The organism is Streptomyces sp. NPDC024687, assembly GCF_055559055.1.
Map to the genome: position 1 here is coordinate 224,638 of NZ_JBVHLJ010000002.1, position 113,374 is coordinate 338,011.

Annotated in this window: 100 protein-coding genes and 3 pseudogenes (2 of these 103 running past the window's edge); 56 read left to right on the forward strand and 47 right to left on the reverse strand. The window is 71.0% G+C overall.

Annotated features, from left to right (window positions below):
* Positions 1-300, reverse strand: the start of a protein-coding gene (locus ACZ39I_RS07435; protein ID WP_352384818.1) for a ribose-phosphate diphosphokinase. It extends 654 nt beyond the left edge of the window; the window shows 300 of its 954 coding nt (coding positions 1-300); the start codon lies at positions 298-300; the stop codon falls past the left edge of the window.
* Positions 301-520: 220 nt separating this feature from the next.
* On the opposite strand from ACZ39I_RS07435, the gene otr(A) reads away from it, so the two are divergent.
* Positions 521-2,368, forward strand: coding sequence for a tetracycline resistance ribosomal protection protein Otr(A) (otr(A), locus tag ACZ39I_RS07440; protein WP_467243502.1), 1,848 nt, complete (start codon positions 521-523; stop codon positions 2,366-2,368).
* Between the two features lie 3 nt (positions 2,369-2,371).
* On the opposite strand, the gene ACZ39I_RS07445 is transcribed toward otr(A), so the two are convergent.
* Positions 2,372-3,565, reverse strand: a complete 1,194-nt coding sequence (locus tag ACZ39I_RS07445; protein WP_467243503.1) for a cytochrome P450 — start codon at positions 3,563-3,565, stop codon at positions 2,372-2,374.
* A gap of 151 nt (positions 3,566-3,716) precedes the next feature.
* On the opposite strand from ACZ39I_RS07445, the gene ACZ39I_RS07450 reads away from it, so the two are divergent.
* Entirely contained in the window at positions 3,717-4,379 is a 663-nt protein-coding gene (locus ACZ39I_RS07450) for a DUF4230 domain-containing protein (RefSeq protein WP_393597373.1), read from the forward strand.
* On the opposite strand, the gene ACZ39I_RS07455 is transcribed toward ACZ39I_RS07450, so the two are convergent.
* Genes ACZ39I_RS07455 through ACZ39I_RS07480 form a run of 6 tightly spaced genes read right to left on the reverse strand, consistent with a single transcriptional unit; the run spans position 4,380 to position 8,108 of the window.
* Positions 4,380-6,140, reverse strand: coding sequence for a complex I subunit 5 family protein (locus tag ACZ39I_RS07455; protein WP_467243505.1), 1,761 nt, complete (start codon positions 6,138-6,140; stop codon positions 4,380-4,382). It lies immediately after the preceding gene.
* Entirely contained in the window at positions 6,140-6,487 is a 348-nt protein-coding gene (locus ACZ39I_RS07460) for a sodium:proton antiporter (protein ID WP_467243506.1), read from the reverse strand. Before ACZ39I_RS07460 ends, ACZ39I_RS07455 begins: the two co-directional genes overlap by 1 nt.
* Positions 6,487-7,227 (reverse strand): MnhB domain-containing protein, encoded by a 741-nt coding sequence (locus tag ACZ39I_RS07465; RefSeq protein ID WP_467243507.1) that lies wholly within the window; start codon positions 7,225-7,227, stop codon positions 6,487-6,489. The genes ACZ39I_RS07460 and ACZ39I_RS07465 overlap by 1 nt, the downstream gene beginning before the upstream one ends.
* Positions 7,224-7,484: a hydrogenase subunit MbhD domain-containing protein gene (locus ACZ39I_RS07470; protein ID WP_467243509.1), complete on the reverse strand. Its 261-nt coding sequence runs from the start codon at positions 7,482-7,484 to the stop codon at positions 7,224-7,226. Before ACZ39I_RS07470 ends, ACZ39I_RS07465 begins: the two co-directional genes overlap by 4 nt.
* Positions 7,477-7,929 (reverse strand): monovalent cation/H+ antiporter complex subunit F, encoded by a 453-nt coding sequence (locus tag ACZ39I_RS07475; RefSeq protein ID WP_467243510.1) that lies wholly within the window; start codon positions 7,927-7,929, stop codon positions 7,477-7,479. Before ACZ39I_RS07475 ends, ACZ39I_RS07470 begins: the two co-directional genes overlap by 8 nt.
* Entirely contained in the window at positions 7,926-8,108 is a 183-nt protein-coding gene (locus ACZ39I_RS07480; RefSeq protein WP_467243511.1) for a hypothetical protein, read from the reverse strand. The genes ACZ39I_RS07475 and ACZ39I_RS07480 overlap by 4 nt, the downstream gene beginning before the upstream one ends.
* Positions 8,109-8,323: 215 nt before the next feature.
* On the opposite strand from ACZ39I_RS07480, the gene ACZ39I_RS07485 reads away from it, so the two are divergent.
* Entirely contained in the window at positions 8,324-8,887 is a 564-nt protein-coding gene (locus tag ACZ39I_RS07485; protein ID WP_467243512.1) for a VanZ family protein, read from the forward strand.
* 111 nt (positions 8,888-8,998) lie between these two features.
* Positions 8,999-10,228, forward strand: a complete 1,230-nt coding sequence (locus ACZ39I_RS07490; RefSeq protein ID WP_467243513.1) for an RICIN domain-containing protein — start codon at positions 8,999-9,001, stop codon at positions 10,226-10,228.
* Positions 10,229-10,237: 9 nt separating this feature from the next.
* On the opposite strand, the gene ACZ39I_RS07495 is transcribed toward ACZ39I_RS07490, so the two are convergent.
* From ACZ39I_RS07495 to ACZ39I_RS07505, 3 genes and pseudogenes are all read right to left on the reverse strand, one after another.
* On the reverse strand, positions 10,238-10,474 hold the full coding sequence (locus tag ACZ39I_RS07495; RefSeq protein WP_057613237.1) for a hypothetical protein: 237 nt from the start codon (positions 10,472-10,474) through the stop codon (positions 10,238-10,240).
* Positions 10,475-10,517: 43 nt separating this feature from the next.
* Positions 10,518-11,566 (reverse strand): annotated as a pseudogene (locus ACZ39I_RS07500) (DNA topoisomerase IB); the annotation flags it as partial.
* A pseudogene (locus tag ACZ39I_RS07505) lies at positions 11,561-12,364 on the reverse strand (SDR family oxidoreductase); the annotation flags it as partial. The pseudogenes ACZ39I_RS07500 and ACZ39I_RS07505, both read right to left, overlap by 6 nt.
* 196 nt (positions 12,365-12,560) lie before the next feature.
* Between ACZ39I_RS07505 and ACZ39I_RS07510 the strand changes: the two are divergent.
* From ACZ39I_RS07510 to ACZ39I_RS07525, 4 genes are all read left to right on the forward strand, one after another.
* Positions 12,561-13,598 carry a PHP domain-containing protein gene (locus ACZ39I_RS07510; protein WP_467243516.1) on the forward strand — a complete coding sequence of 346 codons (1,038 nt, stop codon included), beginning with the start codon at positions 12,561-12,563 and terminating at the stop codon, positions 13,596-13,598.
* A 39-nt stretch (positions 13,599-13,637) separates the two neighbouring features.
* Complete coding sequence (locus ACZ39I_RS07515) at positions 13,638-14,294, forward strand: HAD family hydrolase (RefSeq protein ID WP_467243517.1); 657 nt, start codon at positions 13,638-13,640, stop codon at positions 14,292-14,294.
* A 28-nt stretch (positions 14,295-14,322) separates the two neighbouring features.
* Entirely contained in the window at positions 14,323-15,492 is a 1,170-nt protein-coding gene (locus tag ACZ39I_RS07520) for an FUSC family protein (RefSeq protein ID WP_467243518.1), read from the forward strand.
* 274 nt (positions 15,493-15,766) lie between these two features.
* Positions 15,767-16,726, forward strand: coding sequence for an SDR family NAD(P)-dependent oxidoreductase (locus tag ACZ39I_RS07525; protein ID WP_467243519.1), 960 nt, complete (start codon positions 15,767-15,769; stop codon positions 16,724-16,726).
* Positions 16,727-16,931: 205 nt separating this feature from the next.
* Here ACZ39I_RS07525 and ACZ39I_RS07530 read toward each other — a convergent pair.
* Positions 16,932-17,590, reverse strand: a pseudogene (locus ACZ39I_RS07530) (M15 family metallopeptidase).
* Positions 17,591-17,714: 124 nt separating this feature from the next.
* On the opposite strand from ACZ39I_RS07530, the gene ACZ39I_RS07535 reads away from it, so the two are divergent.
* Complete coding sequence (locus ACZ39I_RS07535; RefSeq protein ID WP_467243521.1) at positions 17,715-18,743, forward strand: SDR family oxidoreductase; 1,029 nt, start codon at positions 17,715-17,717, stop codon at positions 18,741-18,743.
* A 38-nt stretch (positions 18,744-18,781) separates the two neighbouring features.
* On the opposite strand, the gene ACZ39I_RS07540 is transcribed toward ACZ39I_RS07535, so the two are convergent.
* The 5 genes from ACZ39I_RS07540 to ACZ39I_RS07560 all read right to left on the reverse strand — a co-directional run bounded on the left by ACZ39I_RS07540 (position 18,782) and on the right by ACZ39I_RS07560 (position 23,463).
* Positions 18,782-19,024 carry a hypothetical protein gene (locus ACZ39I_RS07540; RefSeq protein WP_467243522.1) on the reverse strand — a complete coding sequence of 81 codons (243 nt, stop codon included), beginning with the start codon at positions 19,022-19,024 and terminating at the stop codon, positions 18,782-18,784.
* Positions 19,025-19,086: 62 nt separating this feature from the next.
* A complete protein-coding gene (locus ACZ39I_RS07545) occupies positions 19,087-20,367 on the reverse strand; it encodes an ROK family transcriptional regulator (protein WP_467243523.1) in 1,281 nt (426 codons plus the stop codon).
* Positions 20,368-20,373: 6 nt separating this feature from the next.
* Positions 20,374-21,366 (reverse strand): phosphotransferase family protein, encoded by a 993-nt coding sequence (locus tag ACZ39I_RS07550; RefSeq protein ID WP_467243524.1) that lies wholly within the window; start codon positions 21,364-21,366, stop codon positions 20,374-20,376.
* Between the two features lie 108 nt (positions 21,367-21,474).
* Positions 21,475-22,374 carry a DUF3626 domain-containing protein gene (locus ACZ39I_RS07555; RefSeq protein ID WP_467243526.1) on the reverse strand — a complete coding sequence of 300 codons (900 nt, stop codon included), beginning with the start codon at positions 22,372-22,374 and terminating at the stop codon, positions 21,475-21,477.
* 81 nt (positions 22,375-22,455) lie between these two features.
* Positions 22,456-23,463, reverse strand: coding sequence for a quinone oxidoreductase family protein (locus ACZ39I_RS07560; RefSeq protein WP_467243527.1), 1,008 nt, complete (start codon positions 23,461-23,463; stop codon positions 22,456-22,458).
* 151 nt (positions 23,464-23,614) lie between these two features.
* Between ACZ39I_RS07560 and ACZ39I_RS07565 the strand changes: the two genes are divergently transcribed.
* The 4 genes from ACZ39I_RS07565 (at position 23,615) to ACZ39I_RS07580 (ending at position 28,033) form a co-directional block, all read left to right on the forward strand.
* Positions 23,615-24,199 (forward strand): CGNR zinc finger domain-containing protein, encoded by a 585-nt coding sequence (locus tag ACZ39I_RS07565; RefSeq protein WP_467243528.1) that lies wholly within the window; start codon positions 23,615-23,617, stop codon positions 24,197-24,199.
* Between the two features lie 190 nt (positions 24,200-24,389).
* Positions 24,390-25,667, forward strand: a complete 1,278-nt coding sequence (locus ACZ39I_RS07570) for an FUSC family protein (RefSeq protein WP_467243529.1) — start codon at positions 24,390-24,392, stop codon at positions 25,665-25,667.
* A 34-nt stretch (positions 25,668-25,701) separates the two neighbouring features.
* Positions 25,702-26,724, forward strand: a complete 1,023-nt coding sequence (locus ACZ39I_RS07575; protein WP_467243530.1) for a hypothetical protein — start codon at positions 25,702-25,704, stop codon at positions 26,722-26,724.
* Positions 26,725-26,815: 91 nt separating this feature from the next.
* Positions 26,816-28,033, forward strand: a complete 1,218-nt coding sequence (locus ACZ39I_RS07580) for a lactonase family protein (protein ID WP_467243531.1) — start codon at positions 26,816-26,818, stop codon at positions 28,031-28,033.
* Here the strand turns inward: ACZ39I_RS07580 and ACZ39I_RS07585 are convergent.
* Complete coding sequence (locus ACZ39I_RS07585) at positions 28,001-28,726, reverse strand: DUF2470 domain-containing protein (RefSeq protein ID WP_467243532.1); 726 nt, start codon at positions 28,724-28,726, stop codon at positions 28,001-28,003. The genes ACZ39I_RS07580 and ACZ39I_RS07585 overlap by 33 nt on opposite strands.
* Positions 28,727-28,804: 78 nt before the next feature.
* On the reverse strand, positions 28,805-29,413 hold the full coding sequence (locus tag ACZ39I_RS07590; RefSeq protein WP_467243534.1) for a TetR/AcrR family transcriptional regulator: 609 nt from the start codon (positions 29,411-29,413) through the stop codon (positions 28,805-28,807).
* A 107-nt stretch (positions 29,414-29,520) separates the two neighbouring features.
* Between ACZ39I_RS07590 and ACZ39I_RS07595 the strand changes: the two genes are divergently transcribed.
* Entirely contained in the window at positions 29,521-31,041 is a 1,521-nt protein-coding gene (locus ACZ39I_RS07595) for a cytochrome P450 (protein WP_467243535.1), read from the forward strand.
* Here ACZ39I_RS07595 and ACZ39I_RS07600 read toward each other — a convergent pair.
* Positions 31,009-31,824 (reverse strand): pentapeptide repeat-containing protein, encoded by an 816-nt coding sequence (locus ACZ39I_RS07600; protein ID WP_467243536.1) that lies wholly within the window; start codon positions 31,822-31,824, stop codon positions 31,009-31,011. The genes ACZ39I_RS07595 and ACZ39I_RS07600 overlap by 33 nt on opposite strands.
* Positions 31,825-31,985: 161 nt before the next feature.
* Here ACZ39I_RS07600 and ACZ39I_RS07605 point away from each other — a divergent pair, with 161 nt between their 5' ends.
* Positions 31,986-32,186 (forward strand): DUF5999 family protein, encoded by a 201-nt coding sequence (locus ACZ39I_RS07605; RefSeq protein WP_352384767.1) that lies wholly within the window; start codon positions 31,986-31,988, stop codon positions 32,184-32,186.
* A 1-nt stretch (position 32,187) separates the two neighbouring features.
* Here ACZ39I_RS07605 and ACZ39I_RS07610 read toward each other — a convergent pair whose 3' ends face one another.
* The 9 genes from ACZ39I_RS07610 to ACZ39I_RS07650 all read right to left on the reverse strand — a co-directional run bounded on the left by ACZ39I_RS07610 (position 32,188) and on the right by ACZ39I_RS07650 (position 41,883).
* Positions 32,188-32,793: an FxLYD domain-containing protein gene (locus tag ACZ39I_RS07610; protein WP_467243538.1), complete on the reverse strand. Its 606-nt coding sequence runs from the start codon at positions 32,791-32,793 to the stop codon at positions 32,188-32,190.
* A 98-nt stretch (positions 32,794-32,891) separates the two neighbouring features.
* On the reverse strand, positions 32,892-34,193 hold the full coding sequence (locus ACZ39I_RS07615; protein ID WP_467243539.1) for an alpha/beta fold hydrolase: 1,302 nt from the start codon (positions 34,191-34,193) through the stop codon (positions 32,892-32,894).
* Positions 34,194-34,295: 102 nt separating this feature from the next.
* Positions 34,296-35,315: a LacI family DNA-binding transcriptional regulator gene (locus ACZ39I_RS07620; protein WP_352384761.1), complete on the reverse strand. Its 1,020-nt coding sequence runs from the start codon at positions 35,313-35,315 to the stop codon at positions 34,296-34,298.
* An 80-nt stretch (positions 35,316-35,395) separates the two neighbouring features.
* A complete protein-coding gene (locus tag ACZ39I_RS07625) occupies positions 35,396-36,820 on the reverse strand; it encodes a BNR repeat-containing protein (protein ID WP_467243540.1) in 1,425 nt (474 codons plus the stop codon).
* A gap of 32 nt (positions 36,821-36,852) precedes the next feature.
* A complete protein-coding gene (locus ACZ39I_RS07630) occupies positions 36,853-37,173 on the reverse strand; it encodes an L-rhamnose mutarotase (RefSeq protein ID WP_062040203.1) in 321 nt (106 codons plus the stop codon).
* A gap of 17 nt (positions 37,174-37,190) precedes the next feature.
* Entirely contained in the window at positions 37,191-38,270 is a 1,080-nt protein-coding gene (gene rhaS, locus ACZ39I_RS07635) for a rhamnose ABC transporter substrate-binding protein (protein WP_467243542.1), read from the reverse strand.
* A gap of 55 nt (positions 38,271-38,325) precedes the next feature.
* Complete coding sequence (locus tag ACZ39I_RS07640; protein WP_467243543.1) at positions 38,326-39,336, reverse strand: ABC transporter permease; 1,011 nt, start codon at positions 39,334-39,336, stop codon at positions 38,326-38,328.
* A complete protein-coding gene (locus ACZ39I_RS07645) occupies positions 39,329-40,369 on the reverse strand; it encodes an ABC transporter permease (protein WP_352384753.1) in 1,041 nt (346 codons plus the stop codon). Before ACZ39I_RS07645 ends, ACZ39I_RS07640 begins: the two co-directional genes overlap by 8 nt.
* Complete coding sequence (locus tag ACZ39I_RS07650; RefSeq protein ID WP_467243544.1) at positions 40,366-41,883, reverse strand: sugar ABC transporter ATP-binding protein; 1,518 nt, start codon at positions 41,881-41,883, stop codon at positions 40,366-40,368. Before ACZ39I_RS07650 ends, ACZ39I_RS07645 begins: the two co-directional genes overlap by 4 nt.
* A 274-nt stretch (positions 41,884-42,157) precedes the next feature.
* On the opposite strand from ACZ39I_RS07650, the gene rhaI reads away from it, so the two are divergent.
* The 6 genes from rhaI (at position 42,158) to ACZ39I_RS07680 (ending at position 49,888) form a co-directional block, all read left to right on the forward strand.
* A complete protein-coding gene (gene rhaI / locus ACZ39I_RS07655) occupies positions 42,158-43,318 on the forward strand; it encodes an L-rhamnose isomerase (RefSeq protein WP_467243545.1) in 1,161 nt (386 codons plus the stop codon).
* Positions 43,319-43,458: 140 nt separating this feature from the next.
* Positions 43,459-45,498: a bifunctional aldolase/short-chain dehydrogenase gene (locus tag ACZ39I_RS07660; RefSeq protein WP_467243546.1), complete on the forward strand. Its 2,040-nt coding sequence runs from the start codon at positions 43,459-43,461 to the stop codon at positions 45,496-45,498.
* Positions 45,495-46,931 (forward strand): rhamnulokinase, encoded by a 1,437-nt coding sequence (locus tag ACZ39I_RS07665; protein ID WP_467243547.1) that lies wholly within the window; start codon positions 45,495-45,497, stop codon positions 46,929-46,931. The genes ACZ39I_RS07660 and ACZ39I_RS07665 overlap by 4 nt, the downstream gene beginning before the upstream one ends.
* Positions 46,932-47,004: 73 nt before the next feature.
* A complete protein-coding gene (locus ACZ39I_RS07670) occupies positions 47,005-47,760 on the forward strand; it encodes a (Fe-S)-binding protein (protein WP_467243548.1) in 756 nt (251 codons plus the stop codon).
* Positions 47,757-49,235 (forward strand): LutB/LldF family L-lactate oxidation iron-sulfur protein, encoded by a 1,479-nt coding sequence (locus tag ACZ39I_RS07675; protein WP_467243549.1) that lies wholly within the window; start codon positions 47,757-47,759, stop codon positions 49,233-49,235. Before ACZ39I_RS07670 ends, ACZ39I_RS07675 begins: the two co-directional genes overlap by 4 nt.
* On the forward strand, positions 49,232-49,888 hold the full coding sequence (locus tag ACZ39I_RS07680; protein ID WP_467243550.1) for a LutC/YkgG family protein: 657 nt from the start codon (positions 49,232-49,234) through the stop codon (positions 49,886-49,888). Before ACZ39I_RS07675 ends, ACZ39I_RS07680 begins: the two co-directional genes overlap by 4 nt.
* Here ACZ39I_RS07680 and ACZ39I_RS07685 read toward each other — a convergent pair.
* The 3 genes from ACZ39I_RS07685 to ACZ39I_RS07695 all read right to left on the reverse strand — a co-directional run bounded on the left by ACZ39I_RS07685 (position 49,861) and on the right by ACZ39I_RS07695 (position 54,281).
* Positions 49,861-52,830, reverse strand: a complete 2,970-nt coding sequence (locus ACZ39I_RS07685) for a family 78 glycoside hydrolase catalytic domain (protein ID WP_467243551.1) — start codon at positions 52,828-52,830, stop codon at positions 49,861-49,863. The two genes, ACZ39I_RS07680 and ACZ39I_RS07685, sit on opposite strands and share 28 nt — an antisense overlap.
* Before the next feature lie 149 nt (positions 52,831-52,979).
* Positions 52,980-53,579 carry a hypothetical protein gene (locus ACZ39I_RS07690; protein ID WP_467243552.1) on the reverse strand — a complete coding sequence of 200 codons (600 nt, stop codon included), beginning with the start codon at positions 53,577-53,579 and terminating at the stop codon, positions 52,980-52,982.
* Positions 53,580-53,636: 57 nt separating this feature from the next.
* Complete coding sequence (locus ACZ39I_RS07695) at positions 53,637-54,281, reverse strand: hypothetical protein (protein ID WP_467243553.1); 645 nt, start codon at positions 54,279-54,281, stop codon at positions 53,637-53,639.
* A 142-nt stretch (positions 54,282-54,423) separates the two neighbouring features.
* On the opposite strand from ACZ39I_RS07695, the gene ACZ39I_RS07700 reads away from it, so the two are divergent.
* The 4 genes from ACZ39I_RS07700 (at position 54,424) to ACZ39I_RS07715 (ending at position 58,884) form a co-directional block, all read left to right on the forward strand.
* Positions 54,424-55,209 (forward strand): ABC transporter ATP-binding protein, encoded by a 786-nt coding sequence (locus tag ACZ39I_RS07700; RefSeq protein ID WP_467243554.1) that lies wholly within the window; start codon positions 54,424-54,426, stop codon positions 55,207-55,209.
* A 3-nt stretch (positions 55,210-55,212) separates the two neighbouring features.
* Complete coding sequence (locus ACZ39I_RS07705; protein ID WP_467243555.1) at positions 55,213-56,523, forward strand: FtsX-like permease family protein; 1,311 nt, start codon at positions 55,213-55,215, stop codon at positions 56,521-56,523.
* Positions 56,524-56,683: 160 nt separating this feature from the next.
* Positions 56,684-57,541, forward strand: a complete 858-nt coding sequence (locus tag ACZ39I_RS07710) for an AAA family ATPase (protein WP_467244354.1) — start codon at positions 56,684-56,686, stop codon at positions 57,539-57,541.
* Positions 57,538-58,884 carry a vWA domain-containing protein gene (locus ACZ39I_RS07715; RefSeq protein ID WP_467243556.1) on the forward strand — a complete coding sequence of 449 codons (1,347 nt, stop codon included), beginning with the start codon at positions 57,538-57,540 and terminating at the stop codon, positions 58,882-58,884. Before ACZ39I_RS07710 ends, ACZ39I_RS07715 begins: the two co-directional genes overlap by 4 nt.
* A 357-nt stretch (positions 58,885-59,241) precedes the next feature.
* On the opposite strand, the gene ACZ39I_RS07720 is transcribed toward ACZ39I_RS07715, so the two are convergent.
* A complete protein-coding gene (locus tag ACZ39I_RS07720; protein ID WP_403654602.1) occupies positions 59,242-59,943 on the reverse strand; it encodes an SDR family oxidoreductase in 702 nt (233 codons plus the stop codon).
* A gap of 168 nt (positions 59,944-60,111) precedes the next feature.
* Between ACZ39I_RS07720 and ACZ39I_RS07725 the strand changes: the two genes are divergently transcribed.
* Positions 60,112-60,333, forward strand: a complete 222-nt coding sequence (locus ACZ39I_RS07725; protein WP_467243557.1) for a zinc-binding dehydrogenase — start codon at positions 60,112-60,114, stop codon at positions 60,331-60,333.
* A 234-nt stretch (positions 60,334-60,567) separates the two neighbouring features.
* Here ACZ39I_RS07725 and ACZ39I_RS07730 read toward each other — a convergent pair whose 3' ends face one another.
* From ACZ39I_RS07730 to ACZ39I_RS07740, 3 genes are all read right to left on the reverse strand, one after another.
* Complete coding sequence (locus ACZ39I_RS07730; protein WP_467243558.1) at positions 60,568-60,927, reverse strand: cupin domain-containing protein; 360 nt, start codon at positions 60,925-60,927, stop codon at positions 60,568-60,570.
* A gap of 130 nt (positions 60,928-61,057) precedes the next feature.
* Entirely contained in the window at positions 61,058-62,041 is a 984-nt protein-coding gene (locus ACZ39I_RS07735; RefSeq protein WP_467243559.1) for a threo-3-hydroxy-L-aspartate ammonia-lyase, read from the reverse strand.
* Between the two features lie 42 nt (positions 62,042-62,083).
* Positions 62,084-62,737 (reverse strand): helix-turn-helix transcriptional regulator, encoded by a 654-nt coding sequence (locus ACZ39I_RS07740; protein WP_467243560.1) that lies wholly within the window; start codon positions 62,735-62,737, stop codon positions 62,084-62,086.
* A gap of 132 nt (positions 62,738-62,869) precedes the next feature.
* On the opposite strand from ACZ39I_RS07740, the gene ACZ39I_RS07745 reads away from it, so the two are divergent.
* The 4 genes from ACZ39I_RS07745 (at position 62,870) to ACZ39I_RS07760 (ending at position 69,398) form a co-directional block, all read left to right on the forward strand.
* Positions 62,870-64,036 carry an MFS transporter gene (locus tag ACZ39I_RS07745; protein ID WP_467243561.1) on the forward strand — a complete coding sequence of 389 codons (1,167 nt, stop codon included), beginning with the start codon at positions 62,870-62,872 and terminating at the stop codon, positions 64,034-64,036.
* 29 nt (positions 64,037-64,065) lie between these two features.
* Entirely contained in the window at positions 64,066-65,823 is a 1,758-nt protein-coding gene (locus ACZ39I_RS07750; RefSeq protein ID WP_467243562.1) for a beta-galactosidase, read from the forward strand.
* Entirely contained in the window at positions 65,823-68,207 is a 2,385-nt protein-coding gene (locus tag ACZ39I_RS07755; RefSeq protein WP_467243563.1) for a beta-galactosidase, read from the forward strand. The genes ACZ39I_RS07750 and ACZ39I_RS07755 overlap by 1 nt, the downstream gene beginning before the upstream one ends.
* A gap of 123 nt (positions 68,208-68,330) precedes the next feature.
* A complete protein-coding gene (locus ACZ39I_RS07760) occupies positions 68,331-69,398 on the forward strand; it encodes a LacI family DNA-binding transcriptional regulator (protein ID WP_467243564.1) in 1,068 nt (355 codons plus the stop codon).
* Between the two features lie 87 nt (positions 69,399-69,485).
* On the opposite strand, the gene ACZ39I_RS07765 is transcribed toward ACZ39I_RS07760, so the two are convergent.
* A complete protein-coding gene (locus ACZ39I_RS07765) occupies positions 69,486-70,490 on the reverse strand; it encodes a LacI family DNA-binding transcriptional regulator (protein WP_467243565.1) in 1,005 nt (334 codons plus the stop codon).
* 27 nt (positions 70,491-70,517) lie between these two features.
* Positions 70,518-73,421: an aminotransferase gene (locus ACZ39I_RS07770; protein WP_467243566.1), complete on the reverse strand. Its 2,904-nt coding sequence runs from the start codon at positions 73,419-73,421 to the stop codon at positions 70,518-70,520.
* 614 nt (positions 73,422-74,035) lie between these two features.
* On the opposite strand from ACZ39I_RS07770, the gene ACZ39I_RS07775 reads away from it, so the two are divergent.
* From ACZ39I_RS07775 to ACZ39I_RS07800, 6 genes are all read left to right on the forward strand, one after another.
* Positions 74,036-75,043 carry a LacI family DNA-binding transcriptional regulator gene (locus ACZ39I_RS07775; protein WP_467243567.1) on the forward strand — a complete coding sequence of 336 codons (1,008 nt, stop codon included), beginning with the start codon at positions 74,036-74,038 and terminating at the stop codon, positions 75,041-75,043.
* 493 nt (positions 75,044-75,536) lie between these two features.
* Positions 75,537-76,835 carry an extracellular solute-binding protein gene (locus tag ACZ39I_RS07780; RefSeq protein WP_467243568.1) on the forward strand — a complete coding sequence of 433 codons (1,299 nt, stop codon included), beginning with the start codon at positions 75,537-75,539 and terminating at the stop codon, positions 76,833-76,835.
* 34 nt (positions 76,836-76,869) lie between these two features.
* Positions 76,870-77,856, forward strand: coding sequence for a carbohydrate ABC transporter permease (locus ACZ39I_RS07785; RefSeq protein WP_467243569.1), 987 nt, complete (start codon positions 76,870-76,872; stop codon positions 77,854-77,856).
* A 6-nt stretch (positions 77,857-77,862) separates the two neighbouring features.
* Positions 77,863-78,750, forward strand: a complete 888-nt coding sequence (locus ACZ39I_RS07790) for a carbohydrate ABC transporter permease (RefSeq protein ID WP_467243570.1) — start codon at positions 77,863-77,865, stop codon at positions 78,748-78,750.
* Positions 78,751-78,811: 61 nt separating this feature from the next.
* The gene (locus ACZ39I_RS07795) at positions 78,812-81,112 is read left to right on the forward strand and encodes a glycoside hydrolase family 3 N-terminal domain-containing protein (RefSeq protein ID WP_467244355.1); all 2,301 of its coding nucleotides are present in this window, start codon (positions 78,812-78,814) and stop codon (positions 81,110-81,112) included.
* A gap of 67 nt (positions 81,113-81,179) precedes the next feature.
* Positions 81,180-82,631 (forward strand): glycoside hydrolase family 32 protein, encoded by a 1,452-nt coding sequence (locus tag ACZ39I_RS07800; RefSeq protein ID WP_467243571.1) that lies wholly within the window; start codon positions 81,180-81,182, stop codon positions 82,629-82,631.
* 479 nt (positions 82,632-83,110) lie between these two features.
* Here ACZ39I_RS07800 and ACZ39I_RS07805 read toward each other — a convergent pair whose 3' ends face one another.
* From ACZ39I_RS07805 to ACZ39I_RS07815, 3 genes are all read right to left on the reverse strand, one after another.
* Positions 83,111-83,659, reverse strand: coding sequence for a phosphatase PAP2 family protein (locus ACZ39I_RS07805; RefSeq protein ID WP_467243572.1), 549 nt, complete (start codon positions 83,657-83,659; stop codon positions 83,111-83,113).
* Between the two features lie 56 nt (positions 83,660-83,715).
* Positions 83,716-84,795, reverse strand: coding sequence for a YihY/virulence factor BrkB family protein (locus ACZ39I_RS07810; RefSeq protein WP_467243573.1), 1,080 nt, complete (start codon positions 84,793-84,795; stop codon positions 83,716-83,718).
* Between the two features lie 123 nt (positions 84,796-84,918).
* Positions 84,919-85,122, reverse strand: coding sequence for a hypothetical protein (locus ACZ39I_RS07815; protein ID WP_467243574.1), 204 nt, complete (start codon positions 85,120-85,122; stop codon positions 84,919-84,921).
* Positions 85,123-85,334: 212 nt separating this feature from the next.
* Here ACZ39I_RS07815 and ACZ39I_RS07820 point away from each other — a divergent pair, with 212 nt between their 5' ends.
* A complete protein-coding gene (locus ACZ39I_RS07820; RefSeq protein ID WP_467243575.1) occupies positions 85,335-87,533 on the forward strand; it encodes an RICIN domain-containing protein in 2,199 nt (732 codons plus the stop codon).
* A 176-nt stretch (positions 87,534-87,709) separates the two neighbouring features.
* Here ACZ39I_RS07820 and ACZ39I_RS07825 read toward each other — a convergent pair whose 3' ends face one another.
* Positions 87,710-88,333: a hypothetical protein gene (locus ACZ39I_RS07825; protein WP_467243576.1), complete on the reverse strand. Its 624-nt coding sequence runs from the start codon at positions 88,331-88,333 to the stop codon at positions 87,710-87,712.
* Positions 88,334-88,926: 593 nt separating this feature from the next.
* Here ACZ39I_RS07825 and ACZ39I_RS07830 point away from each other — a divergent pair.
* The 5 genes from ACZ39I_RS07830 (at position 88,927) to ACZ39I_RS07850 (ending at position 94,149) form a co-directional block, all read left to right on the forward strand.
* Positions 88,927-89,931, forward strand: coding sequence for a sugar ABC transporter substrate-binding protein (locus ACZ39I_RS07830; protein WP_467243577.1), 1,005 nt, complete (start codon positions 88,927-88,929; stop codon positions 89,929-89,931).
* Entirely contained in the window at positions 89,931-91,007 is a 1,077-nt protein-coding gene (locus ACZ39I_RS07835) for an ABC transporter permease (protein ID WP_467243578.1), read from the forward strand. Before ACZ39I_RS07830 ends, ACZ39I_RS07835 begins: the two co-directional genes overlap by 1 nt.
* Positions 91,008-91,012: 5 nt before the next feature.
* Positions 91,013-91,930, forward strand: a complete 918-nt coding sequence (locus ACZ39I_RS07840) for an ATP-binding cassette domain-containing protein (RefSeq protein WP_467243579.1) — start codon at positions 91,013-91,015, stop codon at positions 91,928-91,930.
* Between the two features lie 129 nt (positions 91,931-92,059).
* A complete protein-coding gene (locus ACZ39I_RS07845; protein ID WP_467243580.1) occupies positions 92,060-93,058 on the forward strand; it encodes a Gfo/Idh/MocA family oxidoreductase in 999 nt (332 codons plus the stop codon).
* 2 nt (positions 93,059-93,060) lie between these two features.
* Positions 93,061-94,149, forward strand: a complete 1,089-nt coding sequence (locus tag ACZ39I_RS07850) for a Gfo/Idh/MocA family protein (RefSeq protein WP_467243581.1) — start codon at positions 93,061-93,063, stop codon at positions 94,147-94,149.
* 13 nt (positions 94,150-94,162) lie between these two features.
* Here the strand turns inward: ACZ39I_RS07850 and ACZ39I_RS07855 are convergent, their stop codons facing one another.
* Positions 94,163-95,158: a LacI family DNA-binding transcriptional regulator gene (locus ACZ39I_RS07855; protein WP_467244356.1), complete on the reverse strand. Its 996-nt coding sequence runs from the start codon at positions 95,156-95,158 to the stop codon at positions 94,163-94,165.
* 225 nt (positions 95,159-95,383) lie between these two features.
* Between ACZ39I_RS07855 and iolC the strand changes: the two genes are divergently transcribed.
* From iolC to ACZ39I_RS07900, 9 genes are read left to right on the forward strand one after another with little or no spacing between them, the layout of a single operon-like run.
* On the forward strand, positions 95,384-96,337 hold the full coding sequence (gene iolC / locus ACZ39I_RS07860; RefSeq protein WP_467243582.1) for a 5-dehydro-2-deoxygluconokinase: 954 nt from the start codon (positions 95,384-95,386) through the stop codon (positions 96,335-96,337).
* Positions 96,327-97,199, forward strand: coding sequence for a Cgl0159 family (beta/alpha)8-fold protein (locus tag ACZ39I_RS07865; RefSeq protein WP_467243583.1), 873 nt, complete (start codon positions 96,327-96,329; stop codon positions 97,197-97,199). The genes iolC and ACZ39I_RS07865 overlap by 11 nt, the downstream gene beginning before the upstream one ends.
* Positions 97,196-98,113: a 5-deoxy-glucuronate isomerase gene (gene iolB / locus ACZ39I_RS07870; RefSeq protein ID WP_467243584.1), complete on the forward strand. Its 918-nt coding sequence runs from the start codon at positions 97,196-97,198 to the stop codon at positions 98,111-98,113. The genes ACZ39I_RS07865 and iolB overlap by 4 nt, the downstream gene beginning before the upstream one ends.
* Positions 98,110-99,987, forward strand: coding sequence for a 3D-(3,5/4)-trihydroxycyclohexane-1,2-dione acylhydrolase (decyclizing) (gene iolD, locus ACZ39I_RS07875; protein ID WP_467243585.1), 1,878 nt, complete (start codon positions 98,110-98,112; stop codon positions 99,985-99,987). The genes iolB and iolD overlap by 4 nt, the downstream gene beginning before the upstream one ends.
* 28 nt (positions 99,988-100,015) lie before the next feature.
* On the forward strand, positions 100,016-101,512 hold the full coding sequence (locus ACZ39I_RS07880) for a CoA-acylating methylmalonate-semialdehyde dehydrogenase (protein ID WP_467243586.1): 1,497 nt from the start codon (positions 100,016-100,018) through the stop codon (positions 101,510-101,512).
* A 29-nt stretch (positions 101,513-101,541) separates the two neighbouring features.
* On the forward strand, positions 101,542-102,492 hold the full coding sequence (locus ACZ39I_RS07885) for a TIM barrel protein (protein WP_467243587.1): 951 nt from the start codon (positions 101,542-101,544) through the stop codon (positions 102,490-102,492).
* A gap of 8 nt (positions 102,493-102,500) precedes the next feature.
* The gene (locus tag ACZ39I_RS07890; RefSeq protein ID WP_467243588.1) at positions 102,501-103,949 is read left to right on the forward strand and encodes a sugar porter family MFS transporter; all 1,449 of its coding nucleotides are present in this window, start codon (positions 102,501-102,503) and stop codon (positions 103,947-103,949) included.
* Entirely contained in the window at positions 103,946-104,962 is a 1,017-nt protein-coding gene (locus tag ACZ39I_RS07895) for a Gfo/Idh/MocA family oxidoreductase (RefSeq protein ID WP_467243589.1), read from the forward strand. Before ACZ39I_RS07890 ends, ACZ39I_RS07895 begins: the two co-directional genes overlap by 4 nt.
* Positions 104,959-105,825 carry a sugar phosphate isomerase/epimerase family protein gene (locus ACZ39I_RS07900; RefSeq protein WP_467243590.1) on the forward strand — a complete coding sequence of 289 codons (867 nt, stop codon included), beginning with the start codon at positions 104,959-104,961 and terminating at the stop codon, positions 105,823-105,825. The genes ACZ39I_RS07895 and ACZ39I_RS07900 overlap by 4 nt, the downstream gene beginning before the upstream one ends.
* Positions 105,826-106,518: 693 nt before the next feature.
* Here the strand turns inward: ACZ39I_RS07900 and ACZ39I_RS07905 are convergent.
* Entirely contained in the window at positions 106,519-107,484 is a 966-nt protein-coding gene (locus ACZ39I_RS07905) for a pirin family protein (RefSeq protein ID WP_467243591.1), read from the reverse strand.
* 92 nt (positions 107,485-107,576) lie between these two features.
* Between ACZ39I_RS07905 and ACZ39I_RS07910 the strand changes: the two genes are divergently transcribed.
* The 3 genes from ACZ39I_RS07910 to ACZ39I_RS07920 are packed head-to-tail and all read left to right on the forward strand — an operon-like array spanning position 107,577 to position 108,911.
* Positions 107,577-108,059, forward strand: a complete 483-nt coding sequence (locus tag ACZ39I_RS07910; RefSeq protein ID WP_467243592.1) for a MarR family winged helix-turn-helix transcriptional regulator — start codon at positions 107,577-107,579, stop codon at positions 108,057-108,059.
* Positions 108,056-108,514, forward strand: a complete 459-nt coding sequence (locus tag ACZ39I_RS07915) for a MarR family transcriptional regulator (protein WP_467243593.1) — start codon at positions 108,056-108,058, stop codon at positions 108,512-108,514. Before ACZ39I_RS07910 ends, ACZ39I_RS07915 begins: the two co-directional genes overlap by 4 nt.
* A 55-nt stretch (positions 108,515-108,569) precedes the next feature.
* A complete protein-coding gene (locus tag ACZ39I_RS07920; RefSeq protein ID WP_467243594.1) occupies positions 108,570-108,911 on the forward strand; it encodes a tetratricopeptide repeat protein in 342 nt (113 codons plus the stop codon).
* Between the two features lie 53 nt (positions 108,912-108,964).
* Here the strand turns inward: ACZ39I_RS07920 and ACZ39I_RS07925 are convergent, their stop codons facing one another.
* Positions 108,965-110,356 (reverse strand): PepSY-associated TM helix domain-containing protein, encoded by a 1,392-nt coding sequence (locus tag ACZ39I_RS07925; protein WP_467243595.1) that lies wholly within the window; start codon positions 110,354-110,356, stop codon positions 108,965-108,967.
* Positions 110,357-110,480: 124 nt separating this feature from the next.
* Here ACZ39I_RS07925 and ACZ39I_RS07930 point away from each other — a divergent pair, with 124 nt between their 5' ends.
* Entirely contained in the window at positions 110,481-111,125 is a 645-nt protein-coding gene (locus tag ACZ39I_RS07930) for a peptide deformylase (RefSeq protein ID WP_467243596.1), read from the forward strand.
* Positions 111,126-111,133: 8 nt separating this feature from the next.
* Here ACZ39I_RS07930 and ACZ39I_RS07935 read toward each other — a convergent pair whose 3' ends face one another.
* Positions 111,134-112,573 carry a dihydrolipoyl dehydrogenase family protein gene (locus ACZ39I_RS07935; RefSeq protein WP_467243597.1) on the reverse strand — a complete coding sequence of 480 codons (1,440 nt, stop codon included), beginning with the start codon at positions 112,571-112,573 and terminating at the stop codon, positions 111,134-111,136.
* Positions 112,574-112,717: 144 nt separating this feature from the next.
* Between ACZ39I_RS07935 and trxA the strand changes: the two genes are divergently transcribed.
* On the forward strand, positions 112,718-113,104 hold the full coding sequence (gene trxA, locus ACZ39I_RS07940) for a thioredoxin (RefSeq protein ID WP_389996553.1): 387 nt from the start codon (positions 112,718-112,720) through the stop codon (positions 113,102-113,104).
* Between the two features lie 9 nt (positions 113,105-113,113).
* On the opposite strand, the gene ACZ39I_RS07945 is transcribed toward trxA, so the two are convergent.
* On the reverse strand, positions 113,114-113,374 hold the final stretch of the coding sequence (locus tag ACZ39I_RS07945) for a benzaldehyde dehydrogenase (RefSeq protein ID WP_467243598.1). The gene runs 1,176 nt beyond the window's last position; 261 of the gene's 1,437 nt are visible here — the last part of the coding sequence; its start codon lies beyond the right edge, outside the window; the stop codon is at positions 113,114-113,116.

The window sequence follows — 113,374 nt, forward strand, 5'->3', positions numbered from 1 at the left end:
CTTCTTGTCGGAGCGGGCGTAGGAGTAGTGCGGCATGACCACGGTGATCCGGCGCGCGGAGGCACCACGGGCCGCGTCGCACATCAGCAGCAGCTCCACCAGGTGCTCCTGGACCGGCCTGACCAGCGGCTGGACGAGGAAGACGTCCCGCTCCCGGCAATTGGCCTGAAGCTGCACCTCCAGGCAGTCGTTGGCGAACCGGCTGACCCGGGTGGGACTGAGCGGTACCCCCAGATGCGCGCAGACCTCCGCCGCCAGCTCGGGGTGGGCGCTACCGCTGAACACGGCGATGTCTCGCACGGACCTGCTCCTATGATGATCATCTCGGGTTGCCCGGCTCATGCTACTGGCCCGCCCGCCGACCGCCCGGCCGGCGAAATTCGGTTGCGGTGCCCCGGCCGGCGGGCGCCATCATGGCCAGGTCCGAGTTCCCTCAATGTCAGGATCCCTCGCATGCGCCGACTCCTCGAATCGACCCAGCGCCCCCTTCGGCCCACGGTTCTCGAGGACTCGACCGCGTATGCACACCCTGAACATCGGAATTCTGGCCCACGTCGACGCCGGTAAGACCAGCCTCACCGAGCGGCTGCTGTTCGAGCACGGCGCGATCGACCGGCTGGGCAGCGTCGACACCGGTGACACCCGCACCGACGACGGTGCGATCGAGCGGCAGCGCGGCATCACCATCCGCTCCGCGGTCGCCTCGTTCACCGTCGGTGACACCCGGATCAACCTCATCGACACCCCGGGGCACTCGGACTTCATCGCGGAGGTCGAGCGCGCCCTGGAGGTCCTCGACGGGGCGGTCCTGCTGCTGTCCGCCGTGGAGGGCGTACAGGCACAGACCCGGGTGCTGATGCGGACCCTGCGCAGGCTACGACTGCCCACGCTGATCTTCGTCAACAAGATCGACCGGCCCGGTGCCCGCGACGAGGGCCTGCTGGCCGACATCCGGCGCAGGCTGACGCCGTACGTCGCCCCGCTCACCGAGGCGACGGGCATCGGCACATCCGCCGCCGGCGTGACCGCCCTGCCCGGGGACAGCCGGCTGGCCGAGGCCCTCGCCGAGGTCGACCCGGACATCCTGGCGGCGGTCGTGGACGGCCCCGCGCCCACCCCGGACGACCTGCGCGGGACCCTCGCCGCCCGCACCGCCGACGGCTCCTTCCACCCGGTGTTCTTCGGTTCCGCCCTCGGCGGCCAGGGCGTGCGCGACCTGGTCGAGGGCGTGATCCGGCTGATCCCGGCCGGCCCTGCGACACGAGACGGCGAACCGCGCGGCACGGTGTTCGCCGTGCGCCCCGGACCCGGCGGTGAGCGCACCGCGTATCTGCGGCTGTACGACGGCGAGGTGACGGAGCGTCAGCGGCTGACGTTCCTCAGGCGCGAGCCCGACGGCGCGACCAGCCGGGTCTCCGGGCGGGTGACGCACCTGAGCGGACCCCTCACCGCCGGGACCATCGCGGCGCTGACCTTCTCCGCCCGCCTCCGCGTGGGCGACCGCCTCGGTGAACTCACCGACCGCGCGCCGCAGTTCGCTCCCCCGACCCTGGAGACCCTGGTCACCGCCCGCCACCCCGGTCAGGCGGTCCGGCTGCGCTCGGCCCTGCTGGACCTCGCCGACCAGGACCCCCTGATCCACGTGCGCCCCGCGGCCGCGGGCGCCACCTCGCTGCTCCTGTACGGCGAGGTGCAGATGGAGGTGCTCGCGGCGACTCTCGCCCAGGACTTCGGTGTCGAGGCGGACTTCGAGCCGGGCCGGGTCCGGTACCTGGAGCGGCCGCGCGGTACCGGGGAAGCGTGCGAGGAGTGTCCCTGGCATCTGGGGACCCGTTACTGGGCGACGATCGGACTGCGGGTCGAGCCGGGTGAGCGCGGCTCCGGTGGGGTCTTCGCGTACGAGACCGAACTCGGCGCGCTCCCCCGGGCGTTCCACCAGGCCATCGAGGAGACCGTCCACGCGAGCATGCGGACCGGTCTGAGCGGCGCGCCGGTGACGGACTACCGGGTCACCCTCGTCCGCTCCGGATTCGTCGGGCCCCTCAGCACCGCCGCCGACTTCCGCGGGCTCACGCCGATCGTGCTGCGCCGCGCCCTGGAGCGGGCGGGAACCCGGCTGTTCGAGCCGTACCACGCGTTCGAGGCGGAGGTGCCGCTGGACGCACTGGCTGCGGTCACCGGGCAACTCGCCGCCTGCGGAGCCGAGTTCACGGGCACCACGGGTGGGGCCACAGCATGGGTGATCGCCGGTGGGCTCCCGGCGCGGCGGGTGCGCGAGATCGAGCTGCGGCTGCCCGGTCTCACCCACGGTGAGGGAGTGTGGTGGTCCAGGCCCGCGGGCGACCGTGAACTCAAGCCTCACCAGTAGCACTCACCACGACACCGGCAACCGGCGCGGTCCCCGTGTCATCTGTCCCTCCCGCCAGTCGATCGTCTCCGGCGTGAACTCGGCGCGCAGCCCCGGGAACCGGACCGCGAGCCGGTGCAGGGCCAGCCCCAGCTCCAGGCGGGCCAGCCACGCGCCCAGACAGTGGTGGGGACCGGCACCGAACACCACGCTCGGTGTCGTCAGCGGGGCGAACGGGTCGGTCTCCTCGGGCCGCGGAAAGACGTCCGGGTCCCGGTTCGCCGCGTTGGTCTGCACGGCGACCACGGCCCCCGCCGGGATCGTCACCCCGCCGACCTCGACCTCCTCGACGGCCCGGCGGATCAGCCCGGGCAGCACCCTGCCCTCGCTCAGCGGGATCGTGCGCAGCAGCTGTTCGACGGCGGTCTCGGCGGCCTCCTGGCTCTCGGCGAGACGGGGCCAGGCCTGCCGCCCGTCGGTGAGGAGGTGGACGACGATGTTCCCGAGGGCGGTCATGGTCGTCTCGTGTCCGGCGACGACCAGGCCCAGGACCAGCATGACCAGGTGCGTCTCGTCGATGCCCTGGTCGTCGCCGACGACGACCAGGGCGCTCACCAGGTCGTCGCCCGGCTCCTTGCGCCGCTCGGCGATCAGTCCCGCGCAGAAGTGGCCGAACTCCCGCATGGCCGCGCCGACTTCCTCGGCCGTGTGCGCGCCGCCGGACAGGGCGTGGTCGGCCCAGTCGCGGATGCGTTCCCAGTCGGCGTGCTCCAGGCCCATCAGCCGGGAGATCACTGAGACGGGCAGCCGGCGGGTGAACCCCTCGACGATGTCGGCGGGCTGCGGCTGCCGTGCGAGGTCGTCGAGGAGGGTCTCCACCACGGAGGCGGTCCAGGGCCGCCAGCGGGCGATCGCACGCGGGGTGAAGGCCCGCTGGACGGTACCCCGCAGCAGTTGGTGGGGCGGCCCGTCCTGGTTGAGGAGGCCGTCCGGGGAGTCCAGCAGATTCGGTACGAGGAGCAGCGGCGGGGCGTCCTCGTCCCTGAGGGACTTCCGGTTGAAGCGGGGGTCCATGAGCACCTGGCGCACGTCGGCGTAGCGGGTGACGAGCCATACCGGGGTGCCGGTGGCCAGGGTGGTGAGCCGGGGCGGGCCGTTCTCGGGCAGGGGGATACGGTGCATGGGACAAAGGGTCCGGGACGTGCTGTCTGTGCTCATCCAGGTCTCCAGACACGCCGGTACGCGGAGTTCCCCACGCTAGTGCGCCCCGGTGTGTCCCGTCAGTGTCCCAATCAGCCAACAAGACGGTCTCCCAGGGCTTTTGGGGGTCATCCGTGGGCATCCGTGCAGTAGGAAGGAGGGCCGTCGCATGACGACTCCCATCAGGCGAGTGTCCAGGCGCATGCCCGGCTGGGCGAAGATACTGACCGCCGTCGTGGTGGTGCTCGTGGTGTTCTTCGCCGGGATCCGGTTCAGTGTGCTCCCTGGCCTCAAGGACCTGTTCGGCACGGAGACCCACGACCGTTCGGGCCCCGCACTTCTGGAGTCCATCCAGGACATCAGCCGTTACGACGCCGCCTCCGGCAATTTCCAGGTCGTGGTGGACCTGGAGAAGGACACCAAGTTCCTGCCCGACGCGATCCGCGGCTCACGCACCCTGTACGTGGGGGCGGGCGCCGTCGACGCCTACGTCGACCTCGGCAAGGTCGCCAAGAACGACGTGACGGTCAACGAGGACCGCACGGCCGCCACGCTCCATCTGCCGCACGCGCAGCTCGGCAAGGCCACGCTGGACGCCGACCGCTCCTACGCGGTCTCCAAACAGCGCGGTCTGCTCGACCGGCTCGGCGACTTCTTCTCCGACAACCCCAACAGCGAACAGGCCGTGCAGAAGCTCGCGGTGAAGCACATCACCGAGGCGGCGAAGGAGAGCGAGCTGACCAAGCGGGCCGAGACCAACACGACCAACATGCTCAAGGGACTGCTGAACTCGCTCGGCTTCACGAAGGTCGAGGTCACCTACGGCACCTGATCAGCCGCCGAGCATGCCGGGCAGGGTGAGGGCGCCGAGCACGGTGGTGCCGACCAGGACCCACGCCACGTAGTCGCCGACGTGCCCGGACTGCAGGCGCCGTAGCCACAGCGCCCGGTCCCGTGCGGCGAACGGCTCGGGGCGGGTGACGGTGAGGAGGGCGAGGACCCCGGCCAGCAGGGTCGAGACCAGGCCCAGCAGGACTCCGGCCGGGGTCCAGTGCACGGAAGTGAACACACCCGCGGATCCGGTCTCGTTCACGGAGTGCGCGACCACCTTGGCGAAACCGGGGGCCACGCCGGCTGCGACGGCTGCGGCGAGCAGCACGGCGGGCACCGCGGTCATGGTGTCCGGGATCCGGCCGAGCCGGTGCCGGGTCTCGGGCCGCTCCCCGGAACCGGTCGTCTCGTACCCGGAACCGACCTCGGGGCGGGGGCCCAGGCCCAGGAACACCCGAGCGGCGACCCGCAGCACGGCCGCCGCGGTCACCGCGCTCGCCGCCACGTAGAGCACGGTGAGCGGGCCTCCCACGGCTTCCTCCGTCACCGACTTGCCGAGTGCCGTGCCGAAGGGCGGCAGACCGGCGAGGCCGAGGGCTCCCAGGACGAACAGCACGGCGACGCCCTTCAGTTCACGAGCCCTTCCGTACAGGGCGTGCTCGTCGACGCTGCCGTAGCGGTCGAGGAGGATGCCGGCGCAGGCGAACAGGGCCGCCTTCACCCCGGCGTGGCCGAGGACGTACAGGGCGATCCCGTCGTCGGCCTCCGGCTTCAGGACGCCGATGCCGATGAGGAAGAGCCCGGTGTGGGCGACCGTCGAGTAGGCCAGCAGCCGTTTGACGTGCCGTTGGTACCAGCACATCACCGCGCCGATCACGGCCGTCAGCGCGCCCAGCGCCACCAGGGCCCGCTCGAACTCGGGAGCCGGGACGCCGCCGGGTCCGGAGAAGACCGTGCCGTAGACGCGCCAGACACCGAAGGCGCCGAGTTCGACCATGACACCCGACAGCAGCATGCACACGGGGGTGGGGGCGACGGCGTGCGCGTCGGGCAGCCAGAAGTGGAAGGGGACGGCGGCCGACTTGACCAGCAGCGCGGTCATGACCAGGACGAACGCGGCGAGGACCAGGGCGTCGGGGCGTCCGTACCCGTCCAGTCCCCGGCCGATCGCGTGCATTCCCAGCTCGCCGGTGCGCGCGTACAGCAGTCCGATGCCCATGAGCATGGCGTACGCGCCGAGCGAGGTGACGACGGCGAAGGTCAGCGCGCCCTGCACGGCCCTGGCCTCCTCGACCCGGTGGCCGGTCAGGGCGTACGCCACAACGCTCATCAGTTCGAACCACACGAACGCGTTGAACAGGTCGCCCGCGATCGCGAACCCGCACATGCCGCCCTGGAACAGCAGCAGGAGCGCGGGGAAGGACCCGGCGTGGCCGCTGGGCGGTTCGTCGAAGTAGTGCCAGGAGTACGCCAGTGCCGCCAGGGTGAGCAGGGAGGCGAGCACTGCCATGCCGAGGCCGGGCCCGTCGCCGATCAGGACGATGCCGACGCTCTGTCCCTCCACAGGGGTCCAGCCCCCGGCCCATTCCAGGAAGGGCGGCGAGGAGTTCAACAGGAGGACGAGGGCGAGGGCGGCCGTGCCGGCGGAGACCGCGCAGCCGAGGGTCTCGGCGACCGGGCGGGGCACCAGGCGGCCGCCGGCGACGAGCAGGGCGGCGCCGAGCAGCGGTACAGCCACCAGCAGGGGCAGCAGGTCGTCCATCAGCCGCGCAGCTCGGAGAGTTCGTCGGGGTCGACCGTGCCGTGCCGTTTGGAGATCTGCACGACGAGGGCGAGCAGCAGGGCGGTGACGGTGGCGCCGACGACGACGTCGGTCAGCGTCAGGGCCTGGACGACCGGGTCGACGACGGGGCGCGAGCCGGGTTTCAGGTCGGAGAAGACGGGGGCGGTGGCGTGGTCGCGGTAGCCGACGGCCAGCAGCAGGACGTAGGTGCCGGCCTGGCACACGGACAGGCAGCCGACTGCGTGGATCAGGTTCCGGCTGGTGGCGAGGCCGTAGCAGCCGGCCAGGAAGATCCACCCGGCGATCAGACAGGGAAAGACATCCATCACTTCCCGTTCCCCTCCTCGATCTCGACGGTCTGGTCCAGGAAGCGGGCGAGCAGGACGACGACCGCGCAGGCGACCTCCATGCCGACGGCCGCGTTCAGCAGCGGGACGGTGCCACCGGAGGACAGCGTGTTGAAGGTGCCGTACGGCAGCACGGTGTTGGCGAGGAAGGCCGAGCCGCCGATCAGTCCGGCGAGGCCGGTGACGACGTAGGCGGAGGTGGCGATCGCGTCGCCGGTCTCGTACAGGCCGACCGGCCTGACCCGTTCCAGGGCCCGGTAGTCGGCGCCCAGGTAGAGCAGGTGCAGGGAGGTCGCGGCGACGACCCCGCCCTGGAAGCCGCCGCCGGGGCTGAGTTGCCCGTGGGCGATCACGTAGAGGCCGGTGAGGAGGGCCACGGGGAGCACGAGGAGGGCGTAGCGGCGGACGGGGCGGGCCACCTTCTCGGCGGCGGCCCGGGCGCGGTGTTCGTCGTGGGTCTGCCGCAGCAGGATCACGCAGCCGATGACGGCGGCGAAGAGGATGGTCATCTCGCCGAGGGTGTCGAAGGCGCGCTGGTCGAAGTTGACGGAGGCGATGACGTTGGCAGTGCGCCGGGCCAGGGAGGCGTGGACGGCCCGGTCGCCGTAGGGGTGGTGGTCGCCGCCGAAGGCGGGCAGGTCGAGGGCGGCGGCCACGAAGAGGGCGGCCAGGCCCGCGCCGCCCACCGCCAGGAGCCACAGCCGGGCGCGGCGGCTCACCGGCGGTTTCCTTCCTTCTTTCCGCGCCGCCTGGCCTTGTGGACGGCGAGCAGCAGCAACAGCGGGGTGAGGGCGGAGCCCACGGCCAGCTGCGACAGGGCCACGTCGGGTGCCTGGAGCACGGTGAACAGGACCGCGAGGACCAGGCCGAGCACGGACAGGACCAGGGCCTGGCGTACGGGGTCGCGGACGGCGACCGCCGCGGTCGCGGACACGGCGACCAGGAGCAGTGCGACGACGATCACCGCGTCAGCCACGGCGGACCCCCGGGAATCCGCCGGACAGGGCACGTGAGGCGACGATGTTCCCGCCGATCAGCAGGGCCCCGACGACCAGGAGCTTGGCCGTCGCCCGGCTCGGGCCGGTGGCCACGCACAGCGCGGTGACGACCAGCGCGCCGACCGCGGCGGCCGCGTAGGTCAGGCCCCAGGCGCTCGGCGGGTCCTCGGCCAGTTCGTCGGCGAGCAAACGGGCGAAGACGAGGGTGCCGACCGGGCCCAGCAGGGCGAGGACCAGGGCGAGATCGACGTAGGAGGGGCGGTCGTAGCCCTGGGAGAGCAGCAGGAGGGCGGGGCAGGCGAGGGCGGTGCACAGGTTCTGTGCCACGACCCGGCGTCCGAGCGGTCCGGTGGCGACGCCCCACACGGTGGCGCCCACTCCCCCGCCGAGGACGACGGTCGCCGCGAGGATCCAGCCGTTCACCGTCCGGTCACCGCCCGTCGGGCGGCCCGGGCGGCGAGCGCGCCGAGGCCGGCGACGGCCGCGCCGACCGCGAGTTCGAGGGTGTCCACGGCGGAGATGAACACGAGCCAGAGCACGGCGAGTGCGGTCCACCAGCCGAGGAGTTCGGCTGTGGCGAGGAGTGTCGTACGCCCGGTCATGCGCCACCTCCTCGCGGCCGCGGCCTGGGAACGTCCGTCGCGCGCCATCCAAACACCGGTCCGAGGGCGTGCGGGGGCGACGCGCGCGGTACTCCAGCCCGCGTGCCCCGACCGTACGAAGGGAAACCGGAGGCCGACCCGTGTGCGGCGGCATCCTCGGGCCGTTCAGGGGTAAGCGCCTTTCGACACTGGGAAGTTCGAGAGTGGAGGATCCAATGGCCTGGGCGCCGTCACGTTCGCGAGCGGGGTCAGACGCCGGCACCGCCAAGACCGAGCGCGCGGTGAAGCCCGCCCGCCCCCGGCGAGATCCGCTCTCCCTCGTCGTCCGTTTCGTGGCGATGGTGTTCGCGTTCGTGTTCATGGTGGCGTTCGCCGTCGTCCTGGCCCGGCTGACGCTCGAACCCTCGCCGACGTCGGTGGATCTGACGCACACCAACCTGCACCCGGGCGACTCCCTCAAGGCCTATCTGGACCAGCCGGAGATGCGGGACGCCTTCAAGCAGATCGGCGGGAACATCCTGCTGGGCATCCCGTTCGGCATCCTGGTTCCGATCATCGCCCCGAAGACCCGCGGGCTGCTGCGGATCGTGCTGCTGACTGCCTTCGTGATGCTGCTCGTCGAGTTCGCGCAGGGCGCCCTCGTGGAAGGCCGGGCCTTCGACATCGACGACGTCATCCTCAACACCTCCGGCGCTCTGATCGGCTATCTGCTGCTGGGCAGGCGGCTGAGCCGGGCGGTGCACAAGAAGCCGCGCGACAAGTCGGCGAACAAGGCGTAAGGAATCCGGGGTCCGCTCAACTTCTGGTCTGTACCAGAGTATTGACGGGCCCTTAGTTCACTCCTTAAATCAAGAGGCGACACCACCATCCCCCACCTCGGAGGAAGAGCCGTGGCCGCCTCACGCCTGCTGCGCAGATGTCTCCTCGCCGCACTGTCCGCCGTGCTGATCTCGTCCGGTACCGCCCAGGCGGACCCGCCCGCCGTCGCCGTCGCCGCCGCCGCCGCGGTGACGTTCTCCGACACCTTCGACGGGCCCGCCGGAGCCGCTGTCGACTCCTCGAAGTGGCAGATCGAGACCGGCGACAACGTCAACAACCACGAGCGGCAGTACTACACCTCGGGCAACAAGAACGCCGCCCTCGACGGGCAGGGCCATCTGGTGATCACGGCCCGGCGCGAGAACCCCGCGAACTACCAGTGCTGGTACGGCACCTGCCAGTACACCTCGGCCCGGCTGAACACCTCCGGGAAGTTCACCGCACAGTACGGACACGTCGAGGCGCGGATGAAGATCCCGCGCGGGCAGGGCATGTGGCCGGCGTTCTGGATGCTCGGCACCCCGGTCAACTGGCCGGACTCGGGCGAGATCGACATCATGGAGAACGTCGGCTTCGAGCCCTCGATCGTCCACGGCACGATCCACGGCCCCGGCTACTCCGGCTCGGGCGGCATAGGCGCCGGCTACTCCCTGCCGAACGGCCAGGCCTTCGCGGACGCCTTCCACACCTTCGCCGTCGACTGGGCACCCGACTCGATCACCTGGTCCGTCGACGGGACCGTCTACCAGAGGCGCACCCCCGCCGACCTGGGCGGCCGCACCTGGGTGTTCAACAAGCCGTTCTTCCTGATCCTCAACCTCGCGGTCGGCGGCTACTGGCCCGGTGACCCGGACGGCTCCACCGCCTTCCCGCAGCAGCTCGTGGTGGACCACGTGTCGGTGACCACCGGCGAGGCGCCAACGGGGGCGGCGATCCGGGGCCTCGCGGGCAAGTGCGTGGACGCCGCCGGGGCGAACCCCGCGAACGGGACCGCCGTACAGCTCTATGACTGCAACGGCACTGCCGCCCAGCAGTGGACCGTCGGCTCGGACGGCACGATCCGCGCGCTCGGCAAGTGCCTGGACGTCACGGGCGGCGGCACCGCGGACGGGACGGCGGTCCAGCTCTACGACTGCAACGGCTCCGGGGCCCAGCGGTGGACCGTCACGGGCGCCCGCGACATCGTCAACCCGCAGGCCGACAAGTGCCTCGACGTGACCGGCAACAACTCGGCCAACGGCACCCGGCTGCAGCTGTGGACCTGCACGGGCGGCGCCAACCAGAAGTGGACGGTCGGCTGATCCCGTGGGTCAGTGCCGGGTCCAGGTGAACTTGTCGCCGCCCACCCAGCGCACCACGTCCGGGTCGTCCAGGTCGTGGACCGTGATGCCGAAGGCGGCGGCCGCCTCCAGTACGTCGGTGACGGCCCTCGCCTCGCCGACCACCTCCCCGTCGATCTCCACGATCCGGAACGGCGGTGTGGTCGGCTGGACCCCGAGCACGATGATCCGCGGGGTGGCGATGTGCGGGCTCGCGATTTCGGTCATGGTTCGAGCGTAGAACGCATCCCGCGGCGGGGAGAGGCGTGCGTCACCCGCCGAGCAGGTCGAGGACCGCCGCCTCGACCGCGCCCTGGGTGGCCGGCCGCCCGAAGTCCCCGTGTTCGCCCAGCCGGGTGAGGGCGGGGGCGACGGTCCTCCCCTGCTCGGCCAGCTCGAAGACCCGCGGGTCGATGTACGAGGCCCGGCACACCGCCGGCGTGTTGCCCAGGTAGTGGCTGACCTCGCGCACGGTTTTGGCCATCTGCCGGCGGCGGGCCGTGGGGCTGGCCCGGGCCTCCTCGGCGGTGACGGCGAGGGCGACCGCGGCCAGGACCGTGGCGTGCCAGGTCCGGAAGTCCTTGGCGATGGTGGTCCCCCCGGCTCGAGCGAAGCCGAGAGTTGGGGGAGTCGGTGCCGGACAGCCGGCGCAGCGCCTCGTTCAGGTCGGCGCCGTGCAGATCGTGCCAGGCGCCCCGCTCCCAGTGGGCGAGCAGCCGGTCCCCGCCGCTCCTGCGGCGCTTGAGCGCGCGTACGACGGTCAGGGCGTCCTCGTCGACCAGCGCGCGGACCAGCTCGATGCCGCCCTCGGCCGGGTAGGCGAAGGTGAGCTCGTCGCGGCCGCAGGTGACGTGCTCGCGGAGCATGGTCGTCAGGCCGTAGGTCTCCGTCTGGCGGGTGTGCCGGTCGCTGCCGATCCGGAAGAAGCCGAGGTCGAGCAGGCGCACCGCGCAGGCCGTGGCCCGCGGGCGGTTCAGGCCGCCCCGCGAGGTCCTCCGCGACCCGCTCGCGCAGCGTGGGCAGGGCGCGGGCCACCTTCCGCACGTGCTCGTGCTTGGCCTGCTCCTGCTGGGCGCGGAACCGCTCGTGGTACAGGTACTGGCGGCGTCCGACGTCGTCGGTGCCGACGGCCTGGAGGTGCCCGTTGGGCCAGGGGCAGATCCACACCTCGCGCCAGGCGGGCGGGATGGTCAGGGCGCGGATGCGGGCGAGTACGTCCGGGTCCGTGACCGGCTTGCCCTCGGGGTCCCGGTAACGGAAACCCCGGCCGCAGCGGACCCGGGTGAAGCCTGGACGCTCGCAGGGACTGGTGCGGCGCCGCCATTCGTCGTCGCCGAGGTGCGAGCCGGCCTGCGGGCCCATGCGGAGCATCCCGCCGTCGACACTCCAGGACGCACCGGTGACGTAGGTGGCCTCGGGGCCGGCCAGGAAGGCGATCACGGCGGCGACCTCGCGGGCGTCACCCGGGCGGCCGAGCGGGACACCGGGACGCTTTTCGGTGTGGACGTCGGTGTCCTTCTGGCCCGTCATCGGGGTGGCGATCTCGCCGGGCGCGACCGCGTTGACGGTGATGCCGTGCTCGGCGAGTTCCAGGGCCATCACCTGGGTGAGCAGTCCCAGGCCGCCCTTGGCCGCGCAGTACGGGGCCGCGCCGACCCGCGGCTGGTGCTCGTGCACGGAGGTCACATTGACGATCCGGCCACCGTCGCCCTGCCGGATCATGCGCCGGGCGGCCCGCTGACCGCACAGGAACGGTCCCAGCAGGTCCACGTCGAGGACCTCGCGGACCGTGTCGAGCTCCAGGTCGAGGAAGGGCGTCATGGTGCCGGTGCCCGCGTTGTTGACCAGGACGTCGAGGCGGCCCAGCCGGTCGCACAGCTCGTCGACGGTGTCCGCGGCGGCGGGCAGCCGGGTGAGGTCCATCCGCGCCACCTCGGCGCGTCGGCCGAGGGCGCGGACCTCCTCGGCGGTCTCCTCGGCGCCCTCGAGGTCGGTGTGCCAGGTGATGCCGACGTCCATCCCCGCCCGGGCCAGCCGGACGGCGGTGGCCCTGCCGATGCCGGAGTCGGCGCCGGTGATCACGGCCACCTTGGTGTCGGGTGCGGTGGGGGCGGACATCTCGGCCTCCTCGTAGGGCGGGTGTTGTCGGGGACGACGAGGTGATTGCCGGGCGGCCGAGGTCCGAGATCCTGGGGGACGTCCGGCGAGGCATCGCAGTACCCGGCGCGCTGCCCGACAAACCGCTCGTCCGTCGTGCGGCGCCCGGGCGCCTGGGGAACTCTGGAGGAGCCGGGCAACTCTGGAGGAGGTGGCGATGGATCCCGTCGAGGCCCTGGAACGGATCGCCTTCCTGCTGGAGCGGTCCCTGGCTCCGACGTACCGCGTCCGTGCCTTCCGTACGGCGGCCCGGGTACTGACCGAGCTGCCCGCGGACGAGGTGCGCGAGCGCGCGGAGTCCGGGTCGCTGGAGTCGCTCAAGGGCATCGGCCCGAAGACGGCCCAGGTGGTGCGCGAGGCGCTGGCCGGAGGCGTGCCCGGTTATCTGGTGAAACTGGAGGAGGAGTCGGCAGCGCCCCGGACCGGGGGCGGCGAGAAGCTGCGGGCGCTCCTGCGCGGCGACTGCCATCTGCACTCCGACTGGTCGGACGGCGGCAGCCCGATCGAGGAGATGGGCCGGACCGCGGCGGAGCTCGGCCATGAGTGGGCGGTGCTGACCGACCACTCGCCACGGCTGACCGTGGCCCGGGGGCTGTCCCCGGAGCGGCTGCGGGAGCAGCTCGACGTGGTGGCGGCACTCAACGAGACCTGGGCGCCGTTCCGGCTGCTCACCGGCATCGAGTGCGACATCCTCGACGACGGCTCCCTGGACCAGGAACCCGAACTCCTGGACCGCCTGGACGTCGTGGTCGTGTCCGTGCACTCCAAGCTGCGCATGGACGCCCGTTCGATGACCCGGCGCATGGTGGCCGCCGTGCGCGACCCGCACGCGAACATCCTCGGGCACTGCACGGGACGGCTGGTGACCGGGCGCGGCCGGCCCGAGTCGCAGTTCGACGCGGACGAGGTGTTCGCCGCGTGCGCGGAGTCGGGCACGGCGGTGGAGATCAACAGCCGCCCGGAGCGCCTCGACCCGCCCCGCCGGCTGCTGCGCCGGGCGGTCGAGGCGGGCGTGCTGTTCTCGGTCGACACCGACGCCCACGCGCCCGGCCAGCTCGACTGGCAGATCCTCGGCTGCGCGCGGGCGGAGGAGTGCGAGGTGCCGGCCGAGCGGATCGTGACCACCTGGAACCTCGGGGAACTGCTGGCCTGGTCCCGGGAAGGCCGGGTACCGGACCGAGTGGCGGGCCCCTGAGGTGGTACCCGCGCGGCACCACAGGACAAGGAGCGGTACATGGAACGGGCGGCAGTGTTCGACGTCGACGGCACCCTGGTCGACACCAACCACCTGCATGTGACGACCTGGTGGGAGGCGCTGCGGCAGGCGGGCCACCAGGTGCCGATGCACGCCGTCCACCGGGCCATCGGGCTCGGTTCCGACGACCTCGTGGCGCATCTGCTGGGCGAGGACCGCGACAAGGACCAGGACGCCGAGCTGAGCGCCGCCCACAAGGCGCTCTACGGGCAGTACTTCGACCGGCTGCCCGCCCTCCAGGACGCCGGCCGGCTGCTGCGGCAGCTGGACCGCGAGGGCTGGCGGGTCGTCCTCGCCACCTCGGCGGGCGGGGCGGAACTGTCCGCGCTGCGCCGGGCGATCGCCGCCGACGACGCGATCATGGCCACCGCCAGCGCCGACGACGTCGAGGAGGGCAAGCCCGCCCCCGAGCCCGTCGAGCACGCGCTGGAACTGGCGGGGGTGCCCGTCGAACGCGCGGTCTTCGTCGGCGACACCGTCTGGGACATGCAGGCCGGCAGCCGGGCGGGCGTCCGCTGCGTCGGCGTCCTGTGCGGCGGAATCCCCCGCGCCGACCTGGAGGAGGCGGGTGCGCAGGCGATCTACGACGATCCGGCCCACCTGCTGGCATCCCTGGCGAACAGTCCCCTGGCATGACGTGCCGGACAGCCGGAACCCATAGCAGATGACTGGTGTGACGCAAGCTCTACGTCGACAGCCCCGCCCGACCCAAGCGATACGGCAGGGAGCACATGCCTTCGGCCGGGCGGCCCGTGCCGCCTTCCGTGGCCCGGGGCGGGAGCGCGATCTGCTCGTGCAGTCGCTCAAGGCCTCGGCCGCCGCGATCCTCGCCTGGCTAGTGGCCGGTGTGTGGATGGGCGATCCGATGGCCCTGATGGCGCCCTGGGTGGCGGTGGTGCTGGTGCAGGCCACCGTGTTCAGCTCGCTGATCCAGGCCGTACGGCAGCTGGCGGCGATCTGCTGCGGGGCCGTACTGGCGTCGGTGGCGCTGGCCGTCACCGGGAGCACGCTGGGTGCCGTGGCACTGTCCGTGCCGCTGCTGGTGCTCCTCGCGAACTGGCCGCGCTTCGGCGACCAGGGGATCTACGGCGCGACCACCGCGCTGTTCACCCTCTCCACCAGCACGGTCGGGGTGTCGGAGGTCGGCCACCGGGTGGGACAGGCCGCGCTCGGCGCCGTCATCGGCATCGCCGTGAACGCGTTCGTGCTTCCGCCGATCCATCTGCGCGACGTACGGGAGAACCTCGCGGCGCTGGCCCGGGAGGCGGGCGATGTCCTGCACACCCTGGCCGGTGATCTGCGGGACGGTGAGTGGGACGTGCAGGGCTGGTCGCATGCCTCGGCCCGGCTGGAGCGCCGGCTGGGGGCACTGCGGTCCGCCCGCGGCTGGAGCCGGGAGAGCCTGCGCCTGACGGCCGGTCCGCGGCGTGCCGTACGGCGGCTTCCCGCGTCGATCCCCCCGGAGCAGGACGACGAGCGCTGGAGCCGCGTCACCGGTCACATCCGCGCGCTCACCCGCACCCTGGTCGTCGCCGCCGACGAGGACCGCGCCCCCGCCCCGCCCGCCGGGCCGGTACTGGACGCGTACGCCGACCTCCTCCAGCTGATCGGCGACGCCTGCCACGCGGAGAGCGAACGGCTGCTGGCGACCGGCGGTGAGGACCGCCCCGACGAGCATGCCGAGGCGGCGATGCGGGAGCTGCGCGGTCAGCTCCAGGACGGGCTGCGGGAGCACGCCGGGCAGGGGGCGGAGGGCACGACGGTGCTGGGGACCCTGCTGCTGCAGGCCGAGAACCTGTGGAGCGAGACCGTTCCGACCGGGCGGAACGGGTGACGCAGCTCACCCGGGAGCGGGTCGCGGGGCGGAACACCAGCGGGTGGTTGCCCGTTGAACCGACCGTGGGTACGGATGGGACAGTGTCCCCGGGCCTCACCTTTTGCCCACAGGGACGATCGTTCGGCTGAAGCCCTGTGGAGCCTTTCGCCGAGAGGCGACCGCCATCCGTGCCCACCCCTTGACCGCCCCGACCGTGATTCCCCCGTCCGGTCGGGGCTTCCTTTTGTCCCGGCTTGACTTCGAGAGCACTCCAATTCGTAGCGTTCCCGTCATGAGCACTGCACAGCACAAGATCGGTTCTGAGTTCGGCGCTCACAGCACGGCCGACGACGTCCTCGCGGGCGTCGACCTGTCCGGCAAGCTCGCGATCGTCACCGGCGGCTACTCGGGGCTCGGTCTGGAGACCACCCGGGCGCTCACCAAGGCGGGCGCGCGGGTCGTCGTCCCGGCCCGGCGTCCCGACACCGCCTGGAAGGCGCTGGCCGGCATCGACCGTGTCGAACTGGACGAACTCGACCTGGGTGACCTGGACAGCGTGCGGGCCTTCGCCGAGCGGTTCCTCGACTCGGGCCGCACGGTCGACCTCGTCATCGACAACGCCGGGATCATGGCCTGCCCGGAGACCAGGGTCGGGCCGGGCTGGGAGGCGCAGTTCGCGACCAACCACCTCGGGCACTTCGCGCTGGTCAACCGGTTGTGGCCGGCCATCGAGCCCGGCGGCGCCCGGGTGGTCTCGGTGTCCTCGCGCGCCCACCACTTCTCCGGCATGCGCTGGGACGACGTCCACTGGCGGACCGGCTACGACAAGTGGCAGGCGTACGGCCAGGCGAAGACGGCGAACGTCCTGTTCGCCGTCCACCTCGACAAGCTCGGCGCCGATCGCGGGGTGCGGGCGTTCTCGCTCCACCCGGGCGGCATCCTCACCCCCTTGCAGCGTCACCTCCCCAAGGCGGAGATGGTGGAGCGCGGCTGGATCGACGAGCAGGGCAACGTGCTCAATCCCTCGGGCTTCAAGAGCCCGGAGCAGGGCGCGGCCACACAGGTGTGGGCGGCGACCTCGCCCCAGCTGGCGGGAATGGGCGGCGTCTACCTGGAGGACTGCGACATCGCCGAGCCCGCCGTCGACGGCGACGAGAGCGGCGGCGTCAGGGCGTGGGCGACCGACCCGGACCAGGCGGAGCGCCTGTGGACGCTGTCGGCGGAGCTCACGGGCGTGAACGCGTTCGCCTGACGCGGGCCCTTCGGGGGATGTCGAGAGTGGCCGCTGCCGATTCAGGGAGCGGCCCAGCAGGTCGTCGTTGTCGACTGCGGCTAACTGTGGCTGGTCGCGCAGTTCCCCGGGCCCCTGAAAGGCCGCTGGGCCCCGGCGACGGTCGGCGTGTCAGGGGGACGCCGGGACCCCTGGTCTCTGCAGATCTCCGCGCCGTCGCCAGGCACTACCGCGCCTCGAGTTCCTTCGTTCCGTACAACGCGGCAGGCGCCTCCGTCTCCAGGGCCCAGTAGCGGTCGCCGTAGGACCAGTGCCACCACTCGGTCGGGTAGTTGACCAGGCCCGCCGCGCTCAGCGCCTCTCCCAGCAGGGCCCGGTTGCACTTCGCCTGCTCGGTGATGTCGGCGGCGCCCGTGTAGCAGGCGCCGTCGCTCTCCTCCGGGTTGGCGTTCATCGCGGTACCCAGGTCGAGTTCGCCGCCGTCGGCGTCGGCGAGGGTGAGGTCGACGGCCGCGCCGGCGCTGTGCGGGGCTGTCCCGGGCGGGGAGACATAGCGGCTGGCCGCGGTGTGGATCCGGTCCGCGGACCAGTCGGGGTGGGCGGCGCGCAGTTCACCGGCGTACGTCTCGAAGCAGTGCCGCTGCAGCGCGGGCGGCCGGTATCCCTCCACGAAGAGCAGGCCCAGGCCACCGGGCAGCAGGGCCTGCGCCCGGAGCAGCCGGTCGAGGACACCCTGGCGCAGATACACCTCGGCGCCCAGGGAGTCCTCGTGCTTGCGGTCGTCGACGAGGAGGTGGCCGCGGACGTCCACGAGAGGCTCCCCGTTCTCCTCGACCGGGACGGCGGCGACACGGGGGCGTCGGACATCAGGATGATCTCACTCATGCCGTGATCCTCTCGTGGCCGCGGACCGTGCCGTGCACCTGCCACACACCTGCCGCACATCGCGTGCATCGCCGGAGGCCGGGTACTCGGGCGGCCCCCGCCCCAGCGGACCGAAGGAGCCGAAGTGAGCACTTCAACCGGCAGCAGGATCGTGGTCACGGGCGCCACCGGCAACGTGGGAACCAGCGTGGTGCGCCTCCTCTCCGAGAATCCGGAGGTCGGCTCCGTACGGGGCCTGGCCCGGCGCATCCCCGACTGGTCGCTGCCGCGGACGGAGTGGTCCGCGGTCGACCTGTCATCGGAACAGAACGATCTGGTCGAGGAGTTCACGGGCGCCGACGCGGTGATCCACCTGGCGTGGGCGTTCCAGCCGACGCACGACCCCGCGGCGACCTGGCGCACCAACGTCCTCGGCTCGATCCGGGTGTTCGAGGCGGTGGCGGCGGCCAAGGTGCCGACGCTGGTGCACGCGTCGTCCGTGGGCGCCTACTCCCCCGGCCCGAAGGACCACGCGGTCGACGAGTCGTGGCCGACGCACGGCTGGCCGGACGCCGCGTACTGCCGGGAGAAGGCGTATCTGGAGCGCGCCCTGGACACCTTCGAGCGCGACCACCCCGCCGTCCGGGTCGTACGGATGCGCCCGGCGTTCCTCTTCAAGCGGGAGTCGGCGAGCGAGCAGCGCCGTATCTTCGGCGGCCGCTTCCTGCCGGGCCAGCTGGCCCGGCCCGACCTGCTGCCGTTCCTGCCCGACATCCCCGGCCTGCGCGTGCAGGCGCTGCACACCGACGACGCCGCCAAGGCCTACGCGCTGGCGGTGCGCTCGGACGTGCGGGGCGCCTTCAACCTGGCGGCCGAGCCGACGGTCGACGCCGAGCTGCTGGCCGAGATGCTCGGCGCTCGTCCCGTACGGCTGCCGCGCACTGCGGCCCGCTCGGCGATCGCGGCCGCGTGGGGCCTGCATCTGCTGCCCGCGTCCCCGCATCTGTTCGACGCGGTCCTGCGGCTGCCGCTGATGGACTGCACGCGTGCGCGTACGGAACTCGGCTGGCATCCGGAGCACACCGCGACCGAGGTCCTAGAGGAGTTCCTGCACGGGATGCAGCAGGGTGCGGGGGCGCGGACGGAGCCGATGAAGGGCCGCAAGGTGGGCTGAGGCCCGGCGGGCCCGCGAGTCGGCCGCCGGGCCGGCGCTCAGCCGGAGGACTCCTCGGCTCCCGGGTGCTCGGGGTGCACGGTGTCCGACCGCTGCGTGCCCTGGCGGCCGGTCCCCGCCTCGTCGGTGTCCGGGACGTCCTCGGACTCGTCGGTGCCGGGCTCCCCGTCCGGGACGGTGGCGACCTCCCAGGGGTCCTCGCCCTCGCCCGCCTGCTGGTCCGGCAGATCCCGCGGGACGGGGTCCCCGTTCTCGCCCGGTCCTTCGTTGCGGTGGTCCACGGCATCCTCCCTGGCGTGTTGATGGCGGGAGCGCGAGTACCTCCGCGCAGGTCGGCGAAACGTCAGCGCGGTGCCCGCTCCTCCAGGGCGGTCCGCCAGGCCGGTGCCGGGCCCTCGGGAGCGGGTTCGGGGCGCCGGCCGCCGCGGGCGAAGAAGTCGGCGAGCGGGAGGATGGCCGCGCCGACGGTGACCGCGTCGGGCCCCAGGCGACCGAGGTCGACGGTGACCTTCCCTGCCGGGTACCGCAGCGCGTACGCCGTCGCGTGGCGCCGTACCGCGGGCAGGAACCGGTCGCCGAGCTGGAGCCCGGCCCAGCCGCCGACGATGATCCGCTCGGGCTGGAAGAGGTTGATCAGGTCGGACAGGCCGGCGCCCAGGTACTCGGCGGTCTCCTCCAGGACGGCGAGCGCCACGGGGTCGGCCGGGGTGCCGTCGGCCGGGTGGGCGGCGGTGAGCATGGCGGTCAGCGCCGTCTCCTCGTCGGTGCCCTCGGGCGGGCGGCCGCCCGCCTCCCGCCAGCGCTCCAGCAGCGACTCGGCACCGGCGTAGGCCTCCAGGCAGCCGAGGGCCCCACAGCGGCAGCGGCGCCCCCTGACCCGTACGGTCAGATGCCCCCACTCGATGGCCCGGCCGTGTTCCACCTCGGGCGTCACCAGACAGGCACCGACACCGGAACCGAAGAGGACCACGACGGCACTGCGGGCACCGCGCCCCCCACCGAACCACATCTCGGCCTGGCCGAGGGTCTTGGCGCCGTTGTCGATGAAGTACCGGACGCTGCCGGGCAGCGGGGAGCCGGTGCGCAGCAGTGCCTCCAGCGGGACGGCGTCCCAGCCGATGGTCTGTCCGTGCACGACGGCCCCGCTCTCGGGGGTGTGCGCGACGATGCCGGGCACTCCGATGCCGACGCCGAGCAGCGCTTCGGGCTCGACGGCGGCATCGGCGAGCACTTCGGTGATGCCGTCGCGAATGTGCCCGACGATGGCCTCGACGTCGTAGCCGTGCTGGGTCAACGGGCGTTCGGCGCGGGCGAGTTCGGTGAGGGTGAGGTCGAACAGCTCGACGCGCACCCGGGTCTCGCCGACGTCGACGCCGATCAAGTGGCCGCTGCCGGGCGCGACCCGCAGCAGGGTGCGGGGGCGTCCGCCGTCGGAGTCGACGCTTCCCGCCTCCTCCAGCAGGCCGTCGGCCACCAGGTCGGCGACGACGTTGCTGACGGAGCCGGAGCTGAGCCCGGTGACGGGACCGAGTTCGAAGCGGCTGAGGGGTCCGTCGAAGTAGAGGCGCTGCAGGACGGCCGTGCGGTTGGCGCGTCTGAGGTCGCGTACGGTGCGTCTGTTCAAGGGAGTTCAGGCTCCTGTGACCCGGGCGAGGGCCTCGATCTCGTCGAGGGCGGCGACGAGTTCCGGGGCCACCGCCGGCTGGACCCAGCGTTCCTTCTCGTCGTCGACCGCCCGTGGGACGGTCTCGGTGAGCATGATCAGGTACAGGTAGGCACGGTACAGGGCGAGGCGCACCCGCGCCGGGACGTCGAACTCCGCCCGGCCGCCCGCCTCCCGGTACCCCGCGAGGAACGCCTCGTCCTTCTTGATGTCCCCGAGCAGCGCCAGGGAGACGAAGTCGGCGAGGGGGTCGCCCCAGAACATCCGCTCCCCGTCGATGAGCCCGCCGATGCGCGGCTCCCCGCCGGCCGGGCGGTGCAGCAGGATGTTCCCGTCCCACAGGTCGAAGTGGACCAGCGCGGGGACCGTGACCTCGTCGAGAGCGGGGTAGCCGGCCCGGAGCGTGGCCTCCACCTGCTCGACGGAGCGGGGAAGTCGCGCCCCGTAGTCCCGGGCGTCGCCCAGGATGGCCTCGATCATGGCGGTGAACGCGGTCCGCCAGTCGCGGGCGAGCGGGCCGAGGGCTCGGGAGGGGTAGCCGAAGCCCGGCCCGGTCACCGTGTGCAGCCGTGCCACCTGGCGGCCCAACTCCCTTCGCAACCGCGCCCGTTCGGCTTCGGACACCGACCGGTCCCAAGGGTCGCCGGGACAGGCCGTCATCAGCAGATGGGGTACGACGGTGTGGGTGCCGACGGCCACCACGTGGGGTGCCGTGACCTCGGCCACGGCGGCTCCGCGGTAGAACTCCGCCTCGGAGACGAGGAGTTCACGCTCGTAGCGCAGGCCGGGAACAGTGGTCGCGGGTGGGACCTTGAGGACGTACCGTGTGCCGTCGGTGAGGCGGAGCTCCTCGACGGTGTTGTAGGTGCCACCGGTCAGAGGCCGGACTCCGGCGAGCCGACCGGGGTCGAGGCCCGCGTCCTCCAGCACCTGCCGAGCCCATTCCCAGGAGTCCACCAACGTCCCGCCCCCCTTCTCTCCGCTCGGCAGCCGTCCGGTCGGCGTCGGGCGTGCGTTCCCCGAACAGGGTACGGAACGCGTCCCGCGCACCGGGGGCCATTCGCGGGCCTACGCGCTCGGGGCGCTCACCACGGGCGTCCGGCCTCCCCCCGGCTCCCCTCCGTGAGCCGTCCCCTCCGGCGCGCCGAAGCGGGCCAGCGTGTGCCACACCATCTTCAGGTGCTGGAGTTCGTGGCGGCCCGTCCTCGCGGCGTCGCCGATGATGCGCGGGTCGACCACTCCGTCCTCGGCGACGCTCGCGCCCAGGTCGGCGTACTCCTGCCCGCGGTAGTGGGCGTGGCGGTGCACTTCGGCGACGGTGATCCGGTAGCCGGGGTGCCACTCGACGGGGACGGGCAGCAGGTGTGCCGCCGCCTCGACGGGGGTGTTCCGGTAGCTCGCGTCCAGGACGAGGGCCTCCACGTCGCGGGCCAGGTCCACGCCGCCGTGCACCTGGGCCTCGATGTAGTCGTCGAGGGCGTCCTGTTGGTCCGCCTCCGCGAGGGCGATCAGGGACATGCCGGCGGCGATGCCGAAGTGGACCGGCTCGGCGGCGCTGTCGGGGTAGCAGAAGGTGGCGCGGGCGAGGGCTTCGCCGGTCAGCCGGAAGTACGAGGAGCCGAACCGGGGGGCGGCGCCCACCACTTGACGGCGGAAGTTCAGCGCGCCGTACACGGGCCGCTCGTGCGCGCCCGCGTCGTCGTAGGCGCCGCCGAAGATCCGGCTCTCCCAGCGCCACCGGTCGCCGCCGGGGTGCGCGGTCAGCCCGCCGTTGCCCGTGCCGGTGACGAACTGTGAGTGGTAGACGCCGTCCTGGGCCAGCGCCTCCAGGAGGGGCAGGCCGCGTGCCAGGCGGTCGGGGTGGAAGTTCAGCGTGATGCGCACGTCCGGGGCGACGGCCGGCCCCTCGGACACGGCCGCCACATGGTTCAGCGCCGCCCGCGCTCGTGCCGACGCGACTGGACTCACCGGCTCCTCCTCACCCGCGGCTCACCCACAACTCACCCATGACTCACTGAATGATCACCCGGCGAGGAGGACGCCCGCATGTCATGTGCCGAATTCCGGTCCGGCCGAGAGCACGATCTTGCCGCGGTTGGCACGCTGCTCCAGCCGCTCGTGCGCGGTCCGCGCCTCTTCCAGGGGTACGACGGTCTCGATCGGCACGCGATAGCCGCCGGCGGCCACGCGGTCGGCCAGTTCCCGCAGGTCGGGGCGGGCGTCGTAGCCGTGGATCTGGAGGTTGGTGAGCTGGAAGCCGAGGATCGAGGCGTTCTTGGGATAGAAGTCGCGGGTGTCGACGGTGCTCGGTTCCAGGGCGACGTTGGCGAGGGCCACGACCCGGCCGCCGTGGCCCACTTCCCGCAGGCTGCGCCCGAAGGCCCGGCCGCCGACGGTGTCCAGGACGACGTCGGCGCCCCGGCCGTCGGTGAGCCGGAGCACCTCCTCGACCTCGGCGTCCTCGGGGTGGGCGGAGGTGTCGACGGTGACGTCGGCGCCGAACTCCCCCGCCCAGGCGGCCTTCTCGGCCGAGCCGACGAGGGCGATGACCCGCGCTCCCGCCTCGGCGGCGATCTGCACGGCGGCGGTGCCGACACCGCTCGCCGCCGCCTTCACCAGCACGGTGTCGTCCTTGGAGACCCGGGCGAGGTGCCGCACGCAGTACCAGGCGCTGAGCCAGGCGATCGGCAGTGCGGCCGCCCGGGCCAGGTCCACGCCGTCGGGGAGCACGACCACCTGGGTGGCGGACACCGTCGCCAACTCGGCGTAGAAACCTGATGACTTGCCGCCGTCCAGGGCCATGACCCGCTGTCCGGGCGCGAAGTCCGTCACCCCCTCCCCCACCTCCACGACGACCCCGGCGGCCTCGGCACCCGGGATGAGCGGCGGGCGTCCGGCGCGGTGGTAGAGGCCGGCGCGGAGCAGGGCGTCCGCCCGGTTCACCCCGGCCGCGGCGACCCTCATCAGCACCTCTCCGGGGCCGGGCACCGGGTCGGGGACATCGACCGGCACCAGTACCTCCGGTCCGCCGAACCTGTCGATCCGCACCGCACGCATACCGCACCTGCTCTCTGCCCGGCCACCCGAGCGACTGACACCGGTTGAAGCGGTGTCGCGAAGTGGTGCCTCCATCCGACACCCCTTCAACCGGTGTCAAGAGGACCGGTGCACCGACCCGACACCTCCTGAACCGGTGTACGCTCGCCGCATGACCGGCAGCCCCGCCCCCGCCGACCCGGCACTCGCGTTCCCGTTCATCGGCGGCCGCCCCTGCCTGGACTTCGCGGCCACCCTCGGCAAACGGCACGCCACGCCGCTGGAGCGACTCCCCGACACCGCGGCCCTCGCGCGCTGGTTCACGGAGGCGGAGCTGGCCACCGACGCGGCCGCGGTGCGGGTCACCGCCCGGGATCTGACGGACGCCCGCCTCCTGCGCGAGTCCGTGTACGGCCTGGTCCGCGCCGCGATGGCCGGCCGCGAATCCGACCCGGCCGACGTGGAGCGGGTCAACGCGGTCGCCGCCCAGCCGGATCTCGCGCCCCAGCTGGGTCCGGTCCGCTGGGCGGCGCGCAGCCCGGCCCGCGCGGCCCTGGCGACGGTGGCACGGGACGCCGTACTCCTGGTGCGGGGTCCGCTCCTGGAGCGGGTCAAGGAGTGCGAGAACCCGGACTGTTCCCTGCTGTTCCTGGACGACTCGCAGGCCCGCCGCCGCCGTTGGTGCTCGATGGACCGCTGCGGCAATCTCGCGAAGATCGCCGGTTACCGGTCCCGCAGCCGGGCCGCCACCCGTTGACGGCGGATCCTGAAGGCGGATCCGATGTCTTGGGTGCGGGCCTCGGGGTAGGCGTTGCCGATCCGGCGGGCCGGGCGGGCCACGCGGAGCCAGGTGGGAGTTTTCCCCCACAATGGGTGCACTCCTCGCGGACGGCCACCGTCCGCACGGAGTGCACCGAACGCTTATGCGAAAGAGGAACACACTGAGGATGCGAGATGTACGTGAGGTGAGGGCGTCCCTGGTGCGCTCCGTGAAGCGGCGCCGGGACCCCGTGGTCGTGCAGACGCTACGGTCGGCGGCCGCGGCGACGATCGCGTACGTGATCGCACTGCGGCTCAGCCCCGAGGCGGCCCCGCTCACCTCGCCCCTGACCGCGCTGCTCGTCGTCCAGGTCACCCTGTACTCCACGCTCACCACCGGCATCCGCCGCGTGAACTCGGTGGTGACCGGCGTTCTCGTCGCCATCGCCTTCAGTCTGCTGGTGGGTCTGACCTGGTGGAGCCTGGGCCTGCTCATCGTGGCCTCGCTGGTGGTCGGACGGCTGGTGCGGGTCGAGGAGTTCGTGCCCGAGGTGGCGATCAGCGCGATGCTGGTGCTCGGGGTGACGACGGTCGGGGACACCGCCTGGGCGCGCGTGGTGGAGACGCTGATCGGCGCGGTCGTCGGCCTCGCCTGCAATCTGCTGCTCGCTCCCCCGGTGTGGGTGGACGAGGCGGGCGAGTCGATCGAGGGGCTGGCCCGCCGGCTGCGGAAGCTGATGCTGCGGATGGGCGAGGAGGCCGCGGGCCGTACCCCCGTGGAACTGGCGACGGCCCGGCTGTACGAGGCGCGCGAGCTCGACCACGACATCGTCGAGGTGGACGCGGCCCTCCGGCAGGCCGAGGACAGTCTCAAACTGAACCCCAGGGTGAAGGAGGGTCTGCTGCACCGGGTGGTGCTGCGTACCGGCCTGGACACCCTGGAGATCTGCACGGTCGTGCTGCGGGTCCTGGCGCGCACCCTCACCGACCTCGCGAAGCAACGCGACCCCCTCGCCGACGAGCCGTACGCGATCGACGAGGGGCAGGCTCCCGAGCCGCTGTTCGGGCCGGAGACCGGTCGGACCGTGGAGCAGTTGCTGTCCGAGATCGGTGACGCGGTGGTCAGCTTCGCGGTCCTGGTCACCACTCACGTCAGTGTGAGCGCCGAGTCCGCCGAGGCCCGGCTCACCGCCGAGCTGCGCCAGGCCACGACGACCCGCGACAAAATGGCCCAGCTTCTGCTGGAGGAGGTCCAGCGCGATTCCCGCCACTGGCAGCTGCACGGGGCGGTTCTCACCGAGGTCAACCGCATCCTCGACGAGCTGGACACCGAGCACCGCTCCCGCCGTCTGCTGGAGGAGCTGGACCGTGCCTCCCGTGAGCAGCGCGAACGGATGCCGCACCTGACCCGGCTGCAGGAACGCTGGCGCCGGAACCGCCCGGCCCTCTCCCGTCGTTCAAGGTGACACAGGCACAACGGACCATCACAGGGGGCGGCCGATGACCGGCACGGGCGTGCGGATCGACGGGAACACACTGCGGCTGCCGGGCGGTGCGGCGGTGCGGTTCGTCCGCACCCTGCGGCTGCCCGAGACGGGCACACATCCGCTGCCGCCGGGGCTCGGCGAGTTCCCGGTGCGCCGCGTCTCCGACTACCCGGACACCGTCCCTGAGCAGTGGCGGGCCCGGGGCGGAGTGATGCTGCCGGTGTATCTGCGGGAGGCCATGTGGCTGAGCTTCGGGGGCACCACCGAGCCCGCCGCTCTCCAGGTCGGGGTGGGCAAGGTGTGCGCGGTCTCCGGGAAACCGTGGAGCGACCGCCTCGCCCGTGATCCGCAGAACTACGTGGTTCTGCCCCGTCAGCCGTGGCTGGACGGCATCAACTCCGGCGAGGGGACGGTCCGCCAGTTCGTCGCGGTGCCGCTCGGTCTCGGCGCGACCCTCGAGGGGCAGGTCACCGGCGAGGAGGTCTGGGGCGGTGTACAGCTGCAGTCCTTCCCGCTGGCCGAGGAGCGGCTGGCCGAGTGGCGGGAGGCGCAGCGGCGGCTGCGGTCGGCGAGCGGGCCCGCCATGGGCTACGGCGCCGCCGTACCCATGGCGATGGCCGCGCCCGCCGCTCCGGCGGGGGGCCCGCCCAGCGCCCCGTCGATGGGGCTCGGCGTCGGCGGTTCCATGCGCCAGGAGGTCTACCGGGACGACCGGCCGCTGTCGGACTGGGCGGACACACCGGCAGGGCGGGTCTTCGTGCACCTGGTGACACCGCCCGAGTGGCGCCGCATCACCGGCGAGGCTCCCCCGCCGTCGCCGGTGGACCGCGCGGCGTACACCGCCGCGGGGCTGCCCTGGTTCGACTACTACGACCAGGACGCGGAGGACCTCGCCCCGACGGACCCGTTGGAGGGCGTGAAGCCGGTCGGTGACTGGCTCGGGGACGATCACGAGCCCTGGCAGCCGCCGGGGTCGCACCAGGTCACGAAGCTGGGGGACGCGCCGGGCAAGCCGGTCGAGGACGGCGACTGGTAGCGGGCGGCCGGGCTCGGGTTGCACCGGCCGGGCGATCCGGGTGAAGGTGGCTGTCCAGGCCGAGAAGACCGATCAGCAGGGGTGCGCAGGAATGGGCAGTGCGAACGGCGGCTGGAGCAGGCGCCGGTTCGTCGGCGCTCTCGCGGGAGCGGGCTCGGGCCTCGTCGGCTGCTCGACGTCCTCCGAACCGTCTTCGGCAGCGGCGCCCTCGCAGGCTCCCGGCTCCCCCGGGACCGTCTCACCGAGCCCGGCGAAAACGCCGTCCGCGGCGGCCCCGACCGGCCCCCGCCCCCTCTATCTCGGCACCTACACCTCCGCCGAGGGCGGCGGCACCGGCATCGGCGTCGCCGCCTACGACGCCGGGAGCGGCCGGATCACCGGCAAGGGCACGATCACCGGTGTCACCAACCCGTCGTATCTCGCGCTGCACCCCGACGGCCGCACGCTGTACGCGGTCGCCGAGCAGGACGCCGGTGCCGTGACCGCCGTACGCCTGTCCGACCGCAAGGTCCTGGGGAGCCGGAGCACCGGTGGGGCGGGGCCGTGCCATCTGTCGGTGCATCCGGGCGGGCGCTGGCTGCTCAGCGCGAACTACGGCTCCGGCAGTGTGGCCGTGCATCCGATCGACTCCTCGGGAGCCCTCGGTGAACTCAGGGACTCCGTCACGCACTCCAGTCCGGCGCCGGGGCCCGGCCAGGAGGGACCGCACGCCCACCAGTTCCTCACCGGTCCCGACGGGAACCATGTGCTCGCCGTCGACCTGGGCACCGACACCGTCTACAGCTATCGCCTGAACGAACGCACCGGCGCGCTCACGGAGGTCTCGCGGGCGCAGACCCGGCCGGGTGCCGGACCGCGCCATCTCACCTTCCATCCCGGGGGCCGGTACGCCTATCTGGCCAACGAGGTCGACAACACGGTGGCGGTCTGCGCCTACGACCCCGGGAGCGGCCGTCTCTCCGTCGGGGCGCCGCAGTCCACGGGGACGGGTTCGGGCACGAACTACCCGGCGCAGTTCCTGGTCACCGCGAACGGCTCGTACGCCTATCTCGCCAACCGGGGCCACAAGAGCCTCACGCGGTACGCGGTGGAGGCGGGCGGCGCCCGCCTGAGGCTGCTCGACACCGTGCCGGTGGACGGTGACTTCCCGCGCCAGATCGCGTTCTCCCCGGACGGCAGGCTGCTGTTCGCGGCGAATCAGAGGTCCGGCACCGTCAGCGTCTTCCACGTGGACACGGCGAGCGGTGCTGTGCGTCTCGCAGGCAAGCCGTTCGCCTCACCCGTCGCCGTCTGTGCGCTGCCGCTGTAGAGCACGGGGGCAGGACGCGGCGCTCGCCCGGGTCAGCAGGGCGTGCATGCGCTCCGTCAGCTGGGTCACGTCGGCGGCGGGCGCGTGGAAGGGCAGACGTACGTCGCCGTGGGCGCGGGCGCGCTCGACGCGCAGGGTCAGTCCGTGCCGGTCGACGGAGAGGGGCTGGACGCGGACCACGCCGTGCAGCATGTCCGGATCGACGAGCCGGGTGAGCCGTTCGACGGCGTCCGGGTGGCAGTCGGCGAGGTGGGTGAGCAGCCGGGCCTCGGCCGTGGCGAGGGGGTCGGGCTCGGCGGCGGCGAACTCGTCGAGGTCGACGACCACGGCGCCGGAGGGGCGGCGCAGCACGACGCGCGTGGCCTTGAGCTCCAGCCGGCCGTCCCCGGGGAGGAACCAGCCGGCGATCCACAGCCGGGCGCGGATACGGCTGCGCACGGGGACGGGTGCCACGTCGGCGAACTCCAGGACGGCGGACGGCTCCCCGCGGGGCGCGCAGATCGCGGCCGCGACCAGGGTGCTGTCCTCGGGCACGTCCAGCGTCACCCGTCCGTCCTCGGTGACGGTGTGCGCGCCGACGAACTCCTCGCGGCCGCCCTCGGCGGTCACCGCGCAGGACCACGAGGCGGCCAGCACCGACCGGGCGTGTTCCGCCGCGGACGGCGCGGCCGTCCACGTCTGGCTGTCACCCATCGCTTCCTCCTTAGGTAAGGCTTGCCTAACCTAGCGAAGATCGGCGATGAAGCCAACCCGGAAGGCGCAACGGAAGGGTCAGGGCCTGAGAACACCGAGCAGTGCCCGTGCGCACAGGTCACGCACCTGCTCCCGGGTCAGGTCCGCGCCCCGCAGCCACTCCAGGCAGACGGCCGTGGTGAAGGCCAGCCAGCCGCGGACGGCCAGCTGAAGGTCGGGGCGCTCGCTCGCCGGCTCACCGAACTCCGGATCCGCCGCCAGCGCCGCGAGGATCTGCCGCTCCTGTGCGGCCAGCGCCCGCTGATAGACCCGGCGCACGGCCTGGTCCCCGGCGGCGTCGGCGCGATGGAAGGCCCGGAAGCCGTGCGCGTGGGCGTGGACGTACGCCAGATACGTGTCCAGCCCCGCCGCCAGCTGCTCACGGACCGGGACGCCGGGCACGGCCGCGGTCATGGCCAGCATGCGCTCGCTCTCGCGCTCGACGACCGCGGCGAAGAAGTCCCGCTTCGTCGGGAAGTAGTGGTAGAGCAACCCGCGCGAGACGCCGGCGATCTCGGCGACCTGCTCGATCCACACGTCGTCGTACGGGCTCTCCGAGAACAGCCTCGCCCCCACCGACAGGAGCTGCTCCCGGCGCTCCTCGGTGCTGAGCCTGCGGCGCGTGCGCTCGCCCTGCTTCCCGGCCATGCCCGCACTTTACTTGACGCCGGTTCAACAACGGGATCAGACTGAGGCGCGCTATTGAACCCACGTACAACGCGCTCAACTGCCGCTGGATCAAAGGAGATCTCGTCATGGCGGAGACGACGGCGGACACGCGGCCGACGGGATTTCGCAGTGCCGAGCTGGGCTGGCCGGAGCTGGACCGCATTCCGCATCCGCCGCGCCGGCTCCCCCTGCTCGGTGACGTGCTGGGCGTCAACCGGGCCACCCCGCTCCAGGACTCGCTGCGCTTCGCTCGCCAATTGGGGCCGATCTACCGGCGCAAGGCGTTCAACCGGGAGTTCGTGTTCGTCTGGGGCGCCGAGCTGGTGGCGGACCTGGCGGACGAGTCGCGGTTCGCCAAGCACGTCGGCCTCGGGGTCGCCAACCTGCGGCCGGTCGCCGGCGACGGGCTGTTCACCGCCTACAACCACGAGCCGAACTGGCAGCTGGCGCACGACATTCTGGCACCGGGCTTCAGCCGGGAGGCGATGGAGGCCTACCACCCGATGATGCTGGCCGTGGCCGGGCGGCTGACGGACCACTGGGACCGTGCGCAGGCGGCTGGCCGGCCGGTGGACGTGCCCGGGGACATGACCAAGCTGACCCTGGAGACCATCGCGCGCACCGGGTTCGGGCACGACTTCGGCTCCTTCGAGCGAGAGCGGCCGCATCCTTTCGTCAGGGCGATGGTGGGCACCCTCACCTACGCGCAGCGCCTCAACTCCGTCCCGTTCCCCGCTCTGCTACGGCGTGCCGCGCGGGCGAACGCGGACGACATCGCCTATCTCAACCGCATGGTCGACGACCTGGTCCGGGCCCGGCGCGCGGCGGGCGGGGACGGTGACCTGCTGGACCGGATGCTGGAGACGGCCCATCCCGAGACCGGTGAGCGGCTGTCGCCCCAGAACGTCCGCCGGCAGGTCATCACCTTCCTGGTGGCCGGCCACGAGACCACCTCGGGCGCGCTCTCCTTCGCCCTGCACTACCTCTCCCGCCATCCCGAGGTCGCGGCACGCGCGCGTGCCGAGGTGGACCGGGTCTGGGGCTCCACCGAGGAGCCGGGGTACGACCAGGTGGCGAAGCTGCGGTATGTCCGTCGGGTGCTGGACGAGTCGCTGCGGCTGTGGCCGACGGCGCCCGCGTTCGCCCGGGAGGCCGTCGAGGACACCGTGCTGGCGGGACAGCACCCGATGCGGCGGGGTGCGTGGACGCTGGTGCTCACGCCTATGTTGCAGCGCGATCCCGCGGTGTGGGGCGCCGACGCCGAGCGGTTCGACCCGGGCCGCTTCGACCCGAAGGCCGTCCGATCGCGTCCCCCGCATGTCTTCAAGCCGTTCGGCACCGGCGCGCGGGCCTGCATCGGGCGCCAGTTCGCGCTGCACGAGGCCACGCTGGTGCTCGGTCTGCTGCTGCGCCGGTACACACTGCGGGCCGACCCGGACTACCGGCTCAGCGTGACCGAGCGGCTGACGCTGATGCCGGAGGGGCTGCGGCTGCACCTGGAACGCCGGGCGGGCGGTGGCGCTGCGGCCGTTCCCATGGCGGGTTCCGACGAAGCACCGGCACCGGCACCGGAGTCACGCTGTCCAGTGCACCGGGCGGGTGACTGACTCCGGCAGCCGGGTGCCGGCGCTGCCGCGGGCCGCGTTCAACTGCGGCTGGGTGAGGAAGAACGCGCCGGTCAGGTCCGCGTCCGTCAGGTCGGTGTCCCGCAGGTCGGCGCCGATCAGATCCGCGCCGCGCAGGTCGGCGCCGGTGAGGTCGGCCGCTATGAGGTAGGCGCCGCGGAGACTGGCCCCGCGCAGATCGGCACCCTTGAGCCGGGCGCCCATCAGGTCGGCGCCCCGGCGGTTCTTCTTCTTCCCGCCCATGCCCGCTCGCACCAGTTCGCTGGTCCGCAGGAGGAGGACGTTGACCTCCTGCCGGTGCGCGGGGACGTCCAGTGCGGCGAGTTCCTCGGCGGTGCCCCGGGTGAGCGCCTCGGTCCGCTCCAGCATGCGGCGCAGGTCGGCGTGGACCGGGCGGGCGGCGGGCAGGGTGAGGGCCTCGGTGAGGTACCAGAGCAGTTCGTGGAGCTGGCGCACGACCGGGAAAACGTCGAACATCCGGCGGGCGTCCTCACGCGGGCCGGTGCGCCAGTCCCGGCCGCCGAAGGTGACCTGCGAGACCTTCTGCCCGGCGCCGAAGCAGTCGTAGACCGTGCATCCGGTGAAGCCCTCGTCCCGCAGCCTCGCGTGGATACCGCACCGGTTGTCGTCCCGCAGGTTGGTGCAGGGCTTCCCGGCCGGCTTGTCGCGGGCGAAGTCCGCGGAGGCGGCGAAGGGCAGGGCGACACAGCACAGGCCGAAGCACCGCGCGCAGTCGCCCCTGAGGTCGGTCACATGTTCTTGCATCACGGCAAGCCTAACGGCCCCGCTCACCGACCCACCTGACGGGAACTCACCGAGGACTTTCCGGCGATGTGGGGGTCTTCTCATCCAACGGAAAACAAGCTCGGCTACCACAGAGATACCGGCCGAACCGAGGCGGGAGCCGAACGCATCGAGGAGACGTCATGTGCAGCCACCAGCCACCGTGCCCCAGCGTCGACAGCCCCGACCACCACACCGCGGCGATCGTCTCGGCCCATCCCGAACAGGGCTGGAGCCTGCTGTGCAACGGCACCATCGTCTTCGACGACACCGGTGAACTCCTGCCGGACGGACGGGTCGTGGGCCCGCACCGCACTCCTGGGGCGCTGGCCACGGCCGCCTGAGTCAGTACCGCTGCGCCTTCGCCAGCTCGGGTGTCAGAGCCGGCTCGGCGGGCTTGCGGCTGACGGCGACGGGCTGGGCCCTCTCCCCCGGCTCCAGGTCCTCGGCACCGACGTACCGGGTCTCCACCACCTTGCCCGAGGCGTCGAGGAAGTCGACCTGGACGGCGTACGAGGCCGCCTTGTCGGTCTTGTTGGTGATGGTGACGACGACGGCGAGCAGGCCGCCGGTCTCGGAGCGCGGCTTGCCGGTCATGGTGACCTCGGACATGGCGTTGCCCTGGCCGTCGACCTTGGCGAGCTCGGTCCGCGCGGCCTTGTTGGCCCGTTCCGTCTCGGCGGATACGGAGGCCTCGAAGGAGGAGGCGGCCGCCGAGGCGGACGCGGCCCGCTTCGATGCCTCGGCCCGCACCGAAGCCTTGACGGACTCGAGCGCGGAGGCCGCGTTGCCGGAGAAGGAGGCCGTGTCCGGGGCGGACGGCGTCACGGAGGACGACGAGGAGCCCCCGGAGTCGTCGTCACACGCCGTCAGAGTGAGCGTGCTCGCGGCGGCCAGGGCCACGGCGAGGGCGGCGATCCGGGACCGTCCGTGGGGTGACGGTGTGCTCATCGACTGATGTCCTCTCGACTCCGGGCGTCGACACTTGGGCGAAATGAACCCTATGCCGGAATCGAGAGGGGAGCATGTCGCCGTCCGGGTGTCCGGCGTCAGGCCTCGTCGCGGGCGAGGGCGAGCAGCCGGTCCAGGACGCGGGGGCCGCCCGCGCGGACGCCGTCGTGCTCGAACTCGTCCGTCACCCAGGTGCGCAGACCGCGGATCGCGCGGGCGGTCTCCAGGGAGTGGGCCGTGTCGACGTACATGTCGTCGTGGTAGACGGCGGCGGCGACCGGGACCTCGTTGGCGGCGAGGCGGGCCGGGTCGTACAGGGGCTGCCAGTCGGTGCGGGCGGCGAGGAGTTCGGCCGTCTCGCGCAGCGGCCGCAGGGCAGGGTCGCAGTCGAACAGCCAGGGGTGGATGGTCTCGCCGGTGAACAGCAGCGGCTCGTCCCCGGCGAGGGACTTGGCCGCGTCGAACTGCGGGAACTCGGCGCGCACCCGTTCGGCCGACCAGGCGGTGGGCCGTTCGCCCTGGCCGTAGGTGGCCTCGTGGACGAGGGCGTACAGCGGGTGGGCAGCGTACGAGAGGAGGCCCTGGGCCTCTTCCTGGAACGCGTCGGAGAGTTCCGGGCCCTGCGGGGTGCGGACGAAGGCGTGTTCCAGGAGGTAGTGCAGGCGGTGGCTGCCCTCGCTGCCGCCGAGGAGGATGCCGAGCGACTGGAAGGCCTCGACGGTCAGCCGGTATCCGTTCGGCAGGGTCACGTCGTGGGTGAGGAGGTGGTCGGCGATACGGCGGGCCCGCTCGATGTCCTGCGGATAGCGGGCGTAGTGCGCGGCGACCTTGCGCTCCACGCGCGGGTAGGCGGCCCGGTAGATGTCGTCGGCGTGGGCGTCGAGGGATGGCAGGCCGCCGGTGATGAGGGCGGCGGCGAGGCCCTCGGGGGCGAGGGACAGATAGGTCGTGGCGCAGAAGCCGCCGAAGCTCTGGCCCAGGACGGTCCAGGGAGCGCCGCCGGTCACCTGGGCGCGGATCGCCTCGCAGTCGCGGACGATGGAGTCGGCGCGGAAGCGGGCCAGATGGTCGGCCTGTTCGGCGGGGCCGCCGCGCAGCGGGAGCGTCTGGCGGTTCGCGGGTGTGGAGTGGCCGGTGCCGCGCTGGTCGAGCAGCAGGACCCGGTACTCCTTCAGGGCCCGGCCGAACCAGGCTCCCTTGCCGACGAAGCGGTTCGCCCCGAAGCCCGGGCCGCCCTGGAGATAGACCAGCCACGGCAGGTTCTGGCCCGCCTTGTCGCTCGCCACGGCCTCGCGGGCGTAGAGCTCGATCGTCTCCCCGGCCGGGTCGTCGTGGTCGAGGGGGACGGTGAAGCTGCGGTCGGTGAGGACGAGGCCGGGCTGGCGGTAGGTCGCGGTCAACAGGGCTCCCGGGACGGACGGATTCTTCAGGCGCGTCCCAGTTCAGCACATGTTCGTCCGCCGGCCGACCCCTTCGATCATGAAATCTTACTGACTCGCGGGTCAGCGGGCCGCCAGGCTGGAGCGCCGCACCACCAGTTCGGGCTGCAGCACCACCCGGCGGTGGTCGTGGCGCTTGCCGTTGGTCTCCGCCTCCTCCAGGAGCAGTTCGGCGGCCAGGGCGCCCATGGTGACGGCGGGCTGGCGGACCGAGGTGAGGGGGACGGCCGCGGCGGCGGCGAACTCGATGTCGTCGTAGCCGACGATGGCGAGGTCGTCGGGGACCGTGATGCCGGCCGCGTACATGGCCTGCAGGACGCCGAGGGCGAGCAGGTCGTTGGCGCAGAACACGGCGGTCGGGCGGTCGGCGAGGCCGAGCAGGCGGGCGCCGGCGTCACGGCCCGCGGCCACGTCGAGCCGTTCGGTGGGCAGCTCGCGCAGATGGTCGGGGCCCAGGCCCGCCTCGGCCAGCGCGTTGAGGGCGCCGGTGCGCCGGTCGCGGACCTGGTTGAGGCCGGGCGGGCCGCTGACGTAGGCGATGGAGCGGTGCCCGGCGTCCACGAGGTGGCGCACGGCCAGGGCGCCGCCGGCCACGTCGTCGACGGAGACCGAGCACTCGGTGGTGCCCTCGGCGACCCGGTCGACGAGGACGAAGGGGATGCCGTGGCGGCGGAAGGAGTCGATGTTGCGGCCGGAGGCGTCGGTCGGGGTGAGCAGGACGCCACGGACCCGCTGCTCGGCGAAGAGGGACAGGTACTCCGCCTCCTCGCTCGCGCTCTGGGCGCTGTTGCAGACCATCACGCCGAGGCCTTCCTCGCGGGCGGCCCGCTCGGCACCGCGGGCGACGTCGACGAAGAAGGGGTTGCCCATGTCGAGCACGAGCAGACCCATGATCCGGCTGCGGCCCGCGCGCAGCTGACGGGCGGACTCGCTGCGGACATAGCCGAGCCGGTCTATCGCGGACAGGACGCGCGCCCGGGTCTCGGTCGCGACGGAGTCCGGACGGTTGATGACGTTCGAGACCGTGCCGACGGAGACTCCGGCGGCGCGGGCGACGTCCTTGATACCCACCGACTGGGCCATCGGGCAGGGACCTCCAGGAAGACGGGGGGCGACAGGACGACCTTCACATTATCGTCGAGTCGCCCCCACACCGGTCACGATCAGGCAGGCAGTGCGAAGTCGACGACGTGGAGCGCCGAGGGGGTCGTGCCGCTCGACTTCTCCTGGTACATGAACGACAGCACGTTGTCCTGTGCGATCCGCATCTCGTCGATTACGACCTCACCGAAGGCGTTGAGACCGCTGCCGTCGAACAGGATCTTCCAGTCGGTGTAGCCGGACGCCTTGGAGGCGGCGGCGATCCGGCCGAACGGGAAGATCGCGTAGGCGTTGTCGTACTTGTCGAGGACCAGTTTGGTGCGCTGGCTGGAGCCGAGCACGACCGGGATCTCGGTCTTCTGCCAGGTGCCCGAGGAGTTCTTGCGGACGTGGAAGGCGCGGCCGTTGGCGGTGCGGTTGGAGACGTAGTTGGTGGTGCACTGGCCGAAGCGGCCCGGCACGTACGAGATGATCGCGTGCGGCAGGCCGGCGGAGTCGGTGAACTGGCTCTCCTGGTTCATCAGGGAGTGGTCCGGGTTCAGCGCGTCGATGACCAGGCCGCTGTCGGTGACGGCGACCTTGTCGGAGCCGCCGGTGGTGCCGACCACGGTGCCGGCGTTGGTGCGCCAGGTGCGGCCGCGGTCGTCGGAGTAGACGTAGCCGGTGTCGTGGTTGGTGATGCCGCCGCTGGAGCACATCACGGCGGCGCTCTGCTCCCGCCAGGTGAAGAAGGAGTGCAGCCGGCCGTTCTTGTCGTAGTCGATGCCGTGCAGGTACATGTTGCGGGCCGTCGAGGAGCCGTGCTCGCTGGTGTAGGTGCCGGTGGAGGCGGACCACTCGCCGAGGTCGGTCCAGGTGGAACCGTCGTACTCCGCGAGGGCGTTGCGGCCGTTGCCGGATATCCCGCGCCGGTAGCTGAGCTGGAGCTTGCCGTCGGGGGTGGAGACGAACTGCGGGTAGGTGAACTGCGACGTCAGGGCGACGCCGTCCAGGGTGGACTGGGGTGCGCCGAACCGGGCGGCGGTCCAGCTCAGTCCTGACGGGTTGTCCATGAGGCCCGCGACCGATTTGACGTAGGTGAAGCCGTCGCTGTGCGAGTCCATGTTGAGGTGGAGGCGGCCGTCCACCTTGGAGACGCCCATGGAGATGACGTTGTGGGAGTCGCTGGTCTTGAGGGTGTGTCCGACCTGGACGGTGGACCAGGTGCCCCCGCCGAGGACGCGGCGGCCGACGACGGCGTTCTTGTCGGCGGTGTACCAGACGGCGTACTGGTAGCCCTTGTAGGTCAGCAGGCCGTTCTTCTGGAACGAGTTGTTGTTGACGAGGCCGTCGTAGGAGACGAAGAAGACGGCCTGGCTGTCGAGCGTGGTGGTGCCGGTCCGGGTGACGGAGGGGCCGGGGTCGGCGGCGCGGGCGGTGCCGCCGGTGAGCGCGGTGGTGGACATGGCGGACACGATGGCACCTGCGAGCAGTGTGCGTCTTTTCATGGTGCGGCTCCTGCGGTCCTGATGGGGAGGTTTCAGGCGAGGTGGAACACCTCGGTGAGCGGTTTCATCGCCTCGTCGGGGCGGGCTCCGTCGAGGGACTCGAAGAACTCGCCCATCTCGGCCTGCCAGCGGGCGTTGACCTCGGTGGCTTCCATACCGGCCTTGGCGGCCTCGAAGTCCTCGGTCTCCAGATAGCCGACGAGCAGGCCGTCGTCGCGCAGGAAGAGCGAGTAGTTGTGCCAGCCGGTGGCCGAGAGTGCGTCGAGCATCTCCGGCCACACGGCGGCGTGTCGTTCGCGGTACTCGGCGAGCTTGTCCTGACGGACCTTGAGGAGGAAACAGACGCGCTGCATGAAGTACCGCTCCGGAACTAGAAGTTGAACTGGTCGATGTTCTTGGCGGTGAACACGGTCGGCTTGCCGAGGTTGATCACGCCGTCCTTGCCGATGGTGTACGTGGTGCCGCCGGCCTTGAAGGTCTCGCCCTCCTTGCCGGTGATCTGGCCGGAGACCAGGGCGACGGCGGTCTGGGCGGCCAGCGCGCCGAGCTTCGCCGGGTCCCACAGCTCGAAGCCCTCGACGGTGCCGTTCTTGACGTACTTGCGCATGTCGTTGGGGGTGCCGAGGCCGGTCAGCTTGACCTTGCCCTTGTACTTGGAGCCGGAGAGGTACTGGGCGGCGGCCTTGATGCCGACGGTGGTCGGGGAGATGATCCCCTTCAGGTTCGGGTACTCCTGGAGCAGGCCCTGGGTCTGCTGGAAGGACTGCTGGGCGTCGTCATTGCCGTAGGCGACCTTGACGAGCTTGATGTTCTTGTACTTCGGGTCCTTCAGCTCGTCCTTCATGAAGTCGATCCAGGTGTTCTGGTTCGTCGCCGTCTGCGCGGCGGACAGGATCGCGATCTCGCCCTTGTAGCCGATCTGCTCGGCGAGCAGCTGCACCTCGGTGCGGCCGAGGTCCTCGGCGGAGGCCTGCGAGACGAAGGCGTTGCGGCAGTCGGCCTTGGTGTCGGAGTCGTAGGTGACGACCTTGATGTCGTTCGACATGGCCTGCTTGAGGGCGGTGCACAGGGCGCCGGGGTCCTGCGCGGACACGGCCATCGCGTTGACCTGCTGCTGGGTGAGCGTGTTGACGTAGGAGACCTGCCCGGCGGTGTCGGTGGCGCTGGACGGACCGACCTCCTTGTACTTGGAGCCCAGCTCCGTCAGGGCCGCCTCGCCGCCCTTGTCGGCGGAGGTGAAGTACGGGTTGTTGACCTGCTTGGGCAGGAACCCGACGGTCAGGCCCTTCTTGGTGGCCGCGTTCGGGTCGGCCTTGGCCGTGGAGGCCGCCGAGGCGCCCTCGTCCTGCACGTCCTTCTTGGTGGTGCCGCCGCACGCGGTGAGCGCGAGGGCGAGGGAGGTGCCGGCGGCGAGGGCCGCACAGGAACGGCGGAGGGATGACTTACGCATGACGGATCTTCCTTACGAGGGTGAGCGGATACGAGGTTTCCTTGGACGCCCGGACCTATGCGGCCGGGGTGGGCGCCTTGGACGCCGGTGTCGAGGCGGCCCGGCGGCCGGCCCTCGCAACCGAGATCTGCCGTGCGACCCGGGGGCCGAGCACGGAGAGGACGAGGAGAACGCCGGTGACGACGATCTGGGACTGGGCGGAGACGTCCTGGAGGCTCATCACGTTCTGCAGCGCGCCGAGCAGGAAGACTCCCGCGATCGCGCCGCCCAGCGTGCCCTTGCCTCCGTCGAAGTCGATGCCGCCCAGCAGGACGGCCGCCACGACGGAGAGTTCGAGTCCCGTGGCGTTGTCGTAGCGGGCGCTGGCGTAGTGCAGGGCCCAGAAGATGCCGGTGAGCGAGGCCATCAGGCCCGTCACCGTGAACAGGATCAGCTTCTGTCGCTTGACCCGGATACCCGCGAAGCGTGCAGCCTCCTCGCTCGCGCCGGTCGCGAACACCGACCGCCCGAACGGCGTGGCGTGCAGGACGACCACGGCGATCGCGAGCAGGACCAGGAAGGGCAGGAACGCCTGCGGGATGAACGTGTCCCCGACCCGGCCCGCCGCGAAGTTCAGGTACTGCGTGGGGAAGTCGGTCACCGCGTCGGAGCCGAGCACGATCTGTGCGATGCCCCGGTAGGCGGCGAGGGTGCCGATGGTGACGGCGAGGGAGGGCAGGCCCAGCCGGGTGACGAGCAGGCCGTTGAGCAGCCCGCACACCACTCCGAGGACGAGGCAGATCGGGATGATCACCTCGATCGTCAGGCCCTGGTTCCACAGGGCGCCCATCACCGCGCCGGACAGACCCGCGGTGGAGGCGACGGAGAGGTCGATCTCGCCGGAGACCACGAGCATGGTCATGGGCAGGGCGATCAGCGCGATCGGCAGGGTGTTGCCGATCAGGAAGGACAGGTTCAGCGCGTTGCCGAAACCGTCGACGGTGCCGAACGACAGCAGCAGGACCACGATCAGGAGAGCGCCGACGACCGTGTCCCAGCGGATCGCACGCGTCAGGGAGTCAGGCATGGCGGGCGTTCCTCTTCTTCAGGGCCAAGGCCACGCGCAGCGCGACGATCCGGTCGACCGCGATGGCGAGGATGAGCAGGATGCCGTTGATGGCGAGCACCCAGACCGAGCTGACGCCGAGGGCGGGCAGCACGCTGTTGATGGAGGTCAGCAGCAGGGCGCCGAGGGCCGCGCCGTAGACGCTGCCGGAGCCGCCGGTGAAGACGACACCGCCGACCACGACCGCGCTGACGACGGTCAGTTCGTAGCCGGTGCCGGTCCCGGAGTCGACGTTGCCGAACCGGGCCAGGTACATCGCCCCGGCGAGACCGGCGAGGCCGCCGCAGAAGGTGTACGCGGCCAGGATCCGCTTGCGCACCGGGATGCCGGCGAGCCGTGCGGCCTCGGGATTGGAGCCGAGCGCGTACAGCTCGCGTCCGCTGCCGAAGTGCTTGAGGTAGTAGGCGGTGGCGATGAGAACCGCGAGCGCGATCAGGGCCAGCCAGGGCACGGCGGAGATACCGCCGGAGCCGAAGTTCACGAAGCTGTCCGGGAGGTCGGCCGCCGTGATCTGGCGGGAGCCGACCCAGATGGAGTCGATGCCCCGGATGATGTAGAGCGTGCCGAGGGTGACCACGAGTGCGGGCACCTGGCCGAGGCTGACGAGGAGGCCGTTGAGCAGGCCGAAGCCGATGCCGAACAGGACCGCGAGCCCGATCGCCACGACGGGGTTCCCGCCGCCCTGGAGGTAGGTACCGGCGGCGAAGGCGCTGATCCCGAGGATGGAGCCGACCGAGAGGTCGACGTTCCTCGTGATGACCACCAGCGACTGTCCGGTGGCGACCAGCACCAGGATCGTGGCGTTCAGCAGCAGGTCCTTGATGCCCTGCTCGGTGAGGAAGTCGCTGTTCCCGATCTGGGTGACGACGATCATCACCAGGAACACGGCCAGGATGGCGAGCTCGCGCATCTTGAAGACGCGGTCGACGAGCCGGGTGGCACCGGCCTTCGGCACCTCTGCGGGAGGGGCCTGCTGGGGGGTGGTGACCGTCATGCGGCGGCCCTCCCGGTGGCTGCGGCCATCACGGTTTCCTCGGTGGCGTCGGAGCGCGGGATCTCGGCGGTGAGGCGGCCCTCGTGCATCACGAGCACGCGGTCGGCCATGCCGAGGATCTCGGGCAGGTCGGAGGAGATCATCAAGATGGCCACCCCGTCGGCGGCCAGCTCGCTGAGCAGCCGGTGCACCTCGGCCTTGGTGCCGACGTCGATGCCGCGGGTCGGCTCGTCGACGATGAGCACCTTGGGGCCGGTGGCCAGCCACTTGGCGAGGACGACCTTCTGCTGGTTGCCGCCCGACAGCGTGTTGACGGTGTCGGCGATCCGGGCGTACTTCACCTGGAGCTTGACGGCCCAGTCGAGGGAACGGCTGCGTTCGGCGCCGCGGTCCATGAGACCCGCCCTGACGGTCGTACGGAGTCCGGTGAGGCCGATGTTGCGCTCGATGGACATGTCCATCACGAGCCCCTGGGCGCGCCGGTCCTCGGGGACCAGGGCGAGCCCTGCGGCCATCGCGGTCGAAGGGGCGCCGTTGACCAGCGCCTTTCCGTCCACGGAGACCTCGCCGGCGTCCCAGCGGTCGATGCCGAACACGGCTCGGGCGACTTCGGTGCGGCCCGCTCCGACGAGGCCCGCGAGGCCGACGATCTCGCCCTGCCTGACCTCGAAGGAGACGTCGGTGAAGACGCCCTCCCGGGTCAGCCGGCTCACCGTGAGCGCGACCTCGCCGGGGCGTACGTCCTGCTTGGGGTACAGCTCGTCGAGGTCGCGGCCGACCATGCGGCGGACGAGGTCGTCCTCGGTCATGCCCTCGATCGGCTCGCTGGCGATCCAGGCGCCGTCGCGCAGGGTCGTGACCGTCTGGCAGATCCGGAAGATCTCCTCCAGGCGGTGCGAGATGAACAGCACCGCGGCGCCCTGCTCCCGGAGCGCCTTGACGACGCCGAAGAGACGCGCCACCTCGCTGCCGGTCAGGGCCGCGGTGGGCTCGTCCATGATCAGGACGCGGGCCTCGAAGGACAGCGCCTTGGCGATCTCGACGATCTGCTGGTCGGCGATGGACAGGCCGCGTGCCGGGCGGTCGGGGTCGAGTTCGACTCCGAGGCGCTGCATCAGGGCCAGGGTCGCGGCGTGCGTGGCCTTGTGGTCGATCCGGCCGAGGGCGCGCCTGGGCTGGCGGCCCATGAAGATGTTCTCGGCGATCGACAGGTCGGGGAAGAGCGTGGGCTCCTGGTAGATGACGGCGATCCCGGCGTCGCGGGCGTCGCCGGGGCCGTGGAAGACGACCGGCTGACCGTCGAGCAGTACCTGGCCGGTGTCCGGCCGGTGCACTCCCGCGAGGGTCTTGATGAGGGTCGACTTGCCCGCGCCGTTCTCGCCGGCGAGGGCGTGCACCTCCCCGGGAAACAGCTCCAGGGAGACGTCCCGCAGGGCGCGAACCGCGCCGAAGGACTTCGAAATGTCCCTGAGCGCGAGAACCGGGGCCGGACCCGTGGTGGACGGGTGGGTCATTGGGGGCTCCTCGACGACGCCGGCGGGACGGCCCTCACGGCGTCGTGAAAGGTTTCAACTTGGTTGCCGGGACGTTAGGCATGGAGCGCATGTCACGTCAATGGGTTCGTGTCGAAAATGTTTCGATGAACTCAGGTCACAGGGGGGTCACGGGCAACAGCCTTGGTCGCAGGGGTTGACACCCTTGCGAGGTCCCCATACTTTCGCGTCTTGAATCGTTTCACAGTGAAGCTGTTCGCAAGCCCTTCGGACCCGACGTCACAGGAGCCCTCAAGTGACCGAGCTCGCCGCGGTGAAGGCCGCTCTCAAGACCCAGGCCGTCGAGACGCCGTCGTGGGCGTACGGGAACTCGGGAACTCGCTTCAAGGTGTTCGCCCAGCAGGGCGTACCGCGCACACCGCAGGAGAAGCTGGAGGACGCGGCGCAGGTGCACGCGTTCACCGGAGTGGCCCCGACCGTGGCCCTGCACATCCCCTGGGACAAGGTCGAGGACTACGCCGCGCTGGCGAAGTTCGCCGAGGAGCGGGGCGTGAAGCTGGGCGCCATCAACTCCAACACCTTCCAGGACGACGACTACAAGCTGGGCAGCATCTGCCATCCGGACGCCTCGGTGCGGCGGAAGGCTCTCGATCATCTGCTGGAGTGCGTCGACATCATGGACGCGACCGGCTCCCAGGACCTGAAGCTGTGGTTCGCCGACGGTACGAACTATCCCGGCCAGGACGATCTGCGGGCCCGGCAGGACCGGCTCGCCGAAGGTCTCTCCGAGGTGTACGACCGTCTGGGCGACGGCCAGCGCATGCTGCTGGAGTACAAGTTCTTCGAGCCGGCGTTCTACTCGACGGATGTGCCGGACTGGGGGACGGCGTACGCGCACTGCCTCAAGCTCGGGCCCAAGGCGCAGGTCGTCGTGGACACCGGGCACCACGCTCCCGGCACCAACATCGAGTTCATCGTCGCCACGCTGCTGCGCGAGGGGAAGCTCGGCGGGTTCGACTTCAACTCGCGGTTCTACGCCGACGACGACCTCATGGTGGGGGCGGCTGATCCGTTCCAGCTGTTCCGGATCATGTACGAGGTCATCCGTGGCGGCGGGTTCACGCCGGACGTCGCCTTCATGCTCGACCAGTGCCACAACATCGAGGCGAAGATTCCGGCGATCATCCGGTCGGTGATGAACGTGCAGGAAGCGACGGCGAAGGCGCTGCTGGTCGACCGGGACGCGCTTGCCGTGGCTCAGCGCGAAGGGGATGTGCTGGAGGCGAACGCGGTGCTGATGGATGCGTACAACACGGATGTGCGGCCGCTTCTTGCCGAGGTGCGGGAAGAGATGGGACTGGACGCCAATCCGATGGCTGCGTACAAGCGGTCCGGTTGGGCCGAGAAGATCATCGCCGAGCGTGTTGGTGGGGAGCAGGCGGGTTGGGGCGCGTAAGCGTCTGCCGGGTTCTGTTCGTTGCGGGGTGCGGGCCGGTTTGTGGCTGGTCGCGCCCACGCGGCGGAGCCGCACATCGATGCAGCCCCGCGCCCCTAAAAGCATCTCCCTAGCCCTTTTCCAGATAGGACTGAAAGTTCATGGCAACCCACCCCGAAGCCGCCGCCCTCCTCGCCCGGTCCCGTCGGCTTGGCTCCGATCCCCGTAACACCAACTACGCCGGCGGCAACGCGTCCGCCAAGGGCACCGACACCGATCCCGTCACCGGTGGTGACGTCGAGCTGATGTGGGTCAAGGGATCCGGGGGTGACCTCGGGACGCTGACCGAGGCGGGGCTGGCCGTGTTGCGGCTGGACCGGATGCGGGCGCTCGTCGACGTGTACCCCGGTGTCGAGCGCGAGGACGAGATGGTCGCCGCGTTCGACTACTGCCTGCACGGCAAGGGCGGGGCGGCTCCCTCCATCGACACCGCCATGCACGGGCTGGTCGAGGCCGCGCACGTCGATCATCTGCACCCCGACTCCGGTATCGCGCTCGCCTGCGCCGCCGACGGGGAGAAGCTGACCGCCGAGTGTTTCGGGGACACCGTCGCCTGGGTGCCGTGGCGGCGGCCCGGGTTCCAGCTGGGGCTGGACATCGCCGCCATCAAGGCCGCCAATCCGCAGGCGATCGGGGTCGTGCTCGGCGGGCACGGGATCACCGCCTGGGGAGAGACCGCCGAGGAGTGCGAGAAGAACTCGCTGCACATCATCCGCACGGCGGAGGCGTTTCTCGCCGAGCGGGGGAAGCCGGAGCCGTTCGGTCCGGTGATCGACGGCTACGAGGCCCTGGAGCCCTCGGAGCGGCGCGCACGGGCCGCCGCCCTCGCACCGCACGTCCGAGCCCTCGCCTCCCAGGACAAGCCGCAGGTCGGGCACTTCAACGACTCGGAGCCGGTGCTCGAGTTCCTGGCCCGGGCCGAGCACCCCCGGCTCGCCGCGCTCGGCACCTCCTGCCCCGACCACTTCCTGCGGACCAAGGTGCGGCCGCTCGTCCTGGACCTGCCGCCGACGGCCCCTCTGGAGGAGGCCGTCGCGCGCCTCGAGGAACTGCACGCCGAGTACCGGGACGAGTACGCCGCCTACTACCAGCGGCACGCCCTGCCCGACTCCCCCGCCATGCGCGGTGCCGACCCGGCGATCGTGCTGATCCCGGGTGTCGGCATGTTCTCCTTCGGCAAGGACAAGCAGACCGCCCGGGTCGCCGGCGAGTTCTACGTCAACGCGATCAACGTGATGCGGGGCGCCGAGGCCGTCTCCTCCTACGCCCCCATCGAGGAGTCGGAGAAGTTCCGCATCGAGTACTGGGCGTTGGAGGAGGCGAAGCTTCAGCGGATGCCGAAGCCCAAGCCGCTCGCCACGCGGGTCGCGCTCGTGACGGGCGCGGGCAGCGGGATCGGCAAGGCCATCGCGCAGCGCCTGGTCGCCGAGGGCGCGTGTGTCGTGGTCGCGGACCTCAACACCGAGAACGCTCAGAGCGTCGCGGAGGAGCTCGGCGGGCCCGACAAGGCCGTCGCCGTGACCGTCGACGTCACGTCCGAGGAGCAGATCGCCGAATCGTTCCGGGCCGCGGTGCTGGCCTTCGGCGGTGTGGACCTCGTGGTCAACAACGCCGGCATCTCCATCTCCAAGCCACTCCTGGAGACCTCCGCCAAGGACTGGGACCTCCAGCACGACATCATGGCGCGCGGTTCCTTCCTGGTGTCCCGGGAGGCGGCCCGGGTGATGATCGCGCAGAAGCTGGGCGGTGACATCGTCTACATCGCCTCGAAGAACGCCGTGTTCGCCGGCCCCAACAACATCGCCTACTCCGCCACCAAGGCCGACCAGGCCCACCAGGTGCGGCTGCTGGCCGCCGAGCTCGGTGAGCACGGCATCCGCGTCAACGGCATCAACCCCGATGGTGTGGTGCGCGGCTCCGGCATCTTCGCCGGTGGCTGGGGCGCCAAGCGGGCAGCCGTGTACGGCGTGGAGGAGGAGAAGCTCGGCGAGTTCTACGCCCAGCGGACCATCCTCAAGCGCGAGGTGCTCCCCGAGCACGTGGCCAACGCCGTGTTCGCCCTGACCGGTGGGGAGCTGACGCACACCACCGGGCTGCACGTCCCGGTCGACGCCGGCGTCGCGGCCGCCTTCCTGCGATGAGCGCGAGCGTGAAGTCGTACGCCGCGGTCGACCTCGGGGCGTCCAGCGGACGCGTCATGGTCGGCCGCGTCGGCCCCGACAGCCTGGAGCTGTCGGAGGCACACCGGTTCGTGAACCGGCCGGTCAGGGTCCCGGAGGGCCTGCGCTGGGACATCCTCTCGCTGTACGGCGGTGTCCTGGACGGGCTCAAGGCTGCCGGGCAGGTCGACTCCGTCGGCATCGACAGCTGGGCCGTGGACTACGGGCTGCTGGACGCCGACGGGGCCTTGCTCGGCAACCCGGTGCACTACCGGGACTCCCGTACCGAGGGGGTCGCGCAGAAGGTGTGGGCGATCGTGCCCGCGCCCGAGCTCTATGCGGCGACCGGCTTGCAGTACGCGCCCTTCAACACGCTGTATCAGCTCGTCGCCGACCAACTAACCGGCGCGCAAGGGCTGTTGCTGATCCCCGATCTGCTCACCTACTGGCTGACCGGCGAGCAGGGCACCGAGCTGACCAACGCCTCGACCACCCAGCTGATCGATCCCCGCACGCGCGGGTGGTCGTACGACATCGCCGAGCGCGTCGGGATCGACCTGGGCCTGTTCGCGCCGCTGCGGCAGCCGGGCGATCCGGCGGGACTGCTGCGGCCCGAGGTGCTGGAGGAGACCGGGCTGCGCGGGCCGGTGCCGGTGACGGCCGTCGGGTCGCACGACACCGCCTCCGCGGTGGCCGCCGTGCCCGCGTCCGGTGAGCGGTTCGCCTACATCTGCACCGGCACCTGGTCCCTGGCGGGCCTCGAGCTCCACGCGCCGGTGCTGACGGAGAAGAGCCGGGCCGCCAACTTCACCAATGAGCTGGGGCTCGACGGCACGGTCCGGTATCTGCGGAACATCATGGGGCTGTGGCTGCTCCAGGAGTGCGTACGGGCCTGGGGCGACCCGGATCTGGGCGAGCTGCTCCTTCAGGCGGCCAAGGTGCCTGCGCTGCGGTCGGTGGTGGACGCTTCCGATCCGGTCTTTCTCCCGCCGGGGCGGATGCCGGAGCGGATCGCCGAGGCCTGCCGTGCCTCGGGGCAGCCGGTGCCCGGCTCCCCCGCCGAGGTCACGCGGTGCATCCTCGACTCGCTGGCCCTCGCCCACCGCAAGGCGGTCGAGGAGGCGCAGCGGCTGGCCGACCACCCCGTGGACGTCGTGCACGTCGTCGGGGGCGGGACGCGCAACGCCCTGCTGTGCCAGCTGACCGCCGACGCCTGCGGGCTGCCGGTGGTGGCGGGGCCGACCGAGGCGGCCGCGCTCGGGAACGTCCTGGTGCAGGCCCGGGCCCACGGCCTGGTGGGCGACCTCGCGGGCGGGCGCGAGCTGCTCACCCGTACCCAGCCGATCACGCGGTACGAGCCGCAGGGCGACACCGCGCGCTGGCGCGAGGCACAGGCCCGGCTCGCCGGGGTGTGACCCCAGGGGCTCCCCCGGGCCTCGGCGCCGGGCTACGCTTCACTCATCCGATGATCGACCACAAGGAGCCGCGATGCGTGTCGCCCTGTTCCTGACCTGTGTCAACGACACGCTCTATCCGGACACCGGGCGCGCTGTGGTGAAACTGCTGACCAGGCTGGGCGTGGACGTCGACTTCCCGATGTCCCAGACCTGCTGCGGGCAGGCGCACTACAACACCGGCTACCGGCATGAGGCGGAACCACTGGCCCGGCATTTCTCCGATGTCTTCCGGGACTACGAGGCGATCGTGACGCCGTCCGGCTCGTGCGGGGCGATGGTGCGGGAGCTGTATCCGCGGATGGGTGAGCGGGCCCGGGCCGAGGGGCGCGGGGAGAGCCTCGCGGCCGTGCTGGCGCCCGTGGTGCCGAAGACCTACGAGCTCACGGAGTTCCTGGTGGACGTGCTCGGGGTGACGGACGTCGGGGCGTACTACCCGCACACGGTGACGTACCACCCGACCTGTCACGGGCTGCGGAGCCTCGGGCTCGGCGACCGGCCCCGGCGGCTGCTCCAGGCGGTCAAGGGCCTGGAGCTGAAGGAGCTTCCGGGCGCCGACGAGTGCTGCGGCTTCGGTGGCACCTTCGCGCTGAAGAACGCCGATGTCTCGGCGGCGATGGGCGCGGACAAGGTGCGCAACGCCGAGTCGACGGGCGCCGAGGTGCTGTGCGCGGCCGACAACTCGTGTCTCATGCACATCGGCGGCACGATGGGCCGGCTGGAGTCGGGCATGCGGCCGGTGCACATCGCGGAGATCCTGGCGAGCACGGAGGAGGAACCGGCCGTATGAGCGGGACGTTCGTAGGGATGCCGGCCTTCCCGAAGGCCGCGCACGAGGCCGTCAACAACAAGACGCTGCGCGGCAATCTGCGCCACGCCACGCACACCATCCGCGCCAAGCGGGAGAAGGCCGTCGCCGAGGTCTCCGACTGGGCGGAGCTGCGCGAGGCGGGCAAGCAGATCAAGGACCACACGCTGCGCCATCTCGACCGGTATCTCGTGCAGTTGGAGGAGTCGGTCGTCGCGGCGGGCGGCACCGTCCACTGGGCCGCCGACGCCGACGAGGCCAACGAGATCGTGACCAAGCTCGTCAAGATGACCGGCGAGTCGGAGGTCGTCAAGGTCAAGTCGATGGCCACGCAGGAGATCGGGCTCAACGAGGCTCTGGAGGCCGAGGGCATCCGGGCCTACGAGACCGATCTCGCCGAGCTGATCGTGCAGTTGGGCAAGGACCGGCCCTCGCACATCCTCGTCCCTGCCATCCACCGCAACCGGGGTGAGATCCGGGACATCTTCACGCGCGAGATGAGCGAGTGGGGCCGCCCGGCCCCCGAGGGCCTCACCGACACGCCCGCCGAACTGGCGGAGGCGGCACGGCTGCACCTGCGGGAGAAGTTCCTGCGCGCCAAGGTCGGCATCTCCGGCGCCAACTTCATGGTCGCCGACACCGGCACCCTGGTGGTCGTGGAGTCCGAGGGCAACGGACGGATGTGTCTGACCCTGCCCGAGACGCTGATCTCGGTCGTCGGCATCGAGAAGATCGTGCCGAGCTGGCAGGACCTGGAGGTCTTCCTCCAGACGCTGCCCCGCTCCTCGACCGCCGAGCGCATGAACCCATACACCTCGACCTGGACCGGTACCACCGACGAGGACGGCCCGCAGAACTTCCATCTGGTGCTGCTCGACAACGGCCGCTCCGACACCCTCGCCGACGAGGTCGGCCGTCAGGCCCTGCGCTGCATCCGCTGCTCGGCCTGTCTCAACGTCTGCCCGGTCTACGAGCGGGCCGGCGGACACGCCTACGGCTCGGTCTACCCCGGCCCGATCGGCGCGATCCTCAGCCCCCAACTCCGGGGCACGGCAAGCGAGATCGACGCCTCACTGCCGTATGCGTCGAGCCTGTGCGGGGCCTGTTACGAGGTCTGCCCGGTCGCCATCGACATCCCCGAAGTGCTGGTGCATCTGCGGGAGCGGATCGTGGAGGGCGGGCCGGTGGTCCGCGAGGGCAACAAGGTGGTGCTCAAGCCCGCCAAGGGACACGCGGCCGAGCGGTCGGCGATGCGGGCGGCCCGCTGGGCGTTCTCCCATCCCGGTGTCCTGCGTACCGGCCAGCGGGCGGCCTCGCGGACCCGCCGTTTCCATCCGCGCACCCTGCCGGGTCCCGGCAAGGCGTGGAGCGGCACCAGGGACCTGCCGCCCGTGCCCGCGGAACCGTTCCGCGACTGGTGGCAGCGCACCAACGGCGGCAAGGAGGGCGGCAAGTGAGCAGCAGGGAACGGATCCTGGGCCGGGTGCGGCGCGCGCTGGCCGATGCCCCGGGCGAGGATGCCCCGATCGAGCGGACCTACCTGCGGGAACACGGCGACCGGAGCGTCGAGGAGACCGTGGAGCTGCTGGCCGAGAACCTCGCCGACTACCGGGCCATAGTGCACCGCTGCACGGCGGCCGACCTGCCGGCGACGCTGACCGGGATGCTGGCGGCCCGGGGGGCGAAGACGGTCCTCGTGCCGCCCGGTCTGGAGCGGTCGTGGCTGGCGGAAGCCGACGCCGAGCAGGTCCCGGACCGGGTCGACAGCACTCCGGACGCGCTGGACCGGATCGACAGTGTGGTCACGGCCTGCGCGGTGGCCGTCGCCGAGACCGGCACCATCGTCCTGGACGGCGGCCCGGACCAGGGCCGCCGCCGCATCACCCTCGTCCCGGACCACCACATCTGCGTCGTACGCGTCCCGGACCAGGTCGTCTCCTCCGTGCCGCAGGCCCTCGAACGACTCGACCCGGTACGCCCGTTGACGTGGATCTCCGGTCCGTCGGCGACCAGTGACATCGAGCTGGACCGGGTCGAGGGGGTGCACGGTCCGCGCACCCTGGAGGTGGTGCTGGTGGACACTCAGGCGAGCGCGGAGGTCAACTCGTAGCGTCCGGAGGGGAGTTCGAAGGCCGCGGTACCGCCCTCGAAGCCCAGGTACCGCACCCCCTCGACGTCCGACAGCGCTGTGCCGCCCTCGCGCACGGAGCCTGGGTCGGCCGTGGGGATGTGCAGGGTCGCGGTGCTGTTGGCGGGGATCGCGACCCGGTGCGTGAACTCGCTCTCCCGCACCGCCCACGCGCTGACGATCTCGCCGTACGGCGACCGGTGCGCGCCGGTGACCCGGGTGATCCTTCCGGTCGGGTCGAGGTGGGGCCGCAGGAAGAAGTGCTTGAAGCCCGGGTGGGCCGGGTCCTTGGCGATGCCGGCCATGCTCTCGTACATCCACTCCATGATCGCGCCGTAGGCGTAGTGGTTGAACGAGTTCATCTCGACCGGCCCGAAGCCGTCCTCCTTCGAGTACGAGTTCCAGCGCTCCCAGACCGTCGTCGCGCCGTTCCTCACCGAGTACAGCCAGGACGGCATCGCGTCCTGGTGCAACACCTTGTAGGCCAGTTCCACCTGTCCCTCCTCGGTGAGGACGGGGGCCAGGACATTCACGCCGAGGAAGCCGACGGACAGGGTGTTCTCGGCGTACCCGACACGGGTGCTGTCGGGGTGGGCGGCCTTGTAGGCGGCCGAGTTGCCGATGTTCTCGACCAGGAGCTCGACCAGGGCTCGCCGCTGGTCCTCGGTGTCGTACAGGCCGAGCTTGAGGACCCAGAGCAACGCGGTCTGGCTGTCGTCCTCCGTCCGGGTGGGGCTGCCTCCCGGGGTCCACGGCGGCGGGGAGCCGAGGCTGGAACGCACGGTGAGGCGGCCGTCCTCGGTGCTCAGGTACTTGGTGACGAACGCCCGTTTGATGTGGCCGAAGAGCTTCTCGTAGGCGTGGGCCTCGGCGGTGCGGCCGGTGGCGCGGGCCATGTCCGCCATGAGCTGGGCACTGTGGGCGTAGTAGGCGTCGCTGACGAGCTGGGTGCTGGTGACCTGGAAGGCCAGCCAGTCGCCGAAGACCGCGCCCTGTCCGGCGTAGGTGTCGCCGGTGCGTGCGCGGATCCAGTCCATGTAGGCCGTCATCGCGTCCCAGCTGCGGTCGACGATGGTGGTGTCCCCGCTCATCTGCCACACGGTCCAGGGGAGGACGACCCCGCAGTCCGCCCAACCGCTCGCCGGGACCGGGTCGTTGTAGCGGGCGCCGGGCGCGATCCAGGTGAACTGGGCGCCGTCCGCGCCGTAGGTGCGCTGGGAGTCGATCAGGATGTCCTGGAAGTGGCTCAGGAAGGCGATCGCGTCGGCGTTGTAGAGGCCCGTCCGGGAGAAGACCTGGGTGTCGCCGGTCCAGCCGCAGCGTTCGTCGCGCTGCGGGCAGTCGGTGGGCACCCAGAGGTAGTTGCCGCGTTGGCCCCAACGGACGTTGCTGATCAGCTGGTTGATGTCGGGGTCGTCGGTGTCGACGGTGCCGATGTCGTGGAGGGCGGAGGTGGCGACCCTCCCGGTCAGTCCGGTGAGGGTGACGGTGGCGGTCGTGGTGACGGAGAGGTGCCGGAAGCCGTAGAAGGTCAGGGAGTCCTCGTGGGTCTCGCCGTTCGGGTCGCCCTTGAGGACGTACGTGCTGGCGGCTTTGGCAGTGCGGAGGTTGGCCCGGTATACGGAGCCCTCGGGGCCGTCCGCACCCGCGCTGGTGTCGTTGAGCATCTCCCCCGGCCTGAAGGCGACTTCGGCTCCGGCGGGACCGCGGAGGGTGTACCGGGGGACGCCGACGAGGTTCTGGCCGAGGTCGATCACGGCGGTGTCGCCGGGGTGCAGGGTGAGGGAGGCGGTGGCGGCCTCGGTGGGTTCGGTGACCGTGCGGGCGGGGTCGGCGACGAAGTTGCTGCCGCCGGTGTAGACGGTGATCGATCGCGGCCTGCGGTCCCACTCGGGCATCAGCCGGGCCGACTCGCCCGGGTAGGCGACCAGCCGGGAGTCGGGGAAGCGGGTGGTGAAGTCGTGCTCCTCGGTTCCGGACCAGGCGGAGGCGTCGAAGCCGTTCCCGGTCCAGCCGGGCAGTTCCCGGCGGGCGTCGTAGGTCTGGCCGTCGTAGATGTCGTCGGCACGGTAGGGGCCGGTGTCCGTGGCCCTCCAGTCGTCGCCGGGGGTGGTCACGACGGTCTGGGTGGAGCCGTCCTCGTAGCGGATCAGGAGCTTGGCCTTCAGGGCGAGGCGGTTGCCGGCCTCGGAGTAGTAGACGCTGTTGTCGGAGACGCGGCCGTTGTACCAGCCGTTGCCCAGCACGGCCGCGAGGGTGACCTGCGGCTGCTCCGCCAGCAGGCCGGTGACGTCGTAGGTGAAGTAGCTGACCGTGGTGTCGTAGTTGGTCCAGCCCGGGGTGAGGAGTTCGTACGTGGTGCCGCCGTCCTGGGGCACGGTGACCCGGCGGCCGTTGACGTGGGCCTCGTACACGCCGAGCGCGGAGACGTAGAGCCGGGCCTCGCGCACCTGGCCCGCTGTCAGGGCCGTCTGCCTTCTGAGGAGCGGCGCGCCCGCGCTGTTCGGCGCCTTGCCCGCCATGCTGATCCACTGTGCGCCGTCCCAGCCGGTCACGCCGTCGGTGCTGAGCAGGCCGGTTTCGAAACGGGCCGCCGGGGCCTCGGGGAGCCTGTGGCCGGTCTCGTCCCAGACCTGGACGGTCCAGTGGTAGCGGGTGGAGGCGTGCAGCTCGGGGCCCGCGTAGCGCACGGCCACCGAGTCCGCGGAGTCGGTGCGGCCGCTGTCCCAGACGTCCGCGCGGCTCTCGGCCAGCCGGTCGGGGGTGGACGCGACCAGGATGCGGTACGCCGTCTGCCGCCGGCCGCGGACCCGGGACGCGGTGCGCCAGCCGAATCGCGGGCGGGCCGCGTCCACGCCGAGCGGGTCGGTGCGGTGCTCCACCGTGAGGCCCTCGACGGTGGTGTGCTGGACTCCGTCAGTCATGGCGTGGTCCCTTCGGGGGCTCTGGCGTTGTATCGATTCAGCCGGTTCGCCGGTCGAAGCTACTGGCGAACGGCACGGGTGTCCACTGTTCGCGTCGCGCGTTGAAACCGTTCAAGAACCGGAAAGCGACCTCCCGCGCCGCCGTCACGTCAGCAGTAGACGATCGGGCAGCCGCGCCGCAGGGAGTGCTGGGCGGCGCGCAGGTACAGCGCCACGTAGAACGCGGCGTCCAGGTCCTCGGCCCACGGTCCCGGTCGCGCGGCCGCGACCTCCTTCGCCTGCCCGTCCAGGAACCACATGGTCAGGTCGAGGTTGTCGCAGGCCGCCGGTATCTCGTCCACCGGCAGGGCGACGGCCCGCGTGAGCCGTTCGGCGAGGGCGAGCACCTGCGGGGCGCCGGCGACCATCGTCGTGTCGGCGTAGGCGTTCTCGACCGGCAGCCAAATCTCCTCGTCAAGCGCGAACGGCACCAGCAGCGACCAGTCGCAGAGCATCTCGTACTCCCCCTGCGACAGATGTGCGCGGCACAGCGTCTCGAACCCGTCCATGGGAGGCACCAGCTTCTCCTCGAACGAGAGCCCCGCCCCGCGCACCATCCGCTCCGGTTCATCGGGCACCGACTCGTACGGAGGCAGCCCCCGGCGGCTCAACTCCTCGCCGAGCGCCGCGGCGAGGGTGCCCCGGCCGCCCTCGTCCTCATCCGTGTCGAACCACTCCTGCGCACCCACGCTCACCAGGTAGATCCCCATGCCCGGAAACGTACAGCGCCCCACTGACAACGCCCCGTCCCTTCCCCGGGCGCTCGGTCAGGGGCCGGTCAGCAGGAGGGTGGGCAGGGTCTCCTCCAGGATCCGCTCGCGGGGCAGGGTGAGGCCGAAGTGCCGCTGGAGCACCTCCAGGCAGGCCCGGTGCACGGCAAGGTCTTCGAGTTCGTCGTCGGGCAGGCCGGCCGCGGTGAGCCGCTCCTGGACGGCGGCGACCACCTCGGGATCGCCCTCGGGGCTGCCGTACCCCCAAGTTCCGTCCAGGTGCAGGTTGAACGCGCACATGAGGTTCTCGTCGTGGCGGTAGGCGAAGTGCGGGGGCACCGGCTTGCCGTTCTCCTCCTCGTACTCCAGGTGGAAGACGTGCAGGCCACCGCGGTCGACCGGCCGGCTGCCGGTGCCGAACTCGCCCTGCCAGCCGCCGTACTTGATGACGTACGACCACTCGTCGAGCTCGCCGTGGCGCAGCGCGATGCCGTCCAGGACCTCGCCGTACAGACCTTCCAGCAGGTCCTGCACCTGGCGGCCGGTGAGTTCTCCGATGGCGCGGGGCCGGTAGGGCCGGTGGGCGGTCTCGGCGATCCGCCGCGCCAGGGATTCCGATTCGAGGTCGGGGGCGATCACCACGCTGTAGCCGCCGTACGCGATGGACTGGGGTTCGGCGAGCCAGGCTATTCCGTCGGTCATGGCGGTCAACCCTGCCGTATCCGCCACGGTGGTGTCACTGAGTACACCCCTGAAGACGGGTTCTGGGCCCAATGCCCCCAGGCCCCCGGCTCCGTAGTTTCTTCAACGAGGCACACAGCGTGCCGGACGAAGGGGGACGACGATGTTTCGGACAGGCTCACGACGCACGTACGACACGGGACCCGCCGCCGAGGCACTGCGACTGGTGAAGGTCAGCAGGACCTACGGCACGGACGACAGTGCCGTGACCGCCCTGGACGGGGTCACGCTGAGCCTCGCCCGGGGCACGTTCACCGCGGTGATGGGTCCTTCGGGGTCGGGCAAGTCCACGCTGCTGCAGTGCGCGGCCGGTCTGGAGCGGCCGGACAGCGGGATCGTGCGGGTGGACGGCACGGAGCTGACGGGTGGCGGCGAGGCCGCGCTGACCAGGTTCCGGCGGGGGCGGGTCGGGTTCGTGTTCCAGCAGTACAACCTGCTGGAGACGCTGACCGTCGCCCAGAACACCGTTTTGCCGCTGAAGCTCGCCGGCCGGAAGGTCGACCGGAGGCGGGCGGAGGAGGTCCTCACCTCCGTCGGTCTCGGCGACCGGCTCGGGCACCGGCCCGACCAGCTCTCCGGCGGCCAGCGGCAGCGCGTGGCGATCGCCCGCGCGCTGGTCGCGGACCCCCGGGTGATCTTCGCGGACGAACCGACGGGCGCCCTGGACACCCGTAGCGCGCGGGACGTGCTGCGGCTGCTCCAGGAGGCGGTGCGGGTGCACGGCAGGACCGTGGTGATGGTGACCCACGACCCGGTCGCCGCCTCCTACGCCGACTCCGTGCTGTTCCTCGCGGACGGCCGGCTCGCGGGCCGGATGAACGCGCCGACGCCGGACGCGGTGGCCGAGCGCCTCGCGCACTTGGGCGACGACATGACAGTGGGGGTGTGAGCGATGTTCATGCTGGCGATGCGGTCGATACGGCAACGGCCCGGACGGTTCCTCGCGACCCTGCTCGCCGCCTTCCTGGGCGCGGGGATCATCATGACGTTCAACTCGCTGTACGACACGGCCGGTCGGCCGGGTGTCGATCCGGTGAGCTCGGACACCCTGACCACCTCCGCGAGTGTCGTCGGCGGCTACGGCACCCTCCTGGTGTTCTTCGCCGTGGCGTCGACCTTGACGGTCAACGTGCGTCAGCGTGCCGCTGAGCTGGAGTTGCTGCGCTGTTCGGGGGCGACGCCGGGGCAGATCAGGCGGATGGTCGTGGGCGAGTCCGTGGCGGTCGCCCTGATCGGGGCCGTACTGGCGATCGGTCCGGCGATGCTCGGCGGGCAGGCACTGCTGGAGGTGTTCCAGGACAGCGGCCAGGTCGCGAAGGACGTGGACCACTCCTTCGGTGTCGTCGCGTTGATGTCCGGCGTCGACATCACCCTGGTCGCGGCGGCGGGCGCCGCCTTCCTCGCCGTACGACGGGCCACGCGCCGGCGTCGGCCGCGGGGGCGGGCGCGCACGTTCCTCGCGTACGCGGCGCTCGGCGTCGGGGCCGTGTCGGTGACCTCCACCTTCGCCTTCTCGGCGACGGACGAGGCGCTCATGGCGACGCCGGCCTATGGGGCGATCCTGCTGTCCGTGGGGTTCGCTCTGCTCGCGCCGCGGCTGCTGAAGGGTGTCCTGGACCGGTTGCCGCTGACCGGCGCGAGCGGCTGGCTGGCCGTGCGGAACCTGCGGCGACGGGTGGAGCACCTCTCCGGGATCCTGATGTCGCTGATCCTCTTCACGGCCGTGTCCGTGGCCACGCTGTACATGCAGGGTGTGGAGAGCGACGCCATGAAGGCCTCGGGCGCGGTCAGGACGGTCGACGCGAAGAACCTCCAGACGCTGAACCTCACGGTCGTCGGCATCATCGTGGTGTTCGTGTGCGTGATGCTGGTGAACTCGCTGTACGCGGCGACGACCTACCGGGGCCGGGAGTTCGGCCAGCAGCGGCTGGCGGGGGCGAGTCCGGGGCAGGTGCTGGGCACGGTGGGCGTGGAAGGGTTGATCCTCACGGCGGTCGGGCTGTTCTTCGGCACGGTGGCGGCGCTGGCCGGGATCATTCCGTTCACGGTGGTCCGCAGCGACTCGGTGCTGCCGCACCAGGGGCTCGGCATCTGGCTGGCAGTGGTGGCGATCGCGGCGGCCGCGACGATCGGGACGAGCCTGGTCACGGCCCGCAGGGTGCTGCGTACTCCGGCGGTGGAGGCGGTGGGACTGGCGGCGTGAGGAGCTGCGGGCAGCGGGGGCGCGGGGCGTCACTTCGGTGACGCCCCTTCTTGCTGCCCCGCGTCCACGTCCGCCGGCCTTCGAACACGTTTACAGACGGGGTGAACAAGCGCTTAGATAGTTGGCGGAACGAGTTCGCGCCGCCCTGGAGGCCCCGTTGCTGTTCACATCCGTCGACGACGTCTCCGCACGCCTCGCCGAGACCGGCTACCTCGCCTCGCCCGCGGTCGCGACCACCGTCTTCCTCGCCGACCGGCTCGGCAAGCCGCTCCTGGTCGAGGGCCCCGCCGGGGTCGGCAAGACGGAGCTGGCCAAGGCGGTGGCCGAGGTCGCCGCGGCGCGGCTGGTCCGGTTGCAGTGCTACGAGGGCGTGGACGAGTCCCGGGCGCTGTACGAGTGGAACCACGCCAAGCAGCTGCTGCGCATCAGCGCCGGCCGGGACGAGACCTGGGACGAGGCCCGCACGGACATCTTCAGCGAGGAGTTCCTGCTCCCCCGACCCCTGCTGACGGCGATCCGCGGCGACGAGCCCACGGTGCTGCTGATCGACGAGACCGACAAGGCGGACGTCGAGGTCGAGGGCCTGCTCCTGGAGGTGCTCAGCGACTTCCAGATCACGGTCCCCGAGCTGGGCACGATCACCGCGTCCCGCCGCCCCTTCGTCGTCCTCACCTCCAACGCCGGCCGCGAGCTGTCGGAGGCCCTGCGCCGCCGCTGCCTGTTCCTGCACATCGGGTTCCCCGAGGAGGAGCTGGAGCGGCGGATCGTACGGCTGAGGGTGCCGGGTCTCGACGAGACGCTGGCCAGGTCCGTGGTCCGGGTCGTGGGGGCGCTCCGGGCCATGGACCTGCGCAAGGTGCCCTCGGTCGCGGAGACCATCGACTGGGCGCGCACACTGCTCGCGCTCGGCGCGGACCACCTCGACGAGACGGTCGTACGGGACAGTCTGGGCGTGCTCCTCAAGCACCAGGACGACATCCTCAAGGCGGGGGCCAAGCTCGACCTGGACGCGGTGTGAGCACCGCCGAGCGGCTCACCTCCCTGGTCGGTGCCCTGCGCGCGCACGGGGTGCGCATCGGGACCGGCGAGACGGTGGACGCGGCGCAAGCGGTCGAGGCGCTCGGACTCGCCGACCGCGAGCGGCTGCGGGAGGGGCTGGCGGCGACCCTGCTGCACAGCACGGCCCAACGGCGGGTGTTCGACCCGGTCTTCGACCTGTACTTCCCGCGGGGCATCGGCGCGCCCGGCACCGGTCCCGTGGACCGGGAGGAGCTGCGCGAGCGTCTCACCCAGGCCCTCGCCGCGAACGACGAGACGTTGATGGCCCGTCTCGCGGCGGAGGCCGTCGACGGGTTCGGCGGGTACGGCAACTCCCCTTCCTCGGACGGCTGGTCGTCGTACCAGACGCTCGACCGGCTGCGCCCGCAGACGCTCCTGGCGCGCGTGCGCGACGACGTGCGGGGGCAGGAGGGCATGTCCGGGTTCACCGACCGGCTGCTCGAGGACGAGATCCGGCGGCGCATCGAGGCGTTCCGCGCGCTGGTGGCGGCGGAGGCCCGGCGGCGGGTGGCGGAGCGGCGGGACAGGGACGAGATCGCACGGCGGGCGGTGGCGCCGACGACCGACCGGGTCGACTTCCTGTTCGCCGGGAAGGACCGGCTGGCCGAACTGCGGCGCACAGTGCAGCCGTTGGCCCGCAAGCTCGCCACCCGGCTCGCGGCCCGCCGTCGCCGTGCCGCGCGGGGCAGTATCGATCTGCGGCGGACTCTGCGCGGTTCGTTGTCGACGGGCGGGGTGCCGATGAAGCCGGTGCTGCGGCGGCGTCGGCCGGCCCGTCCCGAACTCGTGCTGCTGTGCGATGTGTCGGGCTCGGTGTCGGGGTTCTCGGACTTCACCATGCTGCTGGTGCAGGCGCTGCACGACCAGTTCAGCAAGGTGCGGGTGTTCGCCTTCGTCAACCGCCTCGACGAGGTCACCCGGCTCCTCCAACACGGGGCGGCCGACGCGGCGGGGCTCGGCGCCCGGATCCGGGCCGAGGCCACGCTCACGGGGTGGCACGGCAGCAGCGACTACGGTGTGGCGCTGGGCGAGTTCGCGTCGCTGTACGGGGACGCGCTGAGCCCGCGCACGACGGTGTTCGTCCTCGGTGACGCCCGCACCAACATGAGCGACCCGAACCTGCCCGCGGTCCGGGAGATCACCGAACGGGCGCGCCGTGTCTACTGGTTGAACCCGGAGGCACGCGCGCAGTGGGGCACGGGCGACTCGGCCGCGTACGAGTACGCCGAGCTGGTGGAGATGCACGAGTGCCGCAATGTCCGCCAGCTCAGCGCCCTGGTGGGGCGGCTGCTACCGATCTGACGAACCGTTCGGGCGGGACGCGGGCGCGCTGGATGCCGTCCAGGCTGGGCCGCGGGTCGACGGATGGCTGCGTTCCGCGCCGCCCTGGCGTGCGGTCGGTGCGGGGCGGCATCTGGGCGGCTGGGCGGCGATCCCGGTCCGCGAATGTGGGGGCGGGGCCATGGCTCGGCGGCACGGTCGTCCACGCCGACGCCCGCACCGACGCTGTCCTGGGGCGGCCGTGCCGGGGGCGAGCCGATACGCGCCGGCCGGGCGCGCAGCGGCACCTGGCCTGCGATCCCCACCCGCGGGCGCGGGCCGAGCCGCCGAACGCCGTCCTCCCTGAGGGCGGCCGCCGATGGGTCGTGCCGGGTGTGCTCAGGCCGTCAACTGGGGGTACAGCGCCGAGAGGTCCGCGGCGAGTCCGGCCTTCACCTGGCGGCTCAGGTCGTCGGCGAGTACCTCGAAGGCACCGGAGGCGATGCCGTCGAGGGCCTGAGCGGCCACGCTCTCGGGGGTGACCTTCGGGGCGTCGACGTTCGCGGTCATGTCCGTGTCGACATATCCGACGTGCAGCCCGGTGACCTCGATGCCGCGCGGCCGCAGGTCCAGGCGCAAGGAGTTGGTCTGCGACCAGAAGGCGGCCTTGGAGGCGCTGTAGGAACCGGCGAGACCGATCCATGACAGTACCGAGTGGACGTTCAGGATGTGGCCGCCGCCGTTGCGCTCGATGACCGGCACGAAGGCGCGGGTGACGAGGAGGGGGCCGTAGAAGTTGGTCTCGAACTCGCGGCGGACGTCGTCGACCGGTGAGTCCAGGAAGTTCGCGTTCACGGACGCGCCGGCGTTGTTGATCAGCAGGGTGACGTCCTGGGCCTGCTCGGCGGCGGCGGCGACGGAGGCGGGGTCGCTCACCTCGAGGGCCAGCGGCACCGCGTCCGGGTGGGTCACGGTCCGCGGGTCGCGGGCGGTGGCGTACACCTTCTTCGCGCCCCGCTCGTACAGCGCGGTCACCAGTGCCCTGCCGATACCGCGGCTGCCGCCGGTGACCAGGGCGACGGAACCTTCGATGGTGGTCATGCGCGTCTCCAGGAACATTGAGAAACTGATTGGTTTACCTACACCGAGTAGAGTAAACCGATCAGTTTCCAATGGCAAGCGAGGGTCTCTCGACGAGGTGTACGGCGAGGCGGACGGGACCTGCGCCGAGTTCCGCCGGGGTCCGGGCCGGGCAGTCCGTCCTGGTGAATGGCGCGCGTCGGGACGTTCGCCGTCCAGATCGCGAAGGCGTACGGCGCCGAGGTGACCGGCGTGTGCGGTGCGCGCAACGTCGAGTTCGTCGGGTCGCTCGGGACGGACCAGGTCGTCGACTGCACCAGGGAGAACATCGCCCGCGCCGGACGCCGCTACGACGTGGCGCTGGACCTGGTGGGCAATCGTTCACTGGGCGATCTGCGGTTGCGTTGGTAAGCCTGGACGACAGCGTCCTCGGCCCGGTGCGGCTCACGCTCCGGGGACTGCTCCTCCCAGGACAATCTCCGGGTCCTTCGGGAAGTCACCGGGGCAGGCCGGATCGCCCCGACCGTCGAGCGGACGGATCCGCTCGACGAGGCGGCCGAGGCCATCCGGCATCTGGAGGTGGAGCACGCGCACGCGAAGATCGTCAATCATCGCGTGAGAGGTGACGGCCGGGACGGACGTGCCTTACTGGCTCTTCGCGTACTCCCTCGCCATGCCACCCGCGAAGTCGTAGACCACGCACTGCTCGTCGCCGACGACCCAGGCATCGTGCCCGGGCCCCGCCACGAAGACGTCACCGGGTCCCACTTCGCCCTCTCCGCCGCCGTCCATGGCGATGTGCATGCGGCCCTGGACCACATAGCCGTTGTGGTGGACCTCGCAGCTCTTGGTGCCCGCGATCGGTGCCACGGACTCGGACCAGCGCCAGCCGGGCTCGAAGGTGCCCACGGCGAAGTCCAGTCCGGACATGTGGACCGCTTCGAGGTGCCCCTTGGGGAAGTCCCTGCGCTCGTCCGGCTTGTCGAGCGTCTTGATCTCGAACATGACGGCTCTCCCTTCCGGCCGTGTTGCAGCACGGCCGGGGCCGGTCTCCGTCTCCCACCCACGCCGGGCGGCACCGGCGGGGGCCGAGCCCCATCCCTCCATCGTCCGCCCGTCCGGCCGGGACTGCCATTCAGGCGAGGCCCCCGCCCGCGCAGAGCCGCGCGAAGCGCTCCGCGTCCACATTGCCGCCGGAGACGATCACCCCGACCCGCTCGGGGAGGTCGCTCACCCGGCCGCTCAGCAACGCGGCCAGCGGGGTCGCGCCGCTCGGCTCGACGACGATCTTCAGTCGCTCGAAGGCGAACCGCATGGCCGCGCGGATCTCGTCGTCGGAGACCAGCGCGATCTCGTCGACCAGCCGTCGATTGACCGAGAAGGTCAACTCGCCGGGCGTGTGCAGGGCCTGTCCGTCGGCGATGGTCTTCGGCACCGGGATGCTGACGCGCCGCCCCGCCTCCAGGGACCGCCTGGTGTCGTCGCCGGCCTCCGGTTCCACCCCGACCATACGGACGCCCGGGTGCAGACCCTTGGCGGCAGTGGCGCTCCCCGCCATCAGCCCGCCGCCCCCGACCGGCGTGAGCAGAGCGCCCAACTCGCCTGTCTCCTGGAGGAGTTCGAGAGCGGCCGTGCCCTGTCCCGCCATCACGTGCGGGTGTTCGTACGGCGGGATGAGCGCCAGGCCCCGCTCGGCGGCCAGGGCCTCGGCGATGGCCTCGCGGTCGCCGGTGTAGCGGTCGTACGTGACGATCTCGGCGCCGTAGCCCTCGGTGGCCGCCCGCTTGGAGCGTGGCGCGTCCTCGGGCATGACGATCACCGCGGTGGTGCCGAGCTCGCGGGCGGCGAGGGCGACGGCCTGGGCGTGGTTCCCGGAGGAGTAGGCGGCGATGCCGCGGCCCAGCTGCTCCGGGGTCAGCCGGGAGGCCGCGTTGTAGGCGCCGCGGAACTTGAAGGCGCCGACCCGCTGGAAGTTCTCGCACTTGAGGAGGACCTCGGCACCGACCAGGGCGTCGAGAGTCCGCGAGCGCAGCACCGGTGTGCGGTGCGCGACGCCCTTGAGCCGGGTGGCCGCGTCCAGGACGTCGTCCAGAGTGACCGGCGGGGTGGCGGTCGTCACGGGTGCCCTCCAGTGGTTGTCATGAAAGCCTTCCCGTGGTCGTCACGAGTGCCCTCCGGTGTTCGCCTGTTTTCTGGACTGGGACAGATAGCTGTAGGCGGAGGCGCGGGAGATCCCGAGCCGTCCGGCCACCTGCTCGATCGCCCGCCGGACCGCGAACACGCCCCGTTCGTCCAGGCTGCGGAACAGGTCCAGGCGTCCGGCGCGGTCGAGCAGTGCCCACGACTGATGCCGGTGCGTATCGAGCATGACGTCGACGACGGAGTCGATGTCGTCACCGAAGGTGGTGACGGGCGGTTCCTCGGGAGGCGCGCCGGTCCCGACCAGGGCTCCCAGCAGGGCATGGACCTCACTCGCCGCGGTGACGTCGACATTGACGCACAGCGCACCGAAGACCGCGCCCGAGGAGTCCCGCAGCAGCATCGTCGAGGACTTGACCAGCTTGCCGGTATCGGTTCGCGTGACGTAGTTCAGCTCGTCGGCCGCCTCGTCGCCGCGGGCGAGCATCCGCATGCCGATCTCGCTCATCGCCCCGCCGACCGCGCGCCCGGTCACCGAGCCGGCAATGGCCACCACCGAGTTCTCCGGCTTCCGGTAGTCGTGCAGAACCACTTCGCACACCGGCCCGAAGGTCGCCGCGATCCCGCCGACGACCGACGTGAGCGCTGCGATGATCGCGTCCCGCTCGGTCTCCATCAGGTCCTCCCACCCCCACCAGTCTCTCTAGACTAGCAATCCAGACACTGGACTACCAGTCCAATTCTGCCCTCCTTCCCGTCTTTGTCCATGGATCTTGACGACCTTGATGTTACCGGTAACATCAGCTCCATGTCCTCGACGCTGGCGCCCGCGCGCACTCCGGTCTTCAGCCCGGTCGCAGTGGTCGCCTCCTGCGTCGGTTTCGTGCTCATCGGCGCGCTCCAGGCGCTGTACGGTCCGGCGATCCCCGCGTTCCGCGAGGAGTTCGGGCTGTCTCCCTCGGCAGCGGGGCTCGGTCTCAGCGCCCATTTCGTCGGCGGGGTGGCCGGCGTCCTGCTGTTCGACCGGCTCTTCGGCCGGATCGGCAACCGGCGGATCCTGGGCGCCTCGTACCTGCTGATGGCGCTCGGCGCGGCGGGTTTCGCGCTCGCGCCGAACTGGCCCACCGCCCTGACCGCGGCGCTGCTCGCCGGTCTCGGTTTCGGCGGCATCGACTACGGCCTGAACCAACTGTTCGCGGTGGGCTTCGGCCACCGGTCCACCGCGATGCTGAACATCCTCAACGCGCACTTCGGAGTGGGCGCGATCCTCGGTCCGGCGCTGATCGGCGTGGTGGGTGCCGAGCACTATCCGGCGGTCTTCCTCGGTTTCGCGCTCGCCAACCTGCCGTTGCTGCTGTGCCTGAAGGGCGTACGCAACCGGGCGCCCCAGCCGTCCGGCGCACCTCCCGACTCCCCCGGCGCGCTCGGCCGCAGCCTGGCCTCGGTGCTCTCGGTGTTCGTCGCCCTCTACGTCCTGCACGTGGGCATCGAGGCGGGCGTCGGCGGCTGGGAGCCCACCCATCTGGAGACCGTGGGATACGGGGCCGGGGTGGCCGCGACCGCCACCTCCGTCTACTGGCTGATGATGACGCTGGGCCGCTTCCTGGTCGCCCCGATCGCCCTGCGGTTCTCGGCGCAGACCATCATCACCGTGTCCTGCGCGGGTATGACGGCCTGTCTGCTCCTGGCGTCCGTACGGGAGTTGGCGCCGTACGCGTATGCGGGTGTCGGGCTGTTCATCGCGCCGATCTTTCCCACCGGCCTGCCCTGGCTGCACCGGGCCGCCCCGGGTGCCCGACGGGCCGGCGCGCTGGTCATCGCCGCCTCGATGATCGGCGGTGTGGCGGCGGGACCGGCGCTGGGCAAGGCCATCGAGTGGTCCGGGATCCGGGCCGTGCCACTCCTGCTGAGCGGTGTCTCGGCGCTGTGCCTGGCCGCCACCCTCTGGCTCGTCCGCAGTACCCGAACCGACTGAATTCCCGCTGACTCGAAGGGATGCCCCGCATGCCCGCTCTGACAACGTCCTCCGACGGATTCCTCCTGCACGGTGAGCCGTTCCGGATCATCTCCGGGGCCATGCACTACTTCCGTATCCATCCCGACCAGTGGAGCGACCGGCTGCGCAAGGCGCGGCTGATGGGCCTCAACACCATCGAGACGTATCTGCCCTGGAACCTGCACGAACCCGAACCGGGCAGGCTCGTCCTGGACGGCTTCCTCGATCTGCCCCGCTGGCTGCGCCTCGCCCAGGACGAGGGCCTGCACGTCCTGTTGCGCCCGGGGCCGTTCATCTGCGCCGAGTGGGACGACGGCGGTCTGCCCGCCTGGCTGCTCGCGGACCCCGACATCCGGCTGCGCAGCAGCGACCCCCGCTTCACGGCGGCGTTCGACGGCTACTTGGACCAACTCCTGCCCGCGCTGAGGCCGTTCATGGCTGCGCACGGCGGTCCGGTGATCGCCGTGCAGGTGGAGAACGAGTACGGGGCGTACGGCGACGACACCGCGTATCTCAAGCATGTCCACCAAGCGCTGCGCGAGCGCGGTGTCGAGGAGCTGCTGTACACCTGCGACCAGGCCAACGCCGGGCACCTGGCGGCCGGCACCCTCCCGGGCACGCTCGCCACGGTCACCTTCGGCAGCCGGGTCGAGGAGAACCTGGCCGCGCTCCGCGCGCATCAGCCCGAGGGTCCGCTGATGTGCTCGGAGTTCTGGGTCGGCTGGTTCGACCACTGGGGCGGCCCGCACCACGTACGGCCGGCCGCCGACGCCGCGGCCGACCTGGACCGGCTGCTGTCGGCCGGCGCCTCGGTCAACATCTACATGTTCCACGGCGGCACCAACTTCGGCTTCACCAACGGCGCCAACCACAAACACGCCTACGAGCCCACCGTCACGTCCTACGACTACGACGCCCCGCTCACCGAGAGCGGCGACCCCGGCCCCAAGTACCACGCGTTCCGCGAGGTGATCGCCCGGCACACGGCCACGCCCGACGAGCCGGCCCCGGCGCCCGCGCCCAAACTCCCGGTCACAGACGTGGACCTGGATCACCGGGCGCCGCTGCTGTCGTATGTCCGCGGACTTCCGCCGACCAGCACCGAAGCCCCGGCGACGATGAACGAGCTCGGCGTGCACACGGGTTACATGCTCTACCGCACCACGCTGCCCGGCTCGGGCGACGGTCTGCTGCACTTCCCCGGCGGGGTCGGCGACCGGGCTCAGGTCTTCGTCGACGGCGCCTCGGCGGGCGTACTGGAGCGGGAGCGGCACGACGAGACCCTAGCTGTGCGGGTGCCGCACGCCGGTGCCGTTCTCGAAGTGCTCGTGGAGAACATGGGCGGGGTCAACTACGGGCCGCGCATCGGGGCGCCGAAGGGGCTGCTCGGCCCGGTGTCCTTCCAGGGCACCGAGCTGCGGGGCTGGGAGTGCCGGGCCGTGCCGCTGGACGACCTGGCCGCCGTGCCGTTCGGGCCGTCCGGGGCGACCACGGACGCGGTGCCCGCCTTCCACCGGGGCACCTTCGAGGTGGACAGCCCGGCGGACACCTTCCTCTCGCTGCCCGGCTGGACCAAGGGCCAGGCCTGGGTCAACGGCTTCCACCTCGGCCGTTACTGGAACCGGGGCCCGCAGCACACGCTGTACGTCCCCGCGCCCGTCCTGCGTTCCGGCACCAACGAGCTGGTCCTGCTCGAGCTGCACGCCACCACCGGCACGCGCGCCCGGCTCACCGACACGCCCGACCTCGGACCGGAGAGCGACTGATGTCCCGCCCACACCACCTGCGCCTCCCCTCCCCCGCCGGGCCTCCGCTGACCGAGCACCTGCCCTTCGCGGACGCCCCCGGGGTGCCCGACCCGATCGAGGTGACCAGCCGCTGGCTCACCCGTGGCGGCCGTCCCTGGTTCCCGGTCTCCGGCGAGTTCCACTACTCCCGCTATCCGGCCGGGGAGTGGGAGGAGGAGCTGCTGAAGATGAAGGCGGGCGGGGTCACGGCCGTCGCCAGCTACCTCATCTGGATCCACCACGAGGAGATCGAGGGCCGTACCCGCTTCGACGGCGACCGTGACCTGCGCCGCTTCGCCGAGCTGTGCGCCCGGCACGGCCTGGACTTCATCCCCCGTGTCGGCCCCTGGTCGCACGCGGAGGTCCGGGGCGGCGGTCTGCCCGACTGGGTCCTGGCCCGCGACTGCGTGCCCCGCACCGACGACCCGGTGTACTTGGATGCCGTACGCCCCTGGTTCGCGGCGATCGCCGAGCAGTTGAGCGGCCTCGACCGAGCTCACGGCGGCCCGATCGTGGCGATCCAGATCGAGAACGAGCTCTACGACCAGCCCGGCCATCTGCTCACGCTGAAGCGGATGGCCCAGGAGGCCGGCCTGAGCGCCCCCCTGTGGACGTCGACCGCCTGGGGCGGTGTGCAACTCCCGCCGGACGAACTGCTTCCGCTGTACGGCGGCTACACCGAGGCCTTCTGGACCGAGGCCGACGGCGGCTGGCCCGACACCTGCCGCAAGCACTTCTTCTTCACCCACCAGCGCGACGACGAGGGCATCGGATCCGACCTGCGCCCGGTCAGCGTGCGGGGCAGCGAGCCGGACGCCTTCGCGGACCGGTTCCCCTGGGCCACCTGCGAGTTGGGCGGCGGCATGGCGGTGTCGTACCACCGTCGGCCGTACGTCGATCCCGACGACATCGGCGCGCTCGGCCTCACCAAGATCGGCTGCGGCTCGGTCTGGCAGGGCTACTACATGTTCCACGGCGGCACCAACCCGGCGGGTGAGCTCAGCACCCTGCAGGAGTCGCACGCCACCGGCTATCCGAACGACCTGCCGGTCCTGACGTACGACTTCCAGGCCCCGCTCGGCGAGTACGGCCAGTACCGGCGGACCTATCACGAACTGCGGCTCCAGCACCTGCTGTTGGCGGACTTCGGGCAACTGATCGCGCCCATGGAGTCGGCGCTGCCCGAGCGGCGGCCGGAGGGGCAGTTCGACCGGGAGAGCCTGCGCTGGGCGGTGCGCGGTGACGGCGCCTCGGGCTTCCTGTTCGTCAACAACCACCAGCCGCACGAACAGCTGCCGGACCACCCGGAGACCTCTTTCACGGTCGAATTTCCGTCATCCGAGGGCGGGTTGCCCCTGCCCAGCACACCCGTCACGGTTCCGAGCGGTGCGTACTTCTGCTGGCCGCTGCGGCTCGACGTGGCCGGTCTGCGGCTGGAGTGGGCCACCGCCCAGCCGGTGTGCACGGTCGACGTGGACGGCCGTACGGTCCTGGTGCTGGCCGCGACCGACGGCATCGCGCCCGAACTCGCCCTGGACGCGGCCACGGTCTCGGTGGTGCACACGCCCACCGGCGATGTCACCCCGGTCGGCGACCGGCTGCTGGTGACCGGACTGCGTCCCGGCACCGGCGCCCTCGTGAAGGTGGACACCGCCGAGGGCGGCCGGGTCGGGCTGCTGGTGCTGGACGCGGCGACGGCCCGTACCGTCTACCGGGGCGAGGCATGGGGTGCCGAGCGGCTGGTGCTGAGCGGGGACGGTGTGGTCTTCGACCGGGACGAGGTACGGCTGCACGGCTCGGGGGCGGCGACGTCGTTCGCCGCGCTGCCCGCGCCCGAGCGGCCGCCCGTGGTGGACGGGGTGACCGCGGAGGCGGTCACGGACGGGGTGTTCACCCGTTACGCGGTCCCGGCAGCACCGGCCGTCGAGGTATCCGCGCCCGAGGTCACCCTCGTACGGGCCGCCGGGCCCGCCCCCGAGACCGTCACCGGTGTCCTGGACCGGGCAAGTGCGCCGGCCGACAAGTACTTCGACACCGTGGCCGCCGAGTACCACGTCGCGGTGCCGGACGGGCTGCCTGCCGGGACGCTGCTGCGGCTGCGGTGGAACGGAGACGTGGGGCGGGCGTACGTGGGAGACACGCTGGTCGCCGACCAGTTCTGGGGCGGGCGGGTCTGGGACATCGGCCTGGACCGGTTGCCGGCCGACGCGCTGCGCGCCGGGGGTCTGCGGCTGCGGGTGCTGCCGCTGCACGCGCAGGCGCCGGTCCATCTGCCCGAACAGGCGCACGGTGCCCGGGAGACGGCCACCGTCACGCACGCCGAGTGGATCATCCGGCACACCCGGTCGGTGCCGGCGGGCTGACCTGCCCCGGAGCCCCATGCCGCCGCCGGATTCCCGGTACCGGCCCGCCTATGCTGTGCTCCCCGGGCGGGCCGGGACCGCCGCCGTACCACCCGCCCCCACCACGTCGAGGAAACCGCCACCATGACCCCAAGCGCCGCCGAGGGAGCCGTGCCGAAGGGGCGCAGCCGACGCAACTTCGCCGGCTCGCGTCCGGTGATGGACGATGTGGCCCGGCTGGCCGGTGTCTCCAAGCAGACCGTCTCCCGGGTGCTCAACGAGCATCCGTCGGTCCGCCCCGAGACCCGCGAGGCGGTCCTGACGGCGATGCGGACGCTCGGCTACCGGCCCAGCCGCAGCGCTCGGTCGCTGGCCAGCGGGCGGACCCGGATGGTCGGGGTCATCAGCTTCGACGCGGCACGCTACGGACCGTCGGCGATCCTGACCGCGATCAACACCGCCGCCCAGGAGGCCGGTTATCTGCTCAGCTCCATCGCCCTGGACACGGCCGAGCACGACACGGTCGTCGAGGCGGTCGACCGGCTCTCCGCCGAGGGCGCGGACGGGGTGATCGCCATCGCCCCCCAGCTGTGGGTGGGCCACGCCCTGGCGGACGCTCATCTGGACACCCCGCTGGTGGTGCTGGAGAACGGCTTCGACGCCGAGACCGAGCGGGTCACCGGCGACTCACGGGAGGGCGCCCGCAAAGCCACCGAGCATCTGCTGCGACTCGGCCACTCCACCGTCTGGCACATCGCGGGCCCGAGCGGCTGGACCTCCGCCGACCAGCGGCTGGCGAGCTGGCGCACCACGCTGGAGGCGGCCGGCGCGCCGGTCCCGGAACCGCTGTTCGGGGACTGGAGCGCCGACTCCGGCTACCACCTGGGGCGCCGACTGGCCCGGCGCGGGGACGTCACCGCGGTGTTCGTGTCCAACGACCAGATGGCCCTCGGCGTCCTGCACGCCCTGCACGAGGCGGGCCGCTCGGTGCCGGGCGAGGTGAGCGTGGTGGGCTACGACGACATCCCCGAGGCGGCGCATCTGCTGCCGCCGCTGACGACCGTGCGCACGGACTTCGCGGAGATCGGCACCCGGTCCCTGCGGCTTCTGCTGAGCCGGATCGACGACTCGGCCTCGCCGCCGGGGCCCGAGTCGCTCGTCCCCGTCGACCTCGTGGTGCGCGCGAGCAGCGGGGCGGCGCCGGGGCGGTGAGAGCGCAGCGGGGCGGCGCCGGGGCGGTGAGAGCGCAGCGGGGCGGCGCCGGGGCGGTGAGAGCGCAGCGGCCCCGCTCCTGACGCGTCACGAACCCGTGGACGCCCGGACGATCATGTCGATGGCCAGGGTGCGGGCCGTGCCGCGCCGGGCCTGGCCGGCGAGTATCTCGCAGAGCAACCGGACGCACTCCGCGCCCATGTGACGGGGCTTCAGGTCGATCGCCGTGATCGGGGGTTCCGCGGTGCGCATCGCCGGGCTGTCGACGCAGGACGCCAGCAGCAGGTCCTCGCCCACGACCCGGCCCGCCGAGCGGATCTCGGGCAGGACGGCCGCCGCGGCCCCGTCGGCCGCGCACACGATCGCATCGGTCCCCGGGTCCGCGGCGAGCAACTCCCCTACGACCCCCCGGAGCGCCTCGGGCGAGGAGCCGAACGGCGCTTTGCGCAACAGCAGTTGGGTGTCATGCTCGGCGCACCAGTGGGCGTAGGTGCGCTGGAGGGTGAGGGCCCAGTCGGCGGTGGTGTCGGAGGCGATGAACGCGGGCCGGCGGGCACCCCTCGCGCGCAGGTGGTCGAGGAGTTCCGTCAGGGACGTCTCGTGGTCGGACCAGACCACACCGGCGGGTTGTCCGTCGCCGCCGTAGCGCTCGGCCGTGACGACCGGGAGCCCCGCGTTCATCAGCTGGTCCACGACAGGGTTGTCCGGCATCGGGTCGCACAGGATCAGCCCGTCGGCCTGCGGGAGACGGCCGGAGGACACCAGGGTCACGTTCAGCCCGGCGCGGGCGGCCTGTTCGGCGACGCCGAACACGAACGACATGTAGTACTCGGCGCTGGTGAGGAACTCCGGGATGTGCAGCGCGATGGTGTCCGTCACGGAGGTGCGCAGGGTGCGGGCGCTCTTGTTGGGCGTGTATCCGAGGCGCACGGCTGCGTCCAGAACTGCCTGGCGGGTCGCGTCGGACACCCGGCCGTGGCCCCGCAGGGCGTCCGACGCGGTGGTCGTGGAGACCCCCGCACCGCGGGCGACGTCGGCGAGAGTGGCGGGCGCGCCCGGTCGGGTCGGCATGTGGGGGCTGCTGGTCGGCATACGGGGGTTCCTGGTCGGCACCCTGCCTCACCAGCCGTGGGTCAGCACGTCGTCCAGGGCGGCGGCGAACACGTCGGCGCTCTGGCGGGTCAGACACAGCGGTGGCTTGATCTTCAGCACGCACTGGCGGTCCGAGGTCGGCTGGACGATCACGCCGAGCTCGCGCAGCCGGTCGCAGATCGCGGCGGTCTCCTCGGTGGCCGGCTCCAGGGTCTCGCGGTCCCGGACGAACTCGACGCCCAGATACAGCCCCGAGCCGTGCACCGCGCCGATCAGCGGGTGCCGGGCGGCGAGTTCCTCCAGCCGCCGTTTCAGGTACCCGCCCGTCTCCAGGGCGTTGTCCTGGAGCCGTTCGTCGCGCAACGCGTCCAGCACGGTCAGCCCGACCACGCTGCTGACCGGGCTGCCCCCGGCCGAGGAGAAGAAGTAGCCCTGCGTGCGGTAGGCGTCGGCGATCTCCCGCCGCGTGATCACCGCGCCCAGCGGGTGCCCGTTGCCCATCGCCTTGGCGACGGTGACGATGTCCGGCACCACACCCTGCTGCTCGAACCCCCAGAAGTGGGTGCCGAGTCGGCCGTAGCCGACCTGTACCTCGTCCGCGATACACAGACCGCCAGCGGCGCGGGTGGCGTCGTAGACCTGCCGGAGGTAGCCGTCGGGCAGCGGGAGGCCGCCCGCGTTGCCGTAGAAGGGCTCGCAGATGAAGGCGGCGGGCCGGTGGCCCTGGGCGGCGAGTTCGGTGATCCGCGCGGCGGCCTCGGGGCCGTACCGCCGTGCCTCGGCACCGCGGTGGCGGCCGCGGTAGGAGTTGGGGGCGGCCACGGTGTGGACCCAACTCGGGCGTGAGGACAGGGCGTTCGGGTTGTCCGCGATCGAGGTGGAGACCGCGTCACTGGCGTACGTCCATCCGTGGTACGCCTCCTCGACCGCGACCGTGTCCTGCCGTCCGGTCGCCGCCCAGGCCAGGCGCAGGGCGAGGTCCACGGCCTCGGAGCCGCTGTTGACCAGGAAGACGGTGTCCAGTTCCGCGGGCAGGAGCGCGGTGAGCCGCTCGGAGAGTTCGACCACCGAGCCGTAGTGGAAGCGGGAGTTGGTGTTGAGGCGGCGCCACTGCCGGTGCACGGCGTCGCTCAGCCCGGGGTGCCCGTGGCCGAGGATGGTCACGTTGTTGAGCATGTCCAGATAGCCGCGGCCCTGGGTGTCGACGAGGTGGTGGCGCCAGCCGCGTTCGATGCGGGGCGGCTCGTCGTAGTAGTGCTCCTGGACGCCGGCGAAGGCTCGGTCGCGGCGGTCGAGAAGATCCTGGTCGGCAGACGCCTCCCCCGCGTCCCGCCCGGTGATCAGTGCCGTCGGATCCGGGCTCACCGCGAGCCAGCCGGCGGCCAGGGCCGGGGGCGCGAACCGAGGGGGCCGCCGGTCGGCCAGGGTCGACAGCTGGATTCCGAGGGTGTGTCTGCCGTCCCGCTCGGCGACGGTGCCGAGGCGCTGTCCGGCGGCGATCGGACCGGATGCGGCCGGGTCGGCGATGCCGGACAGCCACAGGACCGGTCCCTCGCCGCGCAGGTCGAGCGTGCCGTCGGCGTGGCGGGTGAGCGTGCCCGCCCAGGGCGCGTGCACCTCCCGGGCGTCCGCGAGATGGACGTTCACCGCGAGGGCGCAGGTCGCCGGGGCGTCCGTGGTGTCGATCGTGGTCCGGGTCATGCGGAACTCGCCGTGCCGGGTGCGGGCCGCCGGCCGGCCTGAGGCCAGGGCGGCTTCGGCGTCCGCGTCCAGCCATCGGCCCGTGTGCAGGTCGTCGCTCTGCGAGGAGAGGTCGAGGACCGGTATGTCCTCGGGCAGATCCGGCAGCATGCGGTGGGCGGGTGCGACGGCGACCTGGGGCAGGGGGCGGCCGAGTGCCTCCCGCAGCTGGGCCGTCATCACCTCCGCCGGGACCGAGACGGCCGACTCGAACATGGCCCACTCCCGGTCCAGGGCGGCGGTGGCGTAGCCGTTGCCGGGGCTCTTGAGGACGTCGTACTGCCCGCTGACCACCATGACGGCCGCCCGCAGCACGACGAGCGGCCACAGTACGGCCGACTCGGCGTCGGAGAGCGGGCGTACGGCGTCGAAGGCGCGGGCGGCGGGCAGGACCGAGGCGGGTCCGGCGCCGTGGTGATGCAGGACGGAGGTGCAGGTGACCGCCAGCTCCGCCACGGTCCAGCCGGTGCCGAGGTCCCCGAAGTCGATCACTCCGACGGGCATCCGCCGGCCGTCCCTCGCCGTCTCGCAGACGACGTTGTTGTCGGTGAGGTCGCCGTGCACGAACTGGACCGGCAGGTCCTTGGCGTGCGGCTCCACGAGGGCGTACGCGGTGCGGGCGGCGTTCAGCACCTGGTCGGCGCGGGTCCGGTCGGGCCAGTGCGGGGCGAGGGCCTCGACCACGTCGAGGGCGTTGCGCAGGTCCCACGGCCGGAAGCGGCCGGGGTCGGGAGCGGTGAAACCGGCGAGGGCCGCGGCGACCTGCCCGGCGAGTTCGCCGAGGCGGGCGACGACGGCGGGGGCGAGATAGCGGCTGTCCATGATCGGCTCGCCCGGCACGAACTCCAGTAGCCGACAGTCCAGTTCGGCTTCGTCCACGCGGAAGGGCTGCACCACGTCATCGTCGGCGCCGGGGACCGCCCGGGGCAGCCGGAGGCCGGCCAGCGCACGCGCCAGGTGCTCCACGGCGTCGCACTGGGCCCGCAGCTCGGCCGTCCGGGTGGCGGGGTTGGCGACCTTGAGGACGTACTCCCCCGTCTCGCCGCGCACCCGGTAGTTGCGGTCCTGCTGGCTGCCCAGGTCCCGCACGGTGCCCCGCACCCCGAACCGGGTCGCCAGCACGGCCGACGCGGCGGCTTCGTCGATCGGTGCGACGGGTCGCACCAGCCAGTCGGTGGACGGCAGGCCCATGGGTCCGCTCCGCTTCCGCGGCGAGGCGCCGCTGCTCTGCCGGAACGTTCCGGCACATCGTGCGACGACGGTAGGACGAACCGTCTTCCCCGGTCAATGGTGGCTCTGTCCCACGCGTCACAACTCACGAGGATTACCTCGTGGGATACGGGTTACCCCCACGATGGGTCCCTGGGGAGCCGCGGCGGCGGCCCACGGTGGCTTGTCCCTTGTGTGCCCGCGGTGTGGGGCTGCCGGCACACAGCGGCGTCGGCCCGCTCAGCAGGTTCGAGCGGGCCGACGCGCACCCTCTTTTTCACTGCGCTGCCAATGGGGCGGCGACGCCGACGCGGCTGCTGGGCCGCTCGCCGTCCGGGCGCGGAAGGTCCTGCGAGGACTGCTGACGACCGCTTCCGGCAGGGTGCCCCGGCGGCGGGGTGGGCGAGGCTTGGAAATTCTCTGTAAACGAGTTGATTCCGATGTGTTGACGGCCCGAGCCGCTCGGTGCTTCACTGCCGGAACCGGTTCCGAAACCGGTTCCGGAACCGTTCCCGGTATCGGTTCCGCAGGCTCTGTACGATCGGCCCTTCGGTGCGGGAGGACGATCCCGCCGCTGCATGGAGGAAGGAGGTGGCATGGGAGTCACCATCGCCGACGTGGCCGCCCGGGCCGGTGTCAGCAAAACGACGGTCTCGCGCGTGCTCAACAGCAAGGGTGAGATCAACGAGAACACCGTCCTGAAGGTCCGCAAGGCGATCTCGGAGCTCGGCTATGTGCCGAGTGCCGGTGCGGTCGGCCTCGCCCGCGGCACGACACAGATGATCGGCATGCTGGTCCCTGACCTGGCCTGGGCCTGGGCCGGCATCGTGCAGGCGGTCATCGAGACCCTGGAGGCCGAGGGCTTCGGACTGCGCATGCTGACCTGGAACCGCGGAGAGGAATCACTGCGCCGCCTGGGTCTGCAGGTCGCTGCCAAGTCGTTCGACGGTCTGCTGGTGATAGAGCCCGAGGGCGCCATGGGCTACATCACCGAACTGCACGAAGCGGGGCTGCCGGTCGTGCTGATAGACGACCGCTTCCAGCGGCCGGGGTTCCCCTATGTGGCCACCACCAACCGGGAGGGGGGTGCGCAGGCAGCGCAGCACCTGCTGGAGATCGGGCGGCATCGTCCTCTGGTGGTCACCGGTCCCGAGGTGTTCGGCTGTACCCGGGAACGGCTGGGCGGCTTCGTCGACGTCTACGCGCAGGCCGGGATCGAGGTCGATCCACGCGGCATCGTCTGCGGGGACTTCCAGTTCGACGAGAGCCGGAGCGCGGTCGCCCGCGCTCTCGCGGACGGCCTGGAGTTCGACGCGGTCTTCGCGCACAACGATCCCACGGCGGCCGGCGCGCTCACCGCCCTGCACGAGGCAGGCCTGTCGATTCCCCAGGATGTCGCCGTGGTGGGCTTCGACGACGTCGAGATGGCCTCGTACACCTATCCGGCACTGACCACCATCCGCCAGCCCATGCGGGAGATGGGCGAGGCGGCGGCGCGTCTGCTGCTGGACCACGTGCGCGGATCACCGCAAGCCGTCCCCTCGCGCACCATTCCGACCAGTCTTGTGGTCCGCGGCTCGACGTTACGGCCGAGCCCGGACTGACGCCCTGCCATCGCGATGCGTACGGCGTCGGGGCCCCATCGAAGCGTCCGTCTCCGCCGCTCCTGCCCAGCCCCGCAGGCGGAGACGGACCACCTCCCGACATGGAACTGACGCCACCGGACCTCGCGCAGGCCAGTAGGTCCTCCAGCTCAACCTGAAGCCGGTGCACGCACCGGCACGACCGGCCTGTTCGACTATCGGCAGCCTCACCACCCTGCACGCGCAACCCTGATCGCGCGTCACCACCGAGGTGCCCTTTCCGTCGGCGCCTCCCTCATCCGGCACACCGAACGGCACGCCTGGCCCACCCCTGCCCGGCCGCTACCGCTCCGGGACGGACACTCCAGCCGCGACCTGTGGATGACCTTCGACGCCGCTGTCACCGCGGACGGTCTCCACTTCGCGAGCCGGCCCCTCCGGGCACCCGCCCGGCCTCACTCTTCCCCTTCGCCGCCCCCCGCGTCTGTTTCGCTCAATGGCAAGGAGCCGCACTATGCGTACGCCTACTCGTCACACCGTCAGAACAGTCCAGGTCCTGTGCGTCACCGTCACGGCAGCCCTGGTGGCCACCGGATGCGGCCGCAGCGCCGACTCCGGGCCCGGCGCGGACGCCCCCGCGAAGCTGGGCAGCGGCAAGGCCACCGGCAAGGTCGTCATGTGGTCCATGGGCGATCCCGACACGTCCCTTGAGAGCCTGGCCAAGAAGTTCGAGGAGCAGAACCCCGGGGCGAAGGTCCAGATCACCCCGGTGCCCTGGGCCTCCGCCCACGACAAGCTGACCACCGCCATCGCCGGGGGCAACACACCGGACATGTCCGTGATCGGCACCACCTGGATGGCCGAGATGGCCGGCATGAACGGCTTCCAGGCCACCCCGGCGTCGATCAAGTCGTCGGACTTCTACCCGGGTCAATGGGACACCACGAAGTACAAGGACACCTCCTACGGCGTCCCGTTCATCGCCGACACCCAGGCGGTCTACTACCGCAGCGACCTCGCGGCGAAGGCCGGCATCACGGGCGCCCCCGCCAGTGACTGGGCCGGTTACCTGAAGGATCTGAAGGCCATCCAGGCCACCGCGGGCAAGCAGAACCCGAAGCTGCGCTATGCCAGCGGGTGGCAGATCGGCTTCAACTCCTGGATCTTCCTGCTGCCGCTGGTCTGGCAGCAGGGCGGCGACATCTACGACCCGAGCACCAAGAAGTTCACCTTCGACTCGCCGGCGGTCGCCAAGGCGCTGGAGTACTACGCGAGCGTCCCCAAGGAGGGCTTGGCGCCGACCGACAAGACGGACAGCCTGCAGGCTTTTGAGGACGGACAGATCGCAGTTTACAAGGACGGCGCGTGGGTCAGCGGCAGCCTCCGCAAAGACGCCCCGAAGCTGGATGGCAAGTGGAAGACCATGCCGCTACCGACGGGCAAGCAGGCGGCCGGGTTCGCCGGCGGCAGCGACCTGGCGGTGTTCAAGGACGCCAAGAACTCCGACGCAGCGTGGAAGTTCGCCCAGTTCCTCACCGAACCGGCCAACCTCGCCGCCTACGCGAAGGCGACGGGTTCCCTTCCGGCCACGCCGGGGGCGTGGGACGAGGCGAAGCTGAGCGACGATGCGGCGATGCAGGCGTTCGCCGAGCAGCTCAAGGTCAGCAAGGCGCCGCCCGCCATCACCACCTGGCAGCAGGTCGCCGACGCCATCGACTCCGAACTGGAGAGGCTGAGCCTGGGCAAGGCCACCGTCGCCCAGGCGCAGCAGGACCTGCAGTCCAAGGCCACCAGCATCGGCACGGGCCGCTGAACGGCCGCCACGTGAGCACCCCTCGGACGGACGGATGACATCCATGTCCACGAATACGCTCCCTGGGCGGGGCGACACCCACGAACCGATCCCCGCACGGCCCGAGAAGGGAGCGGGCCGTCTGCGACTCGCCCTCCGAAGCACCGCGCGCGGCAGGCAGACCCGGGCCGCGTGGATCCTCGCGGCCCCCTTCCTCGCCCTGTTCCTGGCGTTCATGCTGGTGCCGGTCGTCTGGTCGCTCCTGATGAGCCTGACCGACACCCAGAGCGCTGATCTGCGGACCCCGTTGAACGTGTCGTTCATCGGCGTCGACAACTATGTACGGCTGTTTGAGGACGAGCAGTTCGTTCATGCGCTGCGCAACACGGCCGTGTTCGTCGTGGTGGGGCTGCCGCTGACGCTGGCCACCGGGCTCGCCGCGGCGGTCGCCCTCAACAGCGGCATCGGCCGCTTCCGGGCCGTCTTCCGGGTCGGCTTCTACCTCCCGGTGATCACCAGCGTCGTGGCCGTCGCGGTGGTGTGGAAGACGCTGCTGGAGCCGCAGGCGGGGCTGGTGAACACGGTTCTGGGCTGGTTCGGGATCGACGGTCCGGCCTGGCTGGCCGACACCCGGTTCGCTCTCCCCGTCATGATCCTGATGGCCGTGTGGCGCAACCTCGGAACCGTCATGATCATCATGCTGGCGGGCCTGCAGTCGGTGCCGCAGTCCCTGATGGAGGCGGCCGAACTCGACGGCGCCGGGGCATGGCAGCGGTTCTGGCGGGTCACCTTTCCGCTGCTGCGTCCGGCCCTGCTGCTGACCGCGGTCACCACCGGTATCGGCTATCTGCAGTTCTTCGACGAGCCGTTCGTGATGACCGACGGCGGACCGCTGGACTCCACCCTGTCCGCCACGATGTACGCCTACAACCAGTTCGGCAACGGCAACTACGACGTTGCGTCGGCCGCCGGTTACGTCGTCTTCGTCCTCATCATCGCGCTGACCGTGCTGCAGTTCCGCGTGCTGCGAGACAAGGACTGATGCCGCATGAGCACTCTCTCCGCCCTTCGGACGGCCGGGCCGGGCACGGACCGGACTCTGCGGCGTCGTCGTATCCGGCAGAAGTGGGGCCATCCCTGGCTGTATCTGCCGCTGTTCGGCTGCCTGCTGCTGATGGCCACGCCGTTCTTGTGGATGCTGTCCGGCTCCTTCAAGCCCGAGGCGGACATCCGGAAGGTGCCGCCGGTCCTGGTCCCCACCGCGCCCACGCTGGGCAGCTACCGGCAGCTGTTCAGCAGCCTGGACTTCACGACCATGTTCGCCAACTCGGTGATCGTGGCGCTGGCCGTGACCGCGGGCAACCTGCTGTTCTGCTCGATGCTCGGCTACGCCCTGGCCAAGCTGGACTTCCCAGGCCGGCGTGCCGTGTTCAGCCTGGTCATCGGCACCCTGATGGTGCCGGGCCTGGTCACCTTTGTCCCCCTGTACGTGCTGGTGGCCAACATGAAGCTGACCGGCTCCCTGCTCGGGCTGATCCTGCCGTTCCTGGCCGCCCCGTTCGGGGTGTTCCTCATGCGGCAGTTCATCTCCACCCTGCCCGACGAACTCATCGACGCCGCCCGCGTCGACGGCTGCCGTGAACTCGCCATCTACTGGAAGATCATCCTGCCGCTGACCAGGCCGGCCCTGGCCACGCTGGGGATCATCACCTTCCTGGGCTCCTGGAACAACTTCCTGTGGCCCCTGGTCGTGGCCCAGAACCAGGACCAGTACACCCTCCCCGTCGGCCTCGCCCTGGCCTCCAGCGGACAGGACTTCACCCGCTTCGGCGTCCTCCTCGCCGGCGCCGTCGTCGTCCTGCTCCCCGTGATGGTCGTCTTCCTGCTCTTCCAACGCCACTTCGTCGCCGGCATCGCCACCACCGGCCTGAAGTAACCCCCGCCGCCTACCCCCGTCACCTCACTGACCTGTGACGACTCACGACTTGGAGACCATAGTGGGACACCCGGTCCGCTCTGCCGTGTACCTGGATCCGGACGCGTCCGTGGAAACGAGAACCGAGGACCTGCTGTCCCGGATGACCTTGGAGGAGAAGGTCGGGCAGTTGCTGATGCTCGACGCCCAACACGGCGACCTCGAGGACATCGTGTCGGCCAAGCTGGCCGGATCGGCCCTGCACGTGACACCGGCGCGGATGCCCGAGGCCATGGAACGCGCCCGGCGGACACGGCTCGGCATCCCGCTGCTGACAGCCGACGACTGCATCCACGGCCACTCCTTCTGGCCGGGCGCGACCATCTTCCCGACACAGCTGGGCATGGCCTGCACCTGGGATCCCTCCCTGGTCCACCGGGTCGCCCGAGCGTCCGCGACCGAAATCGCGACAACCGGCATCCACGGAACGTTCTCCCCGGTGCTGTGCATCACCCGGGACCTGCGCTGGGGCCGGATCAACGAGACGTTCGGCGAGGACCCGTTCCTGATCGGCGAACTGGGCGCGGCGATGGTGCGCGGATACCAGGGTGAGGGCCTCGGCGACCCCACCGCCGTGCTGGCGTACGCCAAGCACTTCGCGGGCTACTCCGAGACTCTGGGCGGCCGCGACGCCAGCGAAGCCGATCTCAGCCCCCGCAAGTTGCGCTCGTGGTTCCTGCCCCCGTTCGAGCAAGCGGCCCGGGCCGGCTGCCGCGGCTTCATGCTGGGCTACCAGTCGATCGACGGTGTGCCCATCACCGCGAACCAGTGGCTCATCAATGACGTGCTCAAGGGCGAGTGGGGTTTCACCGGCACGCTGGTGACCGACTGGGACAACGTCGGCCGGATGGTCTACGACCAGCGGACCTGCGCCGACTACGCCGAGGCGGCCGCGGTCGCCGTCAATTCCGGCAACGACCTCATCATGGCCACACCGCAGTTCTTCGAGGGCGCCCAGGAGGCGGTCGCCCGCGGACTGGTCGAGGAGAAACAGATCGATGACGCGGTACGGCGGGTTCTGCGGTTGAAGTTCGAACTCGGACTCTTCGAGGACCCCCGCGCCCCCGACCCCGAACGGCAGGCGCAGGTGATCGGCTGCCGCGCACACGCCGACCTGAATCTCGAGACCGCCCGGCGTTCCCTGGTGCTGCTGCGCAACGAGGGGATCCTGCCCCTGGACGGCGGGCTGACCGCGGACGCAACCGGCCGCGCCGCAGGCCAGGGCACACCGCGGACGATCGCGGTCATCGGCCCCAACGCCGACAGCCCGCAAGACATGCTCGGCGACTGGGCGGGCGCCACCGGCCAGGTCCCGTGGATGTCCGAAGGACACCCACGGGAGTCGGTGGAGACGGTGCTGGACGGCGTGCGCGCCGTCGTCCCCGCCGACTGGACCGTCATGTACGCCCGCGGAGCCGACATCGAAAGTCCAGCCTTCGACCCCGACCAGTGGGTCGTCGGGCCCGACGGCCAGCCGCAGCCCCCCGTTTTCACCCCCGCCCCGGTCGACGAGGCACAGCTTCGGGAGGCCATCGCCTCGGCAGAGGCCGCCGACTACGCCGTCGTGGTCGTGGGGGACACCATCGCCCTGACGGGCGAGGTGCGCTCCACGGCCACCCTCGATCTCCAGGGAGGCCAGATCGCGCTGCTGGACGCGGTCGCCGCCACCGGCACCCCCATGATCGTCGTGCTGATCCAGTCCAAGCCGAGCACCCTGCCGGACTCGGCACTGAACGCGGCAGCGCTCATCGAGGCGTTCAACCCGGGCATGCGCGGCGGCCGCGCCATCGCCGAACTCCTCCTCGGCCTCACCGAACCCAGCGGCCGGCTCCCGGTCTCCTTCGCCCGCCACGTCGGACAGCAACCGGTCTTCTACAACCAGGTGCGTGGCCAGCACGGCGACCGCTACGCGGATCTCACCCAGGACCCGCTGTTCGCGTTCGGTGAGGGTCTCAGCTACACCACTGTCACCTACTCCGACCTTGTCGTGCGGGAGGATGACGTCCCGGGCGACGGCACCGTCGACGCCACGGTGCGGCTCACCAACAGCGGCAGCCGCCGGGCCCTGGAAACGGTCCAGGCATACATCAGCGACCTGACGACCAGCGTCACCTGGGCCGAGCAGGAGCTGAAGGGGTTCACCCAGGTCGAAATCCCTCCCGGCGAAAGCCTGGAGGTCAACATCAGCATCCCTGCCTCGCGGTGCTCACTCGTCACGGCCGACAACCGCCGCGTGGTCGAACCAGGCGAGTTCGCCCTCCGCGTGGGCCCCAGCTCACGGCGGGAGCAGCAGCTGAGCACGGGGTTCCGCATCCGGGTCTGAAGACCACCGCCCAGTTCCTCGGCACCGCTGGGCGGGGCCCCTGTCTGCCATACCGAAAGGCACACGTGTGTCCGCTACACCCCGCGATCCGCACTATCCCGTCGTGCACCTGCGCCCGCCCGCCAACTGGATCAACGACCCCAACGGGCTGGTCTTCCACGACGGCCACTACCACGTCTTCTACCAGTACAACCCGCACGGAGCGACCCACGCGAACATGCACTGGGGCCACTTCCGCAGCCCCGACCTACTGAGCTGGGAGCCGCTGGCGATCGCCCTGTCCCCGACCCCCGGCGGCGTGGACGCCGACGGCTGCTTCTCCGGCAACGCCGTCTCCGACGGCGACCGCCTCGTCGCCTTCTACTCCGCGCACCGCGAGAACCGCTCGCCCCAGCACCAGCCGGTCACCTCCGCCGTCTCCCACGACGACGGCCGGACCTTCATCCCGCGGGGCGAACTGCTCATCCCCGAGCTGCCCGAGGACTGCACCATGTACCGCGACCCGTACGTCTGGCGGGAAGGCGACGCCTGGCGGATGCTGGTCGGCGCCGCCCTCGCGGACGGCCGCGGCGCAGCCCTCCTGTACGACTCGCCCGACCTGGAGACCTGGACCTACCAAGGGCCCTTCGCCACCCGTCACCCGGAGCCCATCGGCGGCACCGACGAGCTCACCGGCGAGGGCTGGGAGTGCCCCCAATACGTCCCGGCAGCCGCCGGACTCGGCGCCCTCATCTTCAGCACCTGGACCGAATCCACCGGCCCGATGCGCGTCGCAGCCCTGATCGGCGAAGAGTACGACGGTCAGTTCAAGGGCGGCTCACCGGTGTGGGTGGACCACGGCCCCGACTGCTACGCACCCGCTCTGCTGCGTGCACCGGGCGGCAGATGGCTGCTGTGGGGCTGGTCCTGGGAAGCCCGCGCCCCAGCCTGGGCCGTCAAAGACGGATGGGCCGGCGTTCTCACCCTGCCCCGTGAGATCCACGTCGACGACAACGGCATGCTGTACCAGAAGCCCGCCGCCGAACTGCTCGCCCTGCGCGGCGAGCACACCGTCCACGCCGCGGGCGAGACACACGGCCCGCAGCCGGCCGATCTCGGCAGCGTGGGCCGAGCATTCGACCTGACGGCCCGCCTGGAGCCCACCGCAGACGCCGGTCTGCGCCTGCTCACCGACCCGGACGGCTCGGAATACCTGGACATCCGCCTCGATACCGAGGCGGGCGAACTGGTCGTCGACCGCGAGCACGCCTCACTGGACACCCGGGCCCACGGCGGCTCTCACCGGATGCCTTACCCCACCGATCGACCCGTCGACCTGCGCGTGGTCGTCGACCACTCCATCGCCGAGATCTTCCTGACAGCCACCGGCCAGGTGCTCACCCTGCGCTTCTACCCCACAGGGCAGGGCCCGTGGCGACTTCAGGTCCGCGCCACTCCGGGTATGCGCCTCGGCTATGCGGTCGACGCATGGGAGCTGCACCCGCTCGTGATCAAGGAACCGAGTGCCGGCGCCGCGTAGCCGGCACTGACGCCGACGGCGTCGCTCTGGAGCCGACTCGAAGCCGCAGCGGTGTCGAGCAGGTGGTTGCAGGCCCACTCGTACTCCTAATCAGCTGGCCCACTGAACACAAGTACTTGACAGGGAACGTGAAGTCCGCGGCCGCCGCCTGGCTACGCAGCCGCGACCTTCAGGCCGACTTCGAGTTCGTCCAGTCCGAGGGAGCGCCGATCGGCTCGGGCGTGGGATGAGGACAGCCGTGGCACTGCCGGTCGACGTACGTGTGTGGGAGAGCTGGACGCCGCAACTACCCAGCAGAACCCCGCACCAGAACGTGTCGTGGGCATGTGCGCCGGAAGACGTCCAGTTCGATCGCCTCGGTCGACAGCACGACCGCCCACGTCCGAGTGCTCATCCCCGATCACAGCCGTCTGCACCAACCGGGTGTCCCGCACCCCTTTGCCCCAATCCCCCAGGTCAACGAGGTCGGAGCCTGGCCGCTAGAGCCAGTGGCGCAGGAACACGGCCGGGGCACGGCGTGCGAGCCAGGCGCCGGCCAGGCCGATGGCGGCGCCGGCGACGACATCGCTGGGATAGTGGGCCCCCGACTGCACCCGTTCGACGGCGACCATGGTGGCCGGCACCGCGCACAGCGCGCCCACGGCCGGCCAGGTGGGGGCGACCGCGGCGGTGAAGGCGACCGCGGCCGCCGTGTGTCCGGAGGGGAACGAGGACGAGTCGGGGCGGTCGTCGACCTCGTCGTGCGGGATCCACTCCGCGGGCGGCCTGGGCCGACCGGCCAATTGCTTGCACAGGCCGTTCGACACCAGTTGGGCCACCACCAGGGCGCCCAGTCCGGCGGCCGCCGCCCTCCGGCCCCGCCAACCGCCCTTCCACGCCATCACGGCGGCGGCACCGCACCACAGCTTGGTGCTCTCGGCGGACTCCTCCAGCGCCGACAACACCTTCGCCACGCCCGGCGGGATCCGGGAAGCCGCCCGCCGTGTCAGAGCCTCGTCGACCTCATACAAGTCCGTCAGCAACGTCATGACCTGCGGTTGTCCCAAGTTCCCCGAGATAATCAGCCCGGATCCGGATCACCCCGTCACTCGCCGTGCGCCGGTCCTGGGTCGTCGAGCCTGCGGAGGTCCTGCTCGTCCCACGTCCTGGTGTCGCGCGGCTCCGTGTAGGGCTCCTTGTCGGGCGGCAGCCCTCCGGCGATCGCCCGCTGCCGGACGGTCTCGGCGTCGAACTCCAGGCCCAGAAGGATCGCCAGGTTGCTGATCCACAGCCACACCAGGAAGACGATGACGCCGGCCATGGTGCCGTAGGTCTTGTTGTACGAGGCGAAGTTGGCGACGTAGAACGCGAAGCCGGCGGAGGCGACCAGCCAGATGACCAGGGCGAGGAAGCTGCCCGGCGTGATCCACCTGAACCCCTTCACCTTGGCGTTCGGTGTGCCCCAGTACAGGAGCGCGATCATGACCGTGACCAGGACCACCAGGACGGGCCACTTGGCGATCGACCACACCGTCAGGGCGGTGTCGCCGATCCCGATCGCCGTGCCCGCCTTGTTGGCGAGAGTGCCGGTGAAGACGACGATCAGGGCGCTGATGACGGCGAGCACCATCAGGACGACCGTCAGGCCGACCCGCACCGGAAGGATCTTCCAGATCGGGCGGCCCTCCGGCATGTCGTAGACCCGGTTGGCCGCACGGATGAACGCGGCCACGTACCCGGAGGCCGACCACACCGCCAGGACGATGCCGACGATCGCCATCAGCGATCCGACGCCGGCGTTGTTCTGGAGCTGCTCGACGGCCCCGGTGATGATGTCGCGGGCGGAGCCCGGGGTGAACTGCTTGAGATTCTTCAGCACCGTGTCCGTGGCGGACTTGCCGGTCAGGCCGAGCATGGACACCAGGACCAGGATGGCCGGGAAGAGCGACAGCAGACCGTAGTAGGTCAGCGCCGCGGCCCGGTCGGTCAGTTCGTCGTCCTTGAACTCCCGCAGGCTGCCCTTCAGCACCGCCCCCCAGGCCGTCCTCGGCAACTGTGACGGCGTGTCGGGCGCACGCTCCTCCACGGCGGGTCCCGGGCCCACGTCCTCGGACGACGGGACCTCACGTTCCGGAGCCTCGTCGCCGCCGTGGTGGTCTTTACGTCCAGGCAGATGCAGCTTCATTCCCGCCGAGTACCCCCGGACCTCCGCCCAATCAGGACACCGGTGAATTCCGCTTGTGTCCTCGACGGCTCGGTCCGCTACGCCCTCGACGGCTCGGTCCGCCCGGCCGCCCCGGCGGTGACGTCACGCCGCGTCGAGGTCTTGCGCGGGCTGTCCGGCAGAACTGCGCCCGGTGCGGGACGGGGCCGCGCCACGGACCAGCCGCAGGTGACGTCCCCTGGCGTGCCGGGGTGATGGCGGCCCGGCCGACAATCGGTCCTCGATGCGGTCCATGGCGTACAGCAGCGCCCCCAGCGCGGGCAGCAACAACAAGGCGACGGCGATCACAACGCGGATTCCCTCCCGGCGACGACGTCCAGCCGGGTTCCCCGCAGCGGCCGCCCAAGCCTCCTGAACCGGAAGCCGCGCGCTTCTCACCTCAATCCCCTTCCCTCAACGCTTACTTCATCTCTTGACGTAAGTGGTCCATACCTTTAGGTTCACGGGTCAGCCAGACACCTCCGCGACACCCCACCCCCCCGCCACGAAGGGCTCTGCGCATGCACACCCTCACGCGCCTTCGTAGATCCGGCGCCGCCACCCTCGTCACCATGGCCGCCGCGTCCGCCCTGACCGCCGTATCCGCACCCGTGGAGGCCGCCACCGCACTCCCCACCGCGCTCCCCACCGGCTTTTCCACTGTCATGAACGCGGCAAGTGGACGGTGTCTGGACGCCAGATCGGCCGGCACCGCCAACGGCACCGTCGTCCAGCAGTACGCGTGCAACAGCAGTACGGCTCAGCAGTGGAGTTTCACCGCCACCAGCGACGGCTACGTCCGCATCGGCAACCGCAACAACACCGGCCAGGTCGTGGACGTGGCCGACGTCTCCACGGCCGACAGTGCGCCCGTGCACCTCTGGGCCTACGGCGGCGGCGCCAACCAGCAGTGGCTGCCCGTCGACGAGGGCGGCGGCGCCTATCACTTCGTCAACCGCAACAGCGGCAAGTGCCTGGACGATCCGGGCGCCTCGACCGCCGACAGCGTGCAGTTCGTGCAGTACACCTGCAACGGCAGCGCGGCCCAGCGTTTCCAGGTGGTTCCCGTGACCCCGTCCGCCACCAACCCCGACCTCGGCCCCAACGTGGTCGTCTTCGACCCGTCGATGTCGTCCTCGACGATCCAGTCGCGGCTGAACTCGATCTTCCAGCAGCAGGAGACCAATCAGTTCGGCGCCCAGCGCTATGCCGTCCTGTTCAAGCCCGGCTCCTACAGCGCGGACGCCAACGTCGGCTTCTACACCCAGGTCGCGGGGCTGGGTCTGACCCCGGACGCGGTCACGATCAACGGGGCGGTGCACGCCGAGGCCGACTGGTTCCAGGGCAACGCGACTCAGAACTTCTGGCGCGGGGCCGAGAACCTCTCCGTCAACCCCAGGAACGGCAGCGACCGTTGGGCGGTCTCGCAGGCAGCGGCGTACCGCCGGATGCATCTGCGCGGCAACCTCGCCCTGGACGACAACGGCTGGTCCAGCGGCGGACTGCTCGCCGACACGAAGATCGACGGTCAGGTCAATTCCGGCAGCCAGCAGCAGTGGCTGACCCGCAACTCCCAGCTCGGCAGTTGGACCGGCGCCAACTGGAACATGGTCTTCGTCGGCAGCCAGGGCGTCCCCGGCACCACCTTCCCCAACCCGCCCCACACCACCGTCGCGCAGTCCCCGGTCAGCCGGGGGAAGCCCTTCCTGTACGTCGACGGCGACGGCGCCTACAAGGTGTTCGTGCCCTCAGTGCGGTCCAACTCCTCGGGTACCAGCTGGGCGAGCGGCTCGCCGTCGGGCAGCTCCCTCTCCCTCGACACCTTCTACGTCGTGAAGCCGGGCGCGAGCGCCGCCGACATCAACGCGGCACTGGCCGCAGGAAAGAACCTCCTGGTCACCCCCGGCGTCTACCACCTGAACCAGACGCTCCAGGTGAACCGCGCCGACACCGTGGTCCTCGGTCTCGGCCTCGCCACCTTCGTGCCGGACAACGGCGTCACCGCGATGAAGGTGGCCGACGTCGACGGTGTGAAAGTCGCGGGTGTCCTCTTCGACGCGGGCACCACCAACTCGCCCACGCTCATGGAGGTCGGTCCCAGCAACTCCTCCGCCTCCCACGCCGCGAACCCGACCTCCCTGCACGACGTGTACTTCCGCGTCGGCGGCGCGGGCGTCGGCAAGGCGACCACCAGCCTCGTCATCAACAGCGACAACGTCATCGCCGACCACACCTGGATCTGGCGCGCCGACCACGGCAGCGGCGTCGGCTGGACCAGCAACACCGCGGACACCGGCCTCGTCGTCAACGGCGACAACGTCACCGCGTACGGCCTGTTCGTCGAGCACTACCAGAAGTACCAGACCATCTGGAACGGCAACGGCGGCCGCACGTACTTCTACCAGAACGAGATGCCCTACGACCCGCCCAACCAGGCGGCCTGGATGAACGGCTCCACGCAGGGCTACGCCGCGTACAAGGTCGCCGACTCCGTCACCAGCCACCAGGCGTACGGCCTCGGCAGCTACTGCTACTTCAACGTCAATCCGGGCGTGGCCGCCGAACGGGCCATCGAGGCGCCCAACACCTCCGGTGTGCGCTTCACCAGCATGGTGACCGTCTCCCTCGGCGGCACCGGCACCATCCGGCACGTCGTCAACGGCACCGGCGGCCCGTCCAACTCCTCGACCAACGTGGCGAATCTGACCAGCTACCCGTAGAAGAGCCCCGTCCTTCGGCCGCCCCCTCCTCGACGGGGGGCGGCCTCTTTCACCCCCCGTCCTCGCCACCGTCCTCACCACGCTGTTCACGGTGACGCCCGCACACGCTGCTTCCGGCACGATCACCGGCCTCGCCGGCAAAACCACCCGGGCCGGATCATCAACCACCAGCAGGGTCAATCGACGAACCGCACCCGCGGTGCCTCCGGCACGTCCACCTCGTACGGGACCGTCCACGGCTCGAAACCTTCTCGACGGCAGGTGAAGACCAGGCGCATTGGCAGGTTGAGCCACTTGTCCCGCCATCGTTCCTCCCTGTCGTTGCCGCCCCACCAGAGGGGTGAGCGCGTGCGCTCCAGCGCGAACGGCCGCCCCCTGCCTACGGCGAGAGCGAACGGGGTGACAGTCTGCCCGTTCCGGTCCGCGCCGTCGGTGCCGGGCACGAACCGCAGTGGTCCCCACACCTGGGAAGCCACTTGCTCCTCGGTCGGTCCCCCAGGGAGCCGGGACGTGTAGTCCATGTCATCGCTCTGCGCGACCTCGACTCGGATCTCGTCGAGATGGCACAGCGGAAGCGGGCCGACGAGCCGGACGCTGAGCGTCGCTCGGTCGCCCTCACCCATCTCGATCCTCACGCTGAACTGCGGCAGCAGATCGGCGTGCCAACGGTCTCGCTCGATGCGCGCAACCGCGTCCGCGGTGGCGTTCGCACGGCGCGCCGCCAGCCACGCGCCCCCGGTAGCGACCGCACTGAAGACGGCCGTCGACCCGGCGATGATGGAGGCCCAGGGTGTTCCCATGAGGCGTGAGCGTAGGGGGAGTTGCACGAACCGTTTGCCGTGACTACGGCAAGCACTCCGTCTGACGAGCCCTGGAACACTCCCCAGGGCGCCGCGGTCGTTGGTTAACCGGAGGAGCACGCCCGGCCGGGGACACGATCCCGTGCGTTGTGGGCCCCTGCCCGGCGACACCACTTCATGGGACGCGATCCGCCGCCGAAGTCGAGCCCGGTTGCCTGCGGGATGCCGCCGCCCTGCTCAACGCATAGGGTCCTCGCTCCTGAGTTGCCCACCCGCGGGGTGGGTGCCGCCCACCGCTGGCGGGATCCGTGCGTCAATTTCATTCGGGACACTTTGTTGGTACGTCCTGACATACCCGTTGACATCCGCGCGAGGCCGCTCCATAGTCTCTCCAACTAGAGCGCGCTACTAAAGCGCTCCAGTCGCTGAACAGGTGGTCCACACCTACGACCGCCGCAGAGCGCCGTCACGCACGGCACATGTCATCCGCGCGCCGCCTCGTTTCTCGGTGATCAGGCATCGACCACCGACTGCGGACGCGCTTTCGCTCATCACCGACTCCACCCCGACAAGCACAGCGAGGTGCAAGGGACATGCACAGAAACCACCGAGCCGCGGTCCTCACCGCCACCGTCCTGGCCGGAACCCTGCTGGCCGCCGGCTGTTCCAGCAGCTCGGGCGGAAAGAAGTCCGAGGAAGGCAACGCGGCCGCCTCGGCGGGCAAGGCCACTACCCCGCGTATGACGGTGGCCATGGTCACCCACGCCTCCCCGGGCGACACGTTCTGGGACCTGGTGCGCAAGGGCGCCCAGGCCGCGGCCGCCAAGGACAACGTCAAGCTCGTCTACTCCAGCGACCCCAACGCGGGCAACCAGGCCAACCTGGTCCAGAACGCCATCGACCAGAAGGTCGACGGCATCGCCCTGACCGCCGCCAAGCCCACCGCCATGAAGGACGTCGTGGCCAAGGCCACCGCCGCCGGCATCCCCGTCGTCGGCTTCAATTCCGGCGTCGGCGACTGGAAGAAGCTCGGCATGCTCGAGTACTTCGGCCAGGACGAGAACATCGCGGGCCAGGCCTTCGGCGGGCGGCTGAACCAGCTTGGCGCCAAGCACGCCCTGTGCGTCATCCAGGAGCAGGGGCAGGTCGCCCTGGAGGCCCGCTGCGCCGGCTTGAAGAAGGGCTTCAGCGGCAAGACGGACATCCTTTACGTCAACGGCACGGACATGCCGTCGGTGAAGTCGACGATCACCGCCAAGCTGAAGCAGGACTCGTCCATCGACCAGGTGGTCACCCTCGGCGCCCCGATCGCGCTGACGGCGGTCCAGTCGTTGTCCGACGCCGGCAGCAAGGCCAAACTCGCCACCTTCGACCTCAACAAGGACCTGGTGAAGGCCGTCCAGGACGGCACGGTCGAGTTCGCCGTGGACCAGCAGCCGTATCTGCAGGGCTACCTCGCCGTGGACGCCATCTGGTTGTACAAGACAAATGGCAACTTCAGCGGCGGCAGCACCGCGCCCGTCCTCACCGGCCCGGCCTTCATCGACAAGACCAACGTCGACACGGTCGCCAAGTTCGCCGCGAACGGGACCCGGTGATGAGCATGGCCCAGCACGCCGAGCCGGCGGTGAACACACCGCCGGCCTCCGGCCCGAAGGAAACCGACGGCCGGACCGCGCAACGTCCCCTGACGCTGAGGGCGCTGGCCCGGCCCGAGGTGGGCGTCTTTCTCGGCGCCGCCGCCGTGTACGTGTTCGTCCTGATCTCTGCGCCGCCGGTGCGCGACGCCGGCTCGATGGCGAACATCCTCTACCAGTCGTCGACCCTCGGCATCATGACTGTCCCGGTGGCGCTGCTGATGATCGGCGGGGAGTTCGACCTGTCGGCCGGCGTCGCTGTGATCACCTCCGCCCTCACCGCGAGCATGCTCAGCTACCAACTCACCATGAACGTCTGGGTCGGCGTGATCGCCGCCCTGCTCGTCTCCCTCGGCATCGGCTTCCTCAATGGCTGGCTCGTGGTCAAGACCGGCCTGCCCAGCTTCCTGGTCACCCTGGGATCCTTCCTGATCCTGCAGGGCGTGAACCTCGCGGTGACCAAGCTGGTCACCGGCAACGTGGCCACCGACGACATCAGCGACATGGACGGCTTCAACAGCGCCAGGAAGGTCTTCGCCTCCAGCTTCGACATCGGCGGCGTCCAGGTGAAGATCACCATCTTCTGGTGGCTGCTGTTCGCCGCGATCGCGACCTGGGCGCTCGTGCGCACCAGGTACGGCAACTGGACCTTCGCCGTCGGCGGCAACAAGGACAGCTCGCGAGCCGTCGGTGTGCCGGTGGCCTTCACCAAAATCTCGCTGTTCATGCTGGTCGGCTTCGGCGCCTGGTTCATCGGCATGCACAACCTGTTCTCCTTCAACACCGTGCAGTCCGGCGAGGGCGTCGGCCAGGAGCTCATCTACATCTCGGCCGCGGTGATCGGCGGGTGCCTGCTGACCGGCGGCGCGGGCAGCGCGATCGGACCGGTCTTCGGGGCGTTCATGTTCGGCATGGTCCAGCAGGGCATCGTCTACGCCAACTGGAACCCGGACTGGTTCAAGGCCTTCCTCGGCGTGATGCTGCTGGGCGCCGTCATGATCAATCAGTGGGTCCAGCGCACGGCGACCCGGAGGTGACCCCAATGACGAACAACGCAAGCGGCACCCACGGTGCCGTCCTCGCCCACACTGTCCCCGACGACGCCGAGCGCCTGATCGTCCAACTGCGTAACGCGGGCAAGTCCTACGGCAACATCCGCGCCCTGCACGGGGTGAACCTGACGGTCCATCCCGGCCAGGTCACCTGCGTGCTCGGCGACAACGGGGCCGGCAAGTCCACCCTGATCAAAATCATCTCCGGGCTGCACCAGCACACCGAGGGCCACTTCCTCGTCGACAACACCCCGGTGCGCTTCAACACCCCGCGCGAGGCCCTCGACAAGGGCATCGCGACCGTCTACCAGGACCTGGCCGTGGTCCCGCTGATGCCGGTGTGGCGCAACTTCTTCCTCGGCTCCGAGATGACCAAGGGCCCCTGGCCGATCCGGCGTCTGGACATCGAGAAGATGAAGCAGACCGCCGACCACGAGCTGCGCGAGATGGGCATCGTCCTGGACGACCTCGAACAGCCCATCGGCACCCTCTCCGGCGGCCAGCGCCAGTGCGTGGCCATCGCCCGCGCCGTCTACTTCGGCGCCCGCGTCCTGATCCTCGACGAGCCCACCGCCGCCCTGGGCGTCAAGCAGTCCGGCGTCGTCCTCAAGTACGTGGCCGCCGCCCGCGACCGCGGTCTCGGGGTCATCTTCATCACCCACAACCCGCACCACGCCTACATGGTCGGCGACCACTTCAGCGTGCTGCGCCTGGGCACCATGGAACTGTCCGCTCCCCGCGAGCGGATCACCCTGGAGGAGCTGACCAACCACATGGCCGGCGGCACCGAACTCGCCGCACTCAAGCACGAGTTGTCCCAGGTCCGCGGTGTCGACACCGAAGCCCTCCCCGAAGAGTCGGACCTCACCTCGCCCGTGGCGGCCACGGGCGAGGCGGCCGCGTCCTGACAACGGCGCACGCGTCAACTGTCCACACACGCCGGGTGGGCGTCCACGGTCCGGCCACGGGACGTCGTTCCCAGGACGCCTGGCCGAAAACGCCCAACGACATCCAAGCGAAGAGGGGGAACGCCTCGCATGAGCACCGTACGCGTCGGAGTGATCGGCGCCGGCAACATGGGCGCCGATCACGTGAACACCCTGCACCGTCATGTCTCCGGGGCCGTGGTCACCATGGTCGCCGACATCGACGAGGAACGGGCCGCCACCGTCACGGGCCCCGTACCCGGAGCGCGTGCGACCGATGACCCCTATGCCCTGATTGCCGACCCGGCGGTCGACGCCGTGGTCATCGCCTCGCACGACACCACCCACGCCGATCTGACCGTCGCGGCCGTACGGGCCGGAAAAGCCGTGCTGTGCGAGAAGCCCCTCGCCCCCACACCGGCCGAGTGCGTCGGTGTCGTACGAGAGGAGCGGCACTTCGGCGAGCGGCTGATCTCGCTGGGGTTCATGCGCCGCTTCGACCCCGCGTACACGGAGCTCAGGGATGCGATCGCGGATGGTGTCTGCGGGGCGCCGCTGCTGTTGCACTGTGTCAGCCGCGGGGTCTTCTCGGCTGCCGGTGCCACGGATGAGCTCAGCATCACCGGGTCGGCCGTCCACGAGTTCGACACTGTGCCCTGGCTGCTCGACTCTGCAATCGAGGAGGTGAGTTGGCACGCCGGCCGCTCCACGAGCACGGCCACTGGCCTGCGCGACCCGCAGCTGATGCTGCTGCGCACCGCCGACGGCGCGCTGACCACCGTCGAGGTGTTCCTCAACGCCGGTTACGGCTACGACATCCGCTGCGAAGTGGTGGGCGAGCGCGGCACCTTGGCCCTGGCTCACCCCGCTCGCGTCGTCACCGACTTCACTCGGGTCCGGTCCCTCGGTTACCCGGCCGACTGGCGCCCCCGGTTCGCCGACGCCTACCGCCTCGAACTCCAGGCCTGGATCGACGCGGTCGCCTCCGGCAGGCCCTCTCCACTCGCGACCGCGGACGACGGCCTGGTGGCGAGCGCGGTGGCAGAGGCAGTCATCACGTCCATGAAGAACGGGGGCCGCAGCGTCGCCGTCCGGGTCCCGGAGGTCTGAGCATGCCCGCCTTTCCCACCACCCTTCCCGCTCCGCGCACCCCGGCGCCGATGGAAGCGCCCGTGCTGCGCTGGGGTGTTCTGGGCACCGGCTGGATCGCCGAACGCTTCATCGCCTCCGTGCAGCGCCACACCCGCCAGGTTTTTGCGGCCGTCGCGTCGCGTGACGGCGCCCGCGCAAAGGAGTTCGCGGGCCGCCACGGCATCCCGCACGCCTACGGCTCCTATGAGGAGCTGGCAGCTGCGGCGGACGTCGACGTCGTCTACGTTGCCACCGAGCACACTGCCCACCTCGACTGCGCCCGGATCTCCCTCACGGCCGGAAAGCACACGCTCGTGGAGAAGCCGCTCGCGCTCAACGCCTCCCAGGCCGCGGAGATCGTCCGACTGGCCACGGAGCGCGGCCTGTTCTGCGCCGAGGCGTTGTGGACCTTCTTCCTGCCCAGGTTCGACGTCGTACGGCAGATCCTCGACGCCGGTGTCCTCGGTGGCATCCGCACCGTGCTGGCCGATCACGGCGAGCACTTCGCGGGCGGCCACCGCATTCTCCGTCCTGATCTGGCCGGCGGGCCCCTCCTCGACCTGGGCACGTATCCGATCTCCTTCGCCGTGTCGGTCCTCGGCGAGCCGGTGGAGGTGCGGGGGGCTTTCGGCCAGCCCCACCCGGCGGGCGTCAACGGCCAGACTGCCGCCCTCCTCCGCGATGCTGACGGCGGCCTGGGCATCGTCCACACCACGCTGTTCAGCGACACGCCCACCACGGCCACGGTCGCCGGAACCCACGCCACCATGAGCCTGGCGGGCCCCTTCTACCAACCCGGCGAGGTGCTCCTCACCCCGGTCGGCGGCGGGACACCGCTGTCGTACGGCGAAGCGCGCACCGCACACGACGCCCTGCACTTCGAGGCGGCGGAGGTGGCCCGATGCATCGGCGCCGGACGGCTCCAGACGCCGCTGCGGCCGCTGGACGACTCCGTGTCCACACTTCGAGTGATGGACGAGATCCGCCGACTGTGCGGTACCTCCTTGCCCGACGAGGACTCAGCAGCGAGTCGGAGAGAGGCGGCACCCCAGCCTCCGACGACGGCCTGACCGCCGCTCGGTGTCAGCGCTTCGCCGGCGGCCCGCTGGTCCCCCGCACCACCAGCTTCGGCTCCACCACGGCCTCCCGCGGCTCGCGTTGAGGATCCTCCAGCCGTTCCACCGCGAAGCGGACGGCGTGCTCGGCCATGAGTCCGGCGTCCTGGCGCACGGTGGTCAGCCCGATCGGCATCAGGTGGGAGAGATGGCTGTCGTCGTAGCCGACCACGGACATGTCGCGCGGAACCTCGACGCCCGCGCGGGTCAGGGACATCAGCAGGCCCATCGCGCTGCGGTCGTTGCCCGCGAGGACCGCCGACGGCAGCGGGCGCCCCTCCTCGCGCTCCGTCAAAAGCAGACGGCCGGTCTCGATGCCGGACTGCTCGGTGTGCTCGCCGGGGATGACGCGTTCCTCGGCCTCCAGGCCATGGCGGCGCATCGCCGCCCGGTAGGCGCGCCGCCGTTCGGCCGAGCCGGGGCCGCGGCCGCCGTCGACGTGCACGATCCTGCGGTGTCCCAGCTCCACGAGGTGGTCCATCGCCTGGCGGACCCCCTTGGCCTCGGCGGAGTGCACGAAATCCACGTGCGCATGCGCGACCCTGCGGCTGACGGAGACCGCGACCGTGCGGCGTCCCAGCTCGGCCAGGAAGTCGGGTTCGGCGAAGGAGCCGAGCAGGATCACCGCCTCGCAGCGGTGACTGAGCAGCGCCTCCACGGCCTTCTCCTCGCTGCGGCCCGAAGTGGCGCCGGAGAGCAGGACCTCGTATCCGAGCCGCTCGGCCTCGGGGTAGATCCCCTCGATCAGGTTGGTGTGGAAGGTCTGCTGGACGGTGAACATCACGCCGAGCGTGCGGCTGCGGCCGCGCGCCAGCAGCCGGGCCGCACTGTCGGGCCGGTAGCCGATCTCGTCGGCGACCCGCAGCACCCGCTGCCGGGTCTCCTCGCTCGCACCCGGCTGGTTGCGGAACACGATCGAGACGAGCGCCCGCGAGACGCCGGCCTTCGCGGCGACGTCCGCCATCGTGGGCCGCTGCTTGCCCGATGCATCCACCGTGAACCCACCCTCCGACGCCGCCCACCCTAGCGGTGATCAAGAAATCTTCCGGCAACAACCTATTGACATGACATTTGGACTGGGGTCATCGTACTCGCACTAGAGCGCGCTAGTAGAGCGCGGCAGGAATTCTCCCGCGACGGCTCCCCGGAGTCCTCACCGGCGTCTGCGGAACGAAGGGAAACCAGCGTTATGCCGTTCGAAGTGCTGACCATGGGCCGCGTGGGAGTGGATGTGTACCCGCTCCAGACAGGCGTGGGGCTGGCCGAAGTCACCTCGTTCGGCAAGTACCTGGGCGGCAGCCCGACCAATGTCGCGGTGGCCGCGGCGCGCTACGGACGTACGGCCGCGGTGATCACGAAGACCGGCCGGGACCCGTTCGGCGGCTTCGTGCGCAGCGCACTGGCCGGCTACGGCGTCGACAGCCGCTTCGTCGGTACGTCGGACATCGCGCCGACCCCGGTGACGTTCTGCGAGATCTTCCCGCCGGATGATTTCCCGCTGTACTTCTATCGCCTGCCCAAGGCGCCCGACCTGGACATCGCCGCCGGTGAGCTGGACCTGGGCGCGGTCCGGGACGCGGCGGTCTTCTGGATGACGGGCACCGGGCTGAGCGAGGAGCCCAGCCGCTCGGCCACGCTGGCCGCGCTGGAGCGCCGAGCGAAGGCGGGCACGACGGTGTTCGACCTGGACTGGCGGCCGATGTTCTGGGCCGCCCCCGCCCGGGCGCGCACGTACTACTCCGAGGCGCTGCGGCACAGCACGGTGGCGGTCGGCAATCTCGACGAGTGCGAGGTTGCCACCGGCGAGCGCGAACCCTACGCCGCCGCGAACGCCCTGCTGGCCGCGGGCGTGGAGCTGGCGGTGGTCAAGCAGGGCCCGAAGGGCGTACTGGCCATGGACAGCAGCGGAGCGGTCGCCGAGATCCCCCCGATGCCGGTCGACGTGGTCAACGGCCTTGGTGCCGGTGACGCCTTCGGCGGGGCCCTGTGCCACGGTCTGCTCTCCGGTTGGGACACCCGCCGCACGGTGTCCTTCGCCAACGCCGCCGGTGCCCTCGTCGCCGGCCGTCTGTCCTGCTCGGACGCCATGCCGACCGAGGCTGAAGTCAACACCAAGCTCGATGAGGTGACCCGTGCAGTCTGAGAAACTGAGCCGGATCGTGTCCGCCCGCGCGAGCGACCCCGGCGCCATCGCGGCCGCCGCAGCCCGCCGTATCAGGGCCACCTCGCTGCTGGGCGAGCACGGCAAGGCGATGATCATCGCGGCCGACCATCCGGCACGGGGCGCGAACGGTGTCGGCTCCGACCCGACCGCCATGGCCGACCGCTTCGAACTCCTCGACCGGCTGTGCACCGCCCTGGAACGCCCGGGAGTGACGGGGGTGTTGGCCACCGCCGACATCCTCGAGGACCTCCTGCTGCTCGGCGTCCTCGACGGCAAGAGCGTCTTCGGTTCCATGAACCGGGCCGGGCTCGCGGGTTCGGTGTTCGAGATCGACGACCGGTTCACCGGCTACGACGCCGAGACCATCGCCACGATGGGCTTCGACGGCGGCAAGATGCTCACCCGCATCGCCCTCGACGACCCGGCCACCCCGGCCGCCCTGTCCGAGACCGCGCGCGCCGTCAACGAACTCAATGACCGTCGACTCATCGCCATGGTCGAGCCGTTCATGTCGGCATGGAAGGACGGCGGGATCCGCAACGACCTGTCGACGGACGCCGTCGTCAAGTCCGTCACGATCGCGTCCGGGCTGGGCCGGCGTACGGCCTACACCTGGCTCAAGTTGCCGGTCGTCGCCGGCATGGAGCGCGTCCTGGCCTCCTCGACCCTCCCGGCGCTGCTGCTGGGTGGTGAGGTGACCGACCCGGAGGCGGCGTTCGCCTCCTGGGGCAAGGCGCTCAAGCAGCCCACCGCGCAGGGCCTGGTCGTGGGCCGTTCCCTGCTCTATCCGGCGGGCGGCGACGTGGCCGGAGCCGTCGACAAGGCGGTGAGCCTGCTGTGAGCGACATCAGCAAGTACCACCTGCCCAGGGGCACTTCGGCCGACGGGCCCTACGACCTCCTTGTCACGCCCGAGTCGGCGGGCCGGGGATACTCCGGCCTCAGGATCCTGACCCTGAGGCCAGGCCAGGCACACGCCCTGTCCACCGGGGACTCAGAGTTCCTGGTCCTTCCGCTGACCGGCTCCTGCACCGTCACCACGGACGCCAGGATCTTCGAACTGGAAGGAGGGACCGGTGTGTTCGCCTCGGTCACCGACTTCGCCCATCTGCCTCCCGAGACGGAGGCCCTGATCAGCAGCGCACAGGGAGGTCTGTTCGCGCTGCCCTCCGCCCGTACCGAGCGGAGCTCACTCTCCGCTCGGTACGGGCCCAAGGAGGACGTGCCCGTGGAGCTCCGCGGCGCGGGGGCGTGTTCGAGGCAGGTCAACAACTACTGTCTGCCCGGCACCTTCGACGCCGAGCAGCTGCTGGTCTGCGAGATGCTCACACCCGCCGGCAACTGGTCGTCGTATCCGCCGCACGAGCACGACGAGGCGCGCCAGGACGTGGAGTCGGAGCTGGAGGAGATCCACTACTTCCAGGTCGCGGGAGACCGGAACGGCTTCGGCTACCTGGGGGTGCCCCCGCGCGAGCGAAGCCGAGCGTGGGGGAGGGTCTACGGCACCGCCGAGCGCCCCATCGACGTGCTCGCCGAGGTCCGTTCCGGTGACACCGTGCTCATCCGGCACGGCCGGCACGGACCGTCCATCGCCGCGCCCGGCCACGACCTCTGCTACCTCAACGTCATGGCCGGCCCCGGCCAGGACCGCGCCTGGCTGATCTGCGACGACCCCGCCCACGGCTGGGTCCGCACCACCTGGGAGTCCCAGGACATCGACGACCGGCTTCCCTTCGAAGGACTCACGCAGCGATGAACACCGTCCGGCTGACCACCGCGCAGGCTCTGGTGCGCTTCCTCGCGAACCAGTACAGCGAGCGCGACGGGCAGGAACAGCGGCTCGTCCCCGGGGTGTGGGGGATCTTCGGCCACGGCAATGTGGCCGGGATCGGGCAGGCCCTGCTGCAGGCCGCCACCACCGGCGAGGCGGATCTGCCCTACTACCTGGCCCGCAACGAGCAGGGCATGGTCCATGCCTCCGTCGCCTACGCGAAAATGCGTGACCGGCTGGCCACCTTCGCCTGCACCGCCTCCACCGGCCCCGGCTCCACCAACATGATCACCGGTGCGGCACTGGCCACCACCAACCGGCTCCCCGTGCTGCTGCTGCCGTCCGACATGTTCGCCACCCGCGCCGCCGACCCGGTGCTGCAGCAGCTGGAGGACACCCGCGGCGGCGACGTCACCGTCAACGACGCCTTCCGCGCAGTCTCCAAGTACTTCGACCGCATCTCGCGCCCCGAGCAGCTGATCCCGGCCGCACTGGCCGCGATGCGGGTGCTGACCGACCCGGTGGAGACCGGGGCCGTCACGCTCGCGCTGCCGCAGGACGTACAGGCCGAGGCCCACGACTGGCCCCTGTCCCTCTTCCGGCGGCGGGTGTGGCACGTGGGCCGCCCGGTCCCCGAGCCGGCCGCCGTCGAGCGGGCCGCCCGCCTGCTGCGCGGCGCCCGCAAGCCGCTCATCGTGACCGGTGGGGGTGCCGTGTACTCCGGTGCGGAGACCGCCCTGCGGGCGTTCGCGGAGGCCACCGGCATCCCGGTCGCCGACACCCACGCCGGCAAGGGCGCCGTCCCCTGGGACCACCCGTGCGCGGTCGGGGGCATCGGCTCGACGGGGTCGTACGCGGCGAACGAGCTCGCGAAGGAAGCCGATGTCGTCCTCGGTATCGGCACCCGCTACTCCGACTTCACCACCGCCAGCCATACCGTCTTCGCCCACCCGGACGTCACCTTCGTCAACCTCAACGTGGCCCGACTGGACGCCGTCAAGCACTCTGCCGAGCCGTTGGTCGCCGACGCCCGCCTCGGCATCCAGGCCCTCGCCGGCGCGCTCACGGACTGGGAGGTCGACCCGTCGTACCGCGAGCACACCCGCCACCTCGTCGCCCGCACCAGGGAGATCGAGGACCGGTGCTTCACCATCGGCCACGGACCGCTGCCCGCCCAGACCGAGATTCTCGGCGCGCTCAACTCCGTGCTCGACGAACGCGCTGTGGTCATCAACGCGGCCGGCTCCATGCCCGGCGATCTCCAGCAGCTGTGGCGGGCGCGCGACCCCAAGGCGTACCACGTCGAGTACGCCTACTCCTGCATGGGGTACGAGGTCGCGGCCGGCGTCGGCGCCAAGATGGCCGATCCCTCCCGCGAGGTCGTCGTGCTGGTCGGTGACGGCTCGTATCTGATGATGGCGCAGGAGATCGTGACCATGGTCTCCGAAGGCATGAAGGTCATCGTCGTCCTGGTCCAGAACCACGGCTTCGCCTCCATCGGCGCCCTGTCCGAGTCGCTCGGCTCGCAGCGGTTCGGCACCAAGTACCGCTACCGCAACGGCGATTCAGGACAGCTCGACGGCGACGTGCTGCCGGTCGACCTGGCCTCGAACGCCTCCTCCCTGGGCGCGGACGTCCTGCACGCCACCTCGGTCGAGGAGTTCCGCTCCGCGATGGAGAAGGCCAAGGCCGCCACCCGCACCACCGTCGTGCACGTCGAGACCGACCTCTACGGGCCCAACCCACCCGGCCACGGCTGGTGGGACGTCCCGGTCGGCCAGACCTCCGCCCTGGAGTCCACTCGCAGCGCGTACGAGACCTACGCCGCCCACAAGAAGACCCAGCGCCACTACCTGTAAGACCCTCCCCGCAAAGGAAACCCGCACCGTGAAGACCATCGAGCACTGGATCAACGGCTCCCCCACCCCGGGTTCCGCCTCCGACACCCAGCCGGTGTTCAACCCGGCCACCGGACAGGAGCAGGCCCAGGTCGTCCTCGGCGGCGCCACCGACGTCGACACGGCGGTCCAGGCGGCCTCCCGCGCCTTCGAGACCTGGTCGGAGTCGTCCCTCACCCAGCGCACCCAGGTCATGTTCGCCTTCCGCCAGTTGCTGGTGGAGCACGAAGAGGAGCTGGGCCGGGTCATCTCCGCCGAGCACGGCAAGACGGTCGACGACGCCCGCGGCGAGATCACCCGCGGCCGTGAGGTCGTGGAGTTCGCCTGCGGCCTCGGTGACGTCCTCAAGGGCAGCTTCTCCGACCAGGTCTCGCGCGGCGTGGACGTGCACAACTTCCGTCAGCCGCTCGGCGTGGTGGCGGGCATCACCCCCTTCAACTTCCCCGCGATGGTGCCGCTGTGGATGCACCCGATCGCCATCGCCACCGGCAACACCTTCATCCTCAAGCCCAGCGAACGCGACCCCTCGGCCGCGAACTTCGTCGCCGAGCTGTACCGGAGGGCAGGTCTTCCGGACGGCGTCTTCAACGTCGTGCACGGCGGCAAGGACGCCGTCGACGCCCTCCTCACCCACCCCGGCATCGCGGCCGTCTCCTTCGTCGGATCGACGCCGATCGCCAAGTACGTGCATGAGCAGGCCACTTCGCACGGCAAGCGGGTCCAGGCCCTCGGCGGCGCCAAGAACCACGCCGTCGTTCTCCCGGACGCGGACCTGGAATTCGCCGCGAACCACATCACAGCCGGCGCCTACGGCTCCGCCGGTGAGCGCTGCATGGCCGTCTCCGTGGCCGTCGCGGTCGGCGATGCCGCGGACGGGCTGGTCGAGGTCCTGGAGCGCAAGGCCCGCGAGGTGCAGGTCGGTCCCGGTGACGTGCCCGGCACGGAGATGGGCCCCCTGGTCACCAAGGCCGCCCAGGAGCGTGTCGAGAACGCAGTCGGCACCGCCGCCACCCAGGGCGCCACCGTGGTCGTCGACGGGCGTGGGTTGAAGGTCGACGGCCACGAGGAGGGCTTCTTCACCGGCCCGTCCCTCCTCGACCACGTCACCGCTGAGATGGACGCCTACAAGGAGGAGTTGTTCGGGCCGGTCCTGGCCGTCGTGCGCGTCCAGTCCCTCGACGAAGCGATCGCGTTGATCAACGCCAACCCCTATGGCAACGGCACCGCCCTGTTCACCGCCTCCGGTGAGGCCGCCCGCCGATTCCAGCGCACCATCCACGTCGGCATGATCGGCATCAACGTCCCCGTGCCCGTCCCGATGTCGTACTACTCCTTCGGCGGCTGGAAGGACTCCCTCATCGGCGACAACCCCATCCACGGCCCCGAGGGCATCCGCTTCTACACCCGCCCCAAGGTCGTCACGACCCGCTGGCCCCAGCAGAGCCACAGCGTCGCCGCCGGCTTCGACTTCCCCACCTCCAACTGACCCCCGTCCCCTCTCCCGAAGGACACGCCATGGCAACGGCGCCATCCCCGCTCCGCACCACCGCAGGCAACCTGTGCCTGGGCTCCGCCCCCGACTCCTGGGGCGTCTGGTTCCCCGAGGACGAGCACCAGGTGTCGTACACCCGCTTCCTCGACGAGTTGGCCGCGGCCGGGTACCAGTGGCTGGAGCTCGGCCCCTACGGCTACCTCCCCACCGACCCACAGCGGCTGAAGGCGGAGCTGGACGCCCACGGGCTCCGGGTCTCCGGCGGCACCGCCTTCGGCGCACTGCACCGGCCGGAAGCCTGGGACGACATGCTCACCCACGTCCGCCAGGTCGCCACGCTGACGGCTGCCGCGGGTGCCCACCACCTGGTCCTGATCCCGCCGATGTACCGGGACGAGAAGACCGGCGCGTTCACCGAGTCGCCCGAGCTGACCGCCGAGCAGTGGGCGGGCTTCGGCAAGGCCGCCGACCGACTGGGCAAGGTACTGCTCGACGAGTACGACATACGCCTCGTCATCCACCCGCACGCCGACAGCCACATCCAGACCCAGCCGGAGATCGAACGGCTGCTGAACGAGTCGGACTCGCGCTACGCCAACCTCTGCCTGGACACCGGACACGTGGCCTACGGCGGCGGCGACAACCTCGACCTGATCCGCCGCTTCGGCGAGCGCGTCGGCTACGTCCACATCAAGCAGATGGACCCGGCCGTGCTCGCCCAAGTGACCGCCGAGGACCTCTCGTTCGGCGAGGCCGTGAAGCGCGGAGTTTGTGTGTCACCCCCGGCCGGTGTGCCGAACCCGGCCGACGTGGTGGCCGAACTGGCGCAGCTGGACGCCGAGTTGTTCGTGATCGTCGAGCAGGACCTGTACCCGTGCGCTCCCGAGGTGCCGCTGCCCATCGCGGTCAGCACGCGTGAGCATCTGGCGGGCTGCGGGCTGGCGGGTACCCGACGCCCGAACCTCGATCGATAGGAGGCGCCATGGACGTCAGGGACGACGCGACTCAGGCCCCCACCCGCACGAACGACGCCCCGCCCGCCGTCTCCCGGCGGCTGCGCGTCATCACCGTCATCGCCACCTTCGGCGGCCTGCTCTTCGGCTACGACACCGGCGTCATCAACGGCGCCCTGCCGTACATGACCGACGATCTGGGCCTGACTCCCTTCACCGAGGGCATGGTCACCAGCTCGCTGCTGCTCGGCGCGGCCCTGGGCGCGGTGACCGGCGGCCGGCTGTCGGACGCGCGCGGACGGCGCCGTACGATCCTCACCCTCGCCGTGATCTTCTTCGTCGGCGCGCTGGGCTGCACGCTCGCGCCGAACGTCGCGGTCATGGTGGTGGCCCGGTTCGTGCTCGGCCTCGCGGTCGGCGGCGCCTCGGTGACCGTGCCGGTCTACCTCGCCGAGGTCTCTCCCGCCGAGCGGCGCGGCGCACTGGTCACCCGCAACGAACTGATGATCGTCAGCGGGCAGTTGCTGGCCTTCACCTCGAACGCGGTCATCGCCCAGGTCGGAGGTGAGTCCGGCGGAGTGTGGCGCTGGATGCTCGTGCTCGCCACCATCCCGGCCGTGGTGCTGTGGTTCGGCATGCTGGTGATGCCGGAGAGCCCACGCTGGCTGGCCTCCAAGACCCGCTTCACCGAGGCTCTCGACGTGCTCAAGCAGGTGCGCTCCCAGCAGCGGGCCGAGGCCGAGCTCGCCGAGGTGTCCGCGCTCGTCGTGAAAGAGGAGCAGGAGAAGCTGGGTGGCTGGCAGGACATGAGGTCCACGCCATGGCTGCGCAAGCTGATGCTCATCGGCTTCGGCATCGCGATCGTGCAGCAGATCACCGGCGTCAACACGATCATGTACTACGGCACCCAGATCCTCACCGACGCCGGCTTCGCCGCCGACAGCGCGCTGACCGCGAACATCGCCAACGGCGTCATCTCGGTACTGGCCACCTTCGTCGGCATCTGGCTGCTGGGCCGGGTACCTCGTCGGCCGATGCTGATGACCGGTCAGATCGGTACCACGTCAGCCCTGTTGCTGATCGGGGTGTTCTCGCTGATGCTGCCGTCCGGCGACGGCCGGGCGTACGCGGTGCTCGCGATGACGGTCACCTTCCTCGCCTTCCAGCAGGGCGCGATCTCCCCGGTGACCTGGCTGATGCTCTCGGAAATTTTCCCGATGCGCATGCGCGGGTTCGGGATGGGGATCGCCGCCGTGGTGCTGTGGCTGACCAACTTCGCGATCGGCCTGGTCTTCCCGTCCCTCGTCTCCGGGATCGGAGTCTCCAGCACCTTCTTCCTCTTCGTCGTGGCAGGCGTCTTCTCGTTCACCTTCGTCAAGCTCTACGTCCCCGAGACCAGGGGTCGCACCCTCGAAACCCTCGAAGCCGAACTCCGGGCGCGCTTCTCCCAGTCGGACCCAGTTAGGAAACGATCATGACTGTACGTGTAGGTGTCATTGGCGCCGGCTGGATCGGCAAGGAGCACATCCGGCGTCTCACCGACACCGTCACCGGCGCCCGCGTCACCGCGGTCACCGACATCGACGCCGCCCGGGCCGCGGAGGCAGCGGCGCCGGTCGGCGCCCGAGTGCTGCCCGACGGCGCTGCCCTGATCGCCGCGGACGACGTCGACGCCGTGCTCGTGACGTCCTGGGGCCCGACCCACGCCGAGCACGTGCTGAACGCGATAGCCGCCGGGAAACCGGTGTTCTGCGAGAAGCCCCTCGCGACGACCGCCGAGGACTGCCTGAAGGTCGTCGAGGCCGAGGTCGCGCACGGCCGCCGCCTGGTCCAGGTCGGCTTCATGCGCCGCTACGACGCCGGATACCGGAAGATGAGGCAGGTCATCGACTCCGGCCGGATCGGCGAGCCGCTGATCGTGCACTGCGCCCACCGCAACCCGACCGTCCCGGAGTCGTACACCTCCGCCATGGCGGCCCTGGACACGGCCGTGCACGAGGTGGACGTGCTGCGCTGGCTCCTCGACGACGAGATCGTCTCCACCCAGGTGCTCACCCCGCGCGCCACGAGCAAGCGGTTCTCCCACCTCAAGGACCCCCAGATCATGCTCTTCGAGACAGCCAAGGGTGTCCGCATCGACCTGGAGGTCTTCGTCAACTGCCAGTACGGCTACGACATCCAGTGCGAGGCCGTCGGCGAGGAGGGGCTGGTCCGTCTGCCGGATCCGCCCGCCGTCGGTGTCCGCGTCGCCGCCCAGCACAGCACAGAGGTACTCACGGACTGGGTGGGCCGCTTCGCGGACGCCTTCGACACCGAGTTCCGCGAGTGGATCACGAACGTGACAGCCGGCAACGAGCCCACGGGCCCGTCGGCCTGGGACGGCTACGCCGCGACCGTCATCACCAGCGCGACCGCCGAGGCCCTGGAGTCGGGCCGCGTCGTCGCCACGGACCTCAAGCCCCGACCCGCCTTCTACGGAGGTGCCGCGTGAAGATCGCCCTCGACCCTTACATGTTTCGCGCTCTGCCGATCGACGACATGGTGCGCACGGTGGCCGAACTCGGCTACGAATACATCGAGTTGTCGCCGCGTGACGACTTCATGCCGTTCTTCCTCCATCCGCGGGCGGACGACGAGCGCACCGCCCAGCTGAAGAACGCCCTGCACACGCACGGCGTGAAGCTGTCCTCCGTGCTGCCGCTGTACAAATGGTCCTCGCCCGACGAGACCGAGCGGCAGGCCGCCGTCCGCTACTGGAAGCGGATGATCGAGATCACCGCGGACCTCGAATGCCCGCTGATGAACAGCGAGTTCAACGGCCGCCCCGAGCGCGCCGCCGAGAGCGAGTCCGCGTTCTGGCGCTCCCTGGAGGAACTGCTGCCGCTGTTCGAGCGCGAAGGCATCGCTCTGAACCTGGAGGCCCACCCCGACGACTTCTGCGAGGAGAACACCCCGGCTGTCGACCTGGTCCGCGCCATCAACAAGCCATGGGTGAACTACCTCTACTGCGCACCGCACTCCTTCCACCTCTCCGGGGCGGACCCGACGGCGGACATCGCCGCGATGATGCGCTACGCGGGCGACAAGCTCCAGCACGTCCACATTGCCGACTCTTTCAACCACAAGGGCTCAAGCGGCCTGCGCTACATCCTCAACCCGCCCGGCACCACGGCCCGCATCCACCAGCACCTCGACATCGGCCAGGGCGAGGTCGACTGGGACGCTTTCTTCGGCACCCTGCGCGAGCTGCACTTCGACGGCGTCGCCACCGCCTGCGTCTTCGCCTGGGAGGAACGCGCCACGGACTCCTCCGCGTTCATGCTCGACCGCATCACCAAGGAACTCGCGACGTAGTCCCTCGCCCGGAGGCCGAGAGCGCCTGAGGTCCGCCTCCGGAACGCAGGGCACTCCCGCAGTGGCGTGTCGGGCGGCTACGGCGTTGCGGCGGTCGGCGCCGTTTTTCTGGACGCGTCGTCGGCGCCGTTCGGTGCTGGCGACCCGACCGTCGTCGATCGGGGAGGTCACGTCGCGGTCCTTGGCGGGCGGAGGTCGGACAGGGGCGCTCTGTAAGTTCGCTCACCACCCGGGGCGGGATCCCGACCTACTGCCTGACCGACAGCGAGAAGACCGTCACGGTCGAGCACATGGCCTAGTACGTGCTCTGTGTCGGCAACCTGATCGCTGCCCACCGAACCGACCAGGCCATGACCTTCGAAGCGGCAGTCGCCCCAGTCCCTGCCGACAAACTGCTGGGCGCCACGCTCCACCGCCTGGCCTCACACTCTATGGGCGGGGCCGAAGGATGCGGTTGCGGTTCCCCGACCAGATGGCGCCGCGATCGTTCCATCAGTGACTGACGCGCCGCCAGGAGAGTCAGCAAGCGGACTGCCACACCTGCCCACACACGACTGCATCTTGGAATCAACGATCCGCCAATGCGAGGGCTTTCGGATCCCCCCTTCGCCCAACCTGCTCCGTCAATCAGGCCCCGGAAGTGAAGATCCTGCCCTCTCACCCCCGGCAACCCCAACGGCGCATCTCAGCAGGTCAGCGCACCCTTCCGCGCGGCTTCAACGGCAGCGGCGGCAGCTCCGGAGCGGGCAGCGGCGCCCCGTCGTACCCCTTCACCTCACCGAACCGCGTCCCTGTCATCCAGTCCTGACGCGCCTGCTCGATCTCCTCCTGGGACCGCCCGATCCAGTTCCAGAACATGACCAGCTCCTCGTCGAAGGGCTCGCCGCCCAGGAGCATCAGGCCCGCGTCGGACTCGGCGCGCAGCGGGAGTTCGGTGCGGCCGCAGCCGAGGTAGAGCATCGAGCCGGGCAGCACCGCCACCCCGTCCACGTGGGCCTCGCCGGACATGGACAGGACGGCGTACTCGAAGTCCGGTTCCAGCGGCAGGCGTACGTCCGTGCCGGGGGCCAGGCTCAGGTCGGCGCCGACGATGGGGGTGTACGTCGTGCCGGGTGAGCGTGCGCCGTCGAGCTCGCCCAGGATCAGCGTGGCCGTCAGGCCGGGAGCCGTGATCTGCGGCAGCCCGGTGTGGTGCTCGAAGTGCGGGTCGGTGTGGCGGTGTCCGTCCGGGAGGGCGACCCAGAGCTGAGCGCCGTGCAGGAACCGGGCGTGGGACTTCGGGCTCTCCTCGGAGTGGCTGATCGCGCGTCCGGAGGTCATCAGGCCCAGCTCACGGGGGCGGATGGTCTGGAGGCTGCCGGTGGAGTCGCGGTGCAGGACCTCGCCCTGGTGCAGCCAGCTCACGGTCTGCAGGCCCATGTGCGGGTGCGGGGGCACCTGCATGCCCGGCTCGTCGGCGATGTCGTCGGGGCCGTAGTGATCGACGAAGCACCAGGCGCCGACCATGCGGCGGCCCAGGTTGGGCAGCAGCCGGCGCACCTCACTGGACTCGCCCAGCTTCACGCGGCGGGGGCTGAGGAGTTCGCGCACGGGTTCCGCCACCACGAAGCCGCGGCCGCCGCACAGGGAGGGAACCGCCTGGCGATCAAGATTGCTCATGTCGCCCAACCTAGACCCGTGGCGCGTTTCCCGTCAGGCAGTCCCTCCGAGAATAGTAGCCAAGGACATAGTAGCCATGTACCGTATCGGGCATGAGTACGACATCCGAGGGCGCCACGCCCGGTTTCCTGGTCTGGCGACTGTCGATGAAATGGCGGGTCGCGGTCGACCGCGCGGTGGCGCCACTCGGTCTGACACACGCCCAGTACTCGCTGGTGGCCTCGCTGTACGGCATGCAGCGCGGCGGCGAACGCCCCAGCCAGCGACGCCTGGCCGACCAGACCGGCCTGGAACCGCTCTACGTCTCCAAGCTGGCGCGCTCCCTGGAGAGCGCCGGGCTCCTGGAGCGCGCCCGCGACCCGCGCGACCCGCGCGCGGTGCAACTGGCGCTCACCGAGGAGGGCCGCGAGCGCACCCGGCAGGCCATCGAGGTCGTCCAGGGGCTCCTGAAGCAACTGCTGGCACCGCTCGGCGGCCTGGACAGCGCGCGCACGCGGGAGTTCAGGCGTGAGCTGACGGTCCTGCTCGACGCACCTCTCGATCCGACGAACGAGAACCTCAAGGAGCAGTCATGACCACCACCACTCCCACCGCCACTCCCCTCCTCAACCCCCGCGTCATAGCCCTGGCCCACTACGCGGCCCGCGCGGTTCTCGAGAAGGTCCTGGCCCGCCACGGCGTGACCTTCCAGCAGTCCGTCACGTTGCGACTGGCCGCCGTCGCGGAGGGGCCGGTCGAGCGTGACCGCATCGTCGCGGACGTCGTCGGCGCCCTGAAGATCGACGCGGCGGAGGCGCACTCCGTGGTCGACGAACTCATCGCCACAGGGCTACTGGCTCCCCATGAGTCGTCTCATGTGCGGATCACGGACGCCGGCCGGGAACTGTTCGAGACGACGTCCGCCGAGACCGCCCCCGTCACCGCCCGGGTCTACACCAGCATCCCCGCGGAGGATCTCGCGGTCGCCGGACGCGTCCTGAGCCTCATCACCGAGCGCGCGGACGCGGAGCTCGCCACCATTGCCCAGTAGTGGAATATTGAACTACCCGGCTCTGTTGACGGCCTCGAAGGCGAAGGAGGCACGAGTGGAGACCACGTACTACGACCACGGAACACCGGCGGAGCGCTGGGAGCGCGCGCTGATGTTCTTCGACGCCAAGGAGTACGCCACGGCGGCGCGCGTCCTGGACAGGCTGGTCGAGGAGGTTCCGGAGCAGACCGGGCCGCGGCTGCTGCTGGCGCGCGCCTACTACCACTCGGCCCAACTGCGGCGCGCGGAAAGTGAGTTGCGGGTGATCGTCGAGCGGGACCCGGTCGAGCAGTACGCCCGGCTGATGCTCGGCCGCACCCTCGAGCGGCAGGGCAGGCAAGAGGAGGCCGAGCCTCATCTGCGCCTCGCCTCGGCACTGGCGGGCGACTTCGAGTAGCCCTCGACGACACATGGGCCCGGTTCCGCACAGGAACCGGGCCCACGTCCGTCTCAGGCCGTCGCGTTCCTCTGCCCCCGCCGATGGGCGATCTCGCCGAGGATCACGTCGGCCACGATGAAGCCGGCCAGCGGAATGCCGAGCAGCGGCACGAAGTAGCCGAGCACGGCGACCAGCACCACGCCGGGCACCAGGATCTGCGGCGGGACCTGCTGCCAGGCGCCGCGCGGGATCGGCCGGCCGAAGGCGGAGCCCCGGCCGCGCTGCCACCACATGCGGTAGCCCCACACGATCAGCAGGACCAGCGAGAGTGCGAGCAGCATCAGGGCGATCTGGTTGACCAGCCCGAACAGGACACCGGTGTGCAGGTCGATGCCCCAGCGGGTCAGCTTGGCGAGCAGCGGGTAGTCCGCGAACCGCAGCGTGTCGGTGACCTTGCCGGTGGCCGGGTCGACGGCGACGGAGTCCTGCTTCTCGGGCCAGCTGCGCTGCACCTGCCGTACGACATAGGCCGACGAGGCGTCGGCGGGCGGGACGATCTCGACGGGGTTGCCGAGACCTTCGGCGCGGGCGGCGGCCAGCACCTTGTCGAGGCCCACGCCGTGCTCGGCGTCCCCGGCCGAGGCGGACGCGCCGTGGCCCGAGTGGTCGCCGCCCGCGGCCGAGGAGACCGAGGGCGTGGACTGGCCCAGCGAGGTGCGCAGTTCGTCGATGTTGGCGCCGGCGTACGTCGACCAGGTCAGTCCGGTCGCCGACAGGAAGACGAAGCCGGCCGCGGCCCAGACGCCGACGCTACCGTGCAGTCCGAGGGTGCGGCGCCGCCCGCTGGTGCCGCGGACCTTGCGCAGGGCGCGGCGGCGGGAGAACCACAGCACGATGCCGCCGCCCGCGATCACCCACAGCCAGCTGGCGGCGAACTCGCTGTAGAGGCGGCCGTTCTCGCCGAGGTGGAGGTCGCGGTGGAACTCGTCGATCCAGGTGCGCAGCGGCAGTGCGCCGGTCGAGCCGTACTGCTCCAGCGTGCCGCGGACCTTGCCGGTGTACGGGTCGACGAACACGGCCAGGGTGTGGTTCGGGTCGACTCCCTGCACGCCGGACAGCATCACCCTGGTCGTCGCGTCGGCCGCGGGCGAGGGCCGTATCGCCGAGACCGTGCCCTCGGGGTGGGCCTTGCGGGCGGCGTCCACCTGGTCGGAGATGGGCAGTTCGGCGTCACCGACGGGGACGGTCATCTCGTGCCGGTAGACGATCTTCTCGGCCTGGAAGGCGCCCGCGTACAGGAAGCCGGTGACGGCGGCGATGAGCAGGAAGGGGGCGACGAACACACCGGCGTAGAAGTGCAGACGCAGCACGAGCGGGCGCAGCGGGGCCCATCTGCTGGGGGTCGGCGCCGGGGCGACCGGTTGTGCGGCCTCGTCCGTGGACGTCGGGGGGGCGATGGACATCGGCGGTTCTCCGAGGGCTGGGGACGGACGGTGGCGGTCCAGTAGTCGGAGAGCGGGGGCGCCGAGTTCCCGGCACTTCCAGTGACCTGCGTCACACAAGAGGTTCTCGTGGCATCCTGGCGCGATGGCAACTCCGAGTCACCGCAAGCCCCTTGCCGAACTGGTCGAGGAACTCCTCACCACGGACGGCCCGCTCCCGATCGTCGCGGCCGGCGATCCGGTGCTGCGGCAAGGCATCGAGCCTTACGACGGCCACCTGGACGGCACTCTCCTGTCCCGTTTCGTCGAGGCCCTCCGCATCACGATGCACGCGGCGCCCGGCGTGGGGCTCGCCGCCCCTCAGGTCGGAGTCCCCCTGCGGATCGCGGTGATCGAGGACCCCGCCCCGGTTCCCGAGGAGATCCGGCTGGCGCGTGGACGCGTCCCGCAGCCGTTCCGGGTCCTGGTCAATCCGTCGTACGAGCCGGTCGGCACCGGGCGGGTGGCGTTCTTCGAGGGGTGTCTGAGCGTGCCGGGGTGGCAGGCCGTGGTGGCGCGGCCCGCCGAGGTCCGGCTCAGGTGCGAGGACGAGAACGGCCGCGCGGTCGACGAGGTGTTCCGCGGCTGGCCCGCGCGGATCGTCCAGCACGAGACGGACCACCTCGACGGCGTGCTCTACCTCGACCGCGCCGAGCTGCGCTCGCTGTCCTCGAACCAGGCGATGGCCGAGCGCTGGACGCAGCCGACGCCGGAGCAGGCGGCCGCGTCCCTCGGCTTCGAACTGCCTTAGACGTACTGCTAGTTGTCCCGGTAGGCCTCAAGCAGTCGCAGCCACACCTCACTGATCGTCGGGTACGACGGGACCGCGTGCCACAGCCTGCTGATCGGGACCTGGCCGGCGACCGCGATCGTCGCGGAGTGGATCAGTTCGCCGACGCCGGGGCCGACGAAGGTGACGCCGAGGAGGATCTCGCGTTCCAGGTCGACGACCATGCGGGCGCGGCCGCGGTAGCCGTCGCCGTAGAGACCGGCGCCCGACACCGAGGCGAGGTCGTAATCGACCGCGCGGACCCGGTGGCCGGCTTGTTCGGCCTCCGCCAGGGAGAGGCCCACGGAGGCGGCCTCCGGGTCGGTGAAGACGACCTGGGGCACGGCGTCGTGGTCGGCGGTGGCGGCGTGCGCGCCCCACGGGTCCGCCTGGACCGAGGTGCCCGAGGCGCGGGCGGAGATGGCGGCTCCGGCGATGCGGGCCTGGTACTTGCCCTGGTGGGTGAGGAGCGCGCGGTGGTTGACGTCGCCGACGGCGTAGAGCCAGTCGCTGCCGGTCACGCGGAGGCTGTCGTCGACCTCCAGCCAGCTGCCGGGTTCCCGGCCGATGGTGTCGAGGCCGATGTCGTCGGTGCGCGGGGCGCGTCCGGTGGCGAACAGGATCTCGTCGGCCTCGATGCGGTCGCCGGTGTCGGTGACGACCACGACCGTGCCGTTCTCGCGGGCGACCGACTCGACCGAGGTACCGGTGCGGACGCTCACGCCCGCCTCGGTGAGCGCCTCGGCGACGAGTTCCCCGGCGAACGGCTCCATGCGGTTGAGCAGGCCCTTTCCGCGTACCAGGAGCGTCACCTGTGAGCCGAGGGCCTGCCAGGCCGTGGCCATCTCGGTGGCGACCACTCCCCCGCCGACCACGACGAGCCGCCCCGGTGCCGCCTTGGCGCTGGTCGCCTCGCGGCTGGTCCACGGCTTGACCTCGTCGAGGCCCGGCAGGTCGGGCAGCACGGCGCGGGTGCCGGTGCACACGGCCACGGCGTGCCGGGCGGTCAGCACCTTCCGTACGCCGTCCGGGCCGGTGACGGTGACCGTGCGCTCTCCGGTGAGACGGCCGTGGCCACGGTGGAGGTCGGCGCCGATGCTCTCCAGCCAGCCGATCTGGCCGTCGTCCTTCCAGTCCGAGGCCCAGTAGTCCCGGCGTGCGAGGACCGCGGCCGCGTCGAGGGGGCCCTGCACCGAGGCGCTCAGACCGGGCAGGCGGCGCGCGTCCGCCTGGGCGATCACCGGCCGCAGCAGGGCCTTGCTGGGCATACAGGCCCAGTAGGAGCATTCTCCGCCGACCAGTTCGCTCTCCACGACCGCGGTGGACAGGCCGGCCGCGCGGGTGCGGTCGGCCACGTTCTCCCCCACGGGTCCGGCACCGAGCACCACTACGTCGTAGGTACTGGAGGCGATGTTTTCCGTTTCCGTCATGGGCCCAGTCTGGTGGGTGGTGTGCGCTCGGGCCAGCAGGGGTACGCGCGGCGCATGTCCACAGGTGCCGGCTGTGGAATACCGGGCCGACCGGCCGTGTTGTGCCGACGGCTTCGCTCCGAGACCAGGAAGAGGGATCACGTCATGAGCAGCACCGTGGAGCTCACCAAGGAGAACTTCGACCAGATGGTCACGGACAACGAGTTCGTCCTGATCGATTTCTGGGCTGCCTGGTGCGGTCCTTGCCGCCAGTTCGCGCCGGTCTACGAGAAGGCCGCCGAGGACAACCCCGACCTGGTCTTCGGCAAGGTGGACACCGAGGCGCAGCCGGAGCTGGCCCAGGCCTTCGGTATCCAGTCGATCCCGACGCTGATGATCGTCCGCGACCAGGTCGCGGTGTTCGCCCAGCCCGGGGCGCTGCCCGAGTCCGCCCTGACGGACGTCATCGGGCAGGCCCGCAAGCTGGACATGGACGAGGTCCGCAAGTCCGTGGCCGAGCAGCAGGCCCAGGCCGGGCAGAACGGCGAGTAGGGCCCCGGATCAGAAGGGGTACGTCGCCACGTCCGCGCGTACCGTCGTCCAGCGCACGTCGGTGAAGGCCTCCACGTTGGCCTCGCCGCCGAACCGGGCGCCGGTGCCGGACGCGGCGATACCGCCGAAGGGCGCGACCGCCTCGTCGTTCACGGTCTGGTCGTTGATGTGCACGATGCCGGTCGGGATCCGCTCCGCCAGGTCGAGGCCGCGGGCCGCGTCCCCGGTGACGATGCCGAGCGAGAGGCCGTAGGGCCCCGTGGCGGCCAG

What these genes read in the sequence shown, in the direction of transcription:
- ACZ39I_RS07445 (WP_467243503.1), bottom strand. Translation starts at nt 3,565, where the DNA reads ATGAGCACAGACAGCACGTCCCGGACCCTTTGTCCCATGCACCGTATC.
- ACZ39I_RS07450 (WP_393597373.1), top strand. Translation starts at nt 3,717, where the DNA reads ATGACGACTCCCATCAGGCGAGTGTCCAGGCGCATGCCCGGCTGGGCG.
- ACZ39I_RS07455 (WP_467243505.1), bottom strand. Translation starts at nt 6,140, where the DNA reads ATGGACGACCTGCTGCCCCTGCTGGTGGCTGTACCGCTGCTCGGCGCC.
- ACZ39I_RS07460 (WP_467243506.1), bottom strand. Translation starts at nt 6,487, where the DNA reads ATGGATGTCTTTCCCTGTCTGATCGCCGGGTGGATCTTCCTGGCCGGC.
- ACZ39I_RS07480 (WP_467243511.1), bottom strand. Translation starts at nt 8,108, where the DNA reads ATGACCGGGCGTACGACACTCCTCGCCACAGCCGAACTCCTCGGCTGG.
- ACZ39I_RS07485 (WP_467243512.1), top strand. Translation starts at nt 8,324, where the DNA reads ATGGCCTGGGCGCCGTCACGTTCGCGAGCGGGGTCAGACGCCGGCACC.
- ACZ39I_RS07495 (WP_057613237.1), bottom strand. Translation starts at nt 10,474, where the DNA reads ATGACCGAAATCGCGAGCCCGCACATCGCCACCCCGCGGATCATCGTG.
- ACZ39I_RS07510 (WP_467243516.1), top strand. Translation starts at nt 12,561, where the DNA reads ATGGATCCCGTCGAGGCCCTGGAACGGATCGCCTTCCTGCTGGAGCGG.
- ACZ39I_RS07515 (WP_467243517.1), top strand. Translation starts at nt 13,638, where the DNA reads ATGGAACGGGCGGCAGTGTTCGACGTCGACGGCACCCTGGTCGACACC.
- ACZ39I_RS07520 (WP_467243518.1), top strand. Translation starts at nt 14,323, where the DNA reads ATGACTGGTGTGACGCAAGCTCTACGTCGACAGCCCCGCCCGACCCAA.
- ACZ39I_RS07525 (WP_467243519.1), top strand. Translation starts at nt 15,767, where the DNA reads ATGAGCACTGCACAGCACAAGATCGGTTCTGAGTTCGGCGCTCACAGC.
- ACZ39I_RS07560 (WP_467243527.1), bottom strand. Translation starts at nt 23,463, where the DNA reads ATGCGTGCGGTGCGGATCGACAGGTTCGGCGGACCGGAGGTACTGGTG.
- ACZ39I_RS07565 (WP_467243528.1), top strand. Translation starts at nt 23,615, where the DNA reads ATGACCGGCAGCCCCGCCCCCGCCGACCCGGCACTCGCGTTCCCGTTC.
- ACZ39I_RS07570 (WP_467243529.1), top strand. Translation starts at nt 24,390, where the DNA reads ATGCGAGATGTACGTGAGGTGAGGGCGTCCCTGGTGCGCTCCGTGAAG.
- ACZ39I_RS07575 (WP_467243530.1), top strand. Translation starts at nt 25,702, where the DNA reads ATGACCGGCACGGGCGTGCGGATCGACGGGAACACACTGCGGCTGCCG.
- ACZ39I_RS07580 (WP_467243531.1), top strand. Translation starts at nt 26,816, where the DNA reads ATGGGCAGTGCGAACGGCGGCTGGAGCAGGCGCCGGTTCGTCGGCGCT.
- ACZ39I_RS07585 (WP_467243532.1), bottom strand. Translation starts at nt 28,726, where the DNA reads ATGGGTGACAGCCAGACGTGGACGGCCGCGCCGTCCGCGGCGGAACAC.
- ACZ39I_RS07590 (WP_467243534.1), bottom strand. Translation starts at nt 29,413, where the DNA reads ATGGCCGGGAAGCAGGGCGAGCGCACGCGCCGCAGGCTCAGCACCGAG.
- ACZ39I_RS07595 (WP_467243535.1), top strand. Translation starts at nt 29,521, where the DNA reads ATGGCGGAGACGACGGCGGACACGCGGCCGACGGGATTTCGCAGTGCC.
- ACZ39I_RS07600 (WP_467243536.1), bottom strand. Translation starts at nt 31,824, where the DNA reads ATGCAAGAACATGTGACCGACCTCAGGGGCGACTGCGCGCGGTGCTTC.
- ACZ39I_RS07605 (WP_352384767.1), top strand. Translation starts at nt 31,986, where the DNA reads ATGTGCAGCCACCAGCCACCGTGCCCCAGCGTCGACAGCCCCGACCAC.
- ACZ39I_RS07610 (WP_467243538.1), bottom strand. Translation starts at nt 32,793, where the DNA reads ATGAGCACACCGTCACCCCACGGACGGTCCCGGATCGCCGCCCTCGCC.
- ACZ39I_RS07620 (WP_352384761.1), bottom strand. Translation starts at nt 35,315, where the DNA reads ATGGCCCAGTCGGTGGGTATCAAGGACGTCGCCCGCGCCGCCGGAGTC.
- ACZ39I_RS07625 (WP_467243540.1), bottom strand. Translation starts at nt 36,820, where the DNA reads ATGAAAAGACGCACACTGCTCGCAGGTGCCATCGTGTCCGCCATGTCC.
- ACZ39I_RS07630 (WP_062040203.1), bottom strand. Translation starts at nt 37,173, where the DNA reads ATGCAGCGCGTCTGTTTCCTCCTCAAGGTCCGTCAGGACAAGCTCGCC.
- rhaS (WP_467243542.1), bottom strand. Translation starts at nt 38,270, where the DNA reads ATGCGTAAGTCATCCCTCCGCCGTTCCTGTGCGGCCCTCGCCGCCGGC.
- ACZ39I_RS07640 (WP_467243543.1), bottom strand. Translation starts at nt 39,336, where the DNA reads ATGCCTGACTCCCTGACGCGTGCGATCCGCTGGGACACGGTCGTCGGC.
- ACZ39I_RS07645 (WP_352384753.1), bottom strand. Translation starts at nt 40,369, where the DNA reads ATGACGGTCACCACCCCCCAGCAGGCCCCTCCCGCAGAGGTGCCGAAG.
- ACZ39I_RS07650 (WP_467243544.1), bottom strand. Translation starts at nt 41,883, where the DNA reads ATGACCCACCCGTCCACCACGGGTCCGGCCCCGGTTCTCGCGCTCAGG.
- ACZ39I_RS07660 (WP_467243546.1), top strand. Translation starts at nt 43,459, where the DNA reads ATGGCAACCCACCCCGAAGCCGCCGCCCTCCTCGCCCGGTCCCGTCGG.
- ACZ39I_RS07665 (WP_467243547.1), top strand. Translation starts at nt 45,495, where the DNA reads ATGAGCGCGAGCGTGAAGTCGTACGCCGCGGTCGACCTCGGGGCGTCC.
- ACZ39I_RS07670 (WP_467243548.1), top strand. Translation starts at nt 47,005, where the DNA reads ATGCGTGTCGCCCTGTTCCTGACCTGTGTCAACGACACGCTCTATCCG.
- ACZ39I_RS07675 (WP_467243549.1), top strand. Translation starts at nt 47,757, where the DNA reads ATGAGCGGGACGTTCGTAGGGATGCCGGCCTTCCCGAAGGCCGCGCAC.
- ACZ39I_RS07685 (WP_467243551.1), bottom strand. Translation starts at nt 52,830, where the DNA reads ATGACTGACGGAGTCCAGCACACCACCGTCGAGGGCCTCACGGTGGAG.
- ACZ39I_RS07690 (WP_467243552.1), bottom strand. Translation starts at nt 53,579, where the DNA reads ATGGGGATCTACCTGGTGAGCGTGGGTGCGCAGGAGTGGTTCGACACG.
- ACZ39I_RS07695 (WP_467243553.1), bottom strand. Translation starts at nt 54,281, where the DNA reads ATGACCGACGGAATAGCCTGGCTCGCCGAACCCCAGTCCATCGCGTAC.
- ACZ39I_RS07700 (WP_467243554.1), top strand. Translation starts at nt 54,424, where the DNA reads ATGTTTCGGACAGGCTCACGACGCACGTACGACACGGGACCCGCCGCC.
- ACZ39I_RS07705 (WP_467243555.1), top strand. Translation starts at nt 55,213, where the DNA reads ATGTTCATGCTGGCGATGCGGTCGATACGGCAACGGCCCGGACGGTTC.
- ACZ39I_RS07720 (WP_403654602.1), bottom strand. Translation starts at nt 59,943, where the DNA reads ATGACCACCATCGAAGGTTCCGTCGCCCTGGTCACCGGCGGCAGCCGC.
- ACZ39I_RS07725 (WP_467243557.1), top strand. Translation starts at nt 60,112, where the DNA reads ATGGCGCGCGTCGGGACGTTCGCCGTCCAGATCGCGAAGGCGTACGGC.
- ACZ39I_RS07730 (WP_467243558.1), bottom strand. Translation starts at nt 60,927, where the DNA reads ATGTTCGAGATCAAGACGCTCGACAAGCCGGACGAGCGCAGGGACTTC.
- ACZ39I_RS07740 (WP_467243560.1), bottom strand. Translation starts at nt 62,737, where the DNA reads ATGGAGACCGAGCGGGACGCGATCATCGCAGCGCTCACGTCGGTCGTC.
- ACZ39I_RS07745 (WP_467243561.1), top strand. Translation starts at nt 62,870, where the DNA reads ATGTCCTCGACGCTGGCGCCCGCGCGCACTCCGGTCTTCAGCCCGGTC.
- ACZ39I_RS07750 (WP_467243562.1), top strand. Translation starts at nt 64,066, where the DNA reads ATGCCCGCTCTGACAACGTCCTCCGACGGATTCCTCCTGCACGGTGAG.
- ACZ39I_RS07755 (WP_467243563.1), top strand. Translation starts at nt 65,823, where the DNA reads ATGTCCCGCCCACACCACCTGCGCCTCCCCTCCCCCGCCGGGCCTCCG.
- ACZ39I_RS07760 (WP_467243564.1), top strand. Translation starts at nt 68,331, where the DNA reads ATGACCCCAAGCGCCGCCGAGGGAGCCGTGCCGAAGGGGCGCAGCCGA.
- ACZ39I_RS07765 (WP_467243565.1), bottom strand. Translation starts at nt 70,490, where the DNA reads ATGCCGACCAGCAGCCCCCACATGCCGACCCGACCGGGCGCGCCCGCC.
- ACZ39I_RS07770 (WP_467243566.1), bottom strand. Translation starts at nt 73,421, where the DNA reads ATGGGCCTGCCGTCCACCGACTGGCTGGTGCGACCCGTCGCACCGATC.
- ACZ39I_RS07775 (WP_467243567.1), top strand. Translation starts at nt 74,036, where the DNA reads ATGGGAGTCACCATCGCCGACGTGGCCGCCCGGGCCGGTGTCAGCAAA.
- ACZ39I_RS07780 (WP_467243568.1), top strand. Translation starts at nt 75,537, where the DNA reads ATGCGTACGCCTACTCGTCACACCGTCAGAACAGTCCAGGTCCTGTGC.
- ACZ39I_RS07785 (WP_467243569.1), top strand. Translation starts at nt 76,870, where the DNA reads ATGACATCCATGTCCACGAATACGCTCCCTGGGCGGGGCGACACCCAC.
- ACZ39I_RS07790 (WP_467243570.1), top strand. Translation starts at nt 77,863, where the DNA reads ATGAGCACTCTCTCCGCCCTTCGGACGGCCGGGCCGGGCACGGACCGG.
- ACZ39I_RS07805 (WP_467243572.1), bottom strand. Translation starts at nt 83,659, where the DNA reads ATGACGTTGCTGACGGACTTGTATGAGGTCGACGAGGCTCTGACACGG.
- ACZ39I_RS07810 (WP_467243573.1), bottom strand. Translation starts at nt 84,795, where the DNA reads ATGAAGCTGCATCTGCCTGGACGTAAAGACCACCACGGCGGCGACGAG.
- ACZ39I_RS07820 (WP_467243575.1), top strand. Translation starts at nt 85,335, where the DNA reads ATGCACACCCTCACGCGCCTTCGTAGATCCGGCGCCGCCACCCTCGTC.
- ACZ39I_RS07825 (WP_467243576.1), bottom strand. Translation starts at nt 88,333, where the DNA reads ATGGGAACACCCTGGGCCTCCATCATCGCCGGGTCGACGGCCGTCTTC.
- ACZ39I_RS07830 (WP_467243577.1), top strand. Translation starts at nt 88,927, where the DNA reads ATGCACAGAAACCACCGAGCCGCGGTCCTCACCGCCACCGTCCTGGCC.
- ACZ39I_RS07835 (WP_467243578.1), top strand. Translation starts at nt 89,931, where the DNA reads ATGAGCATGGCCCAGCACGCCGAGCCGGCGGTGAACACACCGCCGGCC.
- ACZ39I_RS07840 (WP_467243579.1), top strand. Translation starts at nt 91,013, where the DNA reads ATGACGAACAACGCAAGCGGCACCCACGGTGCCGTCCTCGCCCACACT.
- ACZ39I_RS07845 (WP_467243580.1), top strand. Translation starts at nt 92,060, where the DNA reads ATGAGCACCGTACGCGTCGGAGTGATCGGCGCCGGCAACATGGGCGCC.
- ACZ39I_RS07850 (WP_467243581.1), top strand. Translation starts at nt 93,061, where the DNA reads ATGCCCGCCTTTCCCACCACCCTTCCCGCTCCGCGCACCCCGGCGCCG.
- ACZ39I_RS07855 (WP_467244356.1), bottom strand. Translation starts at nt 95,158, where the DNA reads ATGGCGGACGTCGCCGCGAAGGCCGGCGTCTCGCGGGCGCTCGTCTCG.
- iolC (WP_467243582.1), top strand. Translation starts at nt 95,384, where the DNA reads ATGCCGTTCGAAGTGCTGACCATGGGCCGCGTGGGAGTGGATGTGTAC.
- iolD (WP_467243585.1), top strand. Translation starts at nt 98,110, where the DNA reads ATGAACACCGTCCGGCTGACCACCGCGCAGGCTCTGGTGCGCTTCCTC.
- ACZ39I_RS07885 (WP_467243587.1), top strand. Translation starts at nt 101,542, where the DNA reads ATGGCAACGGCGCCATCCCCGCTCCGCACCACCGCAGGCAACCTGTGC.
- ACZ39I_RS07890 (WP_467243588.1), top strand. Translation starts at nt 102,501, where the DNA reads ATGGACGTCAGGGACGACGCGACTCAGGCCCCCACCCGCACGAACGAC.
- ACZ39I_RS07895 (WP_467243589.1), top strand. Translation starts at nt 103,946, where the DNA reads ATGACTGTACGTGTAGGTGTCATTGGCGCCGGCTGGATCGGCAAGGAG.
- ACZ39I_RS07905 (WP_467243591.1), bottom strand. Translation starts at nt 107,484, where the DNA reads ATGAGCAATCTTGATCGCCAGGCGGTTCCCTCCCTGTGCGGCGGCCGC.
- ACZ39I_RS07910 (WP_467243592.1), top strand. Translation starts at nt 107,577, where the DNA reads ATGAGTACGACATCCGAGGGCGCCACGCCCGGTTTCCTGGTCTGGCGA.
- ACZ39I_RS07915 (WP_467243593.1), top strand. Translation starts at nt 108,056, where the DNA reads ATGACCACCACCACTCCCACCGCCACTCCCCTCCTCAACCCCCGCGTC.
- ACZ39I_RS07925 (WP_467243595.1), bottom strand. Translation starts at nt 110,356, where the DNA reads ATGTCCATCGCCCCCCCGACGTCCACGGACGAGGCCGCACAACCGGTC.
- ACZ39I_RS07930 (WP_467243596.1), top strand. Translation starts at nt 110,481, where the DNA reads ATGGCAACTCCGAGTCACCGCAAGCCCCTTGCCGAACTGGTCGAGGAA.
- ACZ39I_RS07935 (WP_467243597.1), bottom strand. Translation starts at nt 112,573, where the DNA reads ATGACGGAAACGGAAAACATCGCCTCCAGTACCTACGACGTAGTGGTG.
- trxA (WP_389996553.1), top strand. Translation starts at nt 112,718, where the DNA reads ATGAGCAGCACCGTGGAGCTCACCAAGGAGAACTTCGACCAGATGGTC.